The organism is Cupriavidus sp. a3 (genome assembly GCF_051015765.1).
In the GTDB taxonomy this organism is placed as follows: Bacteria; Pseudomonadota; Gammaproteobacteria; order Burkholderiales; family Burkholderiaceae; genus Cupriavidus; species Cupriavidus oxalaticus_A.
On sequence record NZ_CP170643.1, the window covers coordinates 3,856,085 to 3,968,464 of the forward strand.

The window sequence follows — 112,380 nt, forward strand, 5'->3', positions numbered from 1 at the left end:
ACCACGTCCTCGATCTCCACGCGGATGCCGATGCGCTCGCCCACCGCGTGGTTGTGGTGCGAGGGCACCAGCGCCAGCACCCGGCCGCCGCTGGCCAGCCGCAGCGTGTACAGGATCTCGGCGCCCCGGAAGGCCTTGTGCATCACCTCCGCCTGCATCGGGCTGGCGTCGTCGTGGACGATGTCGTCAGGACGTACCAGCACGTCGACCGGGGCATCCGCGGGCAGCTGCAGGGGCACCGCCGGGTGCAGCATGCCCAGCTCCACTTCGATCCGCCCATCGCCGCGCAGGTGCCCCGGCATCAGCACCCCCTGCCCGATAAAGCCGGCGACGAAGCGCGATGCCGGGCGGTGGTACAACTCGTGCGCACTGCCCCACTGCTCGATCACGCCGTCATGCATCACGCCGATTTCGTCGGCCATGGCAAAGGCCTCGTACTGGTCATGCGTAACCAGGATGGCGGTGGTGCCTTGTGCCTTCAGGATCGCGCGCACTTCCAGGCTCAGGCGCTCGCGCAGATCGACATCGAGGTTGGAGAACGGCTCGTCGAGCAGCAGCAGTTCGGGCCGCGGCGCCAGTGCGCGCGCCAGCGCCACCCGCTGCTGCTGGCCGCCCGAGAGCTCGTGCGGATACTTGCGGCCCGAGCCGGCAAGCCCGACCAGCTGCAGCACCTCTTCCACCCGCTCCGCACGCTCTGCACGGCCGGCGCGGGTCAGACCGAAACCGACGTTGGCGGCCACGTCCAGGTGCGGGAACAGCGCGTAGTCCTGGAACACCATGCCGATGCGGCGCTGCTCCGGCGGCACCAGCGCGTCCGACGACGACACGGTCCTCCCGTCCAGCACAATGCGGCCGTCCTGCAACGGCTCGAAGCCGGCGATGGCGCGCAGCACGGTGGTCTTGCCGCAGCCGCTGGGGCCCAGCAGGCAGGCGATGTTGCCGCGCGCCAGCGCAAACGACAGGCCCTTGACCACTGCTTGCCGGCCGAACGCATGCCGGATACGGTCGACCTCGATGACGGCGGCGCTGGCGGCAGCCTCGTGGGTGCCGCTGCGAGCCATCGGCCGCGTGCGTGCCTGGGCTTCGGGTAATCGGGAATAGGAATCGGTTCGCATGTGCGCATTATAGGGACGTGGAGCCGCGCCGCGGGGCCCTCTCGTGTCGGCATTGCTAGAATGCGGCAGCCCGCTGCCGCGCCGGCGCCACATTGTCCGGGCGCGCTTCCATTGAATCCACCGCATGCTCCTACTCAGCCGCCGCCGCTTCCACCCCCTGACCCTGGCCACGCTCGCGATGGCGCTGCTGATCGCCGTGCCCGTGCTGGTGGTCGCCTCAGCCGTGCTGCTGCCCGCCGGCGAGACCTGGCGCCACCTGATCGACACGGTGCTGGCAGAGTATGTGATCAACACCATCTGGCTGCTGCTGGGCGTGGCCGCGGGCGTGCTGCTGCTTGGCGTGACCACCGCATGGCTGGTCTCGACCTACCGCTTCCCAGGCCATGCCGTGATGGAATGGGCGCTGGTACTGCCGATGGCGATGCCGGCCTATGTGATCGCCTACGCCTACACCGATGCGCTGCAGTTCGCCGGGCCGGTGCAAGGCTGGCTGCGCGAACTGACCGGCTGGAAGGCGCGCGACTACTGGTTCCCGGACATCCGCTCGCTGGGCGGCGCCATCGCGCTGTTTTCGCTGGTGCTGTATCCCTACGTCTACCTGACGGCGCGCGCCGCCTTCCTGCAGCAGACCCAGAACACGATCGAAGCCGCGCGCCTGCTCGGCCACGGCACCTGGAGCCGGCTCTGGCGCGTGGTGCTGCCGCTGGCCCGGCCCGGCATCGTCGCCGGCACCGCGCTGGCGATGATGGAAACGCTGGCCGACTTCGGCACCGTGGCGTACTTTGCCATCCCCACGTTTTCCACCGGCATCTACCGTGCATGGTTTTCGCTCGGCGACAAGAATGCGGCGGCACAGCTGTCGGCATGCATGCTGCTGTTCGTCGCCGCGATCCTGCTGATGGAGCGCGCCAGCCGCGGTCGGGCGCAGGTCTACGGCAACCAGCGCCGCGCCGCGGCATGGAAGCTCGGCGGCACGCGCGGCTGGCTCGCGCTGGCGGCCTGCGCCGTGCCGGTGCTGCTGGGCTTCCTGGTGCCGGCGCTGATGCTGTGCCGCATGGCCTTTACCGACGGCGACGCCCAGTTCGGTCCGCGCTTTGTCGGGCTGGTGCGCAACAGCTTCCTGCTGGCCAGCGCGACGGCGCTGGCGGCGGTGCTGGTGGCGCTGGCGATCGGCTACGCCGGACGCGCCGCGAACGGCCGGCGCGGGTGGCTGATGCGCGGGCTGACGCGGCTTTGCGGCATGGGCTATGCGCTGCCCGGCTCGGTCATCGCCGTGGGTGTGCTGGTGCCGGTGGCGCGCTTCGACAATGCCTTGTCGGCATGGCTGCAGCAGCAGTTCGGGCTGTCGGTCGGTTTGCTGCTGACCGGCGGCATCGCGGCGCTGGTGTATGCGCTGCTGGTGCGTTTCCTGGGCGTAGCGCTGCAGACGGTCAATGCGGGCCTGGGCAAGATCACGCCCAGCATGGACGCCGCCGCGCGCAGCCTCGGCCACGGCCCCGGCGCCACGCTGCGGCGCGTGCATTTCCCGATGCTGCGCGGCAGCCTGCTGACGGCGGCGCTGATCGTCTTTGTCGATGTGATGAAGGAGCTGCCGGCTACCTTCGTGATGCGGCCGTTCAACTTCGATACGCTGGCCGTGCAGGCGTACAACCTCGCTGCCGACGAACGCCTGACCGAAGCCGCGACCGCGTCGCTGGTGATCGTCGCCGTCGGCCTGCTGCCGGTGATCGTGCTGTCGCGCACGATCCGGCGCGAGGCGCAGCGCTGAGCCGCCCCACTAGCCCACTCGCTCAGTAGCCCGCTAAAGTCCCGCCGTGCCGCGCCGATAGCCTTTCATGGCCCGGCGCTCGCCCGGGGACAAGAACAGCGGCACGCCGGATCCTTTCGCGCCTGCCGCCGGAATGCCTGACGGGGGCGTATGCTGCGATACCACATCCTGTTGTTCAAGCTGAACCGGCTGGCCAGCCGCAACACGCTGAGCGGCGTGGAAGAAATCTCGCTGGCCGGCCAACTGGCCGAGATGATCGGATCCGCCGATACCGCGGCGCGCATCATCGACGACCTTGCCGACCACGCCAACCCGCAGGTGCGCCGTATCGCGCTCAACGCCATCCGCCGCGGGCGCCAGTTCACCTCGCCCAGCCTGCAGCCCGCGCTGGTACGCCGCATGGCGGATGCCGAAGCGGCAGTGCGCCATGATGCGGTGTGGATCGTGCAGGAATCGCGCATGGACGGCGCCGAACTGCGCGCCGCGCTGCGCCGGCTGGCGGGCAAGGTGCGGTTGCCATGGGACGCCGAGCGTGCCCGCGCCAATCCCGGCGACACGGCGCTGGCCGCGCAGGTGCGCGCCCGCATGGCGCTGGACAAGCTGCTGGAAAAGAGTGCGGCGGAGCGCAACCAGGCGCTGGCCGCTATGGCGCTGGGAACAGTCGGGGACCAGTCCTATGCGGAAGGCACAGTCGGCCACAAGGGCCTGCTGCAGCGCGCGCTGATCCGGCGCCAGGCCGGGCGGCGGCTCGACAGCAGCGTCAAGCTGACGTTCCGCAAGGTCGAGCCGGCCGAAGTGAAGGGAAACAAGCGGTTCCTGCTGTAGCGCGGAACCAGCCGGCCATCCTCGTGCAGGGACGGCCGGCCTGACCTGCGGCTTACTTGAAGCCCGCGCGGTCCAGCAGCTTCTGCGCCTGCGGCTGGTACTTGCCCAGCTCGGCCACGTTGATGCTGTCGGCCTTGAACTCGCCCAGCGAATCGAGCGCCGGATTGCTGACCTTCACGCCCTGCACCACCGGCCATTCATTGTTGCCGTCGGCAAAGTAGCGCTGCGCATCGTCGCTGGCCAGGTATTCCAGGAACTTGACCGCGGCCTCCTTGTTCGGCGCGTGCTTCAGCATGCCGCCGCCGGAGATGTTCATATGCACGCCCTGGCTTTTCTGGTTGGGCCACACCACCCCCAGCTTGTCGGCCACGGCCTTGTCTTCCGGCTTGGTCGACTTCAGCAGGCGTGCGATGTAGTAGGTGTTGGAGATCGCCACGTCGCACTCGCCCGCGGCCACGGCCTTGAGCTGGTCGGTATCGCCGCCCTTGGGCGCGCGCGCCAGGTTGGCTGCCACGCCGCGTGCCCATTGCTCGGTGCGCGCCTCGCCGTCGTGCGCGATCAGGCTGGACACCAGCGACAGGTTGTAGACGTGCCCGCTGGAACGCGTGCACACCTTGCCCTTCCACTTGGGATCGGCCAGGTCCTCGTAGGTGGCGATGTCGCCGGCCTTGACCGCGGTCTTGTTGTACGCGATCACGCGGCCGCGCGCCGAGAAGCCGAACCACTCGCCGTTCGGATCGCGGTAGTTGGCGGGAATGCGCGATTCCAGCACCTTGGACTTGACCGGCGCAAACACGCCGGCCTGCTGGGCCCGCCACAGGCGGCCGATATCGACGGTGATGAAGACGTCCGCCGGGCTGTTGGCGCCCTCATTGCGGATGCGCTCAAGCAGCGGATCTTCCTGGCCTTCGATGCGGTTGATCTTGATGCCGGTCTGCTTGGTGAAGTTGGCGTACAGCGCCTCGTCGGTCTGGTAGTGCCGTGCGGTATAGAGGTTCAGCACCTTTTCCTGCGCGGCGGCCGCCAGCGGCAGCGTCAGCAGGGCCAGCGCCGCGACACGCGGCAGCAAGGTTCGGATAGTGGTCTTCACGCGGATGGCTCCCCAGCATGGTTGGGCAGTCGCCAGCATCCGGGACACCCGGGACTGCCCGGTTATTGGATTCCGGACAGCCAGAAACAATATTGATTCTTGTTCAGCCGGTCAAATTACATTTTTGTCATGTTGGCGCATGTTGAGCAATCAATAATTGCGCGCCCGACGCACCATGTGGACGCGCTTGCACATCGCTTCAGCCGCGCCGCACCCACGCAACCTTGCCAGCCTTGATGCCGAGGGTGCGGCGCTGGGGGTTGTAGTCCATCGTGCCGGGAAACTGCTGCCCGTCGCGTTCGCCCAGCCGCCATGCACAGCCTTGCAGCAGGCCGACGGCCTCGGTCTCGCTCTTGCCCACCAGCGTGTCGTCGGCAACCTTGTCGGCGGCACAGCCGGCCGGGGTGCCCCGCGCACCTTGCGGGCCGGGCATTGGTGCCGGCTCGTTGGGCTGCGTCGCGCAACCGGCCAGCAAGGCCGCGCCCGCGGCCAGCCAGAGCAGTCGACGGGCATGTACTGTGGTTCGGATTGCAGGCATGTCGCTTCCTTTTTTGTTTCCGCTTGGATGTGGACGGTTCGACACATGTCCGCTGGCGGCGTTCCAATCGCAACGCATCAGCGCTGAAGCCGGCGCAATCAGCCTTTGGCGCGGTTGGCCAGCCTCTTCATCGCGTCGGCCGGCAACGGACCGTGGCACGTCCGTTCGCCGCCTGACTCGCTGACAACTAACCAGACCTGTTCGGGCTTGCCCTTGGGATGCAGCAGCCAGGCGGGGCCGCGCGCGTTGCTGCTGGGCGGCAGGTCTTCCAGCACGCCGGTGCTGGCGGACTGCAGCATGGCCGCGCATTCCGATGCGGGCACGCGCGTGGACTTCAGGAACTCCGCGTTGCCGAGCACTTCGGGCAACGCCGTGTCCGGCGCGCGCAGGAAGGAATCGACATCGAACTTGCTGGCGCCGCCGCCGACGCTGGCGCAAGCCGCCAGCGCCAGCGCCAGCGCGCCGGCACCCGCCAGGATCACTGCGCCGTAACGTCCGCGGGCAGCGACGATGCGAACGGCCATGGCTGAGTTGGCGATCATGGCGGGCCTCATTGCTTCATCACGTCGGCGCCCTTGGGCACCGTGAACCGGAATGCATCGGCCGCCAGCGGCGGGTTCTTCTGCATGTTCGTGAAGGTCAGCAAGGTGGTGTTGCCGAAGGCGTCGCGCAGTTCCATCGCTTCGAGGTTGCCGCCCTTGAAGCCAATGCCGATGCGCTCAAACTGCGTGTCCTTGGCCTTGGGCGTCAGTTCCAGCCATTCCACGCCATCCCGGGTCGGGCCGTTCTTGATGGCGAAGTTCTTCTCCAGGTCGTTGCTGCCGAACAGGATCGCGGCCGGACTGGAACCCAGCGCGGCATCAAGCTTGCGCTCGGTGACCTGGTTCAGGTCCTTGTCGTAGATGTACAGGGTCTGGCCATCGGCCTGCAGCAGTTGCTCGTAGGGCTTGGTATAGCGCCAGGTGAACTTGCCCGGGCGCGCAAACACGAAGGTGCCGCTGGAGTTGCCGGTCACCTTGACGTTGGCGCCCTGCCCCTTGACCTGGCGCTGCGTGAACTCGCCGCGCGCGCTCTTCACACCGGTGACGAAGCTCTGCAGCTGGTCGGTAGCTGCGGCATGGGCCGGCGCCTGGATGGCAAACATCGCCAGCGCGGCGCAGGCCGACACGAGGATGCGGTTGCGCATGATTTGGATCCTGGTTGTTATCGAATGCGTTGACCCTGTGCGGCGTCTGACAGGCAGTCCACTGCACGGTCAACGTGTCTTGTTAGAGCCAGCTGCTGGTGCAGGATTCCGCGCCGCCCCTGCTTCGCGGGTAACCGGATATTACGGCAGATGGTGCGCGAACTGCGCCGGCTCAGGCACGAAAACTCTCAATTTGCGGTAAAGGACCCCGTAAAGCGAATCTCGTATCAGGACGAAACGCTTCTTTACTTGGCGTGGAAGACAATGCAGTGCATGTACGTAGAGCACTCGCCACGCCGCCTCTTGCTCGCTGCTTCGCCGGGAGGCGGTCAAATCCACTGGGCCAGCAATATGACCAACGCCAAACCTGCTGCCGGGCGTCAGCCATTCCGGCACGACGCCAGGCGTCTCGACCGCGACGAGATGAAGAGGATCGCGACACGCCAGGTCAGGATTGAACTCGACGCCTGGCAGGAAAAGACCGCTGCCAAGCCCTTTAATCCCGCCATGGTAGTCACGGGCATTCTGGCCGGTGTAGCGTTCGTCTTTTCCGTGATGTCGTGGCTGAATGAGAGCACCCAGGACAAGATCGAAAAGGCCACCGGTCCGCTCGCCTCTCGGATCACCGAAATGGACCGCCGCCTCACGGGTCGCCTGGACGCAGTTGATTCGCGCATCGAGCGCCTGGAGGTGCGGGTCGAAAAGGGCTTTGAAGAATTCAACGAGAAGTTAGAGAACGTCAACGCCAAGCTAGGGAACGTCAACGCGAAGGTCGACAACGTCAACGCGAAAGTCGACAACGTCAACGCCAAGGTCGACAACGTCAACGCCAAGGTCGACAACGTCAACGCCAAGGTCGACAACGTCAACGCGAAGCTCGACCTACTGCTTAAGCGCCGTTAGCACGCTCAGGCTGCGCAATCCACGGCCAGCCTGAATGCCCGCCTCCGCTAGTCACTCATCATCCCGCGCAGCCGCGCCACCGCCCTGCACCAGGATGTCGCGATTGCCATTGCCCGACATGGCCGAAACCAGCCCCGCCTTCTCCATATCCTCCAGCAGCCGCGCGGCGCGGTTGTAGCCGATGCGCAGGTGGCGCTGCACCAGCGAGATCGACGCGCGGCGGTTCTTCAGCACCACTTCCACGGCCTGGTCATACAGCGGATCCGCCTCGCCACCGCCACCGCCGATACCGGCGCCGCCGCCAAAGCCATCGCCGCCACCATCGTCCGTCAGGCCGCCTTCGAGGATGCCTTCGATGTAGTTGGCTTCCCCGCCTTCCTTCAGCTTCTCCACCACGCGGTGGACTTCATCGTCCGAGACAAAGGCGCCATGCACGCGCACCGGCAAGCCGGTGCCCGGCGCCAGGTACAGCATGTCGCCCATGCCCAGCAGCGTCTCGGCGCCCTGCTGGTCGAGAATGGTGCGCGAATCGATCTTGCTGCTGACCTGGAAGGCAATGCGGGTCGGCACGTTGGCCTTGATCAGGCCGGTGATCACATCCACCGACGGGCGCTGCGTGGCCAGCACCAGGTGCAGGCCGGCGGCGCGCGCCTTCTGCGCGATGCGGGCGATCAGCTCTTCCACCTTCTTGCCGACCACCATCATCAGGTCGGCCAGCTCGTCGATGACGATGACGATGGTGGGCAGCTTGTCCAGCGGCTCCGGCGCGTCCGGGGTCAGGCTGAACGGATTCGGGATCTTCTCTTCCCTGGCCGCGGCCTCGTCGATCTTCTTGTTGTAGCCCGCCAGGTTGCGCACGCCCAGCTTGCTCATCAGCTTGTAGCGCCGCTCCATCTCGCCGACGGCCCAGTTCAGCGCGTTGCCGGCCTGGCGCATATCCGTCACCACCGGGCACAGCAGGTGCGGAATGCCTTCGTAGACGCTCATTTCGAGCATCTTGGGGTCGATCAGGATCAGCCTCACGCTCTCAGGCTTGGCCTTGTACAGCAGCGACAGGATCATCGCGTTGATGCCCACCGACTTGCCCGAGCCCGTGGTGCCCGCGACCATGCAGTGCGGCATCTTGGCCAGGTCGGCCACCATCGGCTTGCCGGCGATGTCCTTGCCCAGCGCCATGGTCAGGCTGGAAGCGCTCTCGTTGTAGACCTGCGAGCCCAGGATCTCCGACAGGCGCACGGTCTGGCGCTTCGGATTCGGCAGCTCCAGGCCCATGTAGTTCTTGCCGGGGATGGTCTCGACCACGCGGATCGACACCAGCGACAGCGAACGCGCCAGGTCGCGCGCCAGGTTGACCACCTGGCTGCCCTTGACGCCGGTGGCCGGCTCGATCTCGTAGCGCGTGATGACTGGCCCCGGGTAGGCCGCCACCACCTTGACCTCCACGCCAAAGTCCTTGAGCTTCTTCTCGATCAGGCGCGAGGTGAATTCCAGCGTCTCGGCGCTGACCGTTTCCTGGTGCGGCGGGATCGGGTCGAGCAGCGACAGCGGCGGCAGGTCCGAGTCCTGGATATCGGCAAACAGCGGCTGCTGCTTCTCGCGTTCCACGCGCTCATGCTTGGGCACGGCCTGCGGACGCACGATCTGCACCGGCGGTGCCTCTTCGATGCGCACGCGCTGCACCTCGACGGTTTCCTTGCGCTCGACCTTGGCGGCCTCGCCGATGATGCGGTCCTGCTTGCTCTCGCGGCGTGCCTTGAAGCCCAGGAACATGGTCTCGACGAAACCGCCGATATGCTCGGCCACCGACAGCCACGAGAAGTGGAAGAACAGCGACAGCCCGATCGCGAACAGCAGCAGCAGCAGCAGCGTCGCCCCGGTGAAGCCCAGCGCCACCTGCATCCAGCCGCCCAGCGTGTCGCCCAGCACCCCGCCCGGCGCGCGCGGCAGCGCGGCGCGCAGCGGGTACATGCGGATCGCCTCCAGCCCCATGCTGGACAGCAGCGTCAGCACGAAGCCGACCCAGCTCACCGTCACGCCCTGGCGATGCTGGCGGTCGTCCGCACGCTCGGGCAGCTCGGCCGTCAGCGTGCGCCAGCCGCGCCAGCAGCGCCGCACCAGCAGCACCGCCCACCAGTAAGCCGAGAAGCCGAAGATAAAGAACAGCACGTCGGCCACCCAGGCCCCGACACGGCCGCCCAGGTTATGGATATCGGCGACCTGGTTCGCATGCGACCAGCCGGGGTCGGTCTTGCTGTAGCTGGCCAGCACGCACAGGAAACCCAGCGTGACGGCCAGCAGCAGGAACCAGCGTACCTCGCCCAGCAGTTTGCCGATGCGGGATGGCAAGGCCGATGGATCGGTGCGGGTGGTCGTGGTAGCTCGGGCCATGCCTGGATAGGACTCTTTTAGGGTGATTCCGGATGCGTTTGGCGCCGCCGTCGGCCTGAGTCAGCGGACTGACGAGGTAACTGACGAGGTGACTGACGGGCATCGTGGCGGCCATTTTAACGTGGGCGGCGGCTATCGCACCCATTGGAATTTGCAACAGTGGGCAAATGCGGCTCCTCTTATAATGTCGGTTTCGAGCAATGCCGGTGGGCATCATGCCGCACCGGCCACAGGAACGCATCATGGCAAAACACGCAAAAGTGCTGATTCTCGGTTCTGGTCCCGCCGGCTATACCGCCGCGGTCTACGCGGCCCGCGCCAACCTCCAGCCGGTGCTGATCACCGGACTGGCCCAGGGCGGACAGCTGATGACCACCACGGACGTCGAGAACTGGCCGGGCGATGCCAAGGGCGTCCAGGGTCCCGAGCTGATGCAGCGCCTGCTGGCGCATGCCGAAGAGTTCAAGACCGAAATCATCTTCGATCACATCCACACCGCGAAGCTGGTGGATGAAAACGGCAAGCCGGCCCGCCCCTTCACGCTGATCGGCGACGCCGGCGAATACACCTGCGACGCCCTCGTCATCGCCACCGGCGCCTCGGCCCAATACCTGGGCCTGCCGTCGGAAGAGTCCTTCATGGGCCGCGGCGTGTCGGCCTGCGCCACCTGCGACGGCTTCTTCTACAAGAACCAGGAAGTCGCCGTGGTCGGCGGCGGCAACACCGCCGTGGAAGAAGCGCTGTACCTGTCGCACATCGCCAGCAAGGTCACCGTGATCCACCGCCGCGACAGCTTCCGCGCCGAGCCGATCCTGGTCGACCGCCTGCTCCAGCGCGAAAAGGAAGGCCGCATCGAGATCCGCTACGACAACGTGCTGGACGAAGTGCTGGGCGACGATTCGGGCGTGACCGGCATCCGCATCCGCAACGCCAAGACCGGCCAGACCGAAGACCTGAAGCTGGCGGGCGTGTTCATCGCCATTGGCCACAAGCCCAATACCGACCTGTTCGCCGGCCAGCTGGAAATGAAGAACGGCTACCTGGTGACCAAGTCGGGACTGCAGGGCGACGCCACCGCCACCAGCGTGCCGGGCGTGTTCGCCGCCGGCGACGTGCAGGACCACGTCTACCGCCAGGCAATCACCAGCGCCGGCACCGGCTGCATGGCCGCGCTGGATGCGCAGCGTTTTGTCGAAGCCCTGAAGTAATCCCGCCTCTCCGAACCGGCCACCGCGGCCGGTTCACCCCTTCCCCGCAGCCTCCGTGGCTGCCCTGCCCCAGTCGATATAATCCCGGCGAGTACCCGGAGATTTTTCATGACGCAAGGCGCCCGCAAACCCGACCGACCGACCCAGCGCTTCGGCCTGAACGACCTGTCCAGCCTGCGCGACAACCTCAAGGCCGATGCCGAGCGGCGCGAAGCCGAGCGCCTGGCCGCCGAGCAGGCGGCGCAGCGCGCCCGCGAGGAAGCCGACGTGTTTCGCGCCAGCGTGGGCCAGGTCAGCCAATTGCGCGACCGCAACCGCGCCCACCACCCCGTCAGCAAACCCGCGCCGGTACCGGTGCAATCGCAGCGCAACGACCAGGCGGTGCTGCAGGCCTCGCTGTCCGACGAGTTCGATGTCGAAAGCCTGCTGGAGACCGACGAGACGCTGTCGTTCCGCCGGCCTGGCATCGGCATGGACGTGATTCGCAAGCTGCGCCGCGGCGAATGGGTGCCGCAGGACAAGGTCGACCTGCACGGCCTGCGCAGCGACGAGGCGCGCGAAGCGCTGGCCGAATTCCTGCGCCGCTCGGTGCGCAACGGCGTGCGCTGCGTGCGCGTGATCCACGGCAAGGGCCTGGGCTCGCCCGACAAGCTGCCGGTGCTCAAGGGCAAGGTGCGCAGCTGGCTGGTGCAGAAGGAGGAAGTGCTCGCCTTCGTGCAGGCGCGCGAGGCCGAAGGTGGCGCCGGCGCGCTGATGGTGCTGCTGCGCCAGCCGAAGCCCTGATGCGCCGGGCCTGACCAGCGCCACGGATGCATCTCCCGCTCGAATTGCTGATGGGGCGGCTGCCCCTGATCCTCCATATCATGGAGGTCATCGGCGTACTCGCCTTCGCGGTATCGGGCGTGGTCGACGCGCGCAAGCAGCGGCTCGACGTGGTCGGCACCTTCGTGGTGGCGTTCGCCACGGCCTTTGGCGGCGGCACGCTGCGCGACGTGCTGCTGGACCGGCGCCCGTTCTACTGGGTCGAGCATGAAGGCTATGTGCTGCTGATCTTCGCGATGTCGTTTGGCGCGTCATTCGTGCTGCGCGTGGTCAGCCGCGTGGCGTCGGACCGGGCCTTGATCGTCGCCGACGCGATCGGGCTGGGGCTGTTCTCGGTCACCGGCACCTCGCTGGCGCTGGTGGGGCAGATGACGCCGACCGTGGCGGTAATGATGGGCATCATCTCGTCGGTGTTCGGCGGCGTGGTGCGCGACGTGCTGTGCAATGAAGTGCCGATGATCCTGCGCGACCGCTCGCCCTATGCGACCTGCTCCTTCGTCGGCTGCTGGATCTACATCGGCCTGACCTGGATGGAAGTGCAGCAGGAGGCGGCGCTGATGACCGGCGCGCTGGCGATCATCGCGATGCGGCTGGTGTCGGTGCGCTACGGCTGGAAGCTGCCGAGCTGAACAAGCCCCAAAAGAAAGAAAGCCGCCCGGTTGGGCGGCTTTCTCGCATTTGCAGCCGGCGCTATCAGACCGCGGCTTCGTCCTGCTCGCCGGTACGAATGCGGATCACGCGTTCGATCTCGGTCACGAAGATCTTGCCGTCGCCGATCTTGCCGGTATGCGCGGCCTTGACGATGGCGTCAAGTACGGTGTCCAGCTGGTTCTCGGCCACCACCACCTCGATCTTGATCTTGGGGAGGAAGTCGACGACGTATTCGGCGCCTCGGTAGAGCTCGGTATGCCCTTTCTGGCGGCCAAATCCCTTCACCTCGGTCACCGTCAGCCCGGTCACGCCGACGTCAGCCAGTGCCTCACGCACCTCGTCGAGCTTGAACGGTTTGATGATGGCGGTAATCTGCTTCATGACTGGCCCCTGGTTATGTTTGTTCACGCGCCTGGCGGCGCACCGCCGCGGACGCGGCGCTCTCCGGCTGGCATTTTAACAGCCATTGGCGCCATGCATTCCCCGCAATCCCGCGCCCGGCGCGGCCGGAACGTTCGACAGCGCGCATCGCAGGGCCGCGCGATGCCGCTTGTGCCTGTGGACAACCCTGTGGACAGCCCCCGGGAAATCCTGTGCAGAGCCTGTGCAAACCCTGTGCAAATCACCCGGTCACGCCGTGCTGAGGAAGCGGCGCCGATAGTCCGAAGGCGCCACTCCGACACGACGCAAAAAGGCGCGCCGCAGGTTGTTGGGATCGCCAAGCCGGCCAGGGCAGCCACGCGCTTGAGGGGATGGCGCGAACCTTCATCCGGCGCCTGCTTCCATAGCGTGGGGCCGCCCGCCACCAGCAGCGTGTCGATGTCGTCACTGGCGGTCTCCAGCGTCGCGTCCGGTTCGATGCGCATGCCGCTGGAGGCAGTGAGCATCCCAGGCGCCGGCGCGATGATCTCGAACTGGTACGCATCCGGTTGCCCGGCCTGGCGTGCAAATCCGCCAGCTCGGTATGCCTGCCCGCGCGCTGCAACGCCACCAGCCGGCTGCGCTGGTCACCTATCAGCGCAGCGTCGCCGCCGGCTTCGCGCACCCGGGAGGCAACCCGCTTCAGCAGGAAGCGCTCGCCGATCCACCCCTCCGCGGTTTCCACGGTGGTGTAGGCCAGCACCTCGTATGGTCGCGGCGGCTCGCCCCGCATCCAGATGTCGACGCCGCCGACGTGTTCCCGTGCGCCGCCCTGGCGGTGCCGCAGCAGCGGCTCGCCTTCGTGGCGCCGGATCGGCGCCTGGATGCAGGCCGCGAGACCCACGCAGCACAACAGCAGCAGGGCGGGAACCCTGGCCCGCTTCGTCAAAGTTGGCTTCATCTGATTTCCTCTGCTTCGAATGCAAACGGCGCGCAGTCTAGGCAGGAAATCCGGCGCTGCGTGGCCAGTGGCGGCGAGCGCTTGCCGCCTGACGGCGCTCCCGCAGGAAAATGGCCCGCACAGTGCTGGCCATTTCACTGCTCAGCGACACTGGGGCATCAGTCCGGCACCTTCTCCAGGTCCGCCAGCCACACCGCCGACTCCGAATCGCTCGGCGCGCGCCAGTCGCCGCGCGGCGACAGCGAACCGCCCGACCCCACCTTGGGCGCGTTCGGGATGCAGGACCGCTTGAACTGGCTGGTGCGGAAGAAGCGGTCGAGAAAGATCGCGAGGTTGCGCTTGATCTCTGCTAGCCCGTACTGGTTGCGCGCCACCTCGGGCCCGTACGGCCACACGCCGCGCTCGCGGTCGCCCCAGGCGTGCTGGGCCAGGAAGGCGATCTTGGACGGCGTGAAGCCGAAGCGCAGCGTGTAGTAGAGGTTGAAGTCCTGCAGCTCGTACGGCCCGATGGTGCTTTCGGTCTTCTGCTCCGGGCCATGGTTGCTGTCGCCGGGCACCAGCTCGGGGCTGATGTCGGTATCGAGCACTGCCAGCAGCACGTCCGCCCCACCCTCGCCGATCTGGCCGGTTTCGGCGACCCAGCGCACCAGGTGCGAGATCAGCGTCTTGGGCACGCTGGCGTTGACGTTGTAGTGGGACATGTGGTCGCCCACGCCATAGGTGCACCAGCCCAGCGCCAGCTCGCTCAGGTCGCCGGTGCCGATCACGATCGCGCCCTGGAAATTGGCCAGCCGGAACAGGTGGTTGGTGCGCTCGCCGGCCTGCACGTTCTCGAAGGTCACGTCATAGACCTTCTCGCCGGCGGCGTACGGATGGCCCAGGTCCTTCAGCATGGCCAGGCAGCTGGGACGGATATCGATCTCGGTGGCGCTGCAGCCCACCACCTGCATCAGCTTGCGCGCCTGGTCCAGCGTGCGGTCGCTGGTGGCGAAGCCGGGCATGGTGTAGGCGAGTATATTGGCGCGCGGCAGTCCCAGCCGGTCCATTGCCTTGGCGCAGACCAGCAGCGCGTGCGTCGAATCCAGCCCGCCCGAGACGCCGATCACCACCTTGCTGATCTTGCTGGCCGACAGCCGCTGCACCAGCGCCTGCACCTGGATGTTGTAGACCTCCATGCAGCGCTCGTCGCGCTGGCGCGGATCGGCCGGCACATACGGGAAGCGCGCCACGTTGCGTGCCAGCGGCAGCGACTTCTCGCGCGGCAGGTCGAGCGCGAAGGTGACCACGCGGAACGCTTCCACCTCGGCCTTGTGCCGGCGCACCGAATGGCCGAAGGTGACCTGGTGCATGCGTTCGCGCGACAGGCGCTCGACATCGACGTCGGCGAACAGCAGGTGCGAGTCGTCGGAGAAACGCTCGGATTCGGCCAGCATTTCGCCGTTCTCGTAGATCAATGCCTGCCCGTCCCAGGCCAGGTCGGTGGACGACTCGCCCTTGCCGGCCGAGGTGTACAGGTACGCCGCCAGGCAGCGCGCCGACTGCTGCGACACCAGCTGGTGCCGGTAGCCCGATTTGCCGATCACGATATTCGATGCCGACAGGTTCACCAGCACGGTTGCGCCCGCCATCGCGGCGAACGACGACGGCGGCACCGGCACCCACACGTCTTCGCAGATCTCGGCATGGAAGCGGAAGAACGGCAGCCCTTCGATATCGAACAGCAGCCCGGCGCCGAACGGCACCTCCTGGCCCAGCAGCCGCACGCTGTCGACCGTGGCGCAGTCGGCCGCGCTGAACTGGCGCCCTTCATAGAATTCCCAGTAGTTGGGCAGGAACGACTTTGGCACCACGCCCTGCACACGGCCCGCGGCCACCACCACGGCGCAGTTGAACAGCTGGTGCTGCACGCGCAGCGGCATGCCCACCACCATCGCCAGCGGCAGCTTGCGCGAAGCTTCGACGATGGTGCCGAGCGCCGCCTCGCACGCATCGAGCAGCGTGCGCTGGTGGAACAGGTCGTCGCAGGTGTAGGCCGACAGGCCCAGCTCGGGGAACGCGGCCAGCACCGCGCCGCGCTGCGCAGCCTGCGTGGCCAGCGCCAGCGTCTCGCGCGCATTGAAAGCCGGATCGGCCACGCGGCAGACCGGCACGCCGACCGCCACGCGGGCAAAGCCGTGGGAATAGAGGTTGAAAAACGGAGTCTTCATTTCGGGCCCTGGGGTATGGCAGGCATGGGGCGGGTCATCCGCGCCTGAACCTGGGGGTGACGCATATCCGCCATTCTACGTCGCTACCCGGGGGCGCGCCGCCCGTGCCTTGCCGCAGCGCCTGCACGCCGTTTCCGGTAGACTCGAGCCGCGCCATGCGCCGTCGCGCGCGGCAATCCCGTCTCCACCCCTTCAGCTACAGCCCATGCAGTCGGATTCCGGCGACACGGCGGCCACAGGCAGCCGCGCAGACGACCAGAAGGTCCACCAAGCGGACATTTCGGACTACCAGACGCGCATCGTCTCCGACCTGGCCGAGATCGACCCGGCCGCCTGGGACGCGCTGCTGGCGCGCCAGCCCGAACCCACGCCGTTCCTGCGCCACGCTTTCCTGCATGCGTTGCATGCCAGCGGCAGCGCATGCGCCGAGACCGGCTGGCATCCGCGCTTCCTGACGTTGTGGGCGGGCGACCGGCTGGCCGCGGCAATGCCGCTCTATGCCAAGGCGCATTCGTACGGCGAGTACGTGTTCGACTGGGCCTGGGCCGATGCGTATGCCCGCCACAACATCGAGTACTACCCCAAGTGGCTGTCGGCGATCCCGTTCACGCCGGTGCGCGGCGCGCGGCTGCTCGCTGAAGATGCGCAGGCCCGCCGGCTGCTGCTGGAGGTGGCGCTCGCGCTGGCGGCGGAAAGCGGCATGTCGTCGCTGCATGTTCTTTTTCCCGACGAGGCCGAAGCCGGGCTGATGCAGCAGGCCGGCATGCTGATGCGGCACGGCGTGCAGTTCCACTGGACCAATGGCGGCGAAGGTGGCAGCAAGCCCTACGCCAGTTTCGACGACTTCCTCGCCACGCTGTCACAGAAGAAGCGCAAGAACATCCGCGCCGAACGGCGCCAGGTGGCGCAGGCCGGCATCACCTTCCGCCACCTGCGCGGCCACGAGATCGATGAAGAGGCCTGGCGCTTCTTCAACCGCTGCTACCGCCAGACCTATCGCGAGCACCATTCCACGCCCTACCTGAACCTGGACTTCTTCCGGCGCATCGGCGCGGCGATGCCGCAGCACCTGCTGCTGGTGGTGGCCGAGCGCGCGGGCCAGCCGATCGCCTCGTCGCTGCTGGTGTACGACGATGCGCCGCAGGTCAGCACGCTGTACGGCCGCTACTGGGGCGCGCTCGAATACCACCCCTGCCTGCACTTCGAGACCGCGTACTACCAGCCGCTGGAGTTCTGCATCGCCCACGGCATCCGCACCTTCGAAGGCGGCGCGCAGGGCGAGCACAAGATGGCGCGCGGCTTCCTGCCGGTGGCGACGCGCTCGGCGCACTGGCTGGCGCATCCCGACTTTGCCGATGCCGTGGAGCGCTTCCTCGCGCGCGAGCGCCACGGCATCGACGCTTACCTGGACGAACTGGGCGAACGCAATCCCTTTGCCCGTTCCTGAGCCGCCGTGGCGCTCAGCGCCACATGCGCCGCAGCGTGTTGTCGCCCAGCATGTAGTGGTGGAACAGCGAAGCCATCGCATGCAGCCCGATGACGAGGTAGAACGCGGTCCCCAGCGTTTCGTGGATGGCCTTGACCGTTTCCTTCAGCGCGGGGTCCGCCGCCACCAGCGCGGGCACTTCGATCCCCAGCGAAGGCAGCGCCAGCAGGTGCCCGCCGGCATTCATCGCCAGCAGTCCCAGCAGCGGCTGCGCCAGGATGAACAGGTACAGCACCCAGTGCATGGCTTCTCCCGCCAGATGCATCCAGCGCGGGCCGGGTTCCGGCGCCGGTGCGCCGCGCACCAGCCGCCACAGCAGCCGCGGCACCGCCAGAACCAGCACCAGCGCCCCGGCCCATTCATGGATGTCCATGGCCAGCACGCGCGCCGGCGTGCCCTTGTCGAAGTTGCCCTTCAGTTCGATGGCCGCATACGCCAGCGCCACCAGCACGAACACCGCCCAATGGAAGCACACCGCGAGCCGGTCATAGCGGCGCGATGGCGACAACACTTCCGGCAGGCCCTGCATCGGCTTGATGCCCTGAGTAGCGCGGTTCATGGTGGGTTCTCCTTCCTGGTTGACACGGACCCAGCGTAGCGCAAGCGGCACGGACGAGTCCTAACCGCCATCAAGCGACGGGCAACAAAAAACCCCGCCGCGGCGGGGTTTCTTCAGCGACGGTTCAGCTTACTTCTTGTAGTTGGCCACGCCGTCGGTGATTTCCTTGTGGGCTTCCTCGATGCCGGCCCAGCCTTCGACCTTGACCCACTTGCCGGCTTCCAGTGCCTTGTAGTGCTCAAAGAAGTGCTTGATCTGGTCCAGCAGGTTCTGCGGCACGTCCGACAGGCCCTTCATGTAGGCGGTGGCGGGCGACAGCTTGTCCACCGGCACGGCGACCAGCTTGGCGTCCACGCCCGACTCGTCGGTCATCTTCAGCATGCCGAGTGCACGGCAGCGCACCACGGCGCCGGCCAGGATCGGGAACGGGGACAGCACCAGCACGTCCACCGGGTCGCCGTCGCCCGACAGGGTCTGCGGAATGTAGCCGTAGTTGGCCGGATAGCGCATGCCGGTGCCGATGAAGCGGTCCACGAACAGCAGGCCGGTTTCCTTGTCTGCCTCGTACTTCACCGGATCGCTCTGGGCCGAGATCTCGATGATGACGTTGAAATCGTTGGGGATGTCCTTGCCCGGGGTGACGAGGTTGAAGCTCATGCGGTTCTCCAGATGCCTGCGCTGTGTTGTCGGATGGCGGGCATTATAACGGCTCGCGCCTGACCGGTTGCTGACAAGCCAGGCCCGTTCTGACTTCCCTGCCCGCTGCAACGCGTTGCAGCGACGCCCGCGTGCGCGATAATGGCGCATTCTTCAGCCGACACTGAATAGCCGCAGCCTTCGTGCTGCCCCGGAGCCACCCATGCATGCCCAGCACTTTGTTGCCAACCGCCTGATCGCGCCGGACAACGGCCTGCGCATCAAGGTGTTCGACCCGTCCAACGGCGAGCCCTTCGCCGAGATCGCCCGCGGCAACGCCACCGACGTCAACGTTGCGGTCCACGCCGCGCGCCAGGCCGCCGAGGGCGCCTGGGGCCAGATGGCCCCGGCCGAGCGCGTGCGCCTGCTCAACCGCGTCGCCGTGGCGCTGATCGCGCATGAAGAGGAACTGGCCGCGCTGGAAGCGCGCGATACCGGCAAGCCGCTGCGCCAGGCCCGCGCGGACGCCCGCGCGGTGGCGCGCTACTTCGAGTTCTACGCCGGCGCGGTCGACAAGCTGCACGGCCAGACCATCCCCTACAACCCCGGCTACACCGTGCTGACGGTGCGCGAGCCGCACGGCGTGACCGGCCACATCATCCCGTGGAACTACCCGCTGCAGATCTTCGGCCGCAGCGTGGGCGCGGCGCTGGCTGCCGGCAATGCCTGCGTGGTCAAGCCGGCCGAGGACGCCTGCCTGTCGCTGCTGCGCGTGGCCGAGATCGCCGCCGAGGCCGGCCTGCCCGAAGGCGCACTCAATATCATCACCGGCTACGGCCACGAAGCCGGCGCTGCGCTGGCGCGCCATCCCGGCATCCACCACATCTCGTTCACCGGCTCGCCGCAGACCGGCAAGCTGGTGTCGCAGCTGGCCGCCGAGAACCACGTGCCGGTCACGCTGGAACTGGGCGGCAAGTCGCCGCAGATCGTGTTTGCCGATGCCGACATCGATGCGCTGGTGCCGGTGGTGGTCAACGGCATCGTGCAGAACGCCGGCCAGACCTGCTCGGCCGGCAGCCGCCTGCTGGTGGAGCGCCCGGTCTATAACGCGCTGCTCGACCGCATTGCCTCGGTGTTCGAGTCGCTGCGCGTGGGCCCGGCCGAACTCGACCTCGAATGCGGCCCGCTGATCAGCCGCAAGCAGCAGCAGCGCGTGTGGGACTTCGTCTCCGACGCGCAGCACGCCGGCGTGGCGGTGATGGCGCAGGGCCAGATCGTAGCCGAGGCGCCCGAGGCCGGCTACTACCAGGTGCCGATGCTGTTCCGCGATGTGCCGCCCGCGCATCGGCTGGCACAGGAAGAAGTGTTCGGCCCGCTGCTGGCGGCCATGCCCTTCGACACCGAGGCCGAAGCCATCGCGCTGGCCAACGGCACGCCCTACGGCCTGGTCGCCGGCGTCTGGACCCGCGACGGCGGACGCCAGCTGCGCCTGGCGCACAAGCTGCGCGCGGGCCAGGTCTTTATCAACAACTACGGTGCCGGCGGCGGCGTTGAGCTGCCCTTCGGCGGCAGCGGCCAGTCCGGCTACGGCCGCGAAAAGGGCTTCGAGGCGCTGTACGGATTCACCACACTGAAAACCATCGCCATCCAACATGGGTAACATCAATTTCCTTTCCGTCGCATTTGCCATCTTCTTTTTCTGGATGGCGTGGCACGTGCGGAACAAGCGCGCCACCAATCCCTCCGGCATGCCGCGGCTGCAGGTGTTCAAGCGCAAGTGGGGCGATGTGGTGGGCGACCGCGTGCACTGGTGCCTGTATGTGGCGCTGCCGTTTTTGCTGGCGGTGATGATGGTCGCGAATGCGTTGCGCGGGCGGGGGCCGTTTTCGCATTGATATCGCCGCACTGAACGATTCCCCGCACCGATCACCGACAATCACAACACAAGGAGACAAGCGATGAGACTGGCCAACAAGGTAGCGATCGTCACCGGCGGCGGTTCCGGCTTCGGCGAAGGCATCGCCCATACCTTCGCGCGCGAGGGCGCCAGCGTGCTGGTGGCCGACCTGCGCGAAGACGGCGCCGAGCGCGTGGCCGCGGCGATCCGCGAGGCCGGCGGCCAGGCGCGCGCGGTGCGCGCCGACGTCTCGCGCGGCGACGATACCGAGGCCATGCGCGAGGCCGCGCTGGCCGCCTTCGGCGACGTGCATATCGTCGTCAACAACGCCGGCACCACCCATCGCAACAAGCCCATCCTCGACGTCACCGAGGATGAGTTCGACCGCGTCTATGCGGTCAACGTCAAAAGCATCTACTGGTCGGCGCGCGCCTTCATCCCGCACTTCCGCCAGCGCGGCGGCGGCGTGTTCGTCAATATCGCCTCCACCGCCGGCATCCGCCCGCGGCCTGGGCTGGTCTGGTACAACGGCAGCAAGGGCGCGGTCATCACCGCCAGCAAGGCCATGGCGGCCGAGCTGGGCAAGGACAATATCCGCGTCAACTGCGTCAACCCGGTGATCGGCGCCACCGCGCTGCTTGAAGAATTCATGGGCATGCCCGACACGCCCGAGAACCGCGCGAAGTTCCTCGCCACCATCCCGATGGGGCGCATGTCGACGCCGCAGGACGTGGCCAATGCCTGCCTCTACCTGGCTTCCGACGAAGCCGCCTTCATCACCGGCACCTGCATCGAAGTCGACGGCGGGCGCTGCGTCTGAGCCCTGCTTCACCGGCATTTCCTTGTCGTAACACCGCTGTACCGCGTCGCAAGAACGCAAACATCCTCAGGAGACGGCATGACAACGACCGCAGTAACCCCCGGCGTCGGCGACGCCGCCTTTGAAGATGCCACCTACCGCAAGGTGAGCTGGCGCCTGGTGCCTTTCCTGCTGCTGTGCTACGTGGTGGCCTACCTGGACCGGGTCAACGTCGGCTTCGCCAAGCTGCAGATGCTCAACGACCTGAAATTCAGCGAGACGATCTACGGGCTGGGCGCAGGCATCTTCTTTATCGGCTACTTCCTGTTCGAAGTGCCCAGCAACGTGATCCTGCACAAGGTGGGCGCGCGCATCTGGATCGCGCGCATCATGATCACCTGGGGCGCGATCTCGGCGGCGATGATGTTCGTCACCACGCCGACCATGTTCTACGTGCTGCGCTTCCTGCTTGGCATTGCCGAGGCCGGCTTCTTCCCCGGCATCATCCTGTACCTGACCTACTGGTACCCGGCCAACCGGCGCGGGCGCACCACCACCTTCTTCATGACCGCGATCGCGCTGTCGGGCGTGATCGGCGGCCCGCTGTCGGGGTGGATCATGCAGTCGTTCGACGGCCACAACGGCTGGTCGGGCTGGCAGTGGATGTTCCTGCTGGAAGGCGTGCCGTCGATCCTGGTGGGGCTGTGGGTGCTGGCCTACCTGGATGACCGCATCGCGCACGCCAAGTGGCTGACAGGCGAGGAAAAGGCGCTGCTCGAGCGCAACATCGCCGCTGAAGACGCGCACAAGGAAGACCCGCCGATCCGCACCGTGATGTTCAGCCCGCGCGTCTGGCTGATGAGCGCGATCTACTTCTGCTTCGTCATGGGCCTGTACGGCGTCAGCTTCTGGCTGCCGACCATCATCAAGCAGACCGGCGTGAAGAGCGCGCTCGACATCGGCCTGCTGACCGCGATCCCGTATGGCTGCGCGGTGATCGGCATGGTGCTGGTGGCGCACAGCGCCGACCGCAGCGGCGAACGGCGCTGGCATATCGCAATCCCGGCGCTGCTCGGCGCGTTCGGCCTGCTGCTGTCGGTGCATTGGGCCACCGATACCACGCTGGCCATGTTCGCGCTGACGCTGGCCACCATCGGCATCCTGACCACGTTGCCGCTGTTCTGGAGCCTGCCCACGTCGTTCCTGGCCGGCACCGGCGCGGCCGCGGGCATTGCGCTGATCAACTCGCTGGGCAACCTCGCCGGCTTTCTCAGCCCGTATGCGGTGGGCTGGCTCAAGGACCTGACCAGGAGCACGGACTCCGGCATGTACCTGCTGGCCGCGTGCCTGGTGGTAGGCGCGGCGCTGACGCTGTCGGTCCCGGCCCGGCTGGTGAGCCGCAGGTAAGCAAGCGCGTCGCGGGTAGCCTGCAACGGCGCTTTCCGGCAAGGAAAGCGCCGTTTTTTCATGGGATCTGCGCAAGTGCCTGGCGCGGCGCTCGTGCGGCGACGATGCGCCATCCGCTGACGCCGATGTAGGACCACACCCGGCAGTGTGGCCCCGGCTTGCGCCCTAGCATGGAAAGGAAGACACCCGGAGTGATCCACACGGGGTCCTCCGGGCACGTGAATCCTGAAGATTGCCAAGGAGGCCACGATGCCGCACCTGCCCCCGTTTGCCCCTACCCAGTCACTGAAGCGCGTCGAAGCGCGGCTCGCACGCCGCACTCGCGTCAAGCGCCTTGTGATCGCGCTCAGCGCCGGCGTGGTCGCGCTGCTGGCCCTTGTCCCCGCGGCCAGCTATGCCCAGGCACCCGTGGTCGAAGCCGCGCCCGCATCCGCCACGCCTGCGCCAGCTCCGGCAGCTACTGCTCCGGCACCGGCTGCTCCGGCAGCGACCGCCCCTGCCCCGGCTGGTGCCATCGCGCCAACGCCGGGCGTGAGCCCGCCCGCAACGCAGCCGCCCACCACCATGCCGCCGCCAGTGGCCCAGCCTGCGCCGCCGGCACCGGCACCGGCACCGGGTACTGCAGCCCCGCCGCCAACGGCCTCGCCGGCACCGGCACCGGGCGGCGCCGCACCTGCCGTGCCCGCTCCGCCGCCGACCGCGGCCCAGCCACGCCCGCCGCTGACCACGCCGCCGCCTCCGCCGCCACGGGACGCCATGGTGCAGCGTACCGCGGGACCGGTGACCTATATCTGCGGCGGCGTCGCCGAGGACGAGCAGGTCGCGCTGCAACGGCTGGCACGCAACTTCAACATGAGCCTGCTGTTTACCCAGGGCGATCGCGGCGAGTACCTGTCCGATGTCGACGTGAAGCTGATGCGCGGCAACAAGGAAGTGGCGAGCTTTGTCGCCGACGGGCCGCGCTGCCTGCTGAAGGCGCCGAGCGGCACGTACAGCGTGCGGGCGACTTACCAGGGCCGGACCAAGACGGCCACAGTGAGCACCGGCGGGCGCAACAACCAGATGCGCTGGTAGGTTTCAGGGTGGCAGCGCCGCGACGCGGCGTTGTTGGAGGAGAGAAAAAGCGCGGCGTCTTGCGATGCCGCGCTTTTTCTTTTGGCGGGTTGCTTTTTGCCGAATGCCTTACGCAAACTGACGGTGGTCTCCCTCTCCCGCAAGCGGGAGAGGGGACCAAACACTCAGGCGGGCGGCCCCTCGCCCAGCATCTGCGCCACTGATGCCGCCGTCCCCGCCGCGCGCGCGCCCAGCAGGCGCTGCAGCGTGGCCAGCAGGTGGTCTTCGTTATACGGCTTGCCGAGGTAGACGTTGACGCCGATCTCCTCCGCATAGCGGCGATGCTTGTCCGCCGTGCGCGAGGTGATCATCACCAGCGGCATGTGCGCGGTGCGCGAGTCGGAGCGCACGTTGCGGGTCAGGTCGAAGCCGTCCATGTTCGGCATCTCGATGTCCACCAGCATCGCATCCGGCATCACGTCCTGCAGCTGCTTGAGCGCATCCACGCCGTCGCGCGCCAGCACCACCTGGTAGCCGGCGCGGCCGAGCAGACGCTGGGTCGCCTTGCGCACGGTCAGCGAATCGTCAACCACCATCACCGTGGGCTGCAGCGCCAGGCCCCGCACCGGCGCGGCGCTGCCGTCGCCGGCCAGTTCGGCGACCGCGCCCAGCGGCCCGGCCACCGGTTGCGCCAACTGCGGCGCCAACTCCGGCGCGGACTCCGCGGGAACCACCTGCTGCGGCGCGGGCTGGCCGCGCTCGCGCAGCAGCCGCTGCGCCAGCACCACCGGGTTGTAGATCAGCACGATCTCGCCGTCGCCGAGCGTGGTCGCGCCGGCAATGCCTTCCAGCCGCGCCAGCTGCGGCCCGATGTGCTTGACCACCACTTCGCGGTTGCCGACCACCTCGTCCACGTGCACGGCGACACGTTCGGCGCCGCTGCGCACCAGCACCACCGGCGAGTACTTGCGGCCGGCTGCCACGCCGTTGCCCTCTTCCAGCAGCGCGCCGAAATAGAAGAACGGCACCTCGGCGCCGGCCACGGCGAAGCGTCCCTGGTTGTAGGCCTCCACCAGCGCCGGCGCGCGCAGCTGCTGCACCTGGTCGATCATGCCGCTGGGTACGGCATAGCGCCGCGCGCCCAGCGAGAACACCAGCACCTGCGTGATGGCCGTGGTCAGCGGCAGGTGCACGGTAAAGGTGGTGCCCTGCCCGGCCTTCGAGGCCAGCGTGATGCGGCCGCCCAGCGCCACGGTCTCGGCGCGCACCACGTCCATGCCGACGCCGCGCCCGGCGAGCTCGGAAACCGTGTCCGCCGTGGAAAAGCCGGGGGTGAAGATCATCTCGGTCAGGCGTGCCTCGCCGGCGTCGTCGTCCGGCGCGAGCAGGCGGCGCTCGACCGCGCGCGCACGGATGCGCGCCAGGTCCAGCCCGTTGCCGTCGTCGACGAAGTGCAGCACCACTTCGTTGCCTTCCTGCTGCACCTCGAGCGTCAGCGCGCCCGTGGCGGGCTTGCCGGCGGCGCGGCGTTGCGGCGCGGGCTCGATCCCGTGCACCACCGCGTTGCGGATCAGGTGTTCGATCGGGCCGGCCATGCGGTCCAGCACGGAGCGGTCGATCTCCACCGTGCCGCCCTTGATCAGCAGCCGCACTTCCTTGCCGGTCTCCGCGGCGGCCTGGCGCGCCACGCGGTACAGGCGCTCGGCCAGCGCGTCGAACTGCACCATGCGCGCCTGCATCAGGCTGCGCTGCAGCCCGCGCGTCAGCCGCGCCTGCGCGGCCAGGTCGCCGGCGGCGCGGTCGAAGCCGCGCTGCAGGTTCTGCTCGACGGTGGCCACGTCGTTGACCGATTCGGCCATCATCCGCGTCAGTTCCTGGAAGCGGGTGAAGCGGTCGAACTCGAGCGGGTCGAACTCCTGCTTGTGCTGCGCGTCGGCGATGCGCGACGCCATCTGCGATTCGGCCTGGATCTCGATCTCGCGCAACTGGCCGCGCAGGCGCGCCACGTTGTCGTTGAGTTCGCCCAGGTAGGTGCGCATCGCGTCGAGTTCGCTGTCGAGCCGCGCGCGCGTCGCGCCGACTTCACCCGCCTCGTTGATCAGCGTATCGAGCGCGCGCGCCTGCACGCGCACCAGCGCACGCTGCGGCTCGGCGGCCGGCGTGAGCCCGGTGGGCGGCATCGGCACCATCACGTCCGCGGGCCCGGGCATGACCGGCAGCATGGAGCCCGCACCGGCAACGTCGGCGGCAGGATCCAGGGCCGCTTCAGGGTGCGCTTCGGCAGCGGGTTCCGCCTCATCCTGCGGCGACACGCTGAGGCCGTTGATCACATCGGGGTCGTCGACGGGCAGCAGGCGTCCGGCCTGCAGCGCTTCGGCGTGCGCGAGGATGCGGTCGTACCAGGCGTAGAGGCGCGCGAACAGCTGCGGCCCGGCGCCCTGCCCGGCCTGCGCGCGCAGGCTGGCATCGAGCAGCGTCTCCATCTCGTGCGCGGCCTGGCCCAGCGCCATCGCGCCCGCCATGCGCGCACTGCCCTTGAGCGTATGCAACGCGCGCAGCACCAGTCCGCCGTGGCGCGTGTCCGCCGGCGCCGCTTCCCAGGTGCGCACCAGCTTGCCGAGTTCGGGCAGCGTGCCCTGGGCTTCCTCGAGGAATATCTGGACCAGCGCCGGGTCAGGCGCGGCGTCAGACGCGCGGGCCGCAGCGTCGCCGGCCGCCACCGCGACCGGCGGCCGGTGCGAAGTCGGCAGCGCGATCACCACGGCATCATGCTGCGCAGGCGGCGCGGGCTGGGCCGGCGCAGGCGCGGGCTCAGCCACCAGCGGCACTTCGTCGTCCCCGTGCGGCGGCTGGCCATAAAGCTGCGCCATGTCATCCACCGGCGCGGACGCTGCGGGCACGGCCACGCGCGGGCGCAGCAAGGCGCGTTCGCCGAATTCCACCAGGCTGCGGCGCAGGCCGGCGTCGGCTTGCGGCCACACGCCGGCGGCAAACTGGTGCAGCATGCCGCGCAGCCGTTCAACCGCCTGCTCCAGCAGGCGGAAGTCGCCCGGATGCATCGCCACCGGGTGCGAGCCCAGCTGCAGCAGCAGTCCTTCCAGCGCTTCGGCGATCTCGCGTACCGGCTCCAGCCCCACGGTCGAGGCACTGCCCTGCAGCGTGTGCGCCACGCGCAGCGCCAGTTCGCTCGGGCACGGATGGTCCTCGTGGCGCCATTCGGAAACATCGGTGGCGAACTGGCGCAGCAGGTCGTCGGCCTCTTGCAGGTAGACGTTGTAGAGCGCCAGGCCGATGCGCACCGGGCCGATGACCTTGTAGTTGTCCTCGTCGCTGGACAAGCCGCCGGCCAGGCGGAACGGAATGACGTTGTCGTCGTCGGCGGGCGTGTCCTGCGGTGCCGCCGCGCCCGGCTGGCTGTCGTCCGCGGACGCTGCGCGCGGAGCTTCTTCGGGGATGGAGGGCTCGGCTGGCACCGCCTCGTCGGCCGTCGCCAGGCCGCCGTCGCGCACCGCCTCGGCGGTCGCCACCAGCGGCGCGATGTCGTGCGCCGCAGCTGCATCGCGGTGCAGCTGTGCCACCCACACCGAGAGCTCGGCGTGCGCGCGGCGCAGCAGCGACAGCAGCGCCGGCGCCGGCGCGCGCGCCTCGGCGATCCACAGGTTCATCACCTGCTCCACCGCCCAGGCGGCTTCGCCGTAGCGATGCAGCCCGACCATGCGGCTCGAGCCCTTGAGCGTATGGAAGGCGCGCCGCACGCGGCTGAGCGTGTCGGCATCGCCCAAGGCATCGACACCTGCGTTGAGGTCGCCGGCAATACCGCCCAGTACCTCGTCGGCTTCGTTCAGGAAGATGTCGAGCAGCTCGGCATCGACCGCCGCGCTGTCGCCGGCGGCGGGCAGGGCCGGCTCTGCGGCAGCGGCAGGCAGGGGCGCGGGTTCGGGTTCGCCCGCGGCATCTGCCAGCGCCAGCATCAGGCGGCCGGCGGCATCGTCGCTGCCAGCCAGCCAGGCATTGCATTGGGTGGTGGCATCGGCGGCGCGGCGCCGCAGCGGCGCATTGTCGTCGATCGCGGCCTGGTCTGCCAGTGCCTGCAGCGCGGCACGCAGCCGCTGCACCTGCGGTGCGTCGGGCATAGGGCCGGCGTGCAGCGCTTCGGCCGCGGCGTCGCGCGCGGCAGCGAGCGGATGCTGGAAAGCGCGCCCGTCATCGGCGGCTGCGACTTCGGCGGGGATGTCTTGACGGCGGGCGCGGCCGAATTCAAGCGCATCGGCAAAGGCATGGACGGTGCCCAGCTCTGCCGCCACGGCGGCGAGCAGTTCGGTGCGCAAGGCGGCATCGGAAGCGTGGGAGGCATCGCCAACCGCGGCCAGCCGCTCATTGACAGCCTGCACCGCAGCCATGGCCCTGCCCGCGTCGCCGGCCAGCGCGGCCGGTAGCGCCGGCGACGCCTGCAGCCGCTCCAGCGTGTTGCCCAGCGCCGCGAACGCCTGGCGCGCATCGCGCAGGTGGCCGGCGCCGTCGGCACGCGCGGCGTTGCGGTCATAGCTGTCCAGCCACGATTCGCCGCTGTCGAGGTGCGCGCGCAGCTGCGCCACGGCCTCGCCGCGCAGCGCCTGCGCGCGCGCATCGTCGACCATGCTGGCCAGCCACGCCGGCGCGCCCACGGCGGGATCCGACAGCGACTGGTGCAGGCAGTCGGCCAGTGCCTCGCACTGCGCGGCAAAGCGCGCCGCGGCGGGATGGGCGGATTGTCCGTGCACGCGCCACGGCAAGGCGAGCGCACGCGCCAGGAACAACGCGATGCCGGTGGCGCCCAGCGCTGCGGCACGGCTACGCTCCCAGTCGGGCCCCGCGGCCGACACCGCCGCCTGCGACAGGCAGCGCTGCAGCGGCGGCTGTCCCAGCGGCTGCGCGGCTTCGGCGAGCGCCGCCAGCGCGCTTTCCCAGCCGGCCTGGTCGCCGGCAGCGGCCTGCTCCAGCCCCGCGGCGGCCTGCTGCAGGTTGCGCGTATCGATCGGGTCGAGCCAGCCGTAGTAGCGCAGCCGGAAGTCGGCATCGGCCACCGCGTGCGCGGCGTCGAGCCGGAAGGCCGCCAGCGTACGGGCGATGACGCTGCGCGCGGCAGCCGCGCCATCGGCCTGGACCGCGTCTGCGGCAGCCGTTTTCGCCAGCCCCGTGCACACCAGCAGGAACACGGCATCGTTCAGCAGCGCCTGCGGCACGCGCACATGCCCTTGCTGGTACTGGCGCAGCAGCAGGTTGGCACGCCCGGCAAAGCGCTTGGCCAGCAGGTCGGACGGCAGCAGTCCATATGCAAGCGCGCGGAACACCAGCCCCAGCACATGCCACACGTCGCGGTCCGGGTGGTCGGCGGCGCGGCGCGGCTCCTGCTCGTTGGCGCGCACTTCATCCAGCGCCGCATGCAGTGGCAGCCAGGCCTCGCGCAGCAGGGCCGGGTCCTGGCACGCGGCGGGCAGGCGCATGGCCTTCAGCAGCGTGGCCTCGAACTGCTGGCGCGCGCGCGTGATGGCGGCGGGGCTGCGCGCCGGCAGCAGCATGCCGGGCAGCATCTGCAGCTCGTCGAGCCACAGGTCGGCCGGATGCACGCGCTCCTCGCGCAGTTGCGCCAGCACGCCGGCGTAGGGCTGGAACAGCCGCAGCGGGGCCTCATCGTCGCCGGCCATCAGGTCGTCGACATATTCGGCCAGTGCCTGCACGCCGGCGCGGAACACCGCCAGTGCCTGCGCATCGGCGGCAAGCTGGCCGGCATCGATGGCCTCGAGCAGGCGCCGCAGCGCCTGGCAGTACGGATCGGTGCCGCGCAGTCCGACGATATGCACCGCCCCGGCCGCCTGGTGCAGGTGCTGGCCGGCGAGCCGCAGCGAGGTGGTATCGCGCGCGCCCAGCGCCTCGGGCGCCTGGCGGATTTCATCGACGTAGTGGCCCAGCTCCGCGGCCGCGTCTTCGAGCGCGCCGCGCAGGCTCGGCGCGAGCCACGCCAACCCGGACAGGTCGCGCGCCGCGCCGCCGGCGTCGGCCGGCGCGGCAGTGGTGGCCGATGCGGGCAGCGGCGCCGCTTCCGGTTCGGGCATGGCGGGCGCCGGCAGCGATGCATTGGCATCGGCCGCTTCGCTCGGGAGGGGAAAATTCATGGACATGACGGCTTCCAGTGCGGCGCCGCCAGGGCGGCCGCGGGCGGCCCGCCGCGGCGGCAGGCAGGCGCTGGGTTGGCTTGTTGGCAGGCGTGGCGGCAGTTGCCGCGCTGCGCGGAAGCAGTCGCAGGCGTCATCCGGCCACTCAGGCGATCTTGAAGCGCGACACCGAGTTGCGCAGTTCCTCGGACAGCAGCGTCAGCTGGCGCACGGATTGCGCAGTCTGGCGCGTGCCGCTGGTGGTCTGCTCGGTAACCTGCAGGATGCGTTCGATATGGCGCGCCACCGTGGTGGCAAGGTCGGCCTCGTGCGAGGTGGACTGCGAGATCTGCTCGATCAGCTCCGCCAGCTGGCGCGACACGCGGCCGATCTCGACCAGCGCCGCGCCGGCGTTGTCCGACAGGCGCGCGCCTTCGACCACGCCCTGCGTGCTGCGCTCCATGGCGTGCACGGCGTCCTGGGTATCGGTCTGGATGGTGCGGATCAGCGCCCCGATCTGCTTGGTGGCCTCGCCGGAGCGTTCGGCCAGCCGCTGCACTTCCTCGGCCACCACCGAGAAGCCGCGCCCGGCTTCGCCGGCCGAGGCGGCCTGGATGGCGGCGTTCAGTGCCAGCACGTTGGTCTGCTCGGTAATGTCGGAAATCAGCTCGACGATTTCACCGATCTCCTGCGACGATTCGCCCAGGCGCTTGATCCGCTTGGAGGTTTCCTGAATCTGCTCGCGGATGTCGTTCATGCCGGAGATGGCGTTCTGCACCGCCTGCTGGCCCTGCTCGGCCGCGGTCAGCGAGGCGCGCGCCACATTGGCCGACTCGGCCGCGCCGCGCGACACCTGCGTGATGCGGTCGGCCATCTCCACCACCGATTCGCCGGTCTGGCGGATCTGGCGCGACTGCTCCTCGGTGGTCGACAGCAGCTGGGTCGAGGTGGCCTGCACCTGCCCCGACGCCTGCGTCACCTCGCCCGCGGTCTGCTGCACCCGGCCGACCAGCTCGCGCAGTTCTTCCACGGTGTAGTTGACCGAGTCGGCGATGGCACCGGTGATGTCCTCGGTCACCGTGGCCTGCCGCGTCAGGTCGCCGTCGGCGATATCCTGCAGCTCGTTCATCAGTTGCAGAATGGCCTTCTGGGTGTTGTCGTTGTTGCGCTTTTCATCGAGGCGGCGCGCTTCGGCCTCGCGTTCGCGCGCCTCGGCTTCGAGGGCGCGCATGCGCGAATCGCGCAGGTACAGCGCGGCCAGGCCGACCAGGCACAGCAGCGTCAGCAGCGCGGACACCACGGTCGCGCCCAGCGTCACCGGGCGCAGGCGCGCCGACTCCGCATACGCGCGCTGCAGGGCCGACAGCTCGCCGCGCAGCGCCTCGTTGTCGTTGAAGATCTGCTGCTGCGCGCGCTTGGCGGCGATCAGGCCGGGCAGGTTCTGCAGAATGGTCTGGGTGGTCTTCTGCACCGCGTCGAAACGCTGCGACAGCTGCTTCAGGTAGCCGCGCGTCTCTTCGTCGGTGGCGGCATTCAGGCGCAGCGCTTCGCTGCCGTTCATCAGGCCGTCGAGCGTCTCGCGGAAGGTGTTGGTGTCCTTGCCGAGCAGGAACGCGGTCTCGGGGTTGACGCCTTCGCCGGCCAGGAACTCGTTCAGGTTCTTGCCCAGGCGCTGCGTCAGCATCACCAGCTGCGCGGACGCCGCCACCTCGCGCGCATTGGCGCCGGACTGCAGCTTGATCGCGGCCACCTGCTCGGCGGCTTCCAGCAGTTCGGGGTTCGACGCGTTGAAGACCTGCAGGGTCTGGCCGATCGTTGTCAGCACAGGCCGCTGGGCCAGCACGTCGGCCGCGCTCTTCTCCGAGCGCTTCCACGACGTCATCGCGGTTTCCAGCAGCGGCGCGGCATCGCCCGTGGTGGCGCGCACGTGTTTCTCGTCGCTGCCGTCCTGCAGCGCCTTCAGGTCCTTCGCCAGCGTCTCCTTGGACTCGCGCAGCTGCGTAAAGGCCTGCGCATTGCCCAGCAGCGCCACCGGCACCGCCTTGCCCAGGCGCTGCGAGTGCATCAGCATGTCGCCGGCGATCTCGATCTGCGCCGCGGCATTGTTGGCGATGCGGTTATCCAGGTACACCGAGCCCAGCAGCGCCACCAGCGACACCACCACGCCCACGGTCAGCACCCGCTGCTGCGACGAGAACGGCATGCGGCCCATCCACGCCGACACGTGCTCCAGCGGCGTGGCGCCAAGCCCGGCGGGTGCGGCCGACGCGGCAGGTGTGGCAGATGCAGGTTCCGCGGGCGCGGCTTCCCGGCCGCCGGCATAGGCCATGTCCGGCCCGCCGCCAAGGGCGGCGGCGGCGTCGGCTGCCGGCGTACGCCGGCCCAGGCTGAATTTCTTGAAACCCATGGCACCCTCTTCCGTTCTATTCGTTGTTGTGCCCGGCGGCTCGTGCCGGGTGCGCCAGGCCGGGGCCAGCGCTTGTTTCTTGCCTGCTCGCGGCGCTGCGCGCCTCAGGCCGCGCTGCGGCCCACCTGCAGGAACGCCGGCGCGTCCAGCAGCGCGCGCACGTTGAGCACCTGCCAGTCGCGCCCGTCGCGGTCGGCAAAGCGCTGGCCCTCCCAGGCCGGCACCTCATCCAGTCCCTGCGCCGCCTCCTCGTGCGGCAGCCCCAGTTCCGTGGCATGGCGCAAGCCGGCCACGCGCGTGGCCAGGATCGCGCAGGCGCGCTCCACCTGGCGCGACAGCACCACCAGCTTGCTGCCGGGCTGCACCGGCGTGGGCGCGCCGCCGCAGAACAGGCTGAAATCGATCACGCCAAGCAGGCTGCCGCGCGCATTGACCAGGCCGCTGTACCACGGCTGCGTCAGCGGCACGCGGCTGGGCGGGCGCATGTCGAGCACCTCGCCGGTCTCCGCCAGCGGCAGCAGCCAGTGGCGCGCGCCGATCTGCAGCGCCAGGTAGCTGTCTGCGGCGGGCAGGGTGCGCGCCTCGCGCAGGCGCCGGGCCAGCATGGCCTGGTAGTCCTGCAGGCGGGTGTGGCGGGCGCGTAGGTCTTGGCGTGGCGCGTTCATGTGGCGGTCCCCGGTACTGGTGGTGGCATCCCGTACGGCCGGCGCTGGCGGCTCAGTGCGCCAGCGCGGCGATCTTGCCCAGCAGTTCCTCGCCGTCGACCGGCTTGACGATGTAGTCCGACGCGCCCTGGCGCATGCCCCAGATGCGGTCGGTGTCCAGGCCCTTGCTGGTGCACATGATCACGGGGATGTCCTTGAAGCGGTCGTCGCGCTTGATCGCGCGGGTCGCCTGGTAGCCGTTCTGGCCGGGCATCACCACGTCCATGAGGATCAGGTCGAAGCTTTCCGATTCCAGGCGCGCGAAGGCCTGGTCGCTGTTGCCGGCGACCGAGACCTTGAAGCCGCGCTTGCCGAGCAGGTCGGACATGAACAGCGCTTCGGTCGGAGAGTCGTCGACGATCAGGATCTTGTTGATGGCAGTCATGAGGTTTCCTTCGGTTCGTTCACGCCGTCAGCATGCCGGCAAGGCCTTTTCCGCCACGTCGGCGCGGACCGGCAGGCAGGCCTGCACGGCCTGCAGCAACGCCTCGCGGGTGAACGGCTTGGCTAGATGGTCATGCGCCCCCACCAGCCGGCCGCGCGAGCGGTCGAACACGCCGTCGCGCGACGACAGCATGATCACGGGGATGGCGTGGAAGCGCGGGCTTTTCTTGATCAGGGAGCAGGTCTGGTACCCGTCCAGCCGGGGCATCAGGATGTCGCAGAAGACCAGGTCCGGATGCAGCTCGCCGACCTTGGCCAGCGCCTCGAAGCCGTCCTCGGCCAGCATGACCTGGTATCCCGCCTGCGACAGGAAGATTTCCGCCGTGCGGCGGATGGTGCTGGAATCGTCGATGACCAGCACCTTGCGGCGCGCGTGCGCCTGGGTGTCCGGCATTGGTACGCCAGGCGCCGCAATGCTGGCGCCGGCGGCATTGACCCGCTGGTTTTCTTCTGTATGAGCGACCCGCATGTTGTTCCCGCGACCGGCCACGCCCTGCGGCGCGCCGGCAAGCACTAGAGAACACCCGTGCGGAGCAGCGCGACCCATGCGCGCCCCGACGGACCCCCGAAAAATGATTCTGCTTCCCTTCAAGGCCGGGCCAGACCCGGCAGTGGCGGTGCGTGGAACCCGCACCTGCCTGCCGTCTTCCCCACCAATGGCGGATGGACGGCCACATAATTTGCAACAGAGTGTGACAAGACGCCGGGGGGCCGTCAATCCGGAGCGGCGGGCCCTTGACGGCGTTCTGTCGTATCGGCGCGACGCGCGTGGCCAGTGTGGCGGCTTTCTATGAAGCTTCGATGGCGCACAAGCTGGCGTCGTGCCGGGCGGCTGCCAGCGTCAGATGGCCACCATCTCGAAATCTTCCTTGCGCGCACCGCATTCCGGGCAGGTCCAGTTGATGGGCACGTCTTCCCACCGGGTACCGGGGGCGATGCCGTCTTCCGGCGCGCCTGCGGCTTCGTCGTAGATCCAGCCGCAGATCAGGCACATCCAAGTCTTGTATTCCATAACAGGCTCTGGCCACTCTCCATTAAAATCCAGCGCAGATGGTACCGAAACCGTGCCGCCCGCGCCAGCCGGCGACCGCCAGAATCGTGCCAGTTCCGCCGTGTTCGCGCATGTTAGCGCCGGATTGGCAGTCAATTGCCGTGACATTCCACGGTATTGCCTGCATGTCGACGAGACGCCGGCCGCGCCGCCACGTTCCCAGCAGTCCTTGATCCCACTCAACGCCATGTCCCGTAACCAGCAGCTCTTCGACCGCGCCCAGCAGACCATTCCTGGCGGCGTCAACTCCCCCGTGCGTGCCTTCCGCTCGGTGGGCGGCACGCCGCGCTTCATCACGCGCGCCGAAGGAGCCTATATGTGGGATGCCGATGGCCAGCGCTATATCGACTACATCGGCTCCTGGGGTCCGATGATCGTCGGCCACGCCCACCCCGAGGTGGTGCGCGCGGTGCAGGAGACCGCGGCCCACAGCTTCTCGTTCGGCGCCCCGACCGAGGCCGAGATCGCCATGGCCGAGGAAATCTGCAAGCTGGTGCCGTCGATCGAGCAGGTGCGGCTGGTGTCTTCCGGCACCGAGGCGACCATGAGCGCGCTGCGGCTGGCGCGCGGGTTTACCGGCCGCGACCTGATCATCAAGTTCGAGGGCTGCTACCACGGCCATGCCGACAGCCTGCTGGTCAAGGCCGGCTCGGGCCTGCTGACCTTTGCCGACACCACGCAGAACGCCCCCTCCTCGGCTGGCGTGCCGGCCGACGTCACGCGCCACACCATGGTGCTGGAGTACAACAACGTCGAGCAGCTGGAGCAGGCCTTCGCCAAGCACGCCGGCGAGATCGCCGCGGTGATCGTCGAGCCGGTGGCCGGCAACATGAACCTGGTGCGCGCCAGCGACGCCTTCCTGAAGGCTATGCGCGAACTGTGCAGCCGCGACGGCGCGGTGCTGATCTTCGACGAAGTGATGACCGGCTTCCGCGTGGCGCTGGGCGGCGCCCAGGCCCACTACGGCATCCGCCCGGACATGACCTGCCTGGGCAAGGTGATCGGCGGCGGCATGCCGGCGGCAGCCTTCGGCGGGCGGCGCGACATCATGGCCAAGCTGGCGCCGCTGGGCGGCGTCTACCAGGCCGGCACGCTGTCGGGCAATCCGCTGGCGGTGGCCGCCGGCCTGACCACGCTGAAGCTGATCCAGGCGCCCGGCTTCTACGACCGGCTGGCCGCGCAGACCCGCAAGCTGGCCGACGGCCTGGCCGAAGCCGCGCAGGCAGCCGGCGTGCCGTTCGCAGCGGACGCCATCGGCGGCATGTTCGGCCTGTATTTCCGCGAAGACGTGCCGGGCAGCTTCGCCGAGGTGACCAAGAGCGACACCGCGCGCTTCAATCGCTTCTTCCATGCCATGCTGGACAACGGCGTCTACCTGGCGCCGTCGGCGTTCGAGGCCGGCTTTGTCTCGGCGCAGCACGACGACGCCATCCTGGGCGCCACCTTCGATGCCGCGCGCAAGGCGTTCGCGGCGGCCTGAGGCCATGCCGGCGGGCGACGTGCCGGGGCGTCGCCTGGGCCGTCGCCTGGCAGATGGGCGGTGCGCTACACTTGGGACTCGCCAGGCCATGCCTGCCATGCCTAACCTGCGGAGTCCCACGATGCGCGCCTCTTTCTCCCTGTCCTCGCAGCTGCGCTCGCCGCTGTCCGTGCTGCGCTGGCTGCTGCTGGCGGCCATGGCCAGCCTGCTGACCGCCTGCGGCTACAACGACTTCCAGGCCAAGGACGAGGCGGTCAAGGCGGCCTGGGGCGAGGTCATCAACCAGTACCAGCGCCGCGCCGACCTGATCCCCAACCTGGTCAACACCGTCAAGGGCTACGCCACGCACGAGCGCGAGACGCTCGAAGCGGTGACCAAGGCGCGCGCCGCCGCGACCAGCATCCAGGTCTCGCCCGAGACCCTGAACGACCCGGAAGCGTTCAAGCGCTTCCAGCAGGCGCAGGGCGAACTGTCCAGCGCGCTGTCGCGCCTGCTGGCGGTGTCCGAGAACTACCCTCAACTGAAGGCCGACGCCTCCTTCCGCGACCTGCAGTCGCAGCTGGAAGGCACCGAGAACCGCATCACCGTGGCGCGCCAGCGCTACATCGCCGCGGTCCAGGACTTCAACGTCCTGGCGCGCAGCTTCCCCACCAACCTGACCGCGATGATCTTCAAGTACCCGGTCAAGCCGTCGTTCACGGTGGACAACGAGAAGGCCATCTCGACGCCGCCGGCAGTCAAGTTCTGAGGCGGCGGCCATGGGCCTGACCACCGGCCGCTCGCAGCAGCCGTCCTCCTGGCGCACCGGCCTGGCCGCGCTGCTGCTGTGGCTGGCGGCATGGCTGTGCGCGCCGGCGCTGGCGGCCGACGGCTTCGTGCCGGTGCCGCCGCTGACCCAGCGCGTCACCGACCTGACCGGCACGCTCAGCTCGCAGCAGCGCACCGCGCTGGAAAACGTGCTCGCCGAATACGAGCAGCAGCGCGGCAGCCAGATCTTCGTGCTGATGGTACCGACCACCGAGCCCGAGCCCATCGACGCCTACAGCATCCGCGTGGCCGACGCCTGGCGCGCCGGGCGCAAGGGCATCGACGACGGCGTGATCGTGCTGATCGCCAAGGACAACCCGCCCGGGCTGCGCAAGATGCGGCTCGAGGTCGGCCGCGGCGTGCAGGGGTCGCTGACCGATGCCATGTCCAAGCGCATCCTGCAGGACGTGATGGCGCCGCATTTCCGCCAGAACGATTTCTATGGCGGGCTGGCGGCCGGCATCTCCGCCATCCAGGCCACCATCGACAAGGAAGGCCTGGCCGGGCCGCAGCCGCGCAAGGCGCAGCAATCCTCGGCGCTGGCCGACTGGCTGCCGGTGCTGTTCCCGCTGGCGATCATCCTGTTTTTCTTTATCGGCGCCATGCGGCGCTCGCGCGGGCCGCAGATCGTCACCACCCGGCGTGGCCGTGACGTGATCGCCGGCGGCCTGGGCGGGCTGGGCGGCTACGGCATGGGGCAGGACTGGGGACGACGCGGCGGTGGCTTCGGAGGAGGTTTCGGCGGCGGCGGTGGTGATGGTGGCGGCTTCAGCGGCGGAGGCGGCGGCGGCTTCGATGGCGGCGGCGCGTCCGGCAACTGGTGAACAAGGAGCGACGAGCATGCCCCATCTCCGACGTGCCCTGCATCATTTCGCCACCACCGCCGGCACCGCCCGCAAGCACTTCCCGGCCGAGGCCCAGCAGCAGCTCCATGCGGCCGTGCATGCCGGCGAGTCACGCCATCGCGGCGAGATCCGCGTGGTCATCGAGGCCAGCCTGCCGCTGGGCCACGCCTGGGCCGGCGTGACCCCGCGCGAGCGCGCCCGCTTCCTGTTCGGCGCGCTTGAAGTCTGGAATACCGCCGACCATACCGGCGTGCTGCTCTATATCAACCTGGCCGACCACGCCGTCGAGCTGCTGGCCGACCGCGGCATCGACGCCAGCGTCGGGCCGGCAATCTGGCGCGAACTGTGCGATGAACTGGCGCACGGGCTGAAGCAGGACCTGTCGGTGGCGCCGGTGCTGGTGACGGTGGCGCGCATCCATGAGCTGCTGGCCAGCCATTTCCCGTCGGATGGGGGGCACAACCCCAATGAGCTGGACGACCGGCCGATCGTGATCTAGCGGGCGGGCGCGCGCCGCGCGCCCATCAGGTACCACACCGCCGCCAGCACCTGCAGCGCCACCAGCCCGCCCCACGCCGTCATGTGCGCCGCCTTCGGATAGTGGCCGCCGCTGGACGGCCACAGGTCCAGCACGAACCCTACCCCGACCTGGCACGCAAAGGTCGACAAAAACACCGTCAGCGTCAGTGCCGTGGTAGCCCTACCGATCAGCGCGTCGGGGAAGCTGCGCGCCAGCACCGCATAGGTCAGGATGCCGCTTGAGCCGAACACGCCGTAGGCCGCCCACAGCAGCACCGGCGGCAGCGGCACCTGCGCCATCAGCAGCGCCTGCACCACGATAAAACCGGTCATGCCGATGCCGGCAAAGGCATAGAGGCTGACGCCGATGCGCTCCAGGTGGCGCGCCGCCCAGCCCGAGCCGACGCAGCCCGCCATCATCGCAAAGCCGATCACCGAAACCAGCCGCGCACTGGTGCCCGGATCGAAACCCGGCACATCGCGCAGGAAGGCACCGACCCACAGCGTCTGCACCGCCAGGAACACGCCCTGGTTCAGCAGCGTCAGCGGCACCACGCGCCAGAAGCGCTCGCTGCCCAGGATCTGGCGCGTGCCGCGCAGCTGCTCGCGCAGGCTTTCCTTGCCGGCGCGTGGCTTGTCGGGCACGCCGAACCACAGCAGCGCCGCCATCGCCAGCGACACGACCGCCAGCCCGGCGCTGACCATGCGCCAGTCCGTCAGCGACAGCAGCCACGACAGCGGAGTGCCGACCAGCACCGCGCCGAACCCGCCGATCGCCATCACCACGCCGTTGAGCAACGGCATGCGCGACAGCGGGAACCACATCGACAGCGCCTGGATGGCGGCGCCAAGGCACACCGATACGCCCACGCCAATCAGCAGCCGGCCGGTGGCCAGCCCCGCCATGCCCGGCGCCAGCGCGAACACCAGCGAGCCGGCAACGGCCACCAGCAGCATCGTCGCCTCGGTGCGGCGCGGGCCGAAACGGTCCAGCAGGATGCCGGCGGGCAGCTGGGCACAGGCAAAGCCAAGGAAATAGAAGCTGGTGAGCAAACCCAGGTCGCCGGCATTGAGCCCCAGTTCGCGCGTCAGGTGCGGCGCGAAGCCCAGGTTGACCCCGCGGAACACATAGGACACCAGGAAGCCCAGCGAGAACACGGCCAGCACGCGCCAGCGCGCGTGGGCTTGTTCCGTTGGCGCCGGGACGGAAGACAAAGCGGATGAAGTGGTAGTCGTCATGGCCCGCATTGTCGTACCCATTCCGGTGCAAGGCCAACGAAACATACCCGCGGCGATTGTGAGTAGAATTTGACGGCCATGTCCAGATCCCCCGGCAAACCCGCCCATCGCCCCGTCCACCTGCCCCCACTGCAAGCGCTGCGTGCGCTGGAGGCGGCCACGCGCCACCGCAGCTTCTCGCGCGCGGCCGAAGAGCTGGCGCTGACGCACAGCGCCATCAGCCACCATATCCGCGGGCTGGAAGCCAGCCTGGGCACCAAGCTGTTCCAGCGCAGCGGCAGCCAGATGACGCCGACCAGCGCTGGCGCGCGGCTGGCCGAACAGGTGCGCGCCGCGCTCGACAGCATCGAAAGCGCGCTGCGCGAGGCCGGCAACAGCGCCGCGCCGCCGGTGGTACGGCTGCAGGTCAGCGTGATGGAGGACCTGGCCAATGCCTGGCTGATCCGGCGGCTGCCCAGCCTGCATGCACAGGTGCCGTCGCTGGACCTGCATTTGCGGCTGCACGCCGAGATCAGCCCGCCCGACCCGTACAGCGTCGACGTCGGCATCTGGCACCAGCGCGTGGACCTGCCCGGCTTCGAGTGCCACAACCTGATCGAGGACCACGTCATCGCCGTAGCCAGCCCGGCGCTGCTGGCGCGCTACCCCGGCTTCACGCTGGCCGACGTGCCGCGCCTGCCGATGCTGCGCTTTGCGCTGCGCCCATGGCGCGACTGGCTGGAAGCTGCCGGCCTGCCGGGTGACGAGCCCGAGCGCGGCCCGATCTTCCAGGATGCGGGGCTGATGCTGCAGTCGGCCGTGGCCGGACTGGGCCTTGCCACCGCGCGCGCGCAGCTGGCGCATGACTACTTGTCCAGCGGCCAACTGGTGCAGATCGGCTCGACCCGGATCCCATCCAGCCTGCACTACTGGGTCACCTGGCGCGAAGGCAACCCGCGGGAAAAGGCGATCCATGCCTTCCACGCCTGGCTTCAGGAGCAGGTGCGCGGCGATGCCATGCAAACGCATGCCACCGTCGGCGGGCAACGCCAGCAGTTTCAATCATGAAATTGTTTCGTACGTCGAAGTTGACAATACGAATCATTTTCGATAACGCCAGGCAATTCAAAGGCTGGCCGACGATCGCGGCGCCGGGGGCGGTGTTTCTGAACGCGACCTTCGACTCCCGCGAAAACCGCCTGAGTTTCATCAATGCAACCGATTTGTCAGCCGTGCCAGCGCGCAGGAATCTCCCGCGCCACCCATCCAAAAAGATGAGGCCGGGCCTTCGGCGTCATCCGCAAAACCATGCAAATGCTTGTCATCGGCCGTCCCAGGAGGCCTCCAGCACGGTTACGCCCGGCTGTAAAGCGCTAAAAGGTTGAGCCAGGCGAAGCCTGGCACACCGGTTCCGCTTAAAAAGGCTTCATCCCGTTGTAAAGGAAATGCAACTCCGGCGATCGGGCCGCCGCGTGCATCATCGGAGCCATGGCGCCCGAACCTCCAAAATGCCGCCTCCCCTCTTTCGGATGGCCGCGAATCCCTCCAGGTAGACCTTTCGGCACTCCATTTCGTAAAACTGTGACGTATACCTGAGGTCGACAACCTCACTCATGCTGCATTGCACCATGAACCAGGCCGGGGATGTATCAGGATCGGAACGTTTTCTCACGCCACGGCGGCGGCCGGAACTCCCACTTTTTACGTTTCTCTTTTCGAATCAATGACTTGTGCCGCACTGGCACGTTCGTCGCACTTATGTCCCCGCGAACAGAAGCCCGACACAGGGGAAGTCTGAAACGGAAGCGGCAAACATACTGGCATGCGTTCGCCGAAGGTCAGTTTCAGAACGATCCTCGTATCCCAGGACGGGGAGTCGGGCTGGTGCTGTAAGCGTTGGGCCACGCCGCAGGGACTGGCTCGCACCGGCGGGTCGTTGCAGAGGCCGCCGACAAGATTAGAGGGAGGTCTTTCAGGACACGGGCCGCGCGCTTGCGCGTGGCCCGTGCAACCTGGAAGAACCCTGCCAGCCCGGACCACCGGGCGGCGAAACGGGATCGCGGACGCACGGCTTGCCGGCGCGTCTGGAAGAATGGGGTGCTGACCGGCCTGCCATGCAGGCGCTGCGAGACACCGCTGCCGTGACCGATGCCATCGACATCGGCGCGGCAGCGGCGGACTACGCGGCGCATCGGCGGGACGGCAAGAACAGAATTCGGGGAGGACGCCGGTGCGAGGCATCGATGATGCAGCGACGGCGCAGGCCTTATGGCCACCGAATCCGGTGCGTGGCAACCGCCGCCGCCGGTTTCGTCTGATAAGAAGAAATCCGGGGAAATCGTATGAGCGCGTATGCCAACCGCCCGCTGCTGTACCTGTCGCAGCATCACGACGCCATGCTCTGCAGGGTCCTGTCGCAACGGGGCTGGAAGCTCAGTTTCGCGTCAAACCTGCAGGAATTGCATGCGCTGGCCCACAGCTCCCAGCCGGCCGCCGCGCTGCTCGACGTGCACAGCGGCTTCAGTGATGCCGAGCTGGAATCGTTCGAACCCTGGCTGGCCCAGCCGCAATTCGGCTGGATCGGCATCGTCGCCAGCCGCGATGCGCTGAGCGAAGCGGCACGCCGCCTGCTCGGGCTCTACTTCGTCGACTACTACACCTCCCCGTTCGAGTCCGCCGACCTGGCCCACTCGCTCGGCCATGCGCAGGGCATGGCACAGATGCGGCCCGCCGTGCAGCGCGCGGCGGCCAGCTCGCGCCCGGACGGCATGATCGGGACCTGTTCCGCCATGCAAACGCTGTTCCGCGGCATCGAGAAGGTCTCGCGCTGGGACACCCCGGTACTGATCTCGGGCGAGTCCGGCACCGGCAAGGAACTCGCCGCGCAGGCCATCCACCATGCCAGCGAACGCGCGCAAAAGCCCTTCGTTGCCGTCAACTGTGCCGCCATCCCGCCCACGCTGCTGATGTCGGAACTGTTCGGCTACGAGCGCGGCGCCTTCACCGGCGCCACCAAGCGCAAGCCGGGGCGCATCGAGATGGCACAGGGCGGCACGCTGTTCCTCGATGAAATCGGCGACATGCCGCTGGAAAGCCAGACCAGCCTGCTGCGCTTCCTGGAGACCGGCCGCATCGAGCGCCTCGGCGGCACCGAATCCATCGAAGTCGACGTGCGCATCATCTCCGCAACCCACGTCGACCTCGACGCCGCCATCGCCGCCGAACGCTTCCGCGGCGACCTCTACCACCGCTTGTGCGTGCTGCGGGTACGCCAGCCGCCGCTGCGCGAACGCGGCAGCGACATCATGCTGATCGCCGAGCACGTGCTCGACGGCGTGCGCAAGCAATCGCCGGCCCGCATCCGCGGCTTCTCGCCAACCGCGCTGCGCGCGATCCAGCAGCACAACTGGCCTGGCAACGTGCGCGAGCTGATCAACCGCATCCGGCATGCGGCGGCGATGTGCGAGGACGGCGTGATCCAGCCGGCGGACCTGGAACTGGCGACGCCTGTGGAAGAACGTCCCAAGACGCTGGCGGCGATTCGCGAGGAAGCGGAGCAGCATGCGATTGTCGAGGCGCTGCAGCGTAATCATGAGCGGCTGATTGACGTGGCGGCGGAACTGGGGATTTCGCGGGTGACGTTGTTCCGGCTGATGCGGGATTACAAGCTGCAGGTGAGGAAGGGGGATATGGGGATGGTGTGCGTGCAGGGAACCTGAGGCAAGAGACCGTCCACGCCAATCGCCTCATAAGCTTCAGCGCACACGCCCGACTCATCCCTCTCGACATTGCTGGCGGGGTCGATTGCGATCCCGCCAGCAATGTGCCATTCATGCGTGCCGGCCCTGGGCCCCCGGCATGCTTGCCTGCCGAAAATAACCGCCCGCGAAGCCGGGCGGCCGCACCCTTGCATGCTTCGGTCAGTTTGTCAGCTGCGCTTGCCGGCCACCAGTGAAATGATCTTGCCGTCCCCGCCTGCGCGACGCAGCGGACGACGCGTATGGTAGCGGCGCTTGACCAGGTAAATCGGCCTGCCTTTTGATTCCTCGTAGATGCGCCCGATGTATTGGCCAACCAGGCCAATGCCAATCAGCTGTACGCCGCTGAAGAACAGCAGGAGCGCGATCACCGGCGCAACGCCGGGCACCTCCCCATCGCCCATTGCACTATATGCGGCGAGGTACAGGCCGTAGCAGATTGAGACGAGCGCGATGCACGAGCCAAGGTACATCCAGCCACGCAGCGGCACCGAACCAAAGCTGGCGATGTCGGCGAGCGTCGCCCTCCATCGCCCGCTTCCCTGCTCGTTCGATAAGCCTGCACGGCACTGTTCCCGCTGATACGGCACGATCACGGTATTGAAGCCCACCCAGGAGAACAGGCCTTTCATGAAGCGATGTCTTTCGGGGAGCTGCTTGATGGCATTCACTACCGCACGATCCATCAGGCGGAATTCACCGACATTGCTGGGAATATTCAGGTCAGACAGTGCGTTGTGCAAGCGGTCGCAAACGGCGCTGGCAAACCGCTTCAGGTACGAGCCATTGCCAGGACCCGTGCATTGGGCAAGCACAACCTCCGCGCCTTGTCGCCAGCACTGGACCAGCGTCGGGATCAGCTCCGGCGGATCACGCAGGTCCGCATCGAACGGAACCACGGCGTCCCCGAGTGCCTCGTCCATGCCGGCAGTCAGGGCCGCCTGCTTGCCAAAGCAGCGCGTCAGCTCGATCACGCGAATCCGGCCATCGCGGCGCGCTGCTTCGACCAGCCTGGACAGCGTGTCGTCCGTACTACCGTCGTTGATGCAGACGATTTCGAACTGCGTGGCGTGCAGGGATTCCAGGATCGGCAGCACGCGCGCAAGGAAGCCATCTGTCGCAGCGCCGTTGTTGTGGAATGGCACCACCAGCGACAGGAGCTGGGTTTCATAGTTGGACATGACCTGGATCCTCCGATGCTGGCAACACCTGCATCAGGGGGCGTGCGCGTGTGCAACCATACCGGCTGTCGATGCGGCATCTTCCCCCTGTTTTCTTGGTCTTGTGCATGCAGTACCCCGCTGTACATAGCGGGAACGCAGCCATTCTTCCTGGCCCAGTTTTGTCGCGCACCGAACGGAAAGCAAGATGCGCGAGCGTCGGCAACGCATGGATAGCTATTCCTGAGCGGCGCTGGTGCGAGCAACGTTTCTTCCTTGAATCATGCGGCCTGCCTGGCCAGCAAGCCGCACAAATACAAGGGTTGCAGGAGATCGGGCTGACATTTCGAGACATGCCACGCGCGCCACGGAAGGTGTCGATGTTTCTATCCGGAAACGCAGGCCCGTTGTTCCCGCTTCCTCATCCATCAGGCGGCACTGCTCGCGCCGCAATCGGCAAGCACCGCAATTCCCCATCCAAGTGCCGTATGTATCGTTCTCCCCGAACCCTGCCAAATCATGCTTTTGGTTGAAGCGCCTGCCTTGGGTTGAACGCTCGCGAGCGCCAGCGCGCCGCACGCACTCATCCGTTAGTTGGTTCATCCGAAATGGCCTGCGCGGCTTGCGTTTCCCGACGGCAACGAAGTGCGGTGAAAACACCGCATACGGTGTCGATGGCCTACCGCCGCTTCAGGCACGCTTCCCGGAAAGCCTTGTGGCACAAGGGTTTCGCGTTGGCTGGCCCGTCGCTTGCCTATGTCCTGGCACCGGCACCGCCACAAAGGCGAATGCCGAGATGGCGGAGCAACTGGCCGGCATCAGAACCAAGAAAGATACGGGGAACCTTGTCATGCCTGCCGCACGCCATTTCGCGCTGACGCACCGGAACGCTTGCAACGCCGCATCCGCCCGCATGGGCGGCAGCGTGCCGTTCCGTTGCATGACACGCGCAGGCCATGCGCACCACGTAGCGCGCTGCATGCACGTTTCGGCCGAACGCCGGCTGGAGGCGCGCTGCCCGCAGGGCATGTGCGGCGGTCCGGGCCGCTGGCCATTTCATGCATGCGCCATCTGCGCACCGCCGTGCTGCCGCGTTTCTCGGCATTGAGATCCAGTGCCGGTGCTTTCTCCAAAGTTCCGCAGTCCTGTAGTGCTTGTTCCAAACCAAAGGAGTCAATCATGCAAAGCCTGACCACTATGTTCAAGCAATTCATCCGTGACGAAGAAGGCGTGACGGCCATTGAATATGGCCTGATTGCTGCGCTCATTGCGGTCGTCATCATCGCTGCCGTCAAGCTCGTCGGCGTGGAACTCGACAAGACGTTCGACAAGATCGGCACCGAGCTCCAGACCGCAAACGGCGGTGCCGCACCTGCCCCCTGATTGGTGCACCAAGGGCGCATGCGCAAGCCCCCTACGGGGAACTGGCCACGCGCTGCGCCCTGCATCAAGCCCTCACTACTAGCACCGGAGACGCCAATGTCGAAGCTCCTCGCCATATCCAGGGCCCTGCTGCAAGACGACAAAGGCGTCTCCTCTATCGAATACGCGCTACTCGGCATGTTGATCGCGGTGGCCATCATCGGCTCCGTGTTCAAGATCAGCGGCGCAGTGAAAGAGATGTACGAGCTGATCGCCACCAGCATGCCCTGAGACCTCCGCCCGGCAATCCCTGACCCGCTCGCTCCAACCCTCAAGCCGACACGCCATGCAAGCCGCCACCACTCTCGCCTCCTTCGTAGGCCCTGCCACGATCGGCATCGTGCTGACCGCGGCGGCCATCGACCTGGATCGGCGCCGCATTCCGAACTGGCTGACCTTCGGCGCCTGGATCGCCGCACTGCCAGTGCAGATGACCATTCATGGCATCGCCGCCGGCTCGCTGACATGGCTGTATGGCTGGCTGGTGGGCCTGGCCCTGTTTCTGCCCTTCTACCTGCTGCGCGGCATGGCCGCCGGTGACGTCAAGCTGCTGGCAGCCGTGGGCGCCTGGCTTGGCGCGACCATGATTGTGAATGTCGCCCTAGCGACCTGCGTGATAGGTGGCGTGTGGGCGCTGGTGCAGCTTCTCATCACCAGGCAGACGCTGGTGACCTTCTCAAGGGTGAGCTACATGCTCAGCATGGCGATCCAACGCCGTGCGAGGCCGGTGCAGCCTGAAGCCGAATCATCCGCTGGCTCCATACCTTACGGCGTCGCCATCGCCGCCGGCACGCTTGCGATGCTCTTTGCCGGTACCTGAGAACCAACACGACAGCGCAGCGGGAAGCGACGCGCGCCATGAAGCACCAAAACACGCAAATCAGCAAACGGGGGATGGCAATGAACGAGCACCACGACACGGGTCACGCCACGCGGCACCTCGAACCCGTCGCGACAGTCAGGAATACCCAGCCCGAACACGGTGCGGTACCTCTGTCCCCCTGGCACGTCCTGCCGCGCACCATCGCGGACACCGGCCTGGAAGTGGCACTGCTGCTGAGCCTGCTGATGAAGGCCGCTTACATGCACCGCACCGTCACGCTGGCGGTGCTGACCGATACGCTGAAGCTGCCGGGCACCGTGGTCAACGAGGTCGCCGCTGTTGCCGTGCGTGAGCGCCTGCTGGAGGTTGCCCACCGCGGCGCCAGCGACCTGGACGTTCGTTTCCGACTGACGGATGCCGGCTATGCGCGCGCGGCCGAAGCCTCGGCGCGCTGCAGCTACATCGGCGCCGCGCCGGTCACGCTGGACGCTTATGTCCAGGCGGTGAAGCGCCACTCGGTCGGCCAGGCATCGGTGACCAAGGCCGACGTCACCGCAGCCTTCCATGATCTGGTGATCCCGGTCCACCTGCTGGATGCCATCGGTATGTCGCTGAATACCTGCCGAGCCCTGATGATCTACGGGCCCGCCGGCAGCGGCAAGACCTACCTGGCGCAGCGCCTCGGGATGCTGCTGCCGGGCGCGGTGCCGGTGCCGCACGCCATAACCGTGGCCGGCGAGATCATCCAGGTATTCGACCCGCTGGTCCATGTGCCCTGCGATGACAGCGAAGGCTCGCTGGCACGCCGTTCGCTGGACCGCCGCTGGGTCCTCTGCCACCGCCCGGTGGTGCTGTCCGGCGGCGAACTGACGCTGTCCATGATGGACCTGCGCCACGACCCCGTCGCCGGCTTCTACCAGGCGCCGCCGCACATGAAGGCGAACAACGGCATCTACATCATCGACGACCTGGGCCGCCAGTTGGTTGGCGTCACCGACCTGCTGAACCGTTGGATCGTGCCGCTGGACCGCAACATTGACATGTTCACGCTGCAGACGGGCGTGCGCTTCTCGGTGCCATTCGACGTCTGGCCGGTGTTCTCGAGCAACCTTGAACCGTCCGCGCTCGGCGACGATGCCTTCCTGCGCCGGCTCGGCAGCAAGCTCTATGTCGGTGCGCTGTCCGTGGACGACTATCGCGAGGTGTACCAGCGCACTGCCGCCGAATACGGACTGGCCAGCAGTGAAGCCGTGTTCGACTTCCTTATCGACAGCCTGCACTACGCCAGCGATACGCCGCTGTTCGCCTGCATCCCGCGAGACCTGCTGCGCCTGGTGGCCTCCGGCGTGCATTACCACGGCGCCGCGCCGCAAGTCACAGAGGAAGGCCTCGTGGCGGCGTGGCAGGGTTACTACGGGCTGCGCACCTCGCCCGAAGGAATGCCGCAGGCCAGCGGCGCCCGCCGCTGGTCAGAAAACCACCGCGCCGCGAGCTGAACGGTAGCACCGACACGGAAACCATTGGGAATACTGGGGAGAGTCATCATGAAAAACATGCGCGCAATCCTGATGCTGCTGATTGCCCTGGTCGCCGGCGTGGCGGCAGTGGTGTCGGCGTCGCGATGGCTGGTGCAGCAGTCATCCAGCTCGGTCAGGCAAGTGGTGGTCGCCGCCAACGACCTGAACCTCGGGCAACCGCTCAACGGCAGCCAACTGCAGCTGGTCAGTTGGCCGGCGGGCAGCGTCCCGCCTGGCGCGTTCCAGGACGTGAAGGCTCTGGAGGGCCGTGTGGTCCGCACCAGCCTCCAGCGCGGCGAGCCGGTTCTCGACGGCAAACTGGCGCCGATCGGCACCAAGGGCGGACTGTCCGCGGTCATCAACGACGGCAAGCGCGCGATCACGGTTCGCGTCAATGACGTGGTGGGTGTTGCAGGCTTTGCGCTGCCAGGCAACTACGTCGACGTGATCGTCAACACCAATGAAGAAGCGCGCAACGCGCAGAACAGCAACATCTCCAAAATCGTGCTGGAGAAAATCCTGGTGCTGGCGGTAGCGCAACAGGTCAGCCGTGACGACACCCAGCCCAAGGTGGTGAATGCCGTCACGCTCGAAGTGACGCCCGAGCAAGCCGAGAAGCTCGACGTGGCCCGCAGTGTCGGCACGCTGTCGCTGGTGCTGCGCAACCAGATGGATGTCGCTGACATCAACACCGGCGGCGCCACCAAGGGCACGCTGCTGGGCAAGACGCCCGAAGCGCCGCCCGCCAAGGTCGTGACCCAGACGGCCACGCGCACCGTGGTGAAGACCCGCACGGTGGCAGCGCAGCCCGCACGTGGCAACTGCATCGGTGTGCTGGCAGGCATGCAGGGCGGCGTCGAGTGCTTCTGACCACGCCTCGTACGACGTTCACGAATCCTGATCTGCATCACAGCTTCTCCGGGGGGAGATTCAAAATGAACCAGAAAAGATCCGACGCCGCAGGCGGCACCCGCATCCTGGTGTTTGCCGCCATCCTCTTCACTCCGCTGGCCGCCGCGGCGCAAGCCGCCATGGAGGCGGGCATCGTGACCAAGGCCACTGCACCAGCCGCGGCCAAGGCACCCGCGGCACCGATGCAGATGACCATCAGCATGACGCCAGGCGCCCCGACCACGGTGGCGCAGGGCTCGGCGCCTGCGCCCGCACCGGCTGCCGACGCGCGCGGCCCCAACTGCGTCGGCGCGATCCGCAGCGAATCCAGCGTGATGGTGCCGGTCGGCAAGTCGCAGCTGATCTCGCTGCAAGAGCCCGTGCGCAACCGCACGCTGGGCAATCCCAATGTCGTGCAGGCGACCATGGTCTCGCCCCAGACGCTCTACGTACTGGGCCGCAGCGTAGGCACCACCAACATGATCGTGCAAGGCCGCAGCGGCGCCTGCACCATCATCAACGTCGTGGTCAATGCCGATGCCGGCGGCCTGCAGACGTCGCTCGGCCAGCTCTTGCCCGGCGAGCCTGGCATCCGCGTGATGACCGCTGCCGATAACCTCGTGCTGACCGGCAGCGTCACCAATGCGCAGTCCGCCCAGCAGGCCATGGACATCGCCCAGGCGTATGCCAACGCGGCCCAAGGCACCGACGGCAAGAACGGGGACAAGAAGGGCGGCGTGCTTAACATGCTGTCCGTCGACAGCCCGCAGCAGGTGATGCTGGAAGTCAAGGTCGCCGAAGTGTCGAAGACGCTGCTGAACCAGCTAGGTTCCGCGGTCAACCTGCAGGGCGGCTTTGGCTCCTGGACGGGTGGTGTCGTGACGTCGCTGTTGACCGGCGCTTCGGGCGCAATCTTCGGCAGCAAGGCCAACAACCTGCCGTTCGAATTCGCCGTCGACGCGCAGAAGAACGACAGCCTGGTCAAGATCCTGGCCGAGCCCAACCTGGTCACCATCAGCGGCCAGGAAGCGAGCTTCCTCGCCGGTGGCAAGATCTACATCCCGGTGGCGCAGGCCAACGTGCTGAACGGGGCCGGCACCGTCACGCTGCAGGAAGAAGAATTCGGCGTGGGGCTGAAGTTCACGCCGACCGTGCTGGCGAACGGCCGCATCCACCTGAAGGTCTCGCCGGAAGTGTCCGAACTGTCGCCCACGGGTGCCACCATTCGCGGCGGCACGCTGGCCGGCCAGACCATCCTGCCGGTCATTACCACCCGCCGCGCTTCCACCACTGTTCAGATGCGCGATGGCGAGAGCTTTGCCATCGGCGGGCTGCTGACCGACAGCGCGCGCGGCTCGCTCAAGGCGCTGCCGGGTGCGGGCGAGGTGCCGGTGCTGGGCACGCTGTTCCGCAGCACGCAGTACCAGCAGGACCTGACCGAACTGGTGTTCGTCATCACGCCGCGCCTGGTCAAGCCGATGCAGACCAACAACTACCCGCTGCCGACCGACAGCTTCTCCACGCCTAACCCGCTGTCGTTGTACTTCATGGGCAATATGGAAGGCAGTGGCAAGCCCGCGCCGCAGCCGGCGCCGGCCCCCTCGCAGCCTGCCGCGCCAGCCGCAGCACCTGCCACGCCGCCGACGGCGCCACGCAGCGAGGGCGCGCCCACGTCGGTCTCGATGGTGCCGACGGGCCGCCCACTGGACCCGCCGGCAACTGCCGGCTCATCAGGAGCGCAGGCAGCCGCGACCGCGATGCCTCGGACCTCGGGCGTGCCGGAACCGGCCCAACCAGCTGTCCGCAATCTCGCCGCCGCACCACCTGCCGAGGACACCGCCGCGCGCATCGCCCGCATCGAAGCCACCGCCGCGCGCCTGGCGCAGGCACGAGCCGCCGGCACCGCCACGCGCACCGCCGCGGGCGGTAACTGAACCGCTGCGCACACAGGAGAACGATCATGAGCAAACAACAACTCAACCTTTCGCGCGGCGCCACCACGCTGGTGCTCGGCAGCCTGGCCTGCCTCACGCTGTCGGCCTGCATGACCTCCACGCCGGTGTGGGACGGCCAGCGCGGCGTGGCGCTCGCCACGGTCACGCAGATGCAAATCATCAACCCCGATGCGCCCGCGGGACTACCCACCGTCACGGGCGCCGACGGCAAGACCGCGGTGGCGGCCATGAGGAACTTCGACCGTTCGCTGGCCAACGGCAAGCAAGGCAGCTCGCCCTCCATGACAATCGACTTCGGCGCCGGCGGCTACGGTGGCGTGGGCATGTCAGGTGGCGGGTCGCGTTGATCCGCGCAAACCACGGAGAGCCGATATGTCACGCCCTACCACCTACCGAGGCCGGCGGACCACCTGGCGCAAGCGGCAGCGTGGCGCGATCGCCATCATCGTCGGCCTGTCGCTGGCTGTTCTGATTGGCTTCGTCGGGCTGGCGCTCGACCTGGGCAAACTCTATGTGACCAAGAGCGAGCTGCAGAACAGCGTCGATGCCTGTGCGCTGGCCGCCGCGCGCGACGTCACGGGAGCCACGCCGCTGCTCGTGTCGGAGGCAGCCGGCCTGGCCACCGGCACGAGCAACGCTGCCATGTTCCAGAACGAGGCAGTGAAAATGGTCAAGGACCTGAACGTCTCGTACAGCGACACGCCTGACGGTACCTACTACACCAAGAACGACGTACCGTACGCGCTGGACAAGGTGAAGTACGTCAAATGCACCGCCGAGCGCACGGATATTGCCCACTGGTTCATCCATCTCCTTAACCTGCTGCCCGGCATCGACATCCAGCCCAGTACCGTAAGCGCAATGGGCGTGGCCACCACCACCAGTGCGCAGACAGCCTGCGCGATCCCGGTCTATGTCTGCACGCCACCGACGGCAAATCCACCTAAGACCGCGTACAACAAGGGGGACTGGATCGCGTCCAAGGTCGATCCGAAGGATCCATACGGCCCTGGCAGCTTTGGTTGGGCTGACCTGTCGCCTCCGGGTGGTGGTGCTTCCGAGCTGGCGAACCTGATTGCCGGAAGCGGGCAGTGCGACCTGCCGGCAGTGGGATCCAAAGTTGGCGAACCAGGCGAAATCGCGGCGCTGATTGCAGCGTGGAATACTCGCTTCGGCATCTATACCGGCTCCTACAAGGGACCGGCTGACGGGACGCCGGACTTTACCGGCTTTTCCTACAGCGTCACGACATGGAATCCGCCGAACGGCGGTAACGCCTACGCTGACTTTATTCAGAAGCGCGGCGCAAACGCGCCATACCAGACGGATGCGTCCAGCGGCTTGACCACCAAGGGCACGGCATCGACACAGGAGGTGCACAAGGCCGGCGCCGACCGCAGGCTGGTACACGTGCCGATGGTGGATTGCACCGAATTCGCCTCTACCAAGCTGGCAAAGGTGGTCTCCTGGAACTGCATGCTGATGGTGCAGCCGATGCAGGAGCCCAGCGCAAAGGAAGTGGTTTACCTCGAATATCTTGGCAATTCGAAGGATGCCACCAGTCCCTGCGCGACCCAGGGCGTGCCTGGGTCCGATACGGGTTCGGGCCCCCGCGTGCCGGTGCTGGTGCAATAGGAGCGAATCATGGAGCGATGCAGACAGCGCAGGCGCAGCCAGCACAATCGGCGCAATGGGCGCGGGGTGGTGGCTGTGGAATTCGCACTGGTCCTGGTGCCGTTGCTTCTGCTGGTGAGCGGGGTGGCGGAATACGGCCGCGCCATCTACCAATACAACGCCCTGACCAAGGCCACGCGCGACGCCGCACGCTTCCTGTCGCAGTATGCGCCCAGCGAGCCTAACTATCCGCTGGCGCAGGCGAAGTGCATGGCCGTCTATGGCAAGACGGTCTGCGAAGGCGACGTATTGGTGAAAGGCCTCAGCACCTCGATGGTCGTCGTCTGTGATCGCGTCGACTCGAGCGGCTGTGGCGCCAAGCAGTTCGCCAACGTTCCCATCTACGAGGGAGGCGACAACTCGGGCCCGCAGGCCGGCACCATCAACCTGGTCGAAGTGAAGATATCGGGATATTCATACTCGCCGATCCAGACCTACATCAAGGTGGGAACCCTGGCGTTCTCCGATATCGCAACAGTGATGAGGCAAGTGCTATGACCCCGGTTCGTGCCATCCGCCTGAGTCGGCACCAGGCCGGCGCCACTGCGATCGAATTCGCGCTGGTGGCCAGCATCTTCTTCATGCTGCTGATCGGCATTGCCGAATTCTCGCGCGTGTTGTTCTACTGGAATACGGCTGGCGAGGTCACCCGCCTGGGCGCACGCATCGCGGCGGTGTGCGATGTCAAGGATACGACGATCAAAGCCAGGATGACCAATCTGATGCCCAAGCTGCAGGCCGCCAACATCCAAGTTGCCTACGAGCCCAGCGGTTGCGACGCGGATGCCGATGTCGCGCGCAACACGTGTCGCTCGGTTACCGTCAGCGTGACCAACGTCTCGGTCAAGACCTTTATCCCGGTCGTGCCACTCACGCTGGCCATGCCTTCCTTTACGACTACGCTGCCGCGGGAAAGCCTGAACTCCTCAACCGGCGGCAAGATCTGCAATTAGCACGCACAAACCAGGAGCACACCATGCTCAGAATTCTGATCGTTTCCGAGGATGCTGAAAGGTTGGGCGAGCTTTCGCGTATGGCGGACGCCTGTGGAACCTTCCAGATCATGCGGCTGCAGGATGCTCCCGCGGCACTATGCACGCATGGCAGCCACCTGCGCAGCGCGGATGCGCTCATCCTGGACCAGGACTTCCGCGGCGGCACGCAGATGCTGGGCATCGAAGCCTTGCGCCAGCAGCATCCCGACCTGCCCTGCATCCTGGTGACGTCGGCGCAGCAGCCGGATGTCCTGATCCGGGCACTGCGCGCCGGGGTGCGCGACATCCTGCCGTGGCCGCTCGACAAGGGCCAGCTGAGCGAAGCGCTCGGGCGGCTGGAGGCAAACCACGTGCCTAGGGAGCGCAACGAAGCGCGCGTGATCTCGCTGGTTTCATGCAAGGGCGGCGCCGGCACCAGCTTCATCGCCGGCAACCTGGCCTACGCACTGAGCGCCGGCGAGCGCAAGCGGGTGCTGCTGATCGACCTGAACACCCAGTTCAGCGACACCGCATTCCTGGTCAGCGACAAGACCCCGCCAGCGACCTTGCCGGACGTGTGCTCGCAGCTGGAACGCATGGACGATACCTTCCTCGATGCCTGCATGACCCACGTCGATGAGGGGTTCGACATCCTGGCCGGTGCGATTGATCCGATCAAGGCCAATGAGGTCCGCAAGGACAGGATCGACCACATCCTTTCTGTGGTCAGCTCGCGCTACGATTTCATCCTGATCGACATTGGACAGTCGATCACCCCGCTGTCGCTTGCGGCCTTCGACCGCAGCCACAGCATCTGCGTGACCGTGCAGCCCAGCATCCCCTATGTCCGCACCGGCAAGCGCCTGCTGGATATCCTGCGCGCGCTGCACTACACCGAGGACAAGATCCGGATCCTGGTGAACCGCCAGGGCCGCCGCGACGAGTTGCCGCGTGCCAAGCTGGAGGAAGTCTTCGGCATGAAGGTCTTCCACGCATTGCCCGATGATCCTGCCGCGGTGGATGAATCGATCGGCCACGGCGTTCCCGTGCTCAAGGAACAGAAGCGCAGCGCCATCGCCAGGTCGCTGCTGTCTCTAGGCGCCACGCTTGCCGCGGGCGCGGGGACCGAGCGGCAGACGCAGCCGGCCAGGCCGTCGCTGGCCAGGCTCTTCCTGCGCCCGAAGTCGACCGCCGCCTGAAACGCATCACGAACCGGAGTCCATCATGTCGATCCGCGAACAGCTTTCCCTGCCGGAGAACCCGCCGCTGCAAATGAACGGACATGCTGCGCCCGCCCGCAGCCATGGCACCACGCAGGCCTACCGGACTTTCAAGAAGACCGTTCACGACGCGGTACTGGACCGGGTCGAGCTCGAGCGGCTGGCGCGCTACCCACTGGAGCAGGTGAAGACGGAGATCGGCGTGCTGATCGACGCCATCATCGACGAAGAGCGGATCCTGATCAATGACATGGAACGCCGCCAGATGACGTCGGACATCTACGACGAGATGTTCGGCTTCGGCCCGCTCGAGCCGCTGCTGCAGGATCCGACCGTGTCCGACATCCTGGTCAACACGGCAAAGCAGACCTATGTCGAGCGGCGCGGGAAGCTGGAACTCACCGATATCGGCTTCTACGACGACGCCCACCTGATGAAGGTCATCGAGAAGATCGTGTCGCGCGTGGGGCGACGCATCGACGAGACCAGCCCGATGGTCGATGCGCGCCTGCCCGACGGTTCGCGCGTCAACGCCATCATCCCGCCATCGGCGATCGACGGACCGCTGCTGTCGATCCGCCGCTTCGCGGTCAATCCGCTGCAGGTTTCCGACCTCGTGAACCTGAGGAGCCTGACCCCGCCGATGGCCCAGATGCTGCAGGCGCTGGCGCATGCCAAGGTCAACGTGCTGGTCTCCGGCGGCACCGGCAGCGGCAAGACCACGCTGCTGAACATCCTGTCCGGCTTCATCCCCGAGGACGAGCGCGTGGTCACCATCGAGGACGCGGCGGAACTGCAGTTGCGCCAGCCACATGTGCTGCGCCTCGAGACCCGCCCGCCGAACATCGAAGGCAAGGGCGAGATCACGCAGCGCTCGCTGGTGCGCAACGCGCTGCGCATGCGCCCGGACCGGATCATCCTGGGCGAAGTGCGCGGCGGCGAGGCCCTGGACATGCTCAACGCGATGAACACTGGTCACGAAGGGTCGTTGACGACCATCCACGCCAATACCCCGCGCGACGCGCTGACGCGCCTCGAGAACATGGTCAGCATGGCGGGCCTGACCATGCCGGCCAAGGCGATACGCCAGCAGATCTCTTCAGCCATCACGGTGATCGTCCAGGCCGCACGCATGACCGACGGGCGACGCAAGATCATCAGCATTTCGGAGATCACCGGCATGGAAGGTGAAATCATCAACATGCAGGAGATCTTCACTTTCCAGCGCTCCGGCGTGGACAAGGACGGCACCGTGCGCGGCCATTTCCGCGCCACCGGGGTGTACCCCAAGTTCGCCGAGCGGCTGCGCGTGTTCGGCGTGGGCCTGCCCGATGAAACCTACGATCCGGCGCATCGCTATGAAGTGTGATCCGCGCAAGGCACGCGGCACATTCACTCGGGGGAGACGCATATGAGCACGATCTTCTATGCCTTCGGCATCCTGCTGTTCGCGGCGGTGGTGCTCTGCATCGAAGGCATCTATCTGTGGTGGAGCAATTATCACGGCCCCGCTGCCAAGCGTATCGAGGCGCGGCTGCGTGCGCTGTCCGCGGGCGGCCACGTCAATGCCGAACGCCTGTCGATCCTGAAGAAGCGCCTGCTCAGCGATTCACCGCGGATGCAGCAATGGCTGATGCGGATGCCGCGCATCGGCACGCTGGACCGCTGGCTGGCGCAGTCCGGCAGTTCCTGGTCGGTATCGCAACTGCTGGGCTACTGCGCGCTTGTGGTGCTGTGCACCGTGGCGCTGATCCCGCTGGTGCCTGTGCCCGCGCCGGTGGTGCTGGCCATTGCCGCCGTGGCTGGGCTGCTGCCGGTGCTGCACGTGATGCGCCTGCGGATCAAGCGGATCAAGCAGATGGAAAAGCAACTGCCGGACGCCGTCGACATGATCAGCCGCTCCCTGCGCGCCGGGCACTCGTTCAGCGGTGCGCTGGGCATGGTCGGCCAGGAGATCAAGGCGCCGATCGGCCCTGAGTTCCGCACCACGTTCGAAGAGATCAACTATGGCGTGGCGCTGGACGAAGCCATGACCAACCTGGCAATCCGGGTGCCGGTGGGCGACCTGCGCTACTTTGTGATCGCCGTGCTGATCCAGCGCGAAAGCGGCGGCAACCTTGCCGAGATCCTCGACACCATCGCCAACATGGTGCGCGAACGCCTGAAGCTGTTTGACAAGATCCGCGTGCTTTCGGCCGAAGGACGCCTGTCCGCATGGATTCTGGGCCTGCTGCCGTTCGCGACCGCCGGCATGATCATGGTGGTCAACCCGGACTTCATGAAGGTGCTGTGGGAAGACCCGATCGGCTGGCGCATGATCGGCGGCGCGCTGGTATCGATGGTGTTCGGCGTGCTATGGATGCGCAAGATCATCCGCATCCGTGTATGAGACAACAACAAGCCACGGCGGCACAACGGTCCTGAGGGGAGTCAATCATGCAAGGCATCATCGACGGTATTCCTGCCGAGCAGTTGGTCGTGCTCGCGCTGGTGTTCGTGGCGGCATTCGGCACAGTGCTTGCCGTGATGTACGCGTTCTCACCAAACCGCATGCACGGACGCGTCGAGCAGCTCGCCGGCCAGGCAGGCATGCCCTCCGCGCCTGACGCGCGGCAGGCCTGGATCGAGAAACTGGTGCGTCTGGCACAACCGGTGTCGCGGCTGTCCCTGCCCAAAGAGGGATGGGAAAATTCACAGCTGCGCGTGCGCTTCACCAATGCTGGCTGGCGCAGCGCTAGCGCGGCACCGCTGTACTTTGGCGCCAAGACCGTGTTGGCGGTTGTGCTGCCCATGACCGGGCTTCTTGCGCTAAATGGCAATCGGGCGTTCGACGACCAGTACACGATGTTCGCCCTGCTGGCGCTGCTGGGCGCGATTGGCTACTACCTCCCCAACGTCGTGCTGGCCCGCAAGGTTGCCGAACGCCAGCGCACGGTATTCGAAGAATTCCCCGACGTCATCGACCTGCTCACAGTGTGCGTGGAAGCCGGCCTCGGCCTGGACGCCGCGCTGATGCGTGTCGCCGACGAACTCGCGCTGCGCTGCCCGGTAATGGCCGATGAACTGCAGCTGATGCTGCTCGAACTGCGCTCCGGCTTCTCCAAGGAGAAGGCGCTGTCCAACCTGTCGCTGCGCACCGGCGTCGAGGACGTTGACAAGTTCGCCTCGATGCTGATCCAGGCCGACCGCTTCGGCACCAGCCTGGGTGAGTCGCTGCGCGTGCTGTCAGACATGCTGCGCACCAAGCGCCGCATGCTGGCCGAGGAACAGGCCGCCAAGATCGCGCTCAAGCTGCTGTTCCCCCTGATATTCACCATCTTCCCCTCGCTGCTGCTGGTGCTGCTGGGGCCGGCGTTTATCCAGATCTATCGCGTCCTGTTGCCGACCATGGCAGGACAGTGAGGATAGGACTCACGGGTAACCCTGAACGGTTCCCCCGGCTGTCTCCCGGTGCAACGCCGGCCAGACAGTCCCTTGCCCGGACCTGGTTCCGGGCTTTTTTGCTTGGTGGCGTGAGAGCGGGGACTTGACCGCGGCGCCAGGGTTCTTAAGAATGCCACCACTGCCCTGCCGCCGGCGCGGCGGATGCAGCCAGACCCAATCGCCCCGGAGTTCCCATGAAACTGCGCATCCTGAGCGACCTGCATATCGAGCACAACATGCCGCAGCAAGTGCCCGGCTGCGATGCTGACATCGTGGTGCTGGCCGGCGACATCGCCAACGGGCGCGACGGCATCGACTGGGCCGCGTGCACGTTCACGCAGCCGGTGATCTACGTCCCGGGCAACCATGAGTACTATGAAGGCAAATTCGACACCGTGGACAGGCAGATGGCCGAGGCCGCGGCGGAGCATCCCGGCATGTACGTGCTCAATGGCGCGGTTGCCGAGTTCGACGGCGCCAGTGGCCGCGTGCGGGTCCTTGGCACGACCTGGTGGACGGATTACACGCTGTTCGGCGTCGACCGGCGCGAGGATTCGATGCAGGCCTGCGCGGGCGTGATGCTCGATCACCGGCTGATCGAGCTTGACGGCGACGACGGCAAGGCCCGCCATTTCACCCCCGAAGACGCGCTGGCACGCCACGAGGCGGCCTCGTCCTGGCTGGCCGCGCAGCTGGCGCAACCGTTCGATGGCAAGACCGTGGTGGTCACCCATCATGGCCCTGACCTGGGCAGCCTTGACCCGCGCTACTCGCACGACCTGGTATCCGGCGGGTTCCTGTCGCGCCGGCCCGACCTGGTGGCGCAGGCGGACCTGTGGATCCATGGCCATACCCATACCAGTTTCGACTACTGCATCGACGATTCGCGCGTGGTGTGCAATCCGCGCGGCTATGTCAGCCGGCGGACGGGTGAGCTGGAGAATGCGCGCTTTGACTGGTGCTACGTGGTGAATGTCTGACCCGGCCCCGCGCCGGCCATCGAGCAGGCAAGAAACCCACAAACAAAAACCCCCGCGGATTCACACCCGCGGGGGTTTTTGCTGTGACAGCCTGCCGGCCCGGGTTATGCCCCCGCCAGCAGTCAGTCGGCACAAATTACATCATGCCTTCCATGCCGCCCATGCCGCCCATGCCGCCCGGCATTGCCGGAGCCGACTCTTCCTTCGGCGTTTCGGCCACGGCGCAGTCGGTGGTCAGCATCAGCGAAGCCACCGAAGCGGCGTTCTGCAGCGCGGTGCGGGTGACCTTGGTCGGGTCCAGCACGCCCATTTCGACCAGGTCGCCGTACTCGCCCGAAGCAGCGTTGTAGCCGTAGTTGCCCTTGCCTTCGATGACCTTGGCAACGACGACCGAAGCTTCTTCACCAGCGTTCAGCACGATCTGGCGCAGCGGCTCTTCCATGGCGCGCAGCACGATCTTGATACCGGCGTTCTGGTCGGCGTTGTCGCCGGTCAGTGCCGAGATCGCAGCGCGGGCACGCAGCAGGGCCACACCGCCGCCGGGGACGATGCCTTCTTCCACCGCAGCGCGGGTGGCGTGCAGGGCGTCTTCCACGCGGGCCTTCTTTTCCTTCATTTCGACTTCGGTGGCAGCGCCAACCTTGATCACGGCAACACCGCCGGCCAGCTTGGCCACGCGCTCTTGCAGCTTTTCACGGTCGTAGTCCGAGGTCGCTTCTTCGATCTGGGCGCGGATTTGCTTCACGCGGCCTTCGATCGCAGCGGCGTCGCCGGCGCCATCGATGATGATGGTGTTTTCCTTGCCGATCTCGATGCGCTTGGCTTGGCCCAGGTCGTTCAGGGTAGCCTTTTCCAGCGTCAGGCCGATTTCTTCGGCGATGACGGTGCCGCCGGTCAGGATGGCGATGTCTTCCAGCATGGCCTTGCGGCGGTCGCCGAAGCCCGGGGCCTTGACGGCGGCGGTCTTCAGGATGCCACGGATGTTGTTGACCACCAGGGTCGCCAGGGCTTCGCCCTCGACGTCTTCAGCGATGATCAGCAGCGGGCGGCCAGCCTTGGCCACTTGCTCCAGCACCGGCAGCAGGTCGCGGATGTTCGAAACCTTCTTGTCGAACAGCAGCACGAACGGGCTGTCCAGCTGGACAACTTGCTTTTCCGGGTTGTTGATGAAGTACGGCGACAGGTAGCCGCGGTCGAACTGCATGCCTTCCACGACTTCCAGTTCGTCGGCCAGCGACTTGCCGTCTTCGACGGTGATCACGCCTTCCTTGCCGACCTTGTCCATGGCTTCGGCGATGCGCTCACCGATCGAGGTGTCGCTGTTGGCCGAGATGGCGCCAACCTGGGCGATTTCCTTGCTGGTGGTGGTGGGCTTGCTGACCTTCTTCAGCTCTTCCACGGCGGCGGCAACAGCCTTGTCGATGCCGCGCTTCAGGTCCATCGGGTTCATGCCGGCGGCAACGAACTTCATGCCTTCGCGCACGATCGACTGGGCCAGCACGGTAGCGGTGGTGGTACCGTCACCGGCGTTGTCGCTGGTCTTGGAAGCCACTTCCTTGACCATCTGGGCGCCCATGTTCTGCAGCTTGTCCTTCAGCTCGATTTCCTTGGCCACGGACACGCCGTCCTTGGTCACGGTCGGGCCGCCGAAGCTGCGCTCCAGCACCACATTGCGGCCCTTCGGGCCCAGGGTCACTTTAACGGCGTTGGCGAGGATGTTCACGCCTTCGACCATCTTGGCACGTGCGGCGTCGCCGAACACTACGTCTTTAGCTGCCATTCTTGAAATCTCCTGAAATCTGTACGGGTGGCGGTCAGTTGGTGATTACTTGTTCACCACGGCCATGATGTCTTCTTCGCGCATGACCAGCAGTTCCTGGCCTTCCACCTTCACGCCCTGGCCGGCATACTTGCCGAACAGCACGCGGTCGCCAACCTTGACGTCGAGGGCGATGTTGTTGCCCTTGTCATCCTTCTTGCCGGGACCGACTGCCAGCACTTCGCCTTGATCGGGCTTCTCGGCAGCGTTGTCGGGAATCACGATACCGGACGCGGTCTTGGTTTCGTTGTCCAGACGCTTCACGATCACGCGGTCGTGCAGAGGACGCAGGTTCATACGGACTCCTAGATACAAAAGTGAGTGTTTAATCACAATCGGCCGGCTACCGAGGCGACGGCCGTCTGATATTTTCAGGTGTCGCAAGGGGCACAGAATGCTGTTAGCACTCACCCCCGACGAGTGCTAATTATAGGGACGGGGTATGGCCATTTCAAGACAGCGGCCAAATGGGGGTTTTCCCGGACGGAGGGAATTTGAGGTGGGAGCGGCGGGAACGGCGTGTCTCAACAGTCCCGGGGGCAACGGGTGGCAAGCCTTCAGGCCGTCAGGTGCTTGTCCCGTGCCATGGAAAGCGGAGGGAGGACAGCCATGGCTTCCTCCAGCCTCTGAACCAGCGCGGAACTTGCCGGGCGCAACGGCAGGCGGTAGATCAGGCCGACGCATTAAATCGATATCAAGAACCGGCGGCGCCGGCAAGGCGCGCTCAGAACGTCTTGGTCAGGGAAGCCCATGCGGTGCCACGGCCCATGTAGCGGCCCTTGGCATTGGTGTACACCGCCTTGTCGGCATTGGTGTCGATGTAGGCCACAGCCAGCGCGAGTCCGTTGCCCAAGTCCTTGGTCAGGCCGAGCTTCCAGTCCACGTACGAGGCATTGGCGACCTGCACCTTCTGGTAACCCACGTGGGCGTTCAGCGTGAGGTCCCAGACATCAAGCGGCACGTTGGCGGTCAGGTCTGCATACCAGCTGTGCTTGCTGTCGGCGAAGCCAAATAGATTGGTCGGCGCGTACGAGTACTTGAGCGTCACGGGACCGTAGCCCAGGGCCGCGTACACCTCGGTGGTGTATGGGCGCGTGTAGCCGGCCGGATAGTCGCCCGGGTAGTAGTACTGCAGCACGCCGACATCGTAGGTCCAGTCGCCAGCGAACGTATTCTTGTAGCCCCCGTAGAAATCCATCTCGATCGGGGCCGACACCTCGGCATTGCTGTCGCCCAGCCAGCTGATGCTCGAGTTCCAGTTGCCGAGGTAGAAGCCGCTCGCATGGCTGTAGTCGAACCCGCCCTGGATCGCCGGCCGGCGGTTCGTCTGCATCAGCCCGCGGTAGCGGCAGCGTCGTTGCACACAGGCGGGACGGTCCCGCACGCAGCGGCATCGTCCCGCATCACCGGCACCGTGCTACTGCCGTGCCATGGCATCCAATGCAAGGTTCAGCTTCAGGACATTGACGCCTGGATCGCCCAGCACCGGCAGTAGCGGCGTGTCCGTGTTGGCGGCAACCAGTTGCTTCACCTGTTCAGTCGGTATCCCCCTGGCGCGCGCGACGCGCGCCACCTGGTATTCGGCGGCCGCAGGGCTGATGTGCGGGTCGAGCCCGCTGCCGGATGCCGTGACCAGGTCCACGGGCACCGGCGCCTGGTTGTCCGGATCCACGGCGCGCAGTGCGTCGAGGCGCGCGCGTGCGGCATCGGTCAACGCCGGGTTGGTAGGACCGAGGTTCGAACCGACCGAAGCCGCTGCGTTATACGGCATCGGCGCCGTGGCCGACAGCCGGCCCCAGAAGTACTTCGGGTCGGAGAACGGCTGGCCGATCAGTTCCGAGCCAAGCGTGCTGCCATCCTTCCCGATCAGCGAGCCGCCGGCCTGATGCGGGAACACGGCCCTGGCGATTGCCGTGATCACGCCGGGATACAGCAGGCCGGTCACCAGCGACAGGCCGACGAACACCACCAGCATTGGCCGCAACAGGCCGCCCTGCACCGGAGCCGGCAACGGCTGCCGGGATTGCACTTGCGTATTCATGAATGCTCCGAATCGTTGGAGAGAAAATCAGACCCAGCCGAACAGGGCCAGGATCATGTCGATCAGCTTGATGCCGGCAAACGGCACCAGGATGCCGCCAACACCGTAGATCAGCAGGTTGCGGCGCAGCAGTACCGCGGCGCCGAGCGGCCGGTAGACCACGCCCTTGAGCGCCAGCGGAATCAGCACGCCGATGATCAGCGCGTTGAAGATCACCGCCGACATGATGGCCGACGCCGGCGTGGCCAGCCCCATCACATTAAGCAGGTTGAGCTGCGGATACGTGGTGGCAAACGCCGCGGGAATGATCGCGAAATACTTGGCAATGTCGTTGGCCACGCTGAAGGTCGTCAGCGAGCCGCGCGTCATCAGCATCTGCTTGCCGATCTCGACGATCTCGATCAGCTTGGTCGGGTTGCTGTCCAGGTCCACCATGTTGCCGGCTTCCTTGGCCGCCTGCGTGCCGCTGTTCATCGCCACGGCCACGTCGGCCTGGGCGAGTGCGGGAGCGTCGTTGGTGCCGTCGCCGGTCATCGCGACGAGCCGCCCTTCGGCCTGGTACTGGCGGATCAGCTTGAGCTTGGCCTCCGGCGTGGCTTCGGCCAGGAAGTCGTCGACGCCTGCTTCCGCCGCGATCGAAGCCGCGGTCAGCCGGTTGTCGCCGGTGATCATCATGGTCTTGATGCCCATTTTGCGCAGCTCGCCGAAGCGCTCGCGGATGCCGGTCTTGACGATGTCCTTCAGTTCGATCACGCCCAGCACGCGCACCGAATCGCCGTTGGCGTCGGCAACCACCAGCGGCGTGCTGCCGGCGCGCGCAACCTCGTCGACCGCCTGCAACACCGCGTCTGGGAACTTGCCGGCGCGTTCCGTGACATACCGGCGCACGGCATCGGCGGCGCCCTTGCGCACGTGGCGTTCGCCGCCGCCGTCGCGCAGGTCCACGCCGCTCATGCGCGTCTGCGCGCTGAATGGCACGAATTCCGGCTTCAGGCTTGCCATCGCCGGCGCGGCCAGCCCGGGCAGCTGGCGTGCCAGTGTGATGATGCTGCGCCCTTCCGGCGTTTCGTCGGCCAGCGACGACAGCCACGCCGCTTCCGCGAGCTGCAATGGCGATACGCCGGGCGCCGGGATAAAGCGCGAGGCCTGGCGGTTGCCATGGGTGATGGTGCCGGTCTTGTCGAGCAGCAGTACGTCCACGTCGCCGGCGGCTTCCACCGCGCGGCCCGAAGTGGCGATCACGTTCGCTTCCATCATCCGGCTCATGCCGGCCACGCCGATCGCGGAAAGCAGCCCGCCGATCGTGGTCGGGATCAGGCACACCAGCAGCGCCACCAGCACGGTGATCGTCACCGGCCCGCCCGCCTTGGCCACCAGCACGCTGTAGAGCGAGAACGGCTGCAGCGTGGCCGTGGCCAGCAGCAGGACAACGGTCAACCCGACCAGCAGGATCGTCAGGGCCAGCTCGTTCGGCGTCTTCTGCCGCTTGGCGCCCTCGACCATCGTGATCATGCGGTCGATGAAGCTTTCGCCCGGATTGGTCGTGATGCGCACCACGATCCAGTCGGACAGCACGCGCGTACCTCCGGTCACCGACGAAAAGTCGCCGCCAGACTCGCGGATCACCGGCGCCGATTCGCCGGTGATGGCGCTTTCGTCGACCGAGGCCACGCCGTCGATCACTTCGCCGTCGCCGGGGATCATCTCGCCAGCCTCGACCAGCACTACATCGCCGCGTCGAAGCGCGGTCGCGGGGCGCGCTTCGGTGGCGCTTCCGCGTTTGCCGTCCTTCAGCACGCGTGCGGTCACCGTGGTCTTCAGCCCACGCAGCGCCTCGGCCTGTTGCTTGCTGCGGCCCTCGGCAAGCGCCTCGGCAAAGTTCGCGAACAGCACCGTGAACCACAGCCACACCGATACCGCCAGGATGAAGCCGGCGGATTCGCCGACCGCTGCCGGCGCCGCCAGTGCCTTCAGGAACAGGATGGTCGTCAGGATGCTGCCGGCGTAGACCACGAACATCACCGGGTTGCGCAACTGGTCGCGCGGCGACAGCTTGCTGAAGGCCGCGATCAGCGCGGGCTTCACCAGCTCCGGCGCGAACATGCTGCGCGCGGGCAGGCGATGATAGTGGGAACCGTGTTGCCGGTCTGACACCGGTGCGCTCTTCACCTGGGGCGTGTTGGAGGACGATGCGCCGGTCCTGTTGGCGCTGCCCTTGGCCACTGGGGCCGTCGATTCATGTTGCATGGTTTCTCCGCAATCCGCTAGAGACAGCGGCACCTGCATTGGCCGGGCCATGCAGGGGCCGAACTGGTGGCAATGCTCGCTATGTCTTCGTCAGTGATCGATCTACTTGGCTGCCGTTGCCGTCACCGCGCCCTGCAGTCGCTCGGCGACTGGACCCAGCGCCAGCGCCGGGACATAGGTCAGCGCGCCGACCAGCAGTACCGTGCCCACCAGCAGCACGACAAACAGCGGGCCGTGCGTCGGCATGGTGCCGCCGCTGGGCGGGATACGCTTCTTGGCCGCCAGCGAGCCGGCCAGCGCCAGGACGGGGATGATGATCCAGAACCTGCCGAACCACATCGCCGCGGCCAGCAGCGTGTTGTAGAACGGCGTGTTGGCGGAGAGGCCCGCAAAGGCGCTGCCGTTGTTGTTGGCCGCCGACGAGAGCGCGTACAGGATCTCCGAGAAGCCGTGCGTGCCGGGGTTGAACACACCCGCGCGTCCCGCCTCGGCCATCACCGCCACCGACGTGCCGAGCAGCACCAGCAGCGGCGTGACCAGGATCGCCACGGCCACCATCTTCATCTCATAGGTTTCGATCTTCTTGCCGAGATACTCCGGCGTGCGGCCGATCATCAGCCCGGCGATGAACACCGCCAGCACGGCGTAGACCAGCATGCCGTACAGGCCCGAGCCAACGCCGCCGAACACGACTTCGCCCAGTTGCATCAGCAGCATTGGCACCAGCCCGCCGATGGCGGTGAAGGAGTCATGCATGGCATTGACCGCGCCGCAGGATGCCGCGGTCGTGATGGTGGCGAACAAGGCCGAGGCAGCGATGCCGAAGCGTGTTTCCTTGCCTTCCATATTGCCGCCGGCCTGCAACAGCGAACTGGCATGGTCGAGCGGCAGACCCGACAACGCGGGATTGGCCATCTGCTCTGAGATCGCCGCAACGCAAGCCATCGCCACGAAGAGGACCGTCATGGAGCCCAGCACGGCCACGCCCTGCCGCCTGTCCCCAACCATCTCGCCGAAGGTGAAGCACAGTGCCGCCGGGATCAGGAAGATCGCCAGCATCTCGATGAGGTTGGCCAGGGCATTCGGGTTCTCGAACGGATGCGCCGAGTTGGCATTGAAGAAGCCGCCGCCGTTGGTGCCGAGCATCTTGATGGCTTCCTGCGAGGCCACCGGACCCATTGCCAACGTCTGCTTGTCGGTCTTCAGGTCTTCCGTCACCGGCATGCCTTGCGCATCGAGCACCGGCTGCCCGGCCGCGTCGACCTTCGGCTGGCTGTATTCGACTGGCGTGACCAGGCTCACTTCCTTGTAGGCATCGAAGTTCTGGATCACGCCCTGGCTGACCAGCGCCAGCGCGATCACCGTCGCGATCGGCGCCAGCACGTACAGCGTGACCCGGGTCATGTCGACCCAGAAATTGCCGATGGTGGCGGCGCTCTGGCGCGCAAAGCCGCGAATCAGCGCGAACACCACGGCGATGCCGGTGGCCGCGGACAGGAAGTTCTGCACGGTGAGCGCGAGCATCTGCGCCAGGTAGCCCATGGTCGACTCGCCGGCATAGCCTTGCCAGTTCGTATTGCTGACAAAGCTGATGGCCGTGTTGAAGGCCGAGTCCGGCGTGACCGCGCCAAAACCTTGCGGGTTCAGCGGCAGCATGCCTTGCACGCGCTGCAGCGCATAGACTGCCACCACCCCAAGCAGGTTGAACGCCAGGACGGCGATGGTGTACTGCTTCCACCCCATCCCGGACTCGGCACGCACGCCGCCCAGGCGATACACCAGCCGTTCCAGCGGACGGCCCCAGGCGGTCAGCGAATAATTGCCGTCCTCGACAGCGCGCCGGATATAGCGTCCGAGAAAAGGCGCGCATGCCAGCAGGACGGCGAGATAGAGGACCAGCAGGCCCACGAATTGGGAGGACATCAGAATTTCTCCGGCCGGAACAACGCAATGAGGAGGTAGACAAAAATGGCAACGGCCAGTGCGCCGCTCAACAGATCCGTCCAGCTCATCACAGCCCCCTGTCCGTTGCGCTGTTCTTGCCCAGCACCTGGTGGTGCGAGCCGGCATGTTCGCCGCCCGCGGAAGACTTCGGTGCAAGCACAGCGCAAAGCCCCAGCAGGGCCGCGCTCAGCACTGCAAAGCAGATCAATACGATCAAGTAGATCCCGTCCATGACAAAGCACCTTTGAATGGTTTCGGCTTGCAGCTTAGCGACGGGGTCGTAAAAACCGGGTAGAAAGGTGACGGGTGTGTGTAAAGAACGCATAAAGATTCGTTCGGCCGCGATGGCAACGAGATCGCCCGGCACGCCTACCGTGCCCTAGCGTTGTGCTCGGACTCGATGCACGGGACCAACCCCGGTTGTTTGCGGACCTTGGCGCGCTTGCCGCCCGCTCACTGCTGGCGGCGGCCCTTGCGCCCGCCGCCGCCGCGGTCTCGCCCAGTCGCACCATCAATTCGACGAACACGCGCAGGTGCAGCGGCTTGTCGGCATCGCGCGGCGCTGCAAAGTGGCGTCCGGCGCTCTCCATCCGGCGTTTGTTGCGGCCAGGCATCAACGCGGCCGTGTAGGAGTAACGCCGGCTCCGCATCAGCGCGCGCCCGACAGCGCAATACGGCCCCGCTGCCTAGACTGAGGGCTACCGCTGCACTGCCGCCACGGTGGCGACGCGCGGTCCCAGCCGCGCCGGGCCCCTCCACTGCCGGCGCGTCCGACAACAACTCTGGAGGTTTTCCATGGATCCGAAACAGCCCGCTCGCCTTCCCAAGATCGTCGGCGCGATTGCCGCCGGCCTGGCAGGCCTCAGCTGTGCCACCGTTTTCGCCCAGACCACGGCCGCGCCCGCGGCACCCCCGGCCGGCGCGCAAGGCGTGCCGCCCGGCATGACCCAGATCGAGCCGCCCAAGGACCCGCTGGTCGAGCGCCGCGAGGCACGCAAGCGCGCCTCCGACGAATACAAGGCGAAGAAGAAGGCCGCCAAGGGCGAGTACAAGGAAGAAGTCGGCGAGGCCAAGCAGGAGCGCAAGGTCGAGAACAAGGCCGCGGACGCCGCGGCCCGCCAGGAAATGGCAGCGCCCAAGCAATAGCGCGATCACGCAAGCCGCGAATGAGATCGATGGCCGGCGCAAGCCGGCCATCTTCTTTCCTGTCTCAACGCGTTCCTACTACTCTGCCCATGTCTGCGCTTCCTGCAGGCTGCGTACTGCCTCCCCGCTCTCGAGTCGCGCGCTTGCAAGTCCACGCTTGCAAGTCCATATTCCGCGCCTAGACTCCATATGGGCAAACCGCGCGCTTGCTTGCGCGGCTTGCAATCCCCGCCATGTCCGCTGTCCGCCCTTCCCGCTGGTTGGCAGGCCTGCTTGTGTCCGGCCTGATGGGCGCGTTCAGCCTTTGCGGACCTGCTGCCGTAGCCCAGCAAAAACCGCCATCGCAAAATCCGCCAGCCGCTGCGTCGGCCCCTGCCGCTACCGCTGCGACAGGCCAGGCAGCTCCCGCGAAGCCGCGCGGACTGAGCCTTGCCAACAAACCCCGTACCGGCGACTTCGACGTGATGCTCAAGAGCCGCGTCATCCGCGTACTGGTGCCATACAGCCGCACGCTTTACTTCAGCGACAAGGGCCGCGAGCGCGGGCTGACCGCGGAGCTGGTGCGTGACTTCGAGCGCTATCTGAACAAGAAGTACGCCGACCAGCTCGGCAAGCGCCCGCTGACCATCATCATCATCCCGACCACGCGCGACCGGCTGCTGCCCGACCTGATGGCGGGGCTTGGCGATATCGCCGCCGGCAACCTGACCGAAACCGAGAGCAGGCTGAAGCAGGTGGATTTCACCGCGCCGCGCGACCGCAAGCCGGTGCGCGAGCTGGTGGTCACCGGGCCGAAGGCGCCGCCGTTGCAGCGCCTCGACGACCTCGCGGGAAAGACCGTGCACGTGCGGCGCGCCAGCAGCTACTTTGAAAGCCTGACCGTGCTGAACGACGGCCTGCGCCACGCCGGCAAGGCGCCGATAAAACTGGTTATGCTGCCCGATGCGCTCGAAGACGAGGACGCGCTCGAGATGCTCAACGCGGGCGTGCTGCAGATCCTGGTGGTCGATGACTGGAAGGCCGCGATGTGGGCGCAGATCCTGCCGAACATCAAGGTGCGCGAAGACCTGGCCGTGCGCGAAGGCGGCTATACCGGCTGGGCCTTCCGCAAGAACAGCCCGCAGCTGCGGCAGGCGATCGAAGACTTCTACGTCAATTTCGTCAAGAAACAGGGCGGTGCGGAGTACCGGCTCAAGCAGACCATGCTGCGCATCAAGCAGATCAAGAACAACACCGACGATGCGGAGTACAAGCGCTTCCAGCAGACCATCGCCTTCTTCGAGAAGTACGGCAAGGACTATGGCTTCGACCCGCTGATGCTGGCCGCGCAGGGCTTCCAGGAATCACAGCTGAATCAGGAGGCGCGCAGCCATGTCGGCGCGGTCGGCATCATGCAGATCATGCCGGCCACCGGCAAGGAGCTGAATGTCGGCAATATCCGCATGGCCGAGGCCAACGTCCACGCCGGCGCCAAGTACATGGACCGGCTGATGACGAAGTACTTCCCCGACGCGCATTTCTCGGAAGCGAACCGGCCGCTGTTCGCCTTTGCCAGCTATAACGCCGGGCCGGGCAATATCGCGAAGATGCGCAAGGAAGCGGCGGCGCGGGGACTGGATCCCGACAAGTGGTTCAACAATGTCGAGATCGTGGTGGCGGAGAAGATCGGCATCGAGACCACCACCTATGTGCGCAATATCTTCAAGTACTACGCAGCGTACCGGCTCATGCAGGACATGCAGGCGGCGCGCGATCGGGCGGTCAAGCAGATCCAGAAATAGCGGCTGGCGCGTCCCGCCAGCCGTGGCGGTCCGCGCGGCGCCCGATGCGCTTTGTGCCTGCTTAGTCAGCCAGCCCGCTGGCGTCGATGTAGCCGAGCGCTTCGGTCACGGCGCGCCGCGCCTTGAGCACGTAGCAGACCTTGCGTTCCTGGATCGACAGCGCCAGCACCTCGGCCTGCACCAGTTCCTGGAACAGGTGGCCGGCGCGCGCCAGGCTGACCTGCGCGATGTGGGCCAGGTCGGCCGCGGGCAGCCCGTTCTCGCCCGCATCGAGCAGCGCGCGGCACACGCGGGCCCGCGCGGGCTCCGTCATCAGGGCAAGGGTTAGGGTACTTTCCTGGGTCTCCATGGCCACACCTCGAACGTCCGGCGCGCCGGCCCGGTGCTGCCCGGGACGGCCGCCGCCAGTAGGCAGGGGGGCAGCGGGGCAGCCGGACGGCGCAGTGTCTCCACTTTCTACGCGGCCCGGCGCGCAAACGCAATAGGGTGCAGCCATGCCGGCGCAAACACTGGTGCGGTTACAACAAACGCACCCGCCAGCCGCGTTCGGGGGATGCGCCGGCGCGGCGCCCGGTGCAGGGCGCCACGCCACCCCTTGCGTCAGGCCGGTCAGGCCAGCACGAACGGCAATTGCCGCTGCCGCTTGCCGGTCAGCCGGAACAGCGCATTCGCCACCGCGGGCGCGATCGGCGGCACGCCCGGCTCGCCCAGGCCCGTGGGGTTGTCCTGCGACGGCACGAAGAACACCTCCACCACCGGCGCGTCGGTGATGCGCGGCGGCGGGAAGTCGGTGAAGTTGCTGTTCTTCACGGCGCCATTCTCGATCTCGATGGCAAACCCCGGCTTCGTCATCGCCAGCCCGAACACGCAGCCGCCCTGGATCTGGGCCTCGGCCGACAGCGGGTTGACCACGCGGTTGGCATGCACGCCGGCGGTCACGCGGTGCACGCGCGGCTCGCCCTTCACCAGCGACACGTCGACCACATAGGCCACCACGGTGCTGAACGACTCGTGCACCGCCACGCCCCACGCGTGCCCCTTCGGCAGCTTGCGCTTGCCGTAGCCGGACTTGTCCACCGCCAGCTGCAGCGCGGCACGGTGGCGCGCGTGCTTTTTCTCGTCGAGGCGCGCCAGCCGGAACGCCACCGGGTCCTGCTTCGCCGCGGCGGCGATTTCGTCGGCCAGCGTTTCCTTGACGAAGGCGGTATGCGTGTTGCCGACCGAGCGCCACCACAGCACCGGCACATCCACCTGCGGGTGATGCACCGACATCTGCAGCGGCAGGTCGTAGTCGTTCTCGACGATGCCCTCAGTCATGGTCGCGTCGACGCCGTTCTTGACCATGAACGGTTCGAACGGCGTGCCCTTCAGGATCGACTGCCCGACCACGGTGTGCTGCCAGCCCACCACCTTGCCCTGCGCATCGAAGCCGATGCGCGCGCGGTGCAGGTGCAGCGGACGGTAGTAGCCGCCGCGGATATCGTCCTCGCGGCTCCACATCACCTTGAGCGGCTCGGTGTGTCCCGTGGCCACCCAGGCCTTGAGCACGTTGGCCGCTTCGACGAGGTAGTCGGAAGTCGGCACCGCGCGCCGGCCGAAGCCGCCGCCGGCCATCATGGTATTGAGCACGACCTTGTCGGGCGACAGGGCCAGCGTGCGCGCGATCGCCGCCTGGTCGACGGTCTGGAACTGCGATCCCACCCACACCTTGACCGCCTGCAGCTTGCCGCCCTGCACCTCGGGCTGCAGCGTGCAGTTGAGCGGCTCCATCGGCGCGTGCGCGAGGTAGGGGAAGCGGAAGTCGGCTTCGATCTTGCGCGCGGCACTGTTGATGGCCGCACCAATATCATCCTCGCCCGCGCGCGCCACCGTGCCCGGCTGCGCGGCCAGCCTGGCGTACTCTTCGAACAGCGCCTGCGACGAGACTCTGGAGCCCGCGTCTTCCCACTGGACCTCCAGCGCATCGCGACCCATTTTGGCCGGCCAGTAGCCGCTGCCGATCACCGCCACGCCGGTGCCGCCGCGGTCCACCGGCACCTGCATCACGCCATGCACGCCCTGCACCGCGCGCGCCTTGTCGGCGTTGAACGACTTCACCTTGCCGCCGAAGCGCGGCGGTCGCGCGACCACGGCCACCACCATCTTGTCGAGCCTGGTGTCGATGCCGAACGGCGTGGTCGCCGCCATCTTGCCGCGCGCGTCCAGCCGCGGCGTGGGCTTGCCGACGATGCGGAACTGCGCCGGGTCCTTCAGCGTGACCCGCTGCGGCACGGGCAGCTCCATCGCGGCGTGCGCCAGGTCGCCGAAGGTGGCGCGGTGGCTGCCTGAGGTCAGCACGCCCTGCTCGACCTTGATGCCGGCCGGATCGACCTGCCACTTCTGCGCGGCGGCAGTCACCAGCATGGCGCGGGCGCGCGCGCCCAGCTCGCGGTACTGCTGGAACGAATGGTTAAGCGCGGTCGAGCCGCCGGTCATCTGCATGCCGAAGGCAGGATCCTTGTACGCGTCGCCCGCGGGTGCCAGCGTTGCGCGCACGTTGCGCCAGTCGGCATCCAGTTCTTCGGCCAGCGCCATTGGCAGCGCGGTATGCACGCCCTGGCCGAATTCGAGCCGGTTCACGGCCACCGTGACGGTGTTGTCGGGCGCGATGATCAGGAACGCCTGCGGCGCCGGTGCCCTGGACCTGCCCGCGTCCTGTGCCTGTGCCTGCGCCAGCGGGGCCACGCCCAGCGCCAGCCCGCCGCCGGCCAGGCCGGTGAGTTTCAGGAAACCGCGTCGGGTGAGCGTGGCTATGCCACCGCCTTGCGCTGCGCCGCAGTTGTCGCCCTGGCCACCCTGGCCGCCGGCCAGTGCTTCAATGCCTCGGATTCGCATGATCGGCTCCTCGTGTTCAGGCCAACGACGCCAGCGCGCGCGCGGCGTCCTTGATCGCCGCGCGGATGCGCTGGTACGTGCCGCAGCGGCACAGGTTGCCGGCCATGGCCTGGTCGATATCGGCGTCGGTGGGGCGCGGCTTGCTGCGCAGCAGGCCGATGGCGCTCATCACCTGCCCGTTCTGGCAGTAGCCGCATTGCGCGACATCGTGCCTGATCCACGCGTCGAGCACGGCGCGGCCGACGCGGTCGGTGTCCACGCCTTCGATGGTGGTAATGCTGGCGCCCGCGGCGGCGGAAACCGGCGTCACGCAGCTGCGCGTCGCCTGGCCGTTGACATGCACGGTGCAGGCGCCGCACGCGGCCACGCCGCAGCCGAACTTGGTGCCGGTCATGTCGAGGTTGTCACGCAGCGCCCACAGCAGCGGCGTGGACGGATCCACGTCGACCGTGCGGGTCTTGCCGTTGACGTTGATGTCGAGGGTGGTCATGGGGGACACTCCTTGGGTACGTTTGCCCACTGGTCATGGCGTGTGCCCGGGCCCGCACGCGGCCCGCGCCGGCAGGGACCGGCGCAGGGCGAACGCGTGGGGATGCGGGGGCACTGCCCGCGCGCGCAGCTTGGCGCACGGGACAAGTGAGGATAGTGCAATTCCGGTCACCTTGCCGGAGGCCGTGCGCCGGGCTCGGCGCAAACGCGCGTTTTGTCGGGCTTTGCACGAACTTTGTGCATCCTGCCGCTGTCCCTCATGGATTCATCGCTTGCGGATTCCTGCCGCTGAAACAGTGCCGTCGACTATTCCAGAACGCCATCATCCGGTGGCGGGTACGCCAGCACCGCCACGCGCCGTGCAGCCCGCGGCGCGCCCGTGCGGCGCCGAAGCTCCCGCCACGTCCCGCAGCGCTCCTGCCGTCTCTCCTGCCGTCTCTCCTTCCATCGCCCCTTCCATCGCCCGGCTGGACAGCATCCAGGCGCTGCGCGGCCTGGCCGCGGCCTTCGTGGTCGTCTACCACTCCGGCCTGGCGCTGGGCGGCGCCGACGCACCCGTGCTGGACTGGCTGACCGCCAACGTGATCAAGCGCGGCCATGTCGGCGTCGATGTGTTCTTCGTCATCAGCGGCTTCATCATTGCCTGGGTCGCGGTGCTGGCGCGGCCGCGCCCGGAGCGTCCGTTCAGCTTCCTGGTGCGGCGCGCGTTCCGGCTGGCGCCGCCGTACTGGGCCATGTCGGTGCTGCACGCGCTGCTGCTCAACCCGGTGACGCCGGCGCTGTTCGCCGCGTCGCTGGCATTCCTGCCCACCACCACCGCGCATGCGCCCTACTACGGCTATCCGGCGCTGTATGTGGGCTGGTCGCTCAACTACGAGATCGCGTTCTACGCCGCGTTCGCGCTCGGGCTGCTGCTGGCCGGGCGGCGCGCGCTGTGGGTGGTGCTGGCACTGTTCGCGCTGGTGACGCTGGTGCTGCCGTGGTGGCGCTTCGGCACGCTGGTCGCCGATCCCGCGCAGGGCTATCCGTTCGCATCTCCATGGCTGGCGATGGCGAGCAATCCGCTGGTGCTGGAATTCCTGCTCGGCTGCCTGCTCGCGTGGGCCTATGCGCGCTGGCGCCACCTGCTGACGCCGTCGATCGCGCTGGCGATGCTGGCCACCGGCTGCGCGGCGTTCGCGCTGTCGCTGCCGCTGGTCGGCCCGGACTTCAGCCTGGCCGGCCGCGGCCTGCCCGCGGCGCTGCTGCTGGCGGGCGCGGTCGCGGCGGAGCATACCGGCATGCTGCGCGTGCCGCGCGCGCTGGTGTGGCTGGGCGAGCTGTCATACGCGCTCTACCTGGTCCATCCCACGGTGATCGAAGGCGTCAAGCGATTGATGCCCGAACTGACGCCCGACCAGACCGGCCTGCAGCTGCTGCGCTTTGCCATCGACGCCGGGCTGGCGCTGGGCCTGGCGCTGCTGCTGCACCGCTGGGTGGAGCTGCCGGGCATCGCCGCCGGGCGCAGGCTGGCAAGGCAATGAAGCGCGGCAAGCCCGGCAAGCCCGGCCTTAGCGCCGGGGCATGTCGGCGAGGAACAGGTACAGCGCGGTCAGCTCGGTATCGTTCATGCGCCCGAACGAGTCAAACGGCATCACGCGGCTGATCTGCGAGCCGTCGGGCCGCTTGCCGCTGCGCATCATCTCGATAAAGGCCCCAGCCTGGCCATAGCGCGACATGGCGCCGCCCGAGACCGGGCGCAGGTCGGCCGCCGGCGGCCAGTCGGGCGGCGCGCCGGGGATCTTGCCGCCGCTGAAATCGTGTCCGTGGCAGCCCAGGCAGGCATTGGCCACATAGCCGCCGTACTTCGCCGTGGGCGCCGGCACCTGCGCCGGCTGCACCGGCAGGCTGTGGTCGATCTTGGAAGCCGCGTCCCGCACCATGCCCACGCCGTACAGCGCCCGCACCAGCCACGGCAGGTTGACCTCGGCAGGCGCGCCCATGCCTGGCGGCAGGCTGCGCAGGTAGGCCACCAGCGCACTGAGGTCTTCGTCGCTGAGGCGGTTGTAGTCCTCGCTCGGCATGATCAGCAGCGGCCGGCCCGATGGCGCCACGCCATGGCGCACGCTGCGCACCCAGTCCTCGGCGCGGTACGCCGCGATGGCGGGGTTGCCGCGGGTCAGGTCGGGCGCACGCACGCGCAGGCCGTTGGGATCGTCGAACACCTGCTTGCCGCCGGCGCCGGCGCCGTGGCATTCCATGCAGCCGCGCGATTCATAGAGGTATTTGCCGTGGGCGATGGCGGCGGCGTCGTCGCGCAAGGCCAGCGGCGCAACCTGCACCGCCACGGTCCGCGACGCCTTGCGCTCGCCGACCCAGACCGCGGCGTAGGCCGCCACTGCCACGGCGGCGGCCACGCCGGCCAGCCCCCACGCCGCCACTCGCAGAACACGCGCCATCTTCGCTCCCCTGTCCGCCGCACTGGATGCAACAGCTTGCAGCCAGCGGGCAGGGGGCTGTCGGTGGGGCAGGCCACACAGGCACGCGCTTGCCGCGTTCAGGCCAGGCCGGCGGGGGCGCGGTCGATAAAGCCGGTCATGCGCGCCAGCCGGCCGTCGGCGCCGACGGTGGCGAAATCGGTGCCGACCACCAGCGCCGGCTCGCTCGCGGGGCCGAGCTCCCAGGTAAAGCGCAGGTGCTCGCCGTGCCCGTCGACGGGGCTGACGCGGGTGAAGCGGAAACCGGGAAACCTGCCCTGCACCGCCGCGATCATGGCATCGATGCCGGCATGGCCGTCGCCGCGCATCAGCGGATCGACATAGCTGGCCGATTCGGTCCACGCCAGCGCGATCAGCTCGCGGCGGCGCGCGGGGTCGGTTTCGTTCCAGGCGGCAAGGTAGCGGTCGGCGAGGCTGGCGGGATCGGCGGGCATGGCGGCAGCGGTGGACTGCGAGGACGGGACGGCAGCTGACATGGTGTTCTCCTGTGCTGGTTGGGTTTCCGGTCGGCCCGGCTGGCAGGCCATGGCTGCATGATGGATGCCGCCGCGCCGCGCCGCGATTACCCGCGAGGTCATCGCCGGACCGACTCCGCCACCCCGCCCGGCCCGCCGCCCTACCAAAAAAACGGCACGAACACCAGTGGCAACAACGCCCACGGCAGCCCGCTGTCCGGCTTTTGCTCGGGTACCCATCCCCGTTACAGTTGCCGCTACGCTGGGCGGCAGTCCGTCCGCGCGCCTTGCCCCGATCGATTTGCACCGCCCTTTGCTCCGCCCTTTGCACCGCACCCGTCCATGACGCCCGATACGGCCCCGCCGCGCCACCAGGCCGCCACTGTCCATTCCGCCGCGCCGCGCCGCTGGCAGCCGCTGCTGCTCGCCGCTGCCGGCTATTTCGCCCTGGCGGCGGCGGGCCTGTGGCTGGCGCGGCTGCCGGGCAACGTGGCCGCGGTATGGCTGCCCAACGCCTTCGCGCTGGGGCTGCTGCTGCACCGCCCGCGCCGCGAGACGCCGTGGCTGCTGGCCGGCATGCTGGGCGCGAACCTGCTGGCCAACCATGCCGCCGGCGACAGCACCGCGAGCGCGCTGATGCTGGCCGGCGCCAACCTGGCCGAGATCCTGTGCGCCACCGGCCTGCTGCGGCTGCTCGACCGGCACGCCGGGCTGGTCCGCCACGGGCCGCTGGCATCGTTCGCGGTGATGCTGGCGGTCGCAGGCATCGTCGCGCCGGCGCTGGGCGCCACTGCCGGCGCCGCAGCCATTGTCAAACTGCACGGCACGCCCTTTGCGTCGGTGTGGTGGACCTGGTGGCAGGCCAGCGCGCTGGGCATGGCGCTGCTGCTGCCGATGATGCTGTCGATGACACCGGCGCGCGTGCGCACCGCCTTCGCGCGGCCAGTGCTGGTGCCGCAGGCCGGCCTGCTGGCGCTGTGCCTGGCGATCGGCGCGCTCGCGCAATGGCAGGGCCACGACCCGTTTGCCGCGATGTCGCTGCCGCTGGTGCTGGTGGCGCTGGCGGGCAACCCGTTCGCCACCGCGCTGCTGACGCTGGTGGCGACGCTGTCGCTGCAGGCGCTGATGCTGGTCGGGCACGGCCATGAAGCGGTGCCGCTGTCGGCCGCGGTGATCATGGTGTTCCCGGTCTGCATCGCCTACCTGACCGAACAGAACCGCCATGGCCGCGCCAGCCTGCGCGGCAGCGAGAAGCGCTTCCGCCAGGCCATGGAGCATTCGGCGATCGGCATGGCGCTGGTTGGCATGGACGGCCGCTGGGAGATCGTCAACCGCGCCATGACCGAGCTGCTCGGCTACAGCGGCGAGGAATTGCGCGCCATCACCTTCCAGCAGCTGACCCACCCCGACGACCTGAGCGACGACCTGCGCCAGGCGGCGCTGCTGGTGGACGGCAAGATCGAGTCCTACCGCATGGAGAAGCGCTACCGCCACAAGGATGGCCAGTACCGCTGGGCGCTGCTGGCAGTCTCTCTGGTGCGCGACGAAGACACCGGCGCGCCGCTGCACTACATCGCCCAGGTGGAAGACATCCATGCGCGCAAGCTGGTGCAGGAAGAGCTGGAACGGCTGTCGCGCCGCATCCAGCTGGCGGTGGAAGCCGGCGGTGTCGGCATCTGGGAATGGGACTTCGGCAGTACCGCCATCACCTGGGATGCGCGCATGCATGCGCTGCACGGCACCGATCCCGCGCAGGGCACGCCGCAGGCCGAGCAGTGGATCGCCATGCTGCACCCCGAAGACGTCAGCCGCGTCAGCACCGAGATGCGCCAGGCCATCCGCGGCGCCGCGCCGTTCGACACCGAATACCGGATCCTGCGTCCCGGCGGCGCGGTGCGCCATGTGCGCGCCATGGCCACGGTCACGCGCGGCGCCGACGGCATCGCGCACGCACTGGTCGGCACCAACTGGGACATCACCGAGCAGCGCCGCCTGACCGAGGCGCTGTTCGAAGAGAAAGAGCGACTGCATATCACGCTGCGTTCGATCGGCGACGCGGTGATCTGCACCGACGCCAATATGCACGTCACCTTCATGAACCCGATCGCCGAGCAGCTGACCGGCTGGACCATGTGCAGCGCCGGCGGATTGCCGCTGGAGCAGGTCTTCCGCATCGTCGACGAAGCCAGCGGCGACCCGATCCCCAGCCCGGTCGAATCGTGCCTGCGTACGCTGACGCCTGCCTACCTGCAGGACGGCGCGGTGCTGCAGAGCCTGACCGGAGAACGCCACGACGTACAGGACTCCGCCGCGCCGGTGCTGACCGCCGCCGGCGAGGTGCTGGGCGCGGTGCTGGTGTTCCAGGACATCACCACCGCGCGCGCGCTGCAGCGCGAGCTGGCGCGCTCGGCCATGCACGACGCGCTCACCGGCCTGCCCAACCGCACCTGGTTCGAAAAGCGCCTGCGCGAGGCCTGCGACGCCGCGCGGCTGCATGGCCACCGCGCCGCGCTGTGCTTCATCGACCTGGACCGCTTCAAGATCGTCAACGACACGGCCGGCCACGGCGCCGGCGACGTGCTGCTGCGCGAGCTGGGCTACCTGATCCGCAACCACGTGCGCCCCGACGACCTGCTGGCGCGCCTCGGTGGCGACGAGTTCGCGCTGCTGCTCAAGGACTGCACCGTGGACCAGGCCGAGCAGGTCTGCCAGGGCGTGATCGACGCGATCCGCGGCCGCCGCTTCCCGTGGGAAGGCCGGGTCTATGACGTCGGCGCCAGCATCGGCATCGCCGCGATCGACCTCGACGTGCCGCCCGTCAGCGAATTGATGAGCCGCGCCGACGTCGCCTGCTACGCCGCCAAGGCCGCCGGCCGCAGCCGGGTCTCGGTCTACCGGCGCGACGAGAGCGACGCGCGCCGCCACCATCGCGAACTGGAAGTCGCCGCGGGCATCCACTCGGCGCTCGAAGCCAACCGCTTCCGCCTGTTCGCGCAGGAGATCCGCGCGCTGCAGCCTGCCGGCGCGGGCCGCGGCGAATCCCGCCACATCGAGATCCTGGTGCGCATGGTCGACGAGAGCGGGGACATGATCCTGCCCGGCGCCTTCATTCCCGCCGCCGAGCGCTACGACCTGATGGGCCATGTCGACCGCTGGGTCATCCACAACGTGCTGCACGGCTACGGCGAGCGGCTGCGTGCGGTGCCGGGGCTGTCGGTGTCGATCAACCTGTCGGCCAACTCGCTGGGCGAGCCGTTCCTGCTGCCCTTCCTGCATGCCGAGCTGGACGCCAGCGCGCTGCCCGCCAGCCGCATCCGGCTGGAGATCACCGAGACGGCGCTGATCAACAACATGGCGGCGGCCAACCGGCTGGTGTCGGAGATGAAGCGCGCGGGCTGCACCGTGTCGCTCGACGACTTTGGCTCGGGGCTGTCGTCGTTTGCCTACCTGAAGCAGTTCCCGGTCGATTTCCTGAAGATCGACGGCAGCTTTATCCGCCAGCTGGCGGACAACGCCGTCGACCGCGAGATCGTCAGCTCGATCAACGACATCGGCCACCGGCTCGGCGTGAAGACCGTGGCGGAGTGGGTGGAGGATGAGCGCACGCTCGAAGCGCTGCGCGCGATCGGCGTCGACTTCGCGCAGGGCTATGCGATCGGGCGGCCGACGCCGCTCGATGCGTTCCTGCAGGCGTGCGGGCCGCGCGGCGTCGAACAACGCCAGGGGGCGTGATACATTCGGCGGCTGTCGCCACCCGGGGGAAACCGTTGCCGCTCGAATCCACGCCGGCGCCGCTCTATGCGCGCGTCAAGCAACACATCAGCAGCAGGATTGCTGACGGCAGCTGGCCGCCTCACCATCGGGTGCCCTCCGAGGCCGAGCTGGTCGAAGCGCTGGGCGTCAGCCGCATGACCGTGCATCGGGCGCTGCGGGAACTGACGGCGGAGGGGATGCTGGTGCGGCTGCAGGGGGTTGGGACCTTTGTTGCGGAGCCCAAGCTGCGGACCGCGCTTTATGCGGTCAACAATATTGCGGATGACATTGCTGCTCGGGGGCATCGGCATCATGCGCGGGTGGTCAGCGTACAGGAGGAACGCGCCGGCGCGGCGCAGGCTGCTGCGCTGGATGTGCCACTGGAGCAGCGCGTGTTTCACTCGGTCATCGTGCACTACGAAGACGATATCGCGATCCAGCTGGAAGACCGCTACGTCAATGCCGCCGTCGCGCCGGATTACCTGGAGCAAGACTTCTCGCGCGAAACGCCCTACCAATACCTGACGCGCGTCGCGCCGCTGACCGAAGGTGAGCACGTGGTGGAGGCGGTGCTGGCGCATCCGGAGGAATGCGGGTTGCTGGACATCGACAAGGGTGAGCCGTGTTTGCTGATCCGTAGACGGACATGGTCGGCGGGGCGGGTTGTGACGTCGGTCAGGCTGGTGCATCCGGGGTCGTTGCACCGGTTGGAAGGTCGGTTCACTTCATAGCCCGGCCCCGCGATCCGCATCCTGTCCTGAGAGTTTCGGCGCAGCGCAGGCTAATGCGCAGGCCGCGCGGCCAGCCCCAAACGCTCGGCGAGCGCGAGCAGGCGACGATCCCGCGTCCATAGCGCACTGCCGGGCGTCAATCGGGTGGCGGCCAGCAGATGCGCATCCACGTAGCCAATCCCTATCCCGTAAAGCTTCTGGTCATCGATCATCCGGTCGACTTCGTCGTCCGTCGCCACGACGGCGCCTGGCAAATCACGCAAAGCGCCCAGCACCTCGTCCCGCTGCCGCAGGCTACCCAGCGCGATCTCGCCGATCACAAACGGATGCACCAGGACCCGGCTGGCGTCGAGCAAAGCCGCTAGTGCCGCGTCGCCGGTACGCAGATGGTCGATCCATACCGAAGTGTCGACCAGGATCATGCCGGCTCCGGGCGGCGGCGCGGCGCGGATTCCAGGTCGGGCTCGGTACCGCCGAGACGGCTTAGGCGCCGCGCGCTTTCGCGCTCGATCAGTGCCCGTAGCGCTTCGCGCACGAGCGAGGATTTTTCTGACAGGCCCGTCAGGGCCTGGGCCTTGCGCAGCAAATCATCGTCCAGGGCAAGCGTGGTACGCATGGAAACCTCCGTTAAGCATCTTGCATCGATTTTAGCATCAATCAATGCCTGAATTCGTGCCCGCCAGCGTCAGCTTCTTACGAAGGCTCGCCGGCAACATCACATGGCATTAGCCCGGCAGCCGAAGTTCCACATTGGCTCATCTACGGGATAACCCCGATTCATCCGTACCTGTATATACAAGAATATACATGCCTATGCGTCGCAATAAAAAGCGACACCCAAAGGCAAAGCACAGAGACACCGAAGGAGCCGTCCAAATGACCACCACCCGCTTCCGCGACACCGAAATCCGCGCCCCGCACGGCACCAAGCTCACCGCCAAGAGCTGGCTGACCGAAGCGCCCCTGCGCATGCTGATGAACAACCTCGACCCCGAGGTCGCGGAGAATCCAAAGGAACTGGTGGTCTACGGCGGCATCGGCCGCGCCGCCCGCAACTGGGAATGCTATGACCGCATCGTCGAAACCCTGACCCGCCTGGAAGACGACCAGACCCTGCTGGTCCAGTCCGGCAAGCCGGTCGGCGTGTTCCAGACCCACCGCGACGCCCCCCGTGTGCTGATCGCCAACTCCAACCTGGTCCCCCACTGGGCCAACTGGGAACACTTCAACGAACTCGACGCCAAAGGCCTGGCCATGTACGGCCAGATGACCGCCGGCAGCTGGATCTACATCGGCAGCCAGGGCATCGTGCAGGGCACGTATGAAACCTTTGTCGAAGCCGGCCGCCAGCACTACAACGGCGAGCTGAAGGGCCGCTGGGTGCTGACCGCGGGCCTGGGCGGCATGGGCGGCGCGCAGCCGCTGGCCGCGACGCTGGCCGGCGCCTGCTCGCTCAATATCGAATGCCAGCAGAGCCGCATCGATTTCCGCCTGAAGACCCGCTACGTCGACGAGCAGGCCACCGACCTGGACGACGCGCTGGCCCGCATCGACCGCTACACCTCGCAGGGCAAGGCGATCTCGATCGCGCTGTGCGCCAATGCCGCCGAAGTGCTGCCCGAACTGGTGCGCCGCGGCGTGCGCCCCGATATGGTCACCGACCAGACCAGCGCGCACGACCCGCTCAACGGCTACCTGCCCGCCGGCTGGACCTGGGACGAATACCGCGAGCGCGCGCAGCGCGAGCCGGCCGTGGTGGTGAAGGCCGCCAAGGCCTCGATGGCCGCGCATGTGCAGGCCATGCTGGATTTCCAGAAGCTGGGCGTGCCGACCTTCGACTACGGCAACAACATCCGCCAGATGGCCAAGGAAGAAGGCGTGGCGAACGCCTTCGACTTCCCCGGCTTCGTGCCCGCGTACATCCGCCCGCTGTTCTGCCGCGGCATCGGCCCGTTCCGCTGGGCCGCGCTGTCGGGCGATCCGCAGGACATCTACAAGACCGACGCCAAGGTCAAGGAACTGATCCCCGATGACGAGCACCTGCACCGCTGGCTCGACATGGCGCGCGAGCGCATCAGCTTCCAGGGCCTGCCGGCGCGGATCTGCTGGGTCGGCCTGGGCCTGCGCGCCAAGCTGGGCCTGGCGTTCAACGAGATGGTCCGCAGCGGCGAGCTGTCGGCGCCGGTCGTGATCGGCCGCGACCACCTGGACTCGGGCTCGGTCGCCAGCCCGAATCGCGAGACCGAGGCCATGCAGGACGGCTCGGACGCCGTGTCCGACTGGCCGCTGCTGAACGCGCTGCTGAACACCGCCAGCGGCGCCACCTGGGTGTCGCTGCACCACGGCGGCGGCGTGGGCATGGGCTTCTCGCAGCATTCCGGCGTGGTGATCGTGTGCGACGGCACCGATGAAGCCGCCGCGCGCATCGCCCGCGTGCTGCACAACGACCCCGCCACCGGCGTGATGCGCCATGCCGACGCCGGCTACCAGATCGCTGTCGACTGCGCCCGCGAGCAGGGGCTGGACCTGCCGATGCTGCGTAACGAATCGCGCGGCTGATCCCGGCCGACAGGCCACTACAGGCCACTACAGGCCACCAAGAGCCGTCTTACCGGCCGGGGCGCCACGCGCGCATCCGGCCGTCGCCATACCCTTCACGGAGACACCCATGTCCATCGACACCACCGCCGGCGTGGCAGTCGCGGCGCCGCAGCCGCCGCTGTCGCGCACGCGTGCCATTGCCGCCATCACCATCGGCAACGGCCTCGAGTTCTACGATTTCGTGGTCTACAGCTTCTTTGCCACGCTGATAGGCCGGCTCTACTTCCCTGTCGACAATCCCACCGGCCAGTTGCTGATGTCGTTCGCCACCTTTGGCGTCGGCTTCCTGATGCGACCGCTCGGCGGCCTGCTGATCGGCATGTACGCCGACCGCGCCGGCCGCAAGCCGGCTGTCGCGCTGACGCTGTGGCTGATGGGCCTGAGCTCGCTGATCTTCGTGGTCACGCCGCCGTACGCGCAGATCGGCATCCTCGCGCCGATCATGGTGGTGATCGCGCGGCTGGTGCAGGGCTTCGCCATCGGCGGCGAGATGGGCGCCTCCACCGCGCTGCTGCTCGAATACGCCGACGACCGCACGCGCGGCTTCTATACCGCCTGGCAGCCGTTCAGCCAGGGCCTGGCAGCGCTGCTGGGCGCGATCACCGGCCTGGTGCTGAGCAACGTGCTGGCACCGGCCGACCTTGAAGCGTGGGGCTGGCGCCTGGCCTTCCTGATCGGCATTCTGGTGATCCCGGTCGGCCTGCTGATCCGCCGCCGGCTGGAAGAAACCGCCGCGCCCGCGCGCCACGGCGAGCACGCCGCGCAATGGCCGCTGCTGCGCCGGCATGGGCGCGAGGTGATTGCCAGCATCCTGCTGATGATCGGCCTGGCCTCGTCCACCTACATCGTCGTCTACTACATCAGCAACTACGCCGTGAGCGTGCTGAAGATGCCGCTGTCGCTGAGCATCTGGGCCGCGTGCATCGCGGCGCTGGTGCAGGTGGCGCTGTCGCCGTTCGCCGGCCGGCTGGCCGACCGCATCGGCCGCAAGGCCGTGGTGCTGTGGTCGCGCGTGGCGCTGCTGGTGATGGTCTACCCCGCGTTCGTGCTGATCAATGCCGAGCCGTCGCTGGCGCGCCTGCTGCTGGTGGTGGGCTGCCTGTCGGTGCCGATGTCGATGACCGCGCCGGCCTCGATGGTGCTGGTCAGCGAGGTGCTGCCGCAGCGCCTGCGCGCCACCGGCCTGTCGATCGCCTATTGCGTGGCGATCGCGATCTTCGGCGGCTTCGCGCAGTATTTCTCGACGCGGCTGATCCAGATCACCGGTGACGCCAATGCCCCGGCGCTGTACGTGATCGGCTGCGGCCTGGTTTCGCTGATCGGCCTGGCGATGGTGCCCGAAACCCTGGGACGCCGCCTCAAATGAGCGGCCTGGCCGAACTCGTGCAGGCCGGCGACACGGTCTGGCGCGGCCGGCGCGATGCCGGCGAGGCGGGCGATACCCGCCGCCTGTTCGAAATCGTCGCCGGCCGTCACACTCCGCGCACGCCTGGCGTTCCGGTGCTGCTGGGCTTCTGCTGCGATGCCGGCGTGCTGCGCAACCAGGGCCGCCCCGGCGCCGCCGGCGGCCCGCGCGAGATCCGCCGCGCGCTGGCGGGCGTGCCGGCCCATGGCATCGGCCGCCTGATCGACGGCGGCGACATCCATTGCGAAGGCGATGCGCTGGAAGACGCGCAGCGGCGGCTGGGCCAGGCCGTCGCCGCCGAGCTGGCGGTGGGCGCCTGGCCGCTGGTGCTTGGCGGCGGCCACGAGGTGGCCTGGGGCACCTGGCAGGGCCTGCTCACGCACCTGGACGCGCACGGCGACCGCGGCCGCGTGCTGGTGGTCAACCTGGACGCGCACTTCGACCTGCGCGGCAGCCGGCCCGCCAGCTCGGGCACGCCCTTCGACCAGATCGCCATCGACTGCCAGCGCCGCGGCCTGCGCTTCGACTACGCCTGCCTGGGCGTGAGCCGGCTCGGCAATACGGCCGCGCTGTTCGCGCGCGCCAGCACGCTAGGGGTGCGGTATGTGGAGGATGTGGACCTGCAGGAGCGCCACCTCGACGCACGGCTGGCCGCGCTGGATGAATGGGTGGCGGAGGCCGACCATGTCTACCTGACGATCGACCTCGACGTGCTGCCCGCCGCGGTGATGCCCGCCGTGTCGGCACCGGCGGCCTACGGCGTGCCATTGCCGGTGGTGGAAGCCATCGCCACGCGGCTGCGCGACAGCGGCAAACTGCGCGTGGCGGATATCGCGGAATTCAATCCGCTGTATGACCGGGATGGGTGTGGGGCGCGGGTGGCGGCAAGGCTGTGCTATCGGTTATTGGGCGGCTGAAACGCGCCCAACAAAACATCGAGCTGGCCTGAGCAAGGTGCACCCATACCGCCCGAACTAGCCTAAGCAAGGTGCACCCAAGCCGCTCGAACCAGCCTGAACAAGGTGTTCTCCCTCTCCCCTCATGGGGAGAGGGTTGGAGAGGGGTGGGCTAGCTAGGTACCACATCAAGCAAGGCCTCGGTTTTAACCCACAGGCCTCAGCCTTTGACCCTCCTGCCCTCTCCCCCCAACCTCTCTTCCGCAAGCGGGAGAGGGCAGCAAACCGGCGGCAATTCAAACCCCTTCCGCCCCTCCAAATCCTCGGGTTTACACTTACATCACCGTTCGGATTCCCGAACACCACTCCGCGCCGCCCATCCGGATCTCCGAATCGTGCGCAAGAGTCACTTCAATTTCTCCTTTGAATTCAACGGGTTGCACAACCCGAAAGACCCCTCTCACCTGGCACGCCGCGTGCAATATAGGCCGCCGCTAACAGCGCCCAGACAGGTCGGCCGGCACGTTTCCCAGCGCGCCGGCCCCGCCAAAAAACAAAGGAGGAAACACATGACTGACCCCGCCTTGCCCACCCCCCCTCTCGCCGCCCCGGCGACCCGCTGGCACCTGTTGCCGCGCTGAAAAAAACCGCATGGCCGGTGCGGCGCCCTCAAAAGCCCTCCAGCCATCCCGCAATACCGACGTCCGACCCTGTCCGCGGGGAACGGACGCACAGGCCTGATCCACGATGAAACTGAATCGACTGCCCACCCTGATCTTCATTGCGATGCTGCTAGGCGTGCTGGCCGGCACCGCCGCGCACAACATGGCGCCGGACGCCGACACCGCCAAATCGATTGCGAACCACCTGTCCATCCTGACCGACATCTTCCTGCGGATGATCAAGATGATCATCGCGCCGCTGGTGTTCGCCACGCTGGTGACCGGCATCGCCAGCATGGGCGACGGCCGCGCCGTTGGCCGCATCGGCACGAAGGCGATGATGTGGTTCATCGGCGCCTCGGTCACCTCGCTGCTGCTGGGGCTGGTGATGGCCAACGTGCTGCACCCCGGCCACGGCATGAACCTGCCGCTGCCGGCCGCGGACGCCACCTCGAACCTGAAGACCGGCGCCCTGAACCTGCGCGACTTCATCGCCCACATGTTCCCCAAGAGCTTCGCCGAGGCGATGGCGCACAACGAGATCCTGCAGATCGTGGTGTTCTCGCTGTTCTTCGGCTTTGCGCTGGGTACCGTCAAGGACGGCGTGGGCAAGCCGGTGCTGCAAGGCATCGAGGGCTTGGCCGACGTGATGCTGAAGGTCACAAACTACGTGATGGCGTTCGCGCCGGTGGGCGTGTTCGGCGCAATCGCGGCGGTGATCACCGCGCAGGGCCTGGGCGTGCTGGTCGTGTACGCGAAGCTGATTGGCAGCCTGTACCTGGCGCTGGCGCTGCTGTGGGTGGCGCTGATCGCCGGCGGCTACTACTTCCTGGGCCGTGACGTGTTCCGCCTGCTCAAGCAGATGCGCGCGCCGCTGATGATCGGCTTCGCCACCGCCAGCAGCGAGTCGGCCTACCCGAAGGTGATCGACCAGCTGACCCGTTTCGGCGTCAAGGAGCGCATCACCAACTTCGTGCTGCCGCTGGGCTATTCGTTCAACCTGGACGGCTCGATCATGTACACCTCGTTCGCCGCGCTGTTCGTGGCCCAGGTGTATGGCATCGAGCTGTCGCTCTCCCAGCAGATCACCATGCTGCTGGTCCTGCTTGTCACCAGCAAGGGCATCGCCGGCGTGCCGCGCGCCTCGCTGGTGGTGGTCGCCGCCGTGCTGCCGATGTTCGGCCTGCCGGAGGCCGGCATCCTGCTGGTGCTCGGCATCGACCACGTACTCGACATGGGTCGCACCGTGACCAATGTGCTCGGCAATGCCATTGCCACCGCCGTCGTCGCCAAAAGCGAAGGCGCCATCGGCGCGCCGGTACTGTCCGACGAGGATGAACCCGTCGTCGCGGATACCACCACCAGCCTGGCATCGGTCCAGGCCGTGGCGGGCAAGTAATACAGCCTGCCAGGCGTGCCAGGGCCCGGTTGCCGACAAGGCAACCGGGCCTTTTTGCATCCACGACGCGGGCACGGTAGCGCCGGTGTGGTAAAAGTAGGCACCCGCGCCGCCCTGGTCTCCGAAAAGACTGCCATGGATCACTGTCCCGCCGGCGCGGCCGCTTCGCCCTTGCCTGACCAGACTTCCTGATGACCGGCCCGCTCCACCCTCCCGGCGACACTCCGCACGCGCCCGCCGCCACACCCGCCACGCCCTCGCGCCTGCCCCACGTCCTGCGCGGCGCCGCGCCGCTGCTGGCGTTGCTGGCGCTGGCCGTGCTGATCGGGCTGGCCGGCGCGCTCGGCTACCGCTACAGCTACGACAACGCGCTGGCGCGCCAGGCCGAGCGCGGCCAGGTGCAGCTGCGCCTGTACACGCAGGCGCTGGAAAGCGAGCTGGCGCACTACGACTACGTGCCCGGCCTGCTGTCGCTGGACGAACGCATCTCCGGACTGCTGCTGCGCCCGGACGACGCCGCGCGCGTGGCCCGCGCCAACGAATACCTGACTTCTCTCAATGCCCGTGCCGGCACGCGCGTGGTCTATGTGCTGGACGCCCACGGCAGGGTACTGGCCACCAGCAACTGGCAGCGCCCCGACAGCTACCTGGGAGAGGACCTCAGCTTCCGCCCCTACTTCCAGGCCGCCATGGAGGGCCAGCTCGGCCGCTTCTACGGGGTCGGCACCACGCGCAGCGAGTCGGGCTACTACCTGTCCGCGCCGCTGGGCGAGCGCGACAACCCGGCCGGTGTGGCGGTGGTCAAGATCGGGCTGGAGCCGCTGGAGAACCGCTGGCAGGGCGCCGACAGCCAGATGCTGCTGAGCGACGAGAACGGCGTGGTGATCCTGGCCTCGGACCCGTCATGGAAGCTGGCCGCGCTGCGCCCGCTGTCGGACGAGGCGCGCCAGCGGCTGTCGCGCAGCCTGCAGTACAACCGCGCGCCGCTGCCGCAGCTGCCGCTGGAATCGGTGCGCAAGCTTGCCAACCAAAACGGCGGCAGCAGCGACGAACTGGTGCGCCTGCGCCGCGGTCCGCCGATGCTGGCGCAGCATGCCGCGCTGCCCGGCACCGACTGGCAGCTGACGCTGCTGACCAATACCTCGCAGGCGCGCGTGGCGGCGCTCAACAGCGCCGCGCTGGCGGGCGTACTGACTGCCTTCGTGCTGCTACTGGGCGCGGCCTGGAACGTGCGCCGGCGCATCGTCAACGAGCGCCTGGCCGCGCGCGCCGCGCTGGAAGCGGCCAACAGCGAGCTGGAGCGCAAGGTGGCCGAGCGCACCGCCGACCTGTCCGCCGCCAACCACCGGCTGCAGGCCGAGGTGACCGAGCGCATCCGCGCCGAGACCGTGCTGCGCCAGGCGCAGGACGGCCTGCTGCAGGCCGGCAAGCTGGCCGCGGTGGGCCAGATGTCGACCGGCATCGCGCACGAGCTGAACCAGCCCCTGGCGGCGCTGCGCACGCTGTCCGGCAACACCGGCAAGTTCCTCGAGCGCGGCGACTATGCCACCGTGCGCACCAACCTCGACACCATCATCGGGCTGGTCGAGCGCATGGGCCGCATCACCGGCGCGCTCAAGTCGTTCGCGCGCAAGTCGGGCAACGGCCGCAACCAGGCCCGGCTGGGCGAGGCGGTGGACAATGCGCTGTTCCTGCTGCAGACGCGCGTGGACGCCGTGCAGCCCGAGCTGCAGCGCGACATCGATCCCGAACTGGCCGTGGTCTGCGACCCCAACCGGCTCGAACAGGTGCTGGTCAACCTGCTCGGCAACGCGCTCGACGCGGTCATCGGCCGGCCCGCGCCGCGCATCGCGCTGCATGCGCACGTGGGCGGCGGCATGGTCCACCTGACCGTGCGCGACAACGGCGCGGGGCTGTCCGAGGAAGCCTTCGCGCGGCTGTTCGAGCCGTTCTTCACTACCAAGCCCGCCGGGCAGGGGCTGGGGCTGGGCCTGACGCTGTCGGCCGGCATCCTCAACGAAAACGGCGGCAGCCTGTCCGCCGCCAACCACCCCGACGGCGGTGCCTGCTTCACGCTGGTGCTGCCGCTGGCGCCGCACGAGGCCAGGCCACAGGATTCCACGCATGCCGGCTGAACTGACCGTACTGATCGTCGAGGACGATGCCGACGTGCGCCTGGGCTGCGAGCAGGCGCTGCGCCTCGAAGGGCTGGCCACGCGCGGCGTGGGCAGCGCCGAGGCGGCGCTGCGCGAGGTCGGCCCCGGCTATGCCGGCGTGGTGGTCAGCGACATCCGCCTGCCCGGCATGGACGGCATGGCACTGCTGGCGCAGCTGCGCGAACGCGACCCCGCGCTGCCGGTGATCATGATCACCGGCCACGGCGACGTGGGCCTGGCGGTGCAGGCGATGAAGCAAGGCGCCTACGACTTCCTGGAAAAGCCGTTCTCGCCCGAGCAGCTGGTCGACGCCACCCGCCGCGCGCTGGAGCAGCGCCGGCTCGCGCTGGAAGTGTCAGAACTGCGCGAACGCCTGGCCGGACGCGAAAAACTCGAAACCCGCCTGATCGGCCATTCACAGGCGGTCGAGCGCTTGCGCCGGCTCATCGCCGACCTCGCCGGCACCGACGCCAACGTGCTGATCCACGGCGAGACCGGCACCGGCAAGGAGCTGGTGGCGCGCTGCCTGCACGAGGCCAGCCAGCGCCATGCGCGCCACTTCGTCGCCATCAATTGCGGCGGCCTGCCCGAACAGCTGTTCGAAAGCGAGATCTTCGGCCATGAAGCGGGCTCGTTCACCGGCGCCGCGCGCCGCCGCATCGGCAAAATCGAGCACGCCGAAGGCGGCACGCTGTTTCTCGACGAGATCGAGAGCATGCCGATGCCGCTGCAGATCAAGCTGCTGCGCGTGCTGCAGGAACGCGTGGTCGAGCGGCTCGGCTCGAACCAGCCGGTGCCGGTCAACGCGCGCGTGGTGGCGGCGACCAAGGCCGACCTGCGCGCGCTGTCCGATGCCGGCCAGTTCCGCGCCGACCTGTACTACCGCCTGAACGTGATCACGCTGGAGCTGCCGCCGCTGCGCGAGCGGCGCGAAGACGTGCCGGCGCTGTTCGAGCATTTCGTCGCGCAGGCGGCGCTGCGCTTCGAGCGCGAGGCCGTGCCCGCCAGCGCGGCCGAACTGGCGGCGCTGGTGGCGTACCCCTGGCCGGGCAATGTGCGCGAGCTGCGCAACCTGGCCGAGCGCCATGTCCTCGGGCTGGGCTGCAACCCTGGCCAGGGCACCGCCGCCCCGGAAGCGCTGCCGCTGGCGCAGGCGGTCGACCAGTTCGAGCGCGCGCTGATCGCCGATGCCATGCGCCGGCACGACGGCAACCTCAGCCGCGCCAGCGAGGCGCTTGGCGTGGCCAAGACCACGCTGTTCGACAAGGTTCGCAAGCACGGCCTGCAAGACCGATAGCGGCCGGCCGCGCAGGCGCAATACATCATGTTGTGACATATATGTGCTTTGCAGCGGCCGCTGAATTCAGCGGCCGCAACAAAGACGGCAGCAGCGTGGGGAACCACCCGGACAGCACGGTGTCTGCAGTTACTGGCTCTCGCGTCCCGTGGAGCGGCATAGTCTTCAGTGTGCGTTGAAAAACAAAAGTGCGATGAATTTGTAGTTTTTTCTTACTGATTGCCTGGTCTTTGCGGCATATTATGGGCTTCCGGCAAATCCGGAACCGGGACATGCAAAGCCATCAACTGCGGGCAGTCTGCGGGAAATGACAAAAACATCAAATCGACGATAAATAATCGTCCGACCAGCGGGGGAGCGGGTCAGGACACAGGGTCAGTCAACCATTGGCAGTAACAATACGCGGTGCAGGTGCCTGGCATCGCGCGCGCCTGGCCGGCGCGACCTGCCTTCAGGACTACGGGTGATTGGATGAAACTGGATCCGGCACTGGCTGAAAAGCCTTACTACAGCACGCGTACAGCGGCAAAACTGCTCAATGTCTCGCTGGGCACTGTCCAGAAGATGGTAGAGCGCGGCGAACTGGGAGCCTGGAAGACCAACGGCGGCCACCGGCGCATCCACAAGGAAACCGTGCATCGCCTGCTGGCGACGCGCATCGGGCCCGAAACCGCGGCGCCCCATGGCCTGGACCTGGTGGTGTTCCACCCCAACCACCAGGAAGCGCAGCGCATCCACGGCCAGCTGGGCAAGTGGGGGCTGCCGCTCAAGAGCCTGGTGGTCGACGACGTGCTCGACACCGTGATCACCTCGGTCAGCGCGCATCCGCGCGTGGTGCTGTACTACGTCGACGAACTGAACGACGCCGAGTCGGCCACCATCGAGAAGCTGCAGAATTTCTTTGCCAGCCAGCATGTGATCTTTGCTGTCATCACCAACCGCCAGGCCTATGACGGCGTGGCCGACGCGCTGCAGCACTGGGGCATCATGGTGTTCCTGAAGACGCCATCGCTGGAAGAGGTCAAGGGCTTCCTGCGCGCCCAGCTGATGATGGGCCGCGCCGGCTGAGTCGAGCGCTCCCCCTGAACGCTCAACCCAGGGGAGCGCATCGCGCTCAGGCCAGCGACGCCAGCCTCTGCGGCTCCAGCCCGGCCTCGCGCCCTTCGGCCTGCGCCATCATCCAGCCATAGAGATTGCGCGGGTCCGGCGGCATCGCCACCAGTTCCACCGCCCTGCCCGCCCGCCGGGCATGCGCGGCGGCATAGAGCCAGCGCAGCGCGGCGTAGTCTTCCAGCGCAAACCCCACGGAATCGAACACCGTCACTTCGTCGGCCGCGGCCCGGCCCGGCGCGGCGCCGGCCAGCACCTGCCACAGCTCGGTCACTGACGAGTCGGCGGGCAGCTGCTGGATCTCGCCTTCGATGCGCGTCTGTGGTTCGTACTCCACCACGATGCGCGCCTGGCGCAGGATGTCGGCATGCAGCTCGGTCTTGCCGGGGCAGTCGCCGCCAACCGCATTCAGGTGCATGCCCGGGCGCACCTGCGCCGGCGTGAGGATGGTGGCGCGGGTCTTGTCGGCGGTCACGGTGGACACGATGTCGGCGCCGGCCAGCGCGGCCGGCACCGACTCCGCGGCGCGGATCACCAGCCCCGGCACGCCGGCAAGGTTGCGCATCAGCCGTGCCGTGGCGGCTGGGTCGATGTCGTAGGCGGCAATCTCGCGCACGCCCAGCATGGCGTGGAAGGCAAGCACCTGAAACTCGGCCTGCGCGCCGTTGCCGATCAGCGCCATGGTGCGCGCGCCCGGCCGCGCCATCGCCTGCGCCGCCAGCGCCGAGGTGGCGGCGGTGCGCAGCGCGGTGGCCAGCGTCAGGTCGGCCAGCATCAGCGGGAACCCGGTTTCCACTTCGGCCAGCAGGCCGCACGCCATTACGGTCGGCATGCCATGCTGCGCGTTGCGCGGATGGCCGTTGACGTACTTGAACGCGTACTGGATGCCGTCGCTCACCGGCATTAGCTCGATCACGCCGCGCGCAGAATGGCTGGCCAGGCGGGCGGACTTGTCGAAGGCATCCCAGCGCAGGAAGTCCTGGCGGACATGGTCGGCCATCTGCACGATGGCGGGCTGCACGCCGACCGCGGCCACCAGCCTGGCCACGTCGTTGGCGTCGAGGAACAGCGAACGGGCGGTCTCTTTCATGATTGGCTCCATCATGCCGCGGCCGCGGCGATGCCCGGCCCGCTGCTGCGGTCGAGCCGCAGCGTCATGCAATAGGCGCCGCCGCCGGAGAGCATGAAGGGAGTCAGGTCGACCTCATGCAGCTGGTAGCCGCGCCGGCCCAGTTCGGTGCGCAGGTGCGGCGTGGTGCGGGTCATCACCACCTGGTCGTCCAGGTTGACGGCATTGACGCTGAAGTGGCGCAGGTCGTCGGCGCTGGCCTCGATGCGAAGGCGCGCCGGCAGCCGCGCGCGCAGCTCGCGCAGCGATGCTTCGCTGAATGCCGGCGGGTAATAGAGGATCTCGCCGCCGGACAGCGGGCAGAAGCATACGTCGAGGTGGTAGCTCTGTTCGGTGGCCAGTTCCAGCGCCACGACTTCCTGGCCGAAGAATTCCGACACGGCAGTGGCCGCCTCATGCGACGAGCGCGGCCCGAAACCGGCCCAGAAATGGCCGCGGCCGGCATCCCAGATGCAGTCCCCCGCGCCCTCCTGGAAGCAGCCTTCGGGCAGCAGCGCCACTTCATCGAGCAGGCCGCGCTCGCGCAGTGCGCCGAAGATTTGCGCGAACGGCGCTTCTTCGCCGCGGCGCTGCGGGTAGCGGAAGCGCGCCAGCAGTGCGCGGCCGTCGAGCACCACGGCGGCATTTGCCGGGAAAACCATGTCGGGCAGGCCGGGGGCGCCCGCGGCCACTTCCACCGCGAAGCCGGCCCGGCCCAGCGCCGTGCGCAGCGCGTCGAAGGACTGGATGGCGTCGCGGTGCATGCCGCGCGGGTCGCGCGCCCAGGCGTCGGGGTCCATCCACGGATTGATGCTGTACGACACGTCGTAGAAGGTCGGCTCGACAAGCAGGATCGTGGGGGTCTGGATCACGGCGGCTCCTTTTTTGGGGTTCTGGAAAGAATTCAGTCGATTGCATTCTGGTGCAGGCTGGTGTTAACTAATAGCCAGCAAGATGTGCAATTTGTGCGTTGCATCGAGCAAAACGCCAGACTTCATTGGCAAATCGCCAGAACACCTCTCAAGCCCATGGACGCGACCGATCAACAGCTGCTCTCCCTGCTGCGCGACAACGCGCGCACGCCGGTCACCGCGCTGGCGCAGGCGCTGCGCGTGTCGCGCGCGACCGTGCAGAACCGGATCGACAAGCTGGAGAAGGAAGGACTGATCGTCGGCTATACCGTGCGCCTGCGGCCCGAGGCCGAGGCGCATCGGATCCGCGCGTGGATGACGATCGCGGTGGAGGGCAACAAGGCGCGCACGGTGCTGCAGGCGCTGCGGGGCGAGCCCAATGTGCAGGCGCTGCATACCACCAACGGGCGCTGGGACATCATTGCGGAATTGCGCGCGGATACGCTGGAGGCATTTGACCGGACGCTGGACCGGATAAGGTTGATCGAGGGGATCAGTGCGACGGAGACGAGTATTTTGCTGTCGACTTATAAGTAGCGCCGCAGGTTTGCGTGCTGCCAGCTGTGCAAGGCCTGGCGCAGGGCACGACATGGGGCGACTCCATGTTGCTCTTGTGCGGTGCATCACGCCCCAACACAGGGATGCGCTGCACCAAAGGCGGCCAAATATATCACCGCGTGATATATTACGTGCACCATTCCCAAGCCGCCCCCAGTCCAAGAATGCCAACTGCCCCCGCTGTCGCCTCGCTGGCGCAAAATACCCGTGCATGGCTGCGCACTTTTGTCCCGCTGCCGGTCGCTGCCAACCGCCATGAGCGCATCAAGAGTTGCTTTGGCGCGCTGCTAGGCCTGTTCATCACCGAATGGATCAGCCACCAGACGCTGGGCGGATTCAATCCCTGGTTCGTCGCGCCGATGGGCGCCTCGGCGGTCCTGCTGTTCGCAGTGCCGTCTTCGCCACTGGCGCAGCCGTGGTCGATCATCGGCGGCAACCTGTTTGCGGCACTGGTGGGCGTGGCCTGCGCGCGCTGGATTCCGGACCCGGGCCTTGCCGCGGCGATAGCGGTGGCCGTGGCGATTGCCGTGATGTTCCAGTTCCGCTGCGTGCACCCGCCCAGCGGCGCCGTGGCCGTCACGGCGGTATTCGGCGGGCCGGCGGTCAGTGCGCTCGGCTTCGGCTTCGTGGTGGTGCCGGTGCTGTTCAACTCGATGCTGCTGCTGTTGATGGCGCTGGCCTTCAACAACCTGTCGCGGCGGCGCTACCCGCACCGCCCGCCCGAGCCCGCGGTGCAGCATGGCACCAAGGACGTGCCGCCGACGCAGCGCGTGGGCTTTACCCGTGCCGACCTTGACGCGGCCCTGCAGGCGCGCGGCGAATTTCTCGATATCGAAGAAGACGACCTGGAAGCCATCCTGGTGGCCGCGCAACTGCACGCGTACCGGCGCCACTTCGGCAACGTGCTGTGCGGCGAAATCATGTCGCGCGACGTCATCCTGGTGCGGCCCGAGCAGCCCGCGCACGAGGCCGGCCACCTGCTGTCGCGGCACCGCGTCAAGGCGCTGCCGGTGGTCGATGCGAACAACCGCCTCGAGGGCATCATCACGCAAAGTGACTTCTTCGCTGCGCAGCGTGATACCGGCGCGCGCCGGCTGGCCGGCACCGTGCGCGACCTGATGACGCGCGCCGTGGTCACCGCGCGCCCCGACCAGCCGATGGTGGAGCTGGCCCGAGCCTTCTCCGACGGCGGCCTGCACCATGCGCCGGTGATCGACGACAGGCACCGCGTGGTCGGCATGGTGACGCAATCCGACCTGGTTGCCGCGCTGCTCAAGAGCGGCGTGATGGCGGTGCCGGGCTGAGGCTGGCCCTTTCCCCCGGTGCCGGCCATGCCCGGCGCCTTCTAGCTCCGTTTCCGCCTCCCCGCGTTGACGCCACGGCCCGCCGCGCTGTTCAACGTCACAAAGCTATGGCACTGTGGATGCGTCCGGGCATGCTGCGCCGGCGCACCGCGGTGGTGGCGCCTGAAGCACCCTTCCAGCACCCCTTTGGCATCGCCCGCCCCGGCGTAGGCTATATTTACGCCGTTTCCGTCACACCGGCGGGCCCAGGGAGAGCCATCGATGAGTTCCGGTCAGTTAATCGAGAAGATTGCTGCAGTCTTTGCGCTGATCGTGTTGATCGGCGGCTCGCTGCTGGTGCTCGCACCATTCACCACGGCGCTGCTATGGGGCGCAATCCTGGCCTACAGCTCGTGGTACCCGTACACGGTGCTGTCGCGCTGGCTCGGCAACCGGCGCAGCCTGTCGGCGCTGATCTGCGTGCTGCTGGCCACGGTGATCGTGCTGGGCCCGTTCGTCTACGCTGGCGCCAGCTTTTCGGCGCACGTCGACGACCTGTCGGCGCTGGTCAACCGCTATATGGAACAGGGCATCCCGCAGCTGCCCGAATGGCTGAGCAGCCTGCCCTATGTCGGCACTTACCTGCAAAGCTCGTGGAACAGCATCATCAACGCCGACTCCGAGATGGTGGCCAACCTGCGCAAGCTGATCGCGCCGGTCGGGCATGTGCTGCTCGGCGCCGGCCTGTCGATCGGCGCGGGGCTGGGGCAGCTGGCGCTGTCGATCATCCTGGCATTCTTCTTCTATACCGGCGGCGAGTTCGCCATCGCGTGGCTGCGCGCGGGCATGCGCCGCATTGCCGGCGAGCGCGCCGACCACCTGCTGGAACTGGCCGGCAGCACGGTCAAGGGCGTGGTCTACGGCGTGCTCGGCACGGCCTTTATCCAGGCGGTGCTGGCCGCCATCGGGCTGTGGATCGCCGGCGTGCCGGGCGCGGCCATCCTCGGCTTCGTCACCTTCTTCCTGTCGGTGGTGCCGGTGGGCCCGCCGCTGGTGTGGCTGCCGGCGGCGCTGTGGCTATACCACACCGGGTCCACCGGCTGGGCCATCTTCCTGGTGATCTGGGGCGTGGGCGTGGTCAGCATGGCCGACAACATCGTCAAGCCGCTGCTGATCAGCAAGGGCACCGGCATGCCGCTGATCTGGATCATGCTGGGCGTGCTGGGCGGCGCGCTGGCGTTCGGCTTCCTGGGAGTGTTCATCGGCCCGACGCTGCTGGCGGTGGCGTATGCGCTGCTGCGCGACTGGACCATCGGCTCGCAGGAGGAGCTGAAGCAGGATCTCGCGCGCGACCTGAAGCCGGGCGGCGCGCCGGCGGTGTCCGCGGCGACGCACCCCGCCGCGGCGGCCCCGGCGGCTCCGACAGTCCCCGCCGTGGTCGACAATCCCGACGTGCCGCCGGCGACCACCGGCAAGCACCCCGGCTGAACGGCTGATGGCAGGTCCAGACAACGCCCCCGCACCCGCCTTGCCCGATACCTCGCCCGCCGCGCTGCACCGGCTGGTGGCGTGCGAATACTGCGATGCGGTCTACGAGCGCACCCCGATCTCGCCCGGCGAGCGCGCGCTGTGCCTGCGCTGCGGCGGCGAGCTGTACCGCGAGAGCCGCCGCCATTACCGGCGCCTGCTGCCGCTGGTGGTCACCGCGCTGATCCTGTTCCTGGTTTCCAACGCCTACCCCATCGTCGAGATGGACCTCAAGGGGGTGCGCACGCAAACCACGCTGCTGGGCGCGGTGCACGCGCTGTATGAAGACCACATGGCGCTGGTGGCGGCGCTGGTGTTCGCCACCACCATATTGTTCCCGCTGTCCGAGCTGCTGATGATGATCTACCTGCTGGTGCCGATGGCGCAGCACCGCATGCCCCTGGGCTTCGACCGCATCGTGCGCGGCATCCGCCAGACGCGGCCATGGGGCATGATCGAGGTCTTCATGATCGGCGTGCTGGTCACGCTTGTGAAGCTGTCCACGATGGCGCGCGTGCTGCCCGGCATCGCGCTGTGGTCGTTCTCCGCGCTGGTGATCGTGCTGGCGGCGATGCTGTCGTTCGACCCGCGCGACCTGTGGCGCTACCTGGAGACGCCGGACGATGAGGGCGCGACAGGCGGGTCCGGCGAGGGCGGCCAATGACGAACGCGCTCCCGCCACAACCGCCACGGCCTTCGCGCCCCGACCGCCTGGCGCACCCGCGCCGGCTCGCGCGCGAAGTGGTGGCCGAACTCACCGACGACGACGAACGCACGCCGCTGCCGCAGGTGCCCACCGCCGGCCGCCTGGGCCTGCTCTCCTGCCACGCCTGCGACCTGGTCAGCCCGCGCACGCTGGAAGGCGAGCCCTGCCCGCGCTGCGGCGCCACGCTGCACCACCGCAAGCCGGACAGCCTGGCACGCACCTGGGCCTTCCTGCTGGCTGCCTTTATCCTGTACATCCCGGCCAACATGCTGCCGGTGATGGTCACACAGTCGATCCTCGGCACCCAGCGGGACACCATCCTGTCCGGCGTGATCTACCTGTGGCTGTCCGGCTCGCACATGCTGGCGGTGCTGGTGCTGATCGCCAGCATCATCGTGCCGCTGCTGAAGATGCTGATCCTTACCTTCCTGCTGCTGTCGGTGCATTTCCGCGCGACCTGGCGCATCCGGCAGCAGACCCGGCTGTACGGGCTGGTGGAAGTGATCGGCCGCTGGTCGATGCTCGATATTTTCGTGGTGGCGCTGCTGGCCTCGCTGGTGCGGGCCGGGGCGCTGGCCACCATCATCCCGGGCGGCGGCGCGCTGGCCTTCGGCGCGGTCGTGGTGCTGACCATGCTGGCCTCGCTCAGCTTCGATCCGCGCCTGCTGTGGGATTCGCTGGAAGACGACAATGCCCGACACTGAACAACATCCGCCTGATCCCGCCGCCCCGCCCGGCCCTCCCGGCCCTCCCGGCCTGCCGCGGCCCGAGCGCCGGCGCCGCGCGCGCTGGCTGCCATCGCTGGTGTGGCTGATCCCGATCGTCGCGGCGGTCGTCGGCGTGTCGCTGCTGGTGCACACGCTGGCCTCGCGCGGGCCGGAGATCACCGTCAGCTTCCGCACCGCCGAGGGCCTGACGCCGGGCAAGACCGCGGTGCGCTACAAGGACGTCGATATCGGCCTGGTCAAGTCGGTGCGGCTCGCGCGCGACCGTTCGCATGTGATCGCGTCGATCGACCTGACCAAGGACGCCGAAAACTTCGCCGTGGCTGACACGCGCTTCTGGGTGGTGCGCCCGCGCTTCGCCGCCAGCGGCGTGTCGGGGCTGGAGACGCTGCTGTCCGGCGCCTATATCGGTGTCGATGCCGGCAAGTCCGGCGAGACCACACACGAATTCAAGGGACTGGAAGTGCCGCCGGTGGTGACCACCGACGCATCCGGCAAGCAGTTCGTGCTGCGCGCCTCCGAGCTGGGCTCGCTCGACATCGGTTCGCCGGTCTACTACCGCCGCGTGCTGGTAGGCCAGGTGGTGGCCTACCAGCTGGAGCCCAACGGGCGCGACATCACGCTGAGGGTGTTCGTCAACAAGCCCTATGACAAGCTGGTCACCGCCGATACGCGCTTCTGGCATGCCAGCGGCGTCGACCTCAAGCTTGATGCCGGCGGCCTCAAGCTGTCGACGCAATCACTGGTGACGGTGCTGCTGGGCGGCGTTGCGTTCCAGGCGCCGGAGCGTACCACCGCCACCGATGCCGCCGCGGAAAACACGCAATTCCTGCTGGCCGCCGACCAGTCCGAGGCGATGAAGGAGCCCGAGGAACTGGCGCCGACGCTGGCCGTGCTCAACTTCGACCAGTCCGTGCGCGGCCTGTCGCCGGGCGCGCCGGTGGACTTCCGCGGCGTGATCGTGGGCCAGGTGCGCTCGATCGGCATCGAATACCAGCGCGACAAGAAGGCCTTCCGCATGCCGGTGGTGGTCGAGCTGTACCCGTCGCGCATGGGCTTCCGCGAACGCGACGTGGAAGACCGCGCGCGCGCCCGGCAGATCATCGAGGGCCTGCTCAAGCGCGGCATGCGTGCGCAGCTGCGCACCGGCAACCTGCTGACAGGCCAGCTGTATGTGGCGCTCGACTTCTTCCCGAAGGCGCCGCCCGCCAAGGTCGACCTGGATGCGCCGATCCCCGAGTTCGCCACCACGCCGGGCACCTTCGACCAGCTGCAGGCGCAGGTCGGCGATATCGTCAACCGCATCGACAAGATCCCGTTCGACCAGATCGGCCAGGACCTGCGCACCACGGTGGCAAGCCTGAACAAGACGCTCAACACCGCCGACCAGCTGGTGCAGCAGCTCAACGGCGACGTCGCGCCGCAGGTGCTGGCGGCGCTGCAGGACGCGCGCAAGACGCTGACCGCGGCCAACGGCACGCTGGCGTCGGATGCGCCGCTGCAGCAGGACACGCGCCGCATGCTGCAGGAACTGACGCGCACCGCCACGTCGCTGCGCACGTTGACCGATTACCTCGAACGCCATCCCGAAGCGCTGCTGCGCGGCAAGCTGGAGAAAGACTGATGAAGCGCCATCCCCCAACCTCCGCACCTGCCGCCGTGCTTGCCCGCTGCGCCATTGCCGGCGCCATTGCCAGCACACTGGGCGCCGCCGTGCTGGCCGGTTGCGCCTCGCCGGAGCCGCGCTACTACACGCTGGCCCAGGGGCCTGCAGGCGTCGCCACGCTGCCGGCGGCGACGCCGGCGCCGTCGACCAGCACGCTGTGGCTGGAAGTCGCGCCGGTACGCGTGCCGGAGCGCCTCAACCGGCCGCAGCTGGTGGTGCGCGACGGCGGCAATGACGCCAGCCTGCGCCTGCTCGACCTGGCGCGCTGGTCGTCGCCGCTGCCGGATGAGTTGCGCGATGCGCTGTCACAGCGCCTGCAGGCCACGCTGGGCGCGGTCGATACCTACCAGCAGGGGCTGTCGGACGTGCAGCCGCTGTATCGGATCACGACGGAAGTACTGCGGCTCGACGCGGATGTCGGACAGCGCGCCGGCGCCACGATCAACTGGACCGTGCGGCGGTTGCCGGACGGCAAGGTGGTCAGCGGCCGCACGCAGGCGGAATTGTCCGCGCCCGGCGAGGTCGATGGCGTGGTGGCGGCTTACCGGGAGATCGTGGCAAGCACGGCGAAGGATATTGCGGCAGGGGTGGAGGCGCTAAGGCGATAAACCGAACGCGACGGAGCTTGCCGGAAGGAAGGTGCGCCCAAGCCGCGAGATCTGGCCTAAGCAAGGTGTTCTCCCTCTCCCCTCAGCGTCCCCTCAGCGGGAGAGCAAGGGAAGCAAACCAGCGGTAGAAAAAACGCCCTCAGTCATCCCCCCACACCGCGGCATCCCGCTCGCGCCGCGCAGCCGCCTCCGCAGCGCGCCGGTGGATGGCCTCGGCCATCGCCGCCAGGCATTCCGCCGCCCCGCCCCGCACCAGCCTCACCGGGCACGCCAGCATCAGGTTCACGGGCAAGCCGAAATCCTCCACCACAAACCCGCGTGCATCCAGCGGCCGGCCTTCCGCGTCGGTCACCACCGTGGCGCGATCGCGCACCGTTCCCAGGTCCGCGCTGTAGCCCCATACCGGCTTCTGCAGCGCCACCGCAAACCCCACCTCGAAGGCCGTGCCCGAGTCCGGCTCGCCCGGCCCGCGGAAATCGTCGAGGTTGGCCATCACCATGTCCGCGCGGCGCAGCAGCGCGATATTGGCGTCATAGATCCAGCGCGCCGCGTCTGGCGCCGACAGGCCTGCCGGCGCCGCCTTGTCGAGTGGATAGAGCCCGGTGAAGCCATGCGCCGCGCACAGCGACTTGAGTTGCTCGCCCCAGGCGATGGCGTCCTTGCGGAAGACGTCGAAGCCGGCCAGGTAGATGGTTTTCATGGCGGTGTGTTCTTCAGGAAAGAAACGGGATGCCGCAGCATAACCTGCCGCCGCACGAACATCGCACAAAGTTGCTCGCGCGCCGGGGCGGCAGCGGCTGTGTGGTGGCCGGCACGACGCGGGGGCTTGCGCTACCATCTCTGCTCCCTCCGCCGCTACCGCTACCCCTCATGTCCGCTTCCCAGATCCTCCAGGTCGGCCCGCTCGCGCCCCAGACCAATGCCACGCTCCAGCAACAGTACGGCGCCATCGCGCTGTGGCAGCAGGGCGATGCGCTGGCGTGGGCGCGCGAGCATGGCCAGCAAGTGCGCGTGGTGGTGACCTCGGCGCGCCATGGCTGCAGCGCCGCGCTGATCGACGCGCTGCCGGCGCTGCAGGCCATCGTCAGCTTCGGCGTGGGCTACGACTCGATCGCACTGGATGCCGCCCGCGCGCGCGGCATCCAGGTCAGCAACACGCCCGACGTGCTCAACGACTGCGTCGCCGACCTGGCTTTCGGGCTGCTGCTCGACGCGGCGCGCGGCATCGCCCACGGCGACCGCTTCGTCCGGGCCGGGCGCTGGCCGCAGGGAGGCTTTCCGTTGACGACGCGGGTCTCGGGCAAAAAGCTCGGCATCCTCGGGCTGGGCCGCATCGGCGAGATCGTGGCGCGGCGCGCGCAGGGCTTCGACATGGAGATCGCCTACAACAACCGCCGCCCGCGCGACGGCGCGCCATGGCGCTTCGAGGCCGACCTGAAGGCGCTGGCCGCGTGGTCCGACTTCCTGGTGGTGACCTGCGTGGGCGGCCCGGAAACCGCCGGGCTGGTGTCGCGCGAGATCATCGACGCGCTCGGGCCCAGGGGCATCCTCATCAATGTCTCGCGCGGCAGCGTGATCGACGAAGACGCGCTGGTGGCGGCGCTGGCCGAAGGACGCCTGGGCGGCGCCGGCCTCGATGTGTTCCGCGACGAGCCCAACGTGCCGGCCGCGCTGCAGGCGCTCGACAACGTCGTGCTCGCGCCGCACATGGCCAGCGGCACGCACGAGACCCGCGCCGCGATGACCGCGCTGACGCTGCAGAATCTCGATGCGTTCCTGGCCGATGGCAAGGTGCTGACGCCGGTGCTGTAGTGGCCGGTCCCCCTGCCTATACTGGATACGCCGGCCGCGCGGCCGGTGACAGGAGGCACCATGGGACGCAAGTTTATCGATTGCCGCGAATACCCGAGCGACATCGGCTGCACGGTTGCGATGAGCGCCGACACTGAAGACGAACTGCTCGAAGCCGCGGTCCAGCACGCGGTCGCGGTGCACCAGCACCAGGACACCCCTGAGCTGCGCGCTCAGTTGAAGTCCTTGTTCAAGGAAGGCAACCCGCCGGCCTGAAGCCGGACAAGCTGGCGCCGCAACGGCGCCAGCCCTGGCACTTCCTCGCCGCGGGGCTCATTCGCAGATCCTGATACCGCACTTGCGGCTGCCGGAATACCCATGCCGGTGGTCATTGCGCATCATTGACGCACCGCTATATACGGACGTATATTGCGCCTGACAGTCCACCCATCCCAGCGCCAGCTTTTCTGGCCGTTTCGCCGAGGATTCCCATGTCCGCGTTCCGCTCCGCCCGCACCGGGCGCCGCTCCGTTCTTGCCGGCGCCGTCGGTGCCATGCTGGCCGCCGTGGCGCTGGCCCTGCCCGCCGGGCCGGCTTTCGGCGCCGACCTGGTGGTGTCCGCCGCGGCCAGCCTGACCAACGCCTTCAGGTCGCTGGCCGAGTCGTACGAGCGCGCCCATCCCGGAACCAAGGTGGTACTGAACTTCGGTGCGTCCGACGTGCTGATGCAGCAGATCGTCAAGGGCGCGCCGGCCGATGTGTTCGCCTCGGCCGACCAGGAAGCGATGAACAAGGCCGAGGCCGAGAAGGTGGTCGCGTCCGCCTCGCGCCGCAACTTCGCCGCCAACGAGGTGGTGCTGATCGTGCCGTCCGACAGCAAGCTGAATATCGGCTCGCTGCAGGACCTGACCCGGCCGGAAGTGAAGCGCATCGCCTATGGCAACCCGGCCTCGGTGCCGGTCGGCCGCTACACCCGCGGCGCGCTGGAAGCCGCCGGGTTGTGGGACGCGGTCGCCGCCAAGGGTGTGCCGGCGCAGAACGTACGCCAGAGCCTGGACTACGTAGCGCGCGGCGAGGTCGAGACCGGCTTCGTCTTTGCCACCGACGCCACCGTGATGCCGGACAAGGTCAAGGTCGCCGTGCGCGTGCCGAGCCGCACCCCGGTGACCTACCCCATCGCCATCACCAGCCAGACCCGCCAGCAGAAGGAAGCGGCGCAGTTCGTCGACTTCGTGGCGTCGCCGCAAGGCCAGGCGATCCTGTCGCGCTACGGCTTCCAGAAGCCCTGATTTCCGCCACGCCATGGATGCCGTCTGGGTCCCGCTGCTGTTGTCGCTGAAGGTCGCGGGCTGGGCCACCGCGCTGAACGCCGTGCTCGGCGTCGGCGCGGCGTATGCGCTGGCGCGCTGGCGCTCGCCGCTGCGCGACGTGGTCGACGCGGTGCTGACGCTGCCGCTGGTGCTGCCGCCGACCGTGCTCGGCTACTACCTGCTGGTGCTGGTGGGCCGGCGCGGCGTGTTTGGCGAGTGGCTGTCCAGCCTCGGCATCGAGCTGGTCTTCACCTGGCACGGCGCGGTGCTGGCCTCGACCATCGTCGCCTTCCCGCTGGTGCTCAAGTCGGCCCGCGCCGCCTTCGAAGGGGTCGATCATCAACTGGAAAACGCCGCGCGCGTGCTGGGTGTTTCCGAATCCGGCATCTTCTTCCGCGTGACGCTGCCGCTGGCGGCGCGCGGCATCATCGCCGGCGTGCTGCTGGCCTTTGCGCGCGCGCTGGGCGAGTTCGGCGCCACGCTGATGATCGCCGGCAACCTGCCCGGGCGCACGCAGACGCTGTCGGTGGCGATCTACGAGGCCGTGCAGGCCGGCGACGACAACACCGCCAACCTGCTGGTGCTGGTGACCTCGGTCACCTGCGTGCTGCTGCTGGTGGTCGCCGGCCGGCTGGTGCCCGCCACGGCGCGCAATCCCGCCGAAGTGTATGAACGCCGGCGCCTGCGCCCGCGTGCCGCGCGCTGAGGAACGCCATGGGCATGCATGTCAGCATCCGCAAGCAGATGGTGTCGGCCGACCGTCAGTTTTCGCTTGATATCGATTTCGACTCCGACAGCCGCCGCATCGCGCTGTTCGGGCCGTCCGGCGCCGGCAAGAGCCTGACGCTGCGCGCCATCGCCGGGCTGCTCGCGCCCGACAGCGGCCGCATCGAGCTGAACGGGCGCACGCTGTTCGACAGCGAAGCGGGCATCGACGTCCGCCCGCAGGAACGCCGCGTGGCCTACCTGTTCCAGGAATACGCGCTGTTCCCGCACCTGACCGTGGGCCAGAACGTCGCCTTCGGGCTGGCGCGCGGCTGGCGCAACCCGCGCCGCGGCGCGATCCCGCCGGAAGCGCGGCGCTGGATCGATGCCTTCGGGCTGGACGAGATCGTCGGCAACTATCCCGCCGAGATCTCCGGCGGGCAAAAGCAGCGCGTGGCGCTGGCGCGCGCGCTGGTGGCGCAGCCCGATATCGTGCTGCTCGACGAACCGTTCTCGGCGCTCGATCCCGCCCTGCGCGCCCGCATGCGCGCCGAGTTGCGCACGCTGCAGGCAAGCCTGGAAGTGCCGATGCTGGTGATCTCGCACGATCCCGCCGATGTCGAAGCGCTGGGCGACCATGTGCTCGAGATCCGCGAAGGCCGCATCTTCGGCAGCGGCGACAGCCGCCACCATGCGCCGGTCTACGCGCCGGTGTCGGCGCGCGTGGCCTGAGCGCGCAACAGGCCTTTCTGCATTACCCCACCACCCCCAGGATCACGCTGGACGCCTTGAACACCGCCACCGCCGGCACACCCGCCGCCAGGCCCAGCGTCTCGACGCTGCCATTGGTAACGATCGCGGCGATCGTGCCGCCGCCGTCCAGTTCGATCACCACCTCCGCATTGACCGCGCCCGGCATCACGCGCGACACCACGCCCGGCAGCTGGTTGCGCGCCGACAGCCGCACGCCCGGATCGGGCAACCCAACCAGCACCGAAGACGCCTTGATCAGCGCGAACGCTTCCACGCCCGCAGCCAGCCCCAGCGTCTCGACGCTTTCATGCGTGATCGTCGCCACGATCTGCTGGCCGCCCGGCAGCGCCAGCACCACCTCGTCGTTGACCGCGCCGCCACGCACGCTGGCGATGCGGCCGAACAGCTTGTTGCGCGCGCTGGTCTTGATCATCATTCGCCTCATCAGGTGGATATCGTCGGCAGCGCCCTCGCCGAGGCGCGACAGCTGCGCGACAAAGCGCCGGTGTTCGTCCTCGAGCGCGCGGTAGGTGTGGATCAGTTGCTCGCCCCGCGCCGTCAGGCGCGTGCCGCCGCCGCCCTTGCCGCCGGCGGCACGCACCACCAGCGCTTCGCCGGCGCTGTTGTTCATCAGGTCGATGGCGTCCCACGCAGCCTTGTAGCTGATGCCGACCGCACGCGCGGCGGCGGTGATCGAGCCGTGCTCGCCGATGGCGGCGAGCAGCGCGATGCGGTCCTTGCCGCCCCAGTCCTGCGAGCCGGAGCGGAACCAGATGGCTCCCTGGAGTTCAAGCATGAGTAGCCGGCACCGCGAACCGGTGCCGTGACAGAGTGGCAAACGCGGCTATGGTAATCCCAATCCCGTTTCCAGGATCAGCACCTGCACGCCCGCTCCGCTACGCCATGATGTGCACGCCGCCATCGACGTACACCGTATTGCCCGAAATCCGCCGCGCGTACGGCGTGGCCAGGTACGCCGTGGCAAAGCCCACGTCCATGATGTCGACCACCTCGCCCAGCGGGGCGCGCCCAGCGGCATCGGCCAGCATCTGGTCGAAGTCCTTCAGCCCAGACGCTGCGCGCGTCTTCAGCGGCCCGGGCGAGATCGCATGCACGCGGATGCCCTGTGGCCCCAGTTCATGCGCCAGGTAGCGGCAGCTGGCTTCCAGCGCGGCCTTGACCGGCCCCATCAGGTCATAGTTGGGGACCACGCGGTTGGCGCCTTCATAGCTCATCGCGAACAGCGTGCCGCCGTTGTGCATCAGCGGCGCGGCCAGCCGTGCCATGCGGATGAACGAATGGCACGAGACGTCCATGGCGCGCGCGAAGCCTTCCGCGGAGGAGTTGAGCAGCCCGCCCTGCAGGTCTTCCTTCGGCGCGAAGGCGATCGAGTGGACCACCGCATCGAGCCCGCCCCATACCGCTTCGATGCGCGCGAACAGCGCGCGCATCTGCTCGTGGTCTTCCACGTTCAGCGGCATCAGGATCGGCGCCTGCACGGCCTCGGCCAGCGGCGCGACGTGCGGATATGCCTTGTCGTTCAGGTACGTCATGGCGATCTGCGCGCCGAGCTCGTGGAAGGCCCTGGCGCAGCCCCACGCGATCGAGCCGTCATTGGCGACGCCGGCCACCAGCACACGGGAACCGGCGAGCGGCGGGTTGGATAAGTTGACCATCGATGCCTCCGGGGGAAGACTTCAAGCTGGACTGGGTGGAATAGGATGACTGAAGCGGGTCACTCCGCGCACGGGTCAGCTGCCAGGCCGCGGCGCGGCCTGGCGCTGCGCCGAAGCGCGCGAAGCCGGCTTGCCTGTGCTGTCGGCAGCCTGGGGCGCCGCGTGACGATCTGCGCCGACACGGCCTTCTCCAGCGTCAGGAAGGGATTGTCCGCGAGCAGCAGCACGTAACGCTGCCAAACATCGGCGAGGTATTCCAGCGCCGGCCGGCCCGACGCTGCGAATGGATTGGCGCCATCGTCGGATGGATGCGTGGCGGTGCCGGTGTCTTGCTCGGGCGGAACGGCGGCTATGCGTGCGGTCATTCCACTTCCCCCAGTTGGCGCCGCTTGCGGGCGTTGCGCGCTGGCGGCGCAGGCCGGAGTGGCGCATGTTGCACTGCAACCAGGATTAAGCCTAGCAGCCGGCGCTGCCCGCCGCAAGGCGCCGGAGGTGTGGCGATGGCTACGCCTGCCGGATGCAGGCGCGCCAATTCCACCTGTCATCCTGCAGTCCGAAGCGTCGCCTATGCGGCCCGGCGCACTTGCGCGATGCAGTATTCCTGACACCGGGCGCAACCGCTGCGGGCCGTTCCGGCGCGTCAGTCTTCGAGGTAGTGCGCGCGCAGCCGCGCGACGTCGACGCCGAGCGCGTCGGCCAGGTAGTTGTCGACGCTGCCCCAGCCCTGCTCGATCGCCTGCAGCGAGGCATCGAGATAGCTGGCACGGACCTCGAGCAGCGGCATCATGGCCTCGGCGCTCACGCCCAGCCGCGCCATGCGCGCCAGCGCGGTCTCGTTGAAGCGGGCATTGCGCTGGTTCGATTCCAGGTAGTTGGCGAGGATGTCGTCCTGCGCCACGCCCAGCGCCGACAGCAGCAGCAACGAGGCAAAGCCGGTGCGGTCCTTGCCCGCGGTGCAGTGGAACAGCAGCGTCTTGCCCTCCTGCGCGGTCTGCATGAAGCCGCCGAAGGCGTCGCGGTAGCGCACCGGGAAATCGCGGTAGACCTCGAGCATGAAGCCGTCGATCTGCGCCGGCGTGCTGGCGCGCAGGCGCGGCATCAGCACGTCCATTGCCATGCTGCCATCGAGCACCGGCACCGCCACCCAGTTGAAGCGCGCACCGAAGCCGGCCTCGTCCGGCGACTTCTCGGCGGGGGAGCGGAAATCGACCACCATGTCGAGGCCGAGCGCATGCAGCCGGTCCAGGTCGGCCGCGCTGGCCAGCGCCGGGTTGCCGCTGCGATACAGCCGGCCGCTGCGCACGCGGCGTCCGGACGCGCCGCGCAGGCCGCCGAGGTCGCGGGCATTGCTGATGGTGTCGAATGCCAGCCCGGCGTCGCCGATCATGCCGTCCAATGCCGCCGGCCCGGGCGACACGACCGTGTGGGCATGCGGAAATGCCCGGCGGAACCACTTGTTCATTATTGCTCCCTGACTGTTCTTATCGATGCGGACCCGGCAGCCGTCAGTGGCTGAGGTCGGGCGCCCAACCTCAGCGGCCGCGGTACGCCGGCACATACCAGCGCAGGTGGGAGCCGGCGATATAGCGCCGGTCCAGCCGCGCCACCAGCTTCCACACCGCCAGCGCGCCGGCGTCGATATCGACCCAGGCCCACGGGCGCTTCGGGTCGCCGGCGTCGACCAGCTCGACCGAGCGGATGCTGGCGTATTGCGCCAGTGCCTTGCGCAGCGCCGCTGCGCTGAGTCCTGCCTTCAGTCCGCGCACCAAAACCTTCATCATCGGCTCCAATTATTTCAGATCACCCTGACGCATGCATCACCTGGCTGGCCGGCTGTGGCGACGCGTCCGCCGCATCACCCGCCAGGCCTTGTGGCGCCTGCCTTTACAGATGGGATCACGAATCCGCCGCAGGATTTCGTCGTCCGAAGCAAAACTTGATCTGAATCATTGTCGGCGCAATAAGGCCCAATGAGGCGCTTTGGAGCCTCGACATCACCGCTACCGGCTCGGACAATTCCTATCATGTCGAACGCAACGGCCAGGCCAGAAGCCCGGCCGCCGGAGCAAGCCCGACGCGGATGCCGCTTCGCGACCGACAATGCCACCGCCGGTGCAGTTGCCGGCTTGTGCACCGATCGCCAGCACGCCGTGTCGAGGTATTCGACGAGGATCATCAACACAAGGATGACGGCGATGCCCGATACCTCTCACGCTTCACCGGCCTCCCCGGCCACCCCCACTCCGCCCACGGCGCCCCCGACCGCTGCAACCGCCAGCGCCACCGCGCCCAGGATGACGCTGCACTGGGGCCTGTTCGTCGCCGTCGCGGTGCTGCTCGGCGTACTCGCGATCCCGCAGCCCGAAGGCCTGACCATTGCCGGCCAGCGCATGCTGGCCATCCTTGCCTTCGCCATCGTGGTGTGGATCACCGAGGCGGTCTCGTACGAGGCCAGCGCGATCATGATCACCTCGCTGATGGCGGGCCTGATCGGCTTCGCGCCAACGGTCAACGACCCCAGCGTGCAATACGGCACCTCCCGCGCGCTGGGCATGGCGCTGGCCGGCTTCTCCAACACCGCGCTGGCGCTGGTGGCCGCCGCGCTGTTCATCTCCGCGGCCATGACCGTGACCGGGCTGGACCGGCGCATCGCGCTGGTGACGCTGTCGGCGATCGGAACCAGCACGCGCCGCATCCTGGTCGGCACGATCGCCGTCACCATCGCGCTGAGCCTGGTGGTGCCCAGCGCCACTGCGCGCAGCGCCTGCGTGGTGCCGATCATGATGGGCGTGATCGCCGCGTTCGGCGTCGACAAGAAGTCCAATATCGCCGCCGGCATCATGATCACGGTGGCGCAGGCGACCAGCATCTGGAACGTCGGCATCCAGACCGCCGCCGCGCAGAACCTGCTGACGGTGGGCTTCATGGACAAGCTGCTGGGCGAGCGCATCACCTGGCTGCAATGGCTGATCGCCGGCGCGCCGTGGGCGATCGTCATGTCGGTGGTGCTGTACTTCCTGGTGCGCTGGCTGCTGCCGCCCGAGACCGACGCCATTCCCGGCGGCAAGGAAGCGGTGCAGCGCGAGCTGTCCGGACTGGGCCCGATGACCGGCCCGCAGAAGCGCCTGGCCGCGGTGTCGATCGGCCTGCTGCTGTTCTGGGCCACCGAAGGCAAGCTGCACAGCTTCGACACCGCCACGGTGACCTTTGTCGGGCTGGTGATCCTGATGCTGCCGCGCATCGGCGTGATGGACTGGAAGACCATGCAGCAGCGCACGCCGTGGGGCACGCTGATCGTGTTCGGCGTCGGCATCAGCCTTGGCACCGCGCTGCTGTCCACCAAGGCCGGCCAGTGGCTGGGCGAGTTCGTGGTGACGCATTCGGGCCTGGCCACGCAGGGCGCGGTGATGGTGTTCGCGATCCTGGCGGCGTTCCTGATCCTGATCCACCTGGGCTTTGCCAGCGCCACCGCGCTGACCGCGGCGCTGCTGCCGATCCTGATCTCGGTGCTGCAGACCCTGCCCGGCGACATCAACCGCGTCGGCCTGACCATGCTGCTGGGCTTTACCGTGAGCTTCGGCTTTATCCTGCCGATCAACGCGCCGCAGAACATGGTGTGCCTGGGCACCGAGACCTTCAACGGCCGCCAGTTCGCGCGCATCGGCATCCCGGTCACCATCGTCGGCTATGGCCTGATGCTGCTGTTTGCGGCCACCTACTGGCGCTGGCTGGGCTGGGTGTAAGAGGCCATGAAGGAGGCCACGATGAGACTTTCCCTAGATTCCGCCCGCCGTTTCGCGCGCGACCTGCTGGTGGCGCAGTCGGTACCCGAAGACATCGCCGACGACGTCGCCGAGCACCTGGTCGAAGCCGACCGCTGCGGCTACGCCAGCCACGGCATCTCGATCCTGCCCAACTACCGCAAGGCCATCGAGACCGACAACGTCAACCGCGAAGGCCGCGCCACCTGCGCGCTGGACCGGGGCTCGCTGATGGTGTTCGACGGCCATCGCGGCTTCGGCCAGCACGTGGGCAAGACCGTGATGCAGGCGGCCATCGGGCGCGTGCGCGAGCACGGCCATTGCATCGTCACGCTGCGCCATTCGCACCACCTCGGCCGCATGGGGCACTACGGCGAGCTGGTGGCGGCGGCCGGCTTCGTGCTGCTGAGCTTCACCAACGTAACCAACCGCCCGCCGGTGGTGGCACCGTACGGCGGCCGCGTCGCGCGCCTGACCACCAACCCGCTGTGTTTCGCCGGCCCCATGCCGAACGGCCGCCCGCCGATCGTGGTCGACATGGCCACCAGCGCGATCGCCATCAACAAGGCGCGCGTGCTGGCGGAGAAAGGCGAAGCCGCGCCGGAGAACAGCATCATCGATGCCGAAGGCAATCCCACCACCGACGCCTCGACCATGTTCGGCGAGGATCCCGGCGCGCTGCTGCCGTTCGGCCTGCACAAGGGCTATGCGCTGGGCGTGGTGGCGGAACTGCTGGCGGGCGTGCTG

General features: G+C 67.8%; 101 protein-coding genes and 1 pseudogene (1 of these 102 running past the window's edge). 60 read left to right on the forward strand and 42 right to left on the reverse strand.

The window, feature by feature from the left end; all coding sequences use genetic code 11:
- The coding region (locus ACAD63_RS18440; RefSeq protein ID WP_434033118.1) for an ABC transporter ATP-binding protein at positions 1 to 1,115 on the reverse strand (1,115 nt) is incomplete at its 3' end.
- Positions 1,116 to 1,239: 124 nt separating this feature from the next.
- Here ACAD63_RS18440 and ACAD63_RS18445 point away from each other — a divergent pair.
- Positions 1,240 to 2,883, forward strand: a complete 1,644-nt coding sequence (locus ACAD63_RS18445; RefSeq protein WP_434033119.1) for an ABC transporter permease — start codon at positions 1,240 to 1,242, stop codon at positions 2,881 to 2,883.
- 150 nt (positions 2,884 to 3,033) lie between these two features.
- A complete protein-coding gene (locus tag ACAD63_RS18450) occupies positions 3,034 to 3,708 on the forward strand; it encodes a hypothetical protein (RefSeq protein WP_434033120.1) in 675 nt (224 codons plus the stop codon).
- Positions 3,709 to 3,760: 52 nt separating this feature from the next.
- Here ACAD63_RS18450 and ACAD63_RS18455 read toward each other — a convergent pair whose 3' ends face one another.
- From ACAD63_RS18455 to lolA, 4 genes are all read right to left on the reverse strand, one after another.
- Positions 3,761 to 4,798, reverse strand: a complete 1,038-nt coding sequence (locus ACAD63_RS18455) for a Fe(3+) ABC transporter substrate-binding protein (protein WP_133093984.1) — start codon at positions 4,796 to 4,798, stop codon at positions 3,761 to 3,763.
- 199 nt (positions 4,799 to 4,997) lie between these two features.
- Positions 4,998 to 5,336 carry a hypothetical protein gene (locus tag ACAD63_RS18460; RefSeq protein WP_195428303.1) on the reverse strand — a complete coding sequence of 113 codons (339 nt, stop codon included), beginning with the start codon at positions 5,334 to 5,336 and terminating at the stop codon, positions 4,998 to 5,000.
- Between the two features lie 98 nt (positions 5,337 to 5,434).
- A complete protein-coding gene (locus ACAD63_RS18465; protein WP_434033121.1) occupies positions 5,435 to 5,878 on the reverse strand; it encodes a hypothetical protein in 444 nt (147 codons plus the stop codon).
- Positions 5,879 to 5,886: 8 nt separating this feature from the next.
- Entirely contained in the window at positions 5,887 to 6,522 is a 636-nt protein-coding gene (gene lolA, locus ACAD63_RS18470) for an outer membrane lipoprotein chaperone LolA (protein ID WP_135704747.1), read from the reverse strand.
- 150 nt (positions 6,523 to 6,672) lie between these two features.
- Between lolA and ACAD63_RS18475 the strand changes: the two genes are divergently transcribed.
- The gene (locus ACAD63_RS18475) at positions 6,673 to 7,425 is read left to right on the forward strand and encodes a hypothetical protein (RefSeq protein WP_195428305.1); all 753 of its coding nucleotides are present in this window, start codon (positions 6,673 to 6,675) and stop codon (positions 7,423 to 7,425) included.
- Between the two features lie 51 nt (positions 7,426 to 7,476).
- Here ACAD63_RS18475 and ACAD63_RS18480 read toward each other — a convergent pair whose 3' ends face one another.
- Positions 7,477 to 9,813: a DNA translocase FtsK gene (locus ACAD63_RS18480; RefSeq protein WP_434033122.1), complete on the reverse strand. Its 2,337-nt coding sequence runs from the start codon at positions 9,811 to 9,813 to the stop codon at positions 7,477 to 7,479.
- A gap of 242 nt (positions 9,814 to 10,055) precedes the next feature.
- Here ACAD63_RS18480 and trxB point away from each other — a divergent pair, with 242 nt between their 5' ends.
- The 3 genes from trxB (at position 10,056) to ACAD63_RS18495 (ending at position 12,472) form a co-directional block, all read left to right on the forward strand.
- Positions 10,056 to 11,021, forward strand: coding sequence for a thioredoxin-disulfide reductase (gene trxB, locus ACAD63_RS18485; RefSeq protein ID WP_133093979.1), 966 nt, complete (start codon positions 10,056 to 10,058; stop codon positions 11,019 to 11,021).
- A 108-nt stretch (positions 11,022 to 11,129) separates the two neighbouring features.
- On the forward strand, positions 11,130 to 11,804 hold the full coding sequence (locus ACAD63_RS18490; protein WP_133093978.1) for a Smr/MutS family protein: 675 nt from the start codon (positions 11,130 to 11,132) through the stop codon (positions 11,802 to 11,804).
- Between the two features lie 26 nt (positions 11,805 to 11,830).
- Positions 11,831 to 12,472 carry a trimeric intracellular cation channel family protein gene (locus ACAD63_RS18495; protein WP_133093977.1) on the forward strand — a complete coding sequence of 214 codons (642 nt, stop codon included), beginning with the start codon at positions 11,831 to 11,833 and terminating at the stop codon, positions 12,470 to 12,472.
- A gap of 64 nt (positions 12,473 to 12,536) precedes the next feature.
- Here ACAD63_RS18495 and glnK read toward each other — a convergent pair whose 3' ends face one another.
- The 3 genes from glnK to ACAD63_RS18510 all read right to left on the reverse strand — a co-directional run bounded on the left by glnK (position 12,537) and on the right by ACAD63_RS18510 (position 16,022).
- Positions 12,537 to 12,875 carry a P-II family nitrogen regulator gene (gene glnK / locus ACAD63_RS18500; RefSeq protein ID WP_006162803.1) on the reverse strand — a complete coding sequence of 113 codons (339 nt, stop codon included), beginning with the start codon at positions 12,873 to 12,875 and terminating at the stop codon, positions 12,537 to 12,539.
- A gap of 241 nt (positions 12,876 to 13,116) precedes the next feature.
- Positions 13,117 to 13,815: a hypothetical protein gene (locus ACAD63_RS18505; protein ID WP_195431648.1), complete on the reverse strand. Its 699-nt coding sequence runs from the start codon at positions 13,813 to 13,815 to the stop codon at positions 13,117 to 13,119.
- 158 nt (positions 13,816 to 13,973) lie between these two features.
- Positions 13,974 to 16,022 carry an NAD(+) synthase gene (locus ACAD63_RS18510; RefSeq protein ID WP_434033123.1) on the reverse strand — a complete coding sequence of 683 codons (2,049 nt, stop codon included), beginning with the start codon at positions 16,020 to 16,022 and terminating at the stop codon, positions 13,974 to 13,976.
- Positions 16,023 to 16,227: 205 nt separating this feature from the next.
- Here ACAD63_RS18510 and ACAD63_RS18515 point away from each other — a divergent pair, with 205 nt between their 5' ends.
- Complete coding sequence (locus ACAD63_RS18515) at positions 16,228 to 17,469, forward strand: GNAT family N-acetyltransferase (RefSeq protein WP_135704739.1); 1,242 nt, start codon at positions 16,228 to 16,230, stop codon at positions 17,467 to 17,469.
- A gap of 13 nt (positions 17,470 to 17,482) precedes the next feature.
- On the opposite strand, the gene ACAD63_RS18520 is transcribed toward ACAD63_RS18515, so the two are convergent.
- Together ACAD63_RS18520 and ppa are read right to left on the reverse strand one after the other, a co-directional pair.
- The gene (locus ACAD63_RS18520) at positions 17,483 to 18,067 is read right to left on the reverse strand and encodes a cytochrome b (RefSeq protein WP_431189900.1); all 585 of its coding nucleotides are present in this window, start codon (positions 18,065 to 18,067) and stop codon (positions 17,483 to 17,485) included.
- A gap of 129 nt (positions 18,068 to 18,196) precedes the next feature.
- Positions 18,197 to 18,724, reverse strand: a complete 528-nt coding sequence (ppa, locus tag ACAD63_RS18525; protein WP_029045751.1) for an inorganic diphosphatase — start codon at positions 18,722 to 18,724, stop codon at positions 18,197 to 18,199.
- Positions 18,725 to 18,926: 202 nt separating this feature from the next.
- Between ppa and ACAD63_RS18530 the strand changes: the two genes are divergently transcribed.
- The 5 genes from ACAD63_RS18530 to ACAD63_RS18550 all read left to right on the forward strand — a co-directional run bounded on the left by ACAD63_RS18530 (position 18,927) and on the right by ACAD63_RS18550 (position 23,880).
- Positions 18,927 to 20,363 (forward strand): aldehyde dehydrogenase family protein, encoded by a 1,437-nt coding sequence (locus tag ACAD63_RS18530; protein ID WP_135704737.1) that lies wholly within the window; start codon positions 18,927 to 18,929, stop codon positions 20,361 to 20,363.
- Entirely contained in the window at positions 20,356 to 20,598 is a 243-nt protein-coding gene (locus ACAD63_RS18535) for a hypothetical protein (RefSeq protein WP_133093973.1), read from the forward strand. The genes ACAD63_RS18530 and ACAD63_RS18535 overlap by 8 nt, the downstream gene beginning before the upstream one ends.
- Before the next feature lie 63 nt (positions 20,599 to 20,661).
- Positions 20,662 to 21,420, forward strand: a complete 759-nt coding sequence (locus tag ACAD63_RS18540; RefSeq protein WP_133093972.1) for an SDR family oxidoreductase — start codon at positions 20,662 to 20,664, stop codon at positions 21,418 to 21,420.
- A 78-nt stretch (positions 21,421 to 21,498) separates the two neighbouring features.
- Positions 21,499 to 22,806, forward strand: a complete 1,308-nt coding sequence (locus tag ACAD63_RS18545) for an MFS transporter (protein WP_133093971.1) — start codon at positions 21,499 to 21,501, stop codon at positions 22,804 to 22,806.
- A gap of 249 nt (positions 22,807 to 23,055) precedes the next feature.
- Positions 23,056 to 23,880: a hypothetical protein gene (locus ACAD63_RS18550; RefSeq protein WP_434033124.1), complete on the forward strand. Its 825-nt coding sequence runs from the start codon at positions 23,056 to 23,058 to the stop codon at positions 23,878 to 23,880.
- A gap of 164 nt (positions 23,881 to 24,044) precedes the next feature.
- Here the strand turns inward: ACAD63_RS18550 and ACAD63_RS18555 are convergent, their stop codons facing one another.
- The 6 genes from ACAD63_RS18555 to ACAD63_RS18580 form a co-directional block, all read right to left on the reverse strand.
- On the reverse strand, positions 24,045 to 30,017 hold the full coding sequence (locus ACAD63_RS18555; RefSeq protein WP_434033125.1) for an Hpt domain-containing protein: 5,973 nt from the start codon (positions 30,015 to 30,017) through the stop codon (positions 24,045 to 24,047).
- 139 nt (positions 30,018 to 30,156) lie between these two features.
- Positions 30,157 to 32,397, reverse strand: coding sequence for a methyl-accepting chemotaxis protein (locus tag ACAD63_RS18560; protein ID WP_135704732.1), 2,241 nt, complete (start codon positions 32,395 to 32,397; stop codon positions 30,157 to 30,159).
- Positions 32,398 to 32,501: 104 nt separating this feature from the next.
- Entirely contained in the window at positions 32,502 to 33,062 is a 561-nt protein-coding gene (locus tag ACAD63_RS18565) for a chemotaxis protein CheW (RefSeq protein ID WP_135704730.1), read from the reverse strand.
- Positions 33,063 to 33,114: 52 nt separating this feature from the next.
- On the reverse strand, positions 33,115 to 33,486 hold the full coding sequence (locus tag ACAD63_RS18570) for a response regulator (RefSeq protein WP_029045760.1): 372 nt from the start codon (positions 33,484 to 33,486) through the stop codon (positions 33,115 to 33,117).
- Positions 33,487 to 33,513: 27 nt separating this feature from the next.
- Positions 33,514 to 34,014, reverse strand: coding sequence for a response regulator (locus ACAD63_RS18575; RefSeq protein ID WP_133093966.1), 501 nt, complete (start codon positions 34,012 to 34,014; stop codon positions 33,514 to 33,516).
- Positions 34,015 to 34,386: 372 nt separating this feature from the next.
- Positions 34,387 to 34,557: a rubredoxin gene (locus tag ACAD63_RS18580; RefSeq protein ID WP_010813017.1), complete on the reverse strand. Its 171-nt coding sequence runs from the start codon at positions 34,555 to 34,557 to the stop codon at positions 34,387 to 34,389.
- A gap of 226 nt (positions 34,558 to 34,783) precedes the next feature.
- Between ACAD63_RS18580 and hemL the strand changes: the two genes are divergently transcribed.
- From hemL to ACAD63_RS18600, 4 genes are all read left to right on the forward strand, one after another.
- Positions 34,784 to 36,076 (forward strand): glutamate-1-semialdehyde 2,1-aminomutase, encoded by a 1,293-nt coding sequence (hemL, locus tag ACAD63_RS18585; RefSeq protein ID WP_195431656.1) that lies wholly within the window; start codon positions 34,784 to 34,786, stop codon positions 36,074 to 36,076.
- A gap of 121 nt (positions 36,077 to 36,197) precedes the next feature.
- Positions 36,198 to 36,824: a LemA family protein gene (locus ACAD63_RS18590; protein WP_135704726.1), complete on the forward strand. Its 627-nt coding sequence runs from the start codon at positions 36,198 to 36,200 to the stop codon at positions 36,822 to 36,824.
- A 10-nt stretch (positions 36,825 to 36,834) separates the two neighbouring features.
- Positions 36,835 to 37,707, forward strand: a complete 873-nt coding sequence (locus ACAD63_RS18595; RefSeq protein WP_434033126.1) for a TPM domain-containing protein — start codon at positions 36,835 to 36,837, stop codon at positions 37,705 to 37,707.
- Between the two features lie 16 nt (positions 37,708 to 37,723).
- A complete protein-coding gene (locus ACAD63_RS18600; protein ID WP_133093962.1) occupies positions 37,724 to 38,227 on the forward strand; it encodes a TPM domain-containing protein in 504 nt (167 codons plus the stop codon).
- On the opposite strand, the gene ACAD63_RS18605 is transcribed toward ACAD63_RS18600, so the two are convergent.
- Positions 38,224 to 39,486, reverse strand: a complete 1,263-nt coding sequence (locus tag ACAD63_RS18605; RefSeq protein ID WP_434033127.1) for an MFS transporter — start codon at positions 39,484 to 39,486, stop codon at positions 38,224 to 38,226. The two genes, ACAD63_RS18600 and ACAD63_RS18605, sit on opposite strands and share 4 nt — an antisense overlap.
- Positions 39,487 to 39,564: 78 nt before the next feature.
- Between ACAD63_RS18605 and ACAD63_RS18610 the strand changes: the two genes are divergently transcribed.
- The 3 genes from ACAD63_RS18610 (at position 39,565) to ACAD63_RS18620 (ending at position 43,184) form a co-directional block, all read left to right on the forward strand.
- Entirely contained in the window at positions 39,565 to 40,533 is a 969-nt protein-coding gene (locus ACAD63_RS18610; RefSeq protein WP_133093959.1) for a LysR substrate-binding domain-containing protein, read from the forward strand.
- Entirely contained in the window at positions 40,530 to 40,850 is a 321-nt protein-coding gene (locus ACAD63_RS18615) for a hypothetical protein (RefSeq protein ID WP_434033128.1), read from the forward strand. Before ACAD63_RS18610 ends, ACAD63_RS18615 begins: the two co-directional genes overlap by 4 nt.
- A gap of 957 nt (positions 40,851 to 41,807) precedes the next feature.
- Positions 41,808 to 43,184 (forward strand): sigma-54 dependent transcriptional regulator, encoded by a 1,377-nt coding sequence (locus ACAD63_RS18620; RefSeq protein WP_135704715.1) that lies wholly within the window; start codon positions 41,808 to 41,810, stop codon positions 43,182 to 43,184.
- 209 nt (positions 43,185 to 43,393) lie between these two features.
- Here the strand turns inward: ACAD63_RS18620 and ACAD63_RS18625 are convergent, their stop codons facing one another.
- On the reverse strand, positions 43,394 to 44,404 hold the full coding sequence (locus ACAD63_RS18625) for a glycosyltransferase family 2 protein (protein ID WP_434033129.1): 1,011 nt from the start codon (positions 44,402 to 44,404) through the stop codon (positions 43,394 to 43,396).
- A 1,158-nt stretch (positions 44,405 to 45,562) separates the two neighbouring features.
- Here ACAD63_RS18625 and ACAD63_RS18630 point away from each other — a divergent pair.
- From ACAD63_RS18630 to ACAD63_RS18700, 15 genes are all read left to right on the forward strand, one after another.
- A complete protein-coding gene (locus ACAD63_RS18630) occupies positions 45,563 to 45,766 on the forward strand; it encodes a Flp family type IVb pilin (RefSeq protein WP_343654919.1) in 204 nt (67 codons plus the stop codon).
- Between the two features lie 96 nt (positions 45,767 to 45,862).
- A complete protein-coding gene (locus ACAD63_RS18635) occupies positions 45,863 to 46,036 on the forward strand; it encodes a Flp family type IVb pilin (RefSeq protein WP_434033130.1) in 174 nt (57 codons plus the stop codon).
- Positions 46,037 to 46,091: 55 nt separating this feature from the next.
- On the forward strand, positions 46,092 to 46,625 hold the full coding sequence (locus tag ACAD63_RS18640; protein ID WP_434033131.1) for an A24 family peptidase: 534 nt from the start codon (positions 46,092 to 46,094) through the stop codon (positions 46,623 to 46,625).
- An 80-nt stretch (positions 46,626 to 46,705) separates the two neighbouring features.
- Positions 46,706 to 48,124 (forward strand): ATP-binding protein, encoded by a 1,419-nt coding sequence (locus tag ACAD63_RS18645; protein WP_434034020.1) that lies wholly within the window; start codon positions 46,706 to 46,708, stop codon positions 48,122 to 48,124.
- Positions 48,125 to 48,172: 48 nt separating this feature from the next.
- Complete coding sequence (cpaB, locus tag ACAD63_RS18650; RefSeq protein ID WP_195431674.1) at positions 48,173 to 49,015, forward strand: Flp pilus assembly protein CpaB; 843 nt, start codon at positions 48,173 to 48,175, stop codon at positions 49,013 to 49,015.
- 65 nt (positions 49,016 to 49,080) lie between these two features.
- Positions 49,081 to 50,970, forward strand: coding sequence for a type II and III secretion system protein family protein (locus ACAD63_RS18655; protein WP_135704704.1), 1,890 nt, complete (start codon positions 49,081 to 49,083; stop codon positions 50,968 to 50,970).
- A 26-nt stretch (positions 50,971 to 50,996) separates the two neighbouring features.
- Positions 50,997 to 51,338 (forward strand): hypothetical protein, encoded by a 342-nt coding sequence (locus tag ACAD63_RS18660; RefSeq protein ID WP_135704702.1) that lies wholly within the window; start codon positions 50,997 to 50,999, stop codon positions 51,336 to 51,338.
- A gap of 25 nt (positions 51,339 to 51,363) precedes the next feature.
- Positions 51,364 to 52,626: a pilus assembly protein TadG-related protein gene (locus tag ACAD63_RS18665; RefSeq protein WP_135704700.1), complete on the forward strand. Its 1,263-nt coding sequence runs from the start codon at positions 51,364 to 51,366 to the stop codon at positions 52,624 to 52,626.
- Positions 52,627 to 52,635: 9 nt separating this feature from the next.
- Positions 52,636 to 53,163: a TadE/TadG family type IV pilus assembly protein gene (locus tag ACAD63_RS18670; RefSeq protein WP_434033132.1), complete on the forward strand. Its 528-nt coding sequence runs from the start codon at positions 52,636 to 52,638 to the stop codon at positions 53,161 to 53,163.
- The gene (locus ACAD63_RS18675) at positions 53,160 to 53,618 is read left to right on the forward strand and encodes a TadE/TadG family type IV pilus assembly protein (protein WP_343654932.1); all 459 of its coding nucleotides are present in this window, start codon (positions 53,160 to 53,162) and stop codon (positions 53,616 to 53,618) included. The genes ACAD63_RS18670 and ACAD63_RS18675 overlap by 4 nt, the downstream gene beginning before the upstream one ends.
- Positions 53,619 to 53,641: 23 nt before the next feature.
- Positions 53,642 to 54,838, forward strand: a complete 1,197-nt coding sequence (locus ACAD63_RS18680; protein ID WP_135704693.1) for an AAA family ATPase — start codon at positions 53,642 to 53,644, stop codon at positions 54,836 to 54,838.
- Between the two features lie 25 nt (positions 54,839 to 54,863).
- Complete coding sequence (locus tag ACAD63_RS18685; RefSeq protein WP_135704691.1) at positions 54,864 to 56,228, forward strand: CpaF family protein; 1,365 nt, start codon at positions 54,864 to 54,866, stop codon at positions 56,226 to 56,228.
- 42 nt (positions 56,229 to 56,270) lie between these two features.
- Positions 56,271 to 57,248 carry a type II secretion system F family protein gene (locus tag ACAD63_RS18690; RefSeq protein WP_135704689.1) on the forward strand — a complete coding sequence of 326 codons (978 nt, stop codon included), beginning with the start codon at positions 56,271 to 56,273 and terminating at the stop codon, positions 57,246 to 57,248.
- Between the two features lie 47 nt (positions 57,249 to 57,295).
- On the forward strand, positions 57,296 to 58,261 hold the full coding sequence (locus tag ACAD63_RS18695; protein ID WP_135704688.1) for a type II secretion system F family protein: 966 nt from the start codon (positions 57,296 to 57,298) through the stop codon (positions 58,259 to 58,261).
- A 215-nt stretch (positions 58,262 to 58,476) separates the two neighbouring features.
- Positions 58,477 to 59,262, forward strand: coding sequence for a metallophosphoesterase (locus ACAD63_RS18700; protein WP_434033133.1), 786 nt, complete (start codon positions 58,477 to 58,479; stop codon positions 59,260 to 59,262).
- Between the two features lie 136 nt (positions 59,263 to 59,398).
- Here the strand turns inward: ACAD63_RS18700 and groL are convergent, their stop codons facing one another.
- The 8 genes and pseudogenes from groL to ACAD63_RS18740 all read right to left on the reverse strand — a co-directional run bounded on the left by groL (position 59,399) and on the right by ACAD63_RS18740 (position 67,545).
- Complete coding sequence (gene groL / locus ACAD63_RS18705) at positions 59,399 to 61,042, reverse strand: chaperonin GroEL (protein WP_135704684.1); 1,644 nt, start codon at positions 61,040 to 61,042, stop codon at positions 59,399 to 59,401.
- A 45-nt stretch (positions 61,043 to 61,087) separates the two neighbouring features.
- Positions 61,088 to 61,378, reverse strand: coding sequence for a co-chaperone GroES (groES, locus tag ACAD63_RS18710; protein WP_063237002.1), 291 nt, complete (start codon positions 61,376 to 61,378; stop codon positions 61,088 to 61,090).
- Between the two features lie 427 nt (positions 61,379 to 61,805).
- Positions 61,806 to 62,429 (reverse strand): annotated as a pseudogene (locus ACAD63_RS18715) (TorF family putative porin); the annotation flags it as partial.
- 69 nt (positions 62,430 to 62,498) lie between these two features.
- Entirely contained in the window at positions 62,499 to 63,122 is a 624-nt protein-coding gene (kdpC, locus tag ACAD63_RS18720) for a potassium-transporting ATPase subunit KdpC (protein ID WP_434033134.1), read from the reverse strand.
- 27 nt (positions 63,123 to 63,149) lie between these two features.
- Entirely contained in the window at positions 63,150 to 65,225 is a 2,076-nt protein-coding gene (gene kdpB / locus ACAD63_RS18725) for a potassium-transporting ATPase subunit KdpB (RefSeq protein ID WP_434034021.1), read from the reverse strand.
- Positions 65,226 to 65,471: 246 nt separating this feature from the next.
- Positions 65,472 to 67,292 (reverse strand): potassium-transporting ATPase subunit KdpA, encoded by a 1,821-nt coding sequence (gene kdpA, locus ACAD63_RS18730; RefSeq protein ID WP_135704677.1) that lies wholly within the window; start codon positions 67,290 to 67,292, stop codon positions 65,472 to 65,474.
- Positions 67,292 to 67,381, reverse strand: a complete 90-nt coding sequence (kdpF, locus tag ACAD63_RS18735) for a K(+)-transporting ATPase subunit F (RefSeq protein WP_012352274.1) — start codon at positions 67,379 to 67,381, stop codon at positions 67,292 to 67,294. Before kdpF ends, kdpA begins: the two co-directional genes overlap by 1 nt.
- Positions 67,381 to 67,545 (reverse strand): hypothetical protein, encoded by a 165-nt coding sequence (locus ACAD63_RS18740; RefSeq protein WP_434033135.1) that lies wholly within the window; start codon positions 67,543 to 67,545, stop codon positions 67,381 to 67,383. Before ACAD63_RS18740 ends, kdpF begins: the two co-directional genes overlap by 1 nt.
- A 563-nt stretch (positions 67,546 to 68,108) precedes the next feature.
- Here ACAD63_RS18740 and ACAD63_RS18745 point away from each other — a divergent pair.
- Positions 68,109 to 68,459, forward strand: a complete 351-nt coding sequence (locus ACAD63_RS18745) for a hypothetical protein (protein ID WP_133093932.1) — start codon at positions 68,109 to 68,111, stop codon at positions 68,457 to 68,459.
- 233 nt (positions 68,460 to 68,692) lie between these two features.
- Positions 68,693 to 70,240, forward strand: coding sequence for a transglycosylase SLT domain-containing protein (locus tag ACAD63_RS18750; RefSeq protein ID WP_133093931.1), 1,548 nt, complete (start codon positions 68,693 to 68,695; stop codon positions 70,238 to 70,240).
- A gap of 61 nt (positions 70,241 to 70,301) precedes the next feature.
- On the opposite strand, the gene ACAD63_RS18755 is transcribed toward ACAD63_RS18750, so the two are convergent.
- The 3 genes from ACAD63_RS18755 to ACAD63_RS18765 all read right to left on the reverse strand — a co-directional run bounded on the left by ACAD63_RS18755 (position 70,302) and on the right by ACAD63_RS18765 (position 73,604).
- On the reverse strand, positions 70,302 to 70,589 hold the full coding sequence (locus ACAD63_RS18755; protein ID WP_133093930.1) for an ArsR family transcriptional regulator: 288 nt from the start codon (positions 70,587 to 70,589) through the stop codon (positions 70,302 to 70,304).
- A 260-nt stretch (positions 70,590 to 70,849) separates the two neighbouring features.
- Positions 70,850 to 73,114 (reverse strand): molybdopterin cofactor-binding domain-containing protein, encoded by a 2,265-nt coding sequence (locus ACAD63_RS18760; protein WP_434033136.1) that lies wholly within the window; start codon positions 73,112 to 73,114, stop codon positions 70,850 to 70,852.
- Positions 73,115 to 73,130: 16 nt separating this feature from the next.
- Positions 73,131 to 73,604 carry a (2Fe-2S)-binding protein gene (locus ACAD63_RS18765; RefSeq protein ID WP_133093928.1) on the reverse strand — a complete coding sequence of 158 codons (474 nt, stop codon included), beginning with the start codon at positions 73,602 to 73,604 and terminating at the stop codon, positions 73,131 to 73,133.
- Positions 73,605 to 74,049: 445 nt separating this feature from the next.
- Here ACAD63_RS18765 and ACAD63_RS18770 point away from each other — a divergent pair, with 445 nt between their 5' ends.
- Positions 74,050 to 75,126: an acyltransferase family protein gene (locus ACAD63_RS18770; RefSeq protein ID WP_135706215.1), complete on the forward strand. Its 1,077-nt coding sequence runs from the start codon at positions 74,050 to 74,052 to the stop codon at positions 75,124 to 75,126.
- Between the two features lie 27 nt (positions 75,127 to 75,153).
- Here ACAD63_RS18770 and ACAD63_RS18775 read toward each other — a convergent pair whose 3' ends face one another.
- Complete coding sequence (locus tag ACAD63_RS18775; protein WP_133093927.1) at positions 75,154 to 76,041, reverse strand: c-type cytochrome; 888 nt, start codon at positions 76,039 to 76,041, stop codon at positions 75,154 to 75,156.
- 98 nt (positions 76,042 to 76,139) lie between these two features.
- A complete protein-coding gene (locus ACAD63_RS18780) occupies positions 76,140 to 76,514 on the reverse strand; it encodes a nuclear transport factor 2 family protein (protein WP_434034022.1) in 375 nt (124 codons plus the stop codon).
- Positions 76,515 to 76,877: 363 nt separating this feature from the next.
- Between ACAD63_RS18780 and ACAD63_RS18785 the strand changes: the two genes are divergently transcribed.
- Both ACAD63_RS18785 and hutC read left to right on the forward strand, forming a co-directional pair.
- Positions 76,878 to 80,267, forward strand: coding sequence for a diguanylate cyclase (locus ACAD63_RS18785; RefSeq protein WP_434033137.1), 3,390 nt, complete (start codon positions 76,878 to 76,880; stop codon positions 80,265 to 80,267).
- 35 nt (positions 80,268 to 80,302) lie between these two features.
- The gene (gene hutC, locus ACAD63_RS18790; RefSeq protein WP_434033138.1) at positions 80,303 to 81,019 is read left to right on the forward strand and encodes a histidine utilization repressor; all 717 of its coding nucleotides are present in this window, start codon (positions 80,303 to 80,305) and stop codon (positions 81,017 to 81,019) included.
- Between the two features lie 50 nt (positions 81,020 to 81,069).
- On the opposite strand, the gene ACAD63_RS18795 is transcribed toward hutC, so the two are convergent.
- On the reverse strand, positions 81,070 to 81,441 hold the full coding sequence (locus tag ACAD63_RS18795; protein WP_135704668.1) for a type II toxin-antitoxin system VapC family toxin: 372 nt from the start codon (positions 81,439 to 81,441) through the stop codon (positions 81,070 to 81,072).
- A complete protein-coding gene (locus tag ACAD63_RS18800; RefSeq protein ID WP_133093923.1) occupies positions 81,438 to 81,635 on the reverse strand; it encodes a type II toxin-antitoxin system VapB family antitoxin in 198 nt (65 codons plus the stop codon). The genes ACAD63_RS18795 and ACAD63_RS18800 overlap by 4 nt, the downstream gene beginning before the upstream one ends.
- A gap of 260 nt (positions 81,636 to 81,895) precedes the next feature.
- Here ACAD63_RS18800 and hutU point away from each other — a divergent pair, with 260 nt between their 5' ends.
- The 7 genes from hutU to ACAD63_RS18835 all read left to right on the forward strand — a co-directional run bounded on the left by hutU (position 81,896) and on the right by ACAD63_RS18835 (position 92,503).
- On the forward strand, positions 81,896 to 83,578 hold the full coding sequence (gene hutU, locus ACAD63_RS18805) for a urocanate hydratase (protein ID WP_434033139.1): 1,683 nt from the start codon (positions 81,896 to 81,898) through the stop codon (positions 83,576 to 83,578).
- Positions 83,579 to 83,687: 109 nt separating this feature from the next.
- Complete coding sequence (locus ACAD63_RS18810) at positions 83,688 to 84,986, forward strand: MFS transporter (protein ID WP_133093921.1); 1,299 nt, start codon at positions 83,688 to 83,690, stop codon at positions 84,984 to 84,986.
- A complete protein-coding gene (hutG, locus tag ACAD63_RS18815; protein WP_434033140.1) occupies positions 84,983 to 85,942 on the forward strand; it encodes a formimidoylglutamase in 960 nt (319 codons plus the stop codon). The genes ACAD63_RS18810 and hutG overlap by 4 nt, the downstream gene beginning before the upstream one ends.
- Before the next feature lie 726 nt (positions 85,943 to 86,668).
- The gene (locus tag ACAD63_RS18820) at positions 86,669 to 87,982 is read left to right on the forward strand and encodes a dicarboxylate/amino acid:cation symporter (RefSeq protein ID WP_133093919.1); all 1,314 of its coding nucleotides are present in this window, start codon (positions 86,669 to 86,671) and stop codon (positions 87,980 to 87,982) included.
- Between the two features lie 191 nt (positions 87,983 to 88,173).
- Positions 88,174 to 90,117 (forward strand): sensor histidine kinase, encoded by a 1,944-nt coding sequence (locus ACAD63_RS18825; protein WP_133093918.1) that lies wholly within the window; start codon positions 88,174 to 88,176, stop codon positions 90,115 to 90,117.
- Positions 90,107 to 91,435, forward strand: a complete 1,329-nt coding sequence (locus ACAD63_RS18830; protein ID WP_135704660.1) for a sigma-54-dependent transcriptional regulator — start codon at positions 90,107 to 90,109, stop codon at positions 91,433 to 91,435. The genes ACAD63_RS18825 and ACAD63_RS18830 overlap by 11 nt, the downstream gene beginning before the upstream one ends.
- A 471-nt stretch (positions 91,436 to 91,906) precedes the next feature.
- The gene (locus ACAD63_RS18835; protein ID WP_135704658.1) at positions 91,907 to 92,503 is read left to right on the forward strand and encodes a helix-turn-helix domain-containing protein; all 597 of its coding nucleotides are present in this window, start codon (positions 91,907 to 91,909) and stop codon (positions 92,501 to 92,503) included.
- Between the two features lie 46 nt (positions 92,504 to 92,549).
- On the opposite strand, the gene ACAD63_RS18840 is transcribed toward ACAD63_RS18835, so the two are convergent.
- Both ACAD63_RS18840 and ACAD63_RS18845 read right to left on the reverse strand, forming a co-directional pair.
- Positions 92,550 to 93,635 carry an ornithine cyclodeaminase gene (locus ACAD63_RS18840; RefSeq protein ID WP_135704656.1) on the reverse strand — a complete coding sequence of 362 codons (1,086 nt, stop codon included), beginning with the start codon at positions 93,633 to 93,635 and terminating at the stop codon, positions 92,550 to 92,552.
- Positions 93,636 to 93,646: 11 nt separating this feature from the next.
- Entirely contained in the window at positions 93,647 to 94,525 is an 879-nt protein-coding gene (locus ACAD63_RS18845) for a dimethylarginine dimethylaminohydrolase family protein (RefSeq protein ID WP_135704655.1), read from the reverse strand.
- Between the two features lie 156 nt (positions 94,526 to 94,681).
- Between ACAD63_RS18845 and ACAD63_RS18850 the strand changes: the two genes are divergently transcribed.
- From ACAD63_RS18850 to ACAD63_RS18880, 7 genes are all read left to right on the forward strand, one after another.
- Positions 94,682 to 95,101, forward strand: a complete 420-nt coding sequence (locus ACAD63_RS18850; protein WP_116317273.1) for an Lrp/AsnC family transcriptional regulator — start codon at positions 94,682 to 94,684, stop codon at positions 95,099 to 95,101.
- A 185-nt stretch (positions 95,102 to 95,286) separates the two neighbouring features.
- Complete coding sequence (locus ACAD63_RS18855; protein WP_434033141.1) at positions 95,287 to 96,426, forward strand: HPP family protein; 1,140 nt, start codon at positions 95,287 to 95,289, stop codon at positions 96,424 to 96,426.
- Positions 96,427 to 96,687: 261 nt separating this feature from the next.
- Complete coding sequence (locus ACAD63_RS18860) at positions 96,688 to 97,893, forward strand: AI-2E family transporter (RefSeq protein ID WP_434033142.1); 1,206 nt, start codon at positions 96,688 to 96,690, stop codon at positions 97,891 to 97,893.
- Positions 97,894 to 97,900: 7 nt separating this feature from the next.
- The gene (locus ACAD63_RS18865; protein WP_133093895.1) at positions 97,901 to 98,596 is read left to right on the forward strand and encodes a paraquat-inducible protein A; all 696 of its coding nucleotides are present in this window, start codon (positions 97,901 to 97,903) and stop codon (positions 98,594 to 98,596) included.
- Complete coding sequence (locus ACAD63_RS18870; protein WP_133093894.1) at positions 98,593 to 99,342, forward strand: paraquat-inducible protein A; 750 nt, start codon at positions 98,593 to 98,595, stop codon at positions 99,340 to 99,342. Before ACAD63_RS18865 ends, ACAD63_RS18870 begins: the two co-directional genes overlap by 4 nt.
- Positions 99,329 to 100,987 carry an intermembrane transport protein PqiB gene (locus ACAD63_RS18875; protein WP_434033143.1) on the forward strand — a complete coding sequence of 553 codons (1,659 nt, stop codon included), beginning with the start codon at positions 99,329 to 99,331 and terminating at the stop codon, positions 100,985 to 100,987. The genes ACAD63_RS18870 and ACAD63_RS18875 overlap by 14 nt, the downstream gene beginning before the upstream one ends.
- A complete protein-coding gene (locus ACAD63_RS18880; RefSeq protein WP_240745928.1) occupies positions 100,987 to 101,637 on the forward strand; it encodes a PqiC family protein in 651 nt (216 codons plus the stop codon). The genes ACAD63_RS18875 and ACAD63_RS18880 overlap by 1 nt, the downstream gene beginning before the upstream one ends.
- Positions 101,638 to 101,776: 139 nt before the next feature.
- Here ACAD63_RS18880 and ACAD63_RS18885 read toward each other — a convergent pair whose 3' ends face one another.
- On the reverse strand, positions 101,777 to 102,337 hold the full coding sequence (locus ACAD63_RS18885; protein WP_195431711.1) for a nucleoside 2-deoxyribosyltransferase: 561 nt from the start codon (positions 102,335 to 102,337) through the stop codon (positions 101,777 to 101,779).
- 170 nt (positions 102,338 to 102,507) lie between these two features.
- On the opposite strand from ACAD63_RS18885, the gene ACAD63_RS18890 reads away from it, so the two are divergent.
- The 5 genes from ACAD63_RS18890 to ACAD63_RS18910 all read left to right on the forward strand — a co-directional run bounded on the left by ACAD63_RS18890 (position 102,508) and on the right by ACAD63_RS18910 (position 106,175).
- Positions 102,508 to 103,449 (forward strand): 2-hydroxyacid dehydrogenase, encoded by a 942-nt coding sequence (locus ACAD63_RS18890; protein WP_135704645.1) that lies wholly within the window; start codon positions 102,508 to 102,510, stop codon positions 103,447 to 103,449.
- A 60-nt stretch (positions 103,450 to 103,509) separates the two neighbouring features.
- Positions 103,510 to 103,704 (forward strand): DUF1059 domain-containing protein, encoded by a 195-nt coding sequence (locus tag ACAD63_RS18895; RefSeq protein ID WP_133093890.1) that lies wholly within the window; start codon positions 103,510 to 103,512, stop codon positions 103,702 to 103,704.
- A 215-nt stretch (positions 103,705 to 103,919) separates the two neighbouring features.
- Positions 103,920 to 104,717 (forward strand): molybdate ABC transporter substrate-binding protein, encoded by a 798-nt coding sequence (gene modA / locus ACAD63_RS18900; protein WP_434033144.1) that lies wholly within the window; start codon positions 103,920 to 103,922, stop codon positions 104,715 to 104,717.
- Positions 104,718 to 104,730: 13 nt separating this feature from the next.
- Positions 104,731 to 105,444, forward strand: coding sequence for a molybdate ABC transporter permease subunit (modB, locus tag ACAD63_RS18905; RefSeq protein WP_434033145.1), 714 nt, complete (start codon positions 104,731 to 104,733; stop codon positions 105,442 to 105,444).
- A gap of 8 nt (positions 105,445 to 105,452) precedes the next feature.
- The gene (locus tag ACAD63_RS18910; RefSeq protein ID WP_133093887.1) at positions 105,453 to 106,175 is read left to right on the forward strand and encodes an ATP-binding cassette domain-containing protein; all 723 of its coding nucleotides are present in this window, start codon (positions 105,453 to 105,455) and stop codon (positions 106,173 to 106,175) included.
- Positions 106,176 to 106,197: 22 nt separating this feature from the next.
- On the opposite strand, the gene ACAD63_RS18915 is transcribed toward ACAD63_RS18910, so the two are convergent.
- From ACAD63_RS18915 to ACAD63_RS18935, 5 genes are all read right to left on the reverse strand, one after another.
- Entirely contained in the window at positions 106,198 to 106,992 is a 795-nt protein-coding gene (locus tag ACAD63_RS18915) for a TOBE domain-containing protein (RefSeq protein WP_434033146.1), read from the reverse strand.
- 100 nt (positions 106,993 to 107,092) lie between these two features.
- Positions 107,093 to 107,872, reverse strand: a complete 780-nt coding sequence (gene fabI / locus ACAD63_RS18920; RefSeq protein ID WP_133093885.1) for an enoyl-ACP reductase FabI — start codon at positions 107,870 to 107,872, stop codon at positions 107,093 to 107,095.
- A 59-nt stretch (positions 107,873 to 107,931) separates the two neighbouring features.
- The gene (locus ACAD63_RS18925; protein WP_434033147.1) at positions 107,932 to 108,237 is read right to left on the reverse strand and encodes a hypothetical protein; all 306 of its coding nucleotides are present in this window, start codon (positions 108,235 to 108,237) and stop codon (positions 107,932 to 107,934) included.
- A 275-nt stretch (positions 108,238 to 108,512) separates the two neighbouring features.
- Complete coding sequence (locus ACAD63_RS18930; protein ID WP_195431715.1) at positions 108,513 to 109,334, reverse strand: tyrosine-protein phosphatase; 822 nt, start codon at positions 109,332 to 109,334, stop codon at positions 108,513 to 108,515.
- A 70-nt stretch (positions 109,335 to 109,404) separates the two neighbouring features.
- Positions 109,405 to 109,650 carry an RNA-binding protein gene (locus tag ACAD63_RS18935; protein ID WP_133094218.1) on the reverse strand — a complete coding sequence of 82 codons (246 nt, stop codon included), beginning with the start codon at positions 109,648 to 109,650 and terminating at the stop codon, positions 109,405 to 109,407.
- A 417-nt stretch (positions 109,651 to 110,067) separates the two neighbouring features.
- Between ACAD63_RS18935 and ACAD63_RS18940 the strand changes: the two genes are divergently transcribed.
- The gene (locus ACAD63_RS18940) at positions 110,068 to 111,615 is read left to right on the forward strand and encodes a DASS family sodium-coupled anion symporter (RefSeq protein WP_434033148.1); all 1,548 of its coding nucleotides are present in this window, start codon (positions 110,068 to 110,070) and stop codon (positions 111,613 to 111,615) included.
- Positions 111,616 to 111,636: 21 nt separating this feature from the next.
- Positions 111,637 to 112,380, forward strand: the 5' portion of a protein-coding gene (locus ACAD63_RS18945) for an Ldh family oxidoreductase (RefSeq protein WP_195431716.1). The gene runs 306 nt beyond the window's last position; only the first 744 of its 1,050 coding nucleotides appear in the window; the start codon lies at positions 111,637 to 111,639; its stop codon lies beyond the right edge, outside the window.

What these genes read in the sequence shown, in the direction of transcription:
- ACAD63_RS18445 (WP_434033119.1), top strand. Translation starts at nt 1,240, where the DNA reads ATGCTCCTACTCAGCCGCCGCCGCTTCCACCCCCTGACCCTGGCCACG.
- ACAD63_RS18450 (WP_434033120.1), top strand. Translation starts at nt 3,034, where the DNA reads ATGCTGCGATACCACATCCTGTTGTTCAAGCTGAACCGGCTGGCCAGC.
- ACAD63_RS18460 (WP_195428303.1), bottom strand. Translation starts at nt 5,336, where the DNA reads ATGCCTGCAATCCGAACCACAGTACATGCCCGTCGACTGCTCTGGCTG.
- ACAD63_RS18465 (WP_434033121.1), bottom strand. Translation starts at nt 5,878, where the DNA reads ATGATCGCCAACTCAGCCATGGCCGTTCGCATCGTCGCTGCCCGCGGA.
- lolA (WP_135704747.1), bottom strand. Translation starts at nt 6,522, where the DNA reads ATGCGCAACCGCATCCTCGTGTCGGCCTGCGCCGCGCTGGCGATGTTT.
- ACAD63_RS18475 (WP_195428305.1), top strand. Translation starts at nt 6,673, where the DNA reads ATGGTGCGCGAACTGCGCCGGCTCAGGCACGAAAACTCTCAATTTGCG.
- ACAD63_RS18480 (WP_434033122.1), bottom strand. Translation starts at nt 9,813, where the DNA reads ATGGCCCGAGCTACCACGACCACCCGCACCGATCCATCGGCCTTGCCA.
- trxB (WP_133093979.1), top strand. Translation starts at nt 10,056, where the DNA reads ATGGCAAAACACGCAAAAGTGCTGATTCTCGGTTCTGGTCCCGCCGGC.
- ACAD63_RS18490 (WP_133093978.1), top strand. Translation starts at nt 11,130, where the DNA reads ATGACGCAAGGCGCCCGCAAACCCGACCGACCGACCCAGCGCTTCGGC.
- ACAD63_RS18495 (WP_133093977.1), top strand. Translation starts at nt 11,831, where the DNA reads ATGCATCTCCCGCTCGAATTGCTGATGGGGCGGCTGCCCCTGATCCTC.
- glnK (WP_006162803.1), bottom strand. Translation starts at nt 12,875, where the DNA reads ATGAAGCAGATTACCGCCATCATCAAACCGTTCAAGCTCGACGAGGTG.
- ACAD63_RS18505 (WP_195431648.1), bottom strand. Translation starts at nt 13,815, where the DNA reads ATGAAGCCAACTTTGACGAAGCGGGCCAGGGTTCCCGCCCTGCTGCTG.
- ACAD63_RS18510 (WP_434033123.1), bottom strand. Translation starts at nt 16,022, where the DNA reads ATGAAGACTCCGTTTTTCAACCTCTATTCCCACGGCTTTGCCCGCGTG.
- ACAD63_RS18515 (WP_135704739.1), top strand. Translation starts at nt 16,228, where the DNA reads ATGCAGTCGGATTCCGGCGACACGGCGGCCACAGGCAGCCGCGCAGAC.
- ACAD63_RS18520 (WP_431189900.1), bottom strand. Translation starts at nt 18,067, where the DNA reads ATGAACCGCGCTACTCAGGGCATCAAGCCGATGCAGGGCCTGCCGGAA.
- ppa (WP_029045751.1), bottom strand. Translation starts at nt 18,724, where the DNA reads ATGAGCTTCAACCTCGTCACCCCGGGCAAGGACATCCCCAACGATTTC.
- ACAD63_RS18530 (WP_135704737.1), top strand. Translation starts at nt 18,927, where the DNA reads ATGCATGCCCAGCACTTTGTTGCCAACCGCCTGATCGCGCCGGACAAC.
- ACAD63_RS18535 (WP_133093973.1), top strand. Translation starts at nt 20,356, where the DNA reads ATGGGTAACATCAATTTCCTTTCCGTCGCATTTGCCATCTTCTTTTTC.
- ACAD63_RS18540 (WP_133093972.1), top strand. Translation starts at nt 20,662, where the DNA reads ATGAGACTGGCCAACAAGGTAGCGATCGTCACCGGCGGCGGTTCCGGC.
- ACAD63_RS18545 (WP_133093971.1), top strand. Translation starts at nt 21,499, where the DNA reads ATGACAACGACCGCAGTAACCCCCGGCGTCGGCGACGCCGCCTTTGAA.
- ACAD63_RS18550 (WP_434033124.1), top strand. Translation starts at nt 23,056, where the DNA reads ATGCCGCACCTGCCCCCGTTTGCCCCTACCCAGTCACTGAAGCGCGTC.
- ACAD63_RS18555 (WP_434033125.1), bottom strand. Translation starts at nt 30,017, where the DNA reads ATGTCCATGAATTTTCCCCTCCCGAGCGAAGCGGCCGATGCCAATGCA.
- ACAD63_RS18560 (WP_135704732.1), bottom strand. Translation starts at nt 32,397, where the DNA reads ATGGGTTTCAAGAAATTCAGCCTGGGCCGGCGTACGCCGGCAGCCGAC.
- ACAD63_RS18565 (WP_135704730.1), bottom strand. Translation starts at nt 33,062, where the DNA reads ATGAACGCGCCACGCCAAGACCTACGCGCCCGCCACACCCGCCTGCAG.
- ACAD63_RS18570 (WP_029045760.1), bottom strand. Translation starts at nt 33,486, where the DNA reads ATGACTGCCATCAACAAGATCCTGATCGTCGACGACTCTCCGACCGAA.
- ACAD63_RS18575 (WP_133093966.1), bottom strand. Translation starts at nt 34,014, where the DNA reads ATGCGGGTCGCTCATACAGAAGAAAACCAGCGGGTCAATGCCGCCGGC.
- ACAD63_RS18580 (WP_010813017.1), bottom strand. Translation starts at nt 34,557, where the DNA reads ATGGAATACAAGACTTGGATGTGCCTGATCTGCGGCTGGATCTACGAC.
- hemL (WP_195431656.1), top strand. Translation starts at nt 34,784, where the DNA reads ATGTCCCGTAACCAGCAGCTCTTCGACCGCGCCCAGCAGACCATTCCT.
- ACAD63_RS18590 (WP_135704726.1), top strand. Translation starts at nt 36,198, where the DNA reads ATGCGCGCCTCTTTCTCCCTGTCCTCGCAGCTGCGCTCGCCGCTGTCC.
- ACAD63_RS18595 (WP_434033126.1), top strand. Translation starts at nt 36,835, where the DNA reads ATGGGCCTGACCACCGGCCGCTCGCAGCAGCCGTCCTCCTGGCGCACC.
- ACAD63_RS18600 (WP_133093962.1), top strand. Translation starts at nt 37,724, where the DNA reads ATGCCCCATCTCCGACGTGCCCTGCATCATTTCGCCACCACCGCCGGC.
- ACAD63_RS18605 (WP_434033127.1), bottom strand. Translation starts at nt 39,486, where the DNA reads ATGACGACTACCACTTCATCCGCTTTGTCTTCCGTCCCGGCGCCAACG.
- ACAD63_RS18610 (WP_133093959.1), top strand. Translation starts at nt 39,565, where the DNA reads ATGTCCAGATCCCCCGGCAAACCCGCCCATCGCCCCGTCCACCTGCCC.
- ACAD63_RS18615 (WP_434033128.1), top strand. Translation starts at nt 40,530, where the DNA reads ATGAAATTGTTTCGTACGTCGAAGTTGACAATACGAATCATTTTCGAT.
- ACAD63_RS18620 (WP_135704715.1), top strand. Translation starts at nt 41,808, where the DNA reads ATGAGCGCGTATGCCAACCGCCCGCTGCTGTACCTGTCGCAGCATCAC.
- ACAD63_RS18625 (WP_434033129.1), bottom strand. Translation starts at nt 44,404, where the DNA reads ATGTCCAACTATGAAACCCAGCTCCTGTCGCTGGTGGTGCCATTCCAC.
- ACAD63_RS18630 (WP_343654919.1), top strand. Translation starts at nt 45,563, where the DNA reads ATGCAAAGCCTGACCACTATGTTCAAGCAATTCATCCGTGACGAAGAA.
- ACAD63_RS18635 (WP_434033130.1), top strand. Translation starts at nt 45,863, where the DNA reads ATGTCGAAGCTCCTCGCCATATCCAGGGCCCTGCTGCAAGACGACAAA.
- ACAD63_RS18640 (WP_434033131.1), top strand. Translation starts at nt 46,092, where the DNA reads ATGCAAGCCGCCACCACTCTCGCCTCCTTCGTAGGCCCTGCCACGATC.
- ACAD63_RS18645 (WP_434034020.1), top strand. Translation starts at nt 46,706, where the DNA reads ATGAACGAGCACCACGACACGGGTCACGCCACGCGGCACCTCGAACCC.
- cpaB (WP_195431674.1), top strand. Translation starts at nt 48,173, where the DNA reads ATGAAAAACATGCGCGCAATCCTGATGCTGCTGATTGCCCTGGTCGCC.
- ACAD63_RS18655 (WP_135704704.1), top strand. Translation starts at nt 49,081, where the DNA reads ATGAACCAGAAAAGATCCGACGCCGCAGGCGGCACCCGCATCCTGGTG.
- ACAD63_RS18660 (WP_135704702.1), top strand. Translation starts at nt 50,997, where the DNA reads ATGAGCAAACAACAACTCAACCTTTCGCGCGGCGCCACCACGCTGGTG.
- ACAD63_RS18665 (WP_135704700.1), top strand. Translation starts at nt 51,364, where the DNA reads ATGTCACGCCCTACCACCTACCGAGGCCGGCGGACCACCTGGCGCAAG.
- ACAD63_RS18670 (WP_434033132.1), top strand. Translation starts at nt 52,636, where the DNA reads ATGGAGCGATGCAGACAGCGCAGGCGCAGCCAGCACAATCGGCGCAAT.
- ACAD63_RS18675 (WP_343654932.1), top strand. Translation starts at nt 53,160, where the DNA reads ATGACCCCGGTTCGTGCCATCCGCCTGAGTCGGCACCAGGCCGGCGCC.
- ACAD63_RS18680 (WP_135704693.1), top strand. Translation starts at nt 53,642, where the DNA reads ATGCTCAGAATTCTGATCGTTTCCGAGGATGCTGAAAGGTTGGGCGAG.
- ACAD63_RS18685 (WP_135704691.1), top strand. Translation starts at nt 54,864, where the DNA reads ATGTCGATCCGCGAACAGCTTTCCCTGCCGGAGAACCCGCCGCTGCAA.
- ACAD63_RS18690 (WP_135704689.1), top strand. Translation starts at nt 56,271, where the DNA reads ATGAGCACGATCTTCTATGCCTTCGGCATCCTGCTGTTCGCGGCGGTG.
- ACAD63_RS18695 (WP_135704688.1), top strand. Translation starts at nt 57,296, where the DNA reads ATGCAAGGCATCATCGACGGTATTCCTGCCGAGCAGTTGGTCGTGCTC.
- ACAD63_RS18700 (WP_434033133.1), top strand. Translation starts at nt 58,477, where the DNA reads ATGAAACTGCGCATCCTGAGCGACCTGCATATCGAGCACAACATGCCG.
- groL (WP_135704684.1), bottom strand. Translation starts at nt 61,042, where the DNA reads ATGGCAGCTAAAGACGTAGTGTTCGGCGACGCCGCACGTGCCAAGATG.
- groES (WP_063237002.1), bottom strand. Translation starts at nt 61,378, where the DNA reads ATGAACCTGCGTCCTCTGCACGACCGCGTGATCGTGAAGCGTCTGGAC.
- kdpC (WP_434033134.1), bottom strand. Translation starts at nt 63,122, where the DNA reads ATGAATACGCAAGTGCAATCCCGGCAGCCGTTGCCGGCTCCGGTGCAG.
- kdpB (WP_434034021.1), bottom strand. Translation starts at nt 65,225, where the DNA reads ATGTTCGCGCCGGAGCTGGTGAAGCCCGCGCTGATCGCGGCCTTCAGC.
- kdpA (WP_135704677.1), bottom strand. Translation starts at nt 67,292, where the DNA reads ATGTCCTCCCAATTCGTGGGCCTGCTGGTCCTCTATCTCGCCGTCCTG.
- kdpF (WP_012352274.1), bottom strand. Translation starts at nt 67,381, where the DNA reads ATGAGCTGGACGGATCTGTTGAGCGGCGCACTGGCCGTTGCCATTTTT.
- ACAD63_RS18740 (WP_434033135.1), bottom strand. Translation starts at nt 67,545, where the DNA reads ATGGACGGGATCTACTTGATCGTATTGATCTGCTTTGCAGTGCTGAGC.
- ACAD63_RS18745 (WP_133093932.1), top strand. Translation starts at nt 68,109, where the DNA reads ATGGATCCGAAACAGCCCGCTCGCCTTCCCAAGATCGTCGGCGCGATT.
- ACAD63_RS18750 (WP_133093931.1), top strand. Translation starts at nt 68,693, where the DNA reads ATGTCCGCTGTCCGCCCTTCCCGCTGGTTGGCAGGCCTGCTTGTGTCC.
- ACAD63_RS18755 (WP_133093930.1), bottom strand. Translation starts at nt 70,589, where the DNA reads ATGGAGACCCAGGAAAGTACCCTAACCCTTGCCCTGATGACGGAGCCC.
- ACAD63_RS18760 (WP_434033136.1), bottom strand. Translation starts at nt 73,114, where the DNA reads ATGCGAATCCGAGGCATTGAAGCACTGGCCGGCGGCCAGGGTGGCCAG.
- ACAD63_RS18765 (WP_133093928.1), bottom strand. Translation starts at nt 73,604, where the DNA reads ATGACCACCCTCGACATCAACGTCAACGGCAAGACCCGCACGGTCGAC.
- ACAD63_RS18775 (WP_133093927.1), bottom strand. Translation starts at nt 76,041, where the DNA reads ATGGCGCGTGTTCTGCGAGTGGCGGCGTGGGGGCTGGCCGGCGTGGCC.
- ACAD63_RS18780 (WP_434034022.1), bottom strand. Translation starts at nt 76,514, where the DNA reads ATGCCCGCCGATCCCGCCAGCCTCGCCGACCGCTACCTTGCCGCCTGG.
- ACAD63_RS18785 (WP_434033137.1), top strand. Translation starts at nt 76,878, where the DNA reads ATGACGCCCGATACGGCCCCGCCGCGCCACCAGGCCGCCACTGTCCAT.
- ACAD63_RS18795 (WP_135704668.1), bottom strand. Translation starts at nt 81,441, where the DNA reads ATGATCCTGGTCGACACTTCGGTATGGATCGACCATCTGCGTACCGGC.
- ACAD63_RS18800 (WP_133093923.1), bottom strand. Translation starts at nt 81,635, where the DNA reads ATGCGTACCACGCTTGCCCTGGACGATGATTTGCTGCGCAAGGCCCAG.
- hutU (WP_434033139.1), top strand. Translation starts at nt 81,896, where the DNA reads ATGACCACCACCCGCTTCCGCGACACCGAAATCCGCGCCCCGCACGGC.
- ACAD63_RS18810 (WP_133093921.1), top strand. Translation starts at nt 83,688, where the DNA reads ATGTCCATCGACACCACCGCCGGCGTGGCAGTCGCGGCGCCGCAGCCG.
- hutG (WP_434033140.1), top strand. Translation starts at nt 84,983, where the DNA reads ATGAGCGGCCTGGCCGAACTCGTGCAGGCCGGCGACACGGTCTGGCGC.
- ACAD63_RS18820 (WP_133093919.1), top strand. Translation starts at nt 86,669, where the DNA reads ATGAAACTGAATCGACTGCCCACCCTGATCTTCATTGCGATGCTGCTA.
- ACAD63_RS18825 (WP_133093918.1), top strand. Translation starts at nt 88,174, where the DNA reads ATGACCGGCCCGCTCCACCCTCCCGGCGACACTCCGCACGCGCCCGCC.
- ACAD63_RS18830 (WP_135704660.1), top strand. Translation starts at nt 90,107, where the DNA reads ATGCCGGCTGAACTGACCGTACTGATCGTCGAGGACGATGCCGACGTG.
- ACAD63_RS18835 (WP_135704658.1), top strand. Translation starts at nt 91,907, where the DNA reads ATGAAACTGGATCCGGCACTGGCTGAAAAGCCTTACTACAGCACGCGT.
- ACAD63_RS18840 (WP_135704656.1), bottom strand. Translation starts at nt 93,635, where the DNA reads ATGAAAGAGACCGCCCGTTCGCTGTTCCTCGACGCCAACGACGTGGCC.
- ACAD63_RS18850 (WP_116317273.1), top strand. Translation starts at nt 94,682, where the DNA reads ATGGACGCGACCGATCAACAGCTGCTCTCCCTGCTGCGCGACAACGCG.
- ACAD63_RS18855 (WP_434033141.1), top strand. Translation starts at nt 95,287, where the DNA reads ATGCCAACTGCCCCCGCTGTCGCCTCGCTGGCGCAAAATACCCGTGCA.
- ACAD63_RS18860 (WP_434033142.1), top strand. Translation starts at nt 96,688, where the DNA reads ATGAGTTCCGGTCAGTTAATCGAGAAGATTGCTGCAGTCTTTGCGCTG.
- ACAD63_RS18865 (WP_133093895.1), top strand. Translation starts at nt 97,901, where the DNA reads ATGGCAGGTCCAGACAACGCCCCCGCACCCGCCTTGCCCGATACCTCG.
- ACAD63_RS18870 (WP_133093894.1), top strand. Translation starts at nt 98,593, where the DNA reads ATGACGAACGCGCTCCCGCCACAACCGCCACGGCCTTCGCGCCCCGAC.
- ACAD63_RS18875 (WP_434033143.1), top strand. Translation starts at nt 99,329, where the DNA reads ATGCCCGACACTGAACAACATCCGCCTGATCCCGCCGCCCCGCCCGGC.
- ACAD63_RS18880 (WP_240745928.1), top strand. Translation starts at nt 100,987, where the DNA reads ATGAAGCGCCATCCCCCAACCTCCGCACCTGCCGCCGTGCTTGCCCGC.
- ACAD63_RS18885 (WP_195431711.1), bottom strand. Translation starts at nt 102,337, where the DNA reads ATGAAAACCATCTACCTGGCCGGCTTCGACGTCTTCCGCAAGGACGCC.
- ACAD63_RS18890 (WP_135704645.1), top strand. Translation starts at nt 102,508, where the DNA reads ATGTCCGCTTCCCAGATCCTCCAGGTCGGCCCGCTCGCGCCCCAGACC.
- ACAD63_RS18895 (WP_133093890.1), top strand. Translation starts at nt 103,510, where the DNA reads ATGGGACGCAAGTTTATCGATTGCCGCGAATACCCGAGCGACATCGGC.
- modA (WP_434033144.1), top strand. Translation starts at nt 103,920, where the DNA reads ATGTCCGCGTTCCGCTCCGCCCGCACCGGGCGCCGCTCCGTTCTTGCC.
- modB (WP_434033145.1), top strand. Translation starts at nt 104,731, where the DNA reads ATGGATGCCGTCTGGGTCCCGCTGCTGTTGTCGCTGAAGGTCGCGGGC.
- ACAD63_RS18910 (WP_133093887.1), top strand. Translation starts at nt 105,453, where the DNA reads ATGGGCATGCATGTCAGCATCCGCAAGCAGATGGTGTCGGCCGACCGT.
- ACAD63_RS18915 (WP_434033146.1), bottom strand. Translation starts at nt 106,992, where the DNA reads ATGCTTGAACTCCAGGGAGCCATCTGGTTCCGCTCCGGCTCGCAGGAC.
- fabI (WP_133093885.1), bottom strand. Translation starts at nt 107,872, where the DNA reads ATGGTCAACTTATCCAACCCGCCGCTCGCCGGTTCCCGTGTGCTGGTG.
- ACAD63_RS18925 (WP_434033147.1), bottom strand. Translation starts at nt 108,237, where the DNA reads ATGACCGCACGCATAGCCGCCGTTCCGCCCGAGCAAGACACCGGCACC.
- ACAD63_RS18930 (WP_195431715.1), bottom strand. Translation starts at nt 109,334, where the DNA reads ATGAACAAGTGGTTCCGCCGGGCATTTCCGCATGCCCACACGGTCGTG.
- ACAD63_RS18935 (WP_133094218.1), bottom strand. Translation starts at nt 109,650, where the DNA reads ATGAAGGTTTTGGTGCGCGGACTGAAGGCAGGACTCAGCGCAGCGGCG.
- ACAD63_RS18940 (WP_434033148.1), top strand. Translation starts at nt 110,068, where the DNA reads ATGCCCGATACCTCTCACGCTTCACCGGCCTCCCCGGCCACCCCCACT.